This window comes from Sphingomonas sp. G-3-2-10 (assembly GCF_012927115.1).
In the GTDB taxonomy this organism is placed as follows: Bacteria; Pseudomonadota; Alphaproteobacteria; order Sphingomonadales; family Sphingomonadaceae; genus Sphingomonas.
In genome coordinates this window covers 721,871-833,075 of record NZ_JABBFY010000002.1, presented here as the reverse complement: position 1 = coordinate 833,075, position 111,205 = coordinate 721,871, and the positions used below count along the sequence as shown (strand labels likewise).

General features: G+C 66.9%; 111 protein-coding genes, 1 tRNA gene and 2 pseudogenes (1 of these 114 only partly in view). 61 read left to right on the top strand and 53 right to left on the bottom strand.

Annotated features, from left to right (window positions below):
* The first annotated feature begins 29 nt into the window (after positions 1 to 29).
* The 8 genes from gltX to HHL13_RS20660 all read left to right on the top strand — a co-directional run bounded on the left by gltX (position 30) and on the right by HHL13_RS20660 (position 6,199).
* A complete protein-coding gene (gene gltX / locus HHL13_RS20695; protein ID WP_169557800.1) occupies positions 30 to 1,358 on the top strand; it encodes a glutamate--tRNA ligase in 1,329 nt (442 codons plus the stop codon).
* Positions 1,359 to 1,466: 108 nt separating this feature from the next.
* Positions 1,467 to 2,138 carry an energy transducer TonB gene (locus HHL13_RS20690; protein ID WP_169557799.1) on the top strand — a complete coding sequence of 224 codons (672 nt, stop codon included), beginning with the start codon at positions 1,467 to 1,469 and terminating at the stop codon, positions 2,136 to 2,138.
* A 98-nt stretch (positions 2,139 to 2,236) separates the two neighbouring features.
* On the top strand, positions 2,237 to 2,587 hold the full coding sequence (locus HHL13_RS20685; RefSeq protein WP_169557798.1) for a hypothetical protein: 351 nt from the start codon (positions 2,237 to 2,239) through the stop codon (positions 2,585 to 2,587).
* Between the two features lie 17 nt (positions 2,588 to 2,604).
* On the top strand, positions 2,605 to 3,552 hold the full coding sequence (gene ribD / locus HHL13_RS20680; protein ID WP_169557889.1) for a bifunctional diaminohydroxyphosphoribosylaminopyrimidine deaminase/5-amino-6-(5-phosphoribosylamino)uracil reductase RibD: 948 nt from the start codon (positions 2,605 to 2,607) through the stop codon (positions 3,550 to 3,552).
* Positions 3,552 to 4,160: a riboflavin synthase gene (locus HHL13_RS20675; RefSeq protein ID WP_169557797.1), complete on the top strand. Its 609-nt coding sequence runs from the start codon at positions 3,552 to 3,554 to the stop codon at positions 4,158 to 4,160. Before ribD ends, HHL13_RS20675 begins: the two co-directional genes overlap by 1 nt.
* The gene (gene ribB / locus HHL13_RS20670) at positions 4,147 to 5,280 is read left to right on the top strand and encodes a 3,4-dihydroxy-2-butanone-4-phosphate synthase (protein WP_169557796.1); all 1,134 of its coding nucleotides are present in this window, start codon (positions 4,147 to 4,149) and stop codon (positions 5,278 to 5,280) included. Before HHL13_RS20675 ends, ribB begins: the two co-directional genes overlap by 14 nt.
* 1 nt (position 5,281) lies before the next feature.
* Positions 5,282 to 5,701 carry a 6,7-dimethyl-8-ribityllumazine synthase gene (ribH, locus tag HHL13_RS20665; RefSeq protein ID WP_169557795.1) on the top strand — a complete coding sequence of 140 codons (420 nt, stop codon included), beginning with the start codon at positions 5,282 to 5,284 and terminating at the stop codon, positions 5,699 to 5,701.
* Positions 5,702 to 5,710: 9 nt separating this feature from the next.
* The gene (locus HHL13_RS20660; RefSeq protein ID WP_169557794.1) at positions 5,711 to 6,199 is read left to right on the top strand and encodes a hypothetical protein; all 489 of its coding nucleotides are present in this window, start codon (positions 5,711 to 5,713) and stop codon (positions 6,197 to 6,199) included.
* Here the strand turns inward: HHL13_RS20660 and HHL13_RS20655 are convergent.
* Positions 6,196 to 7,278, bottom strand: coding sequence for an alkene reductase (locus HHL13_RS20655; RefSeq protein ID WP_169557793.1), 1,083 nt, complete (start codon positions 7,276 to 7,278; stop codon positions 6,196 to 6,198). The genes HHL13_RS20660 and HHL13_RS20655 overlap by 4 nt on opposite strands.
* Before the next feature lie 97 nt (positions 7,279 to 7,375).
* Between HHL13_RS20655 and HHL13_RS20650 the strand changes: the two genes are divergently transcribed.
* Together HHL13_RS20650 and HHL13_RS20645 are read left to right on the top strand one after the other, a co-directional pair.
* Positions 7,376 to 8,272, top strand: a complete 897-nt coding sequence (locus tag HHL13_RS20650) for a DMT family transporter (protein WP_240953915.1) — start codon at positions 7,376 to 7,378, stop codon at positions 8,270 to 8,272.
* Entirely contained in the window at positions 8,272 to 8,937 is a 666-nt protein-coding gene (locus tag HHL13_RS20645) for a COQ9 family protein (protein WP_169557791.1), read from the top strand. Before HHL13_RS20650 ends, HHL13_RS20645 begins: the two co-directional genes overlap by 1 nt.
* 14 nt (positions 8,938 to 8,951) lie before the next feature.
* On the opposite strand, the gene HHL13_RS20640 is transcribed toward HHL13_RS20645, so the two are convergent.
* Positions 8,952 to 9,257 carry a hypothetical protein gene (locus HHL13_RS20640; protein ID WP_169557790.1) on the bottom strand — a complete coding sequence of 102 codons (306 nt, stop codon included), beginning with the start codon at positions 9,255 to 9,257 and terminating at the stop codon, positions 8,952 to 8,954.
* A 203-nt stretch (positions 9,258 to 9,460) separates the two neighbouring features.
* Between HHL13_RS20640 and HHL13_RS20635 the strand changes: the two genes are divergently transcribed.
* Together HHL13_RS20635 and HHL13_RS20630 are read left to right on the top strand one after the other, a co-directional pair.
* Positions 9,461 to 9,718, top strand: a complete 258-nt coding sequence (locus HHL13_RS20635) for a FeoA family protein (protein ID WP_169557789.1) — start codon at positions 9,461 to 9,463, stop codon at positions 9,716 to 9,718.
* A gap of 3 nt (positions 9,719 to 9,721) precedes the next feature.
* Positions 9,722 to 11,572: a ferrous iron transporter B gene (locus HHL13_RS20630; protein ID WP_169557788.1), complete on the top strand. Its 1,851-nt coding sequence runs from the start codon at positions 9,722 to 9,724 to the stop codon at positions 11,570 to 11,572.
* Positions 11,573 to 11,574: 2 nt separating this feature from the next.
* Here HHL13_RS20630 and HHL13_RS20625 read toward each other — a convergent pair whose 3' ends face one another.
* Positions 11,575 to 11,751, bottom strand: a complete 177-nt coding sequence (locus HHL13_RS20625; RefSeq protein ID WP_169557787.1) for a DUF4169 family protein — start codon at positions 11,749 to 11,751, stop codon at positions 11,575 to 11,577.
* 41 nt (positions 11,752 to 11,792) lie between these two features.
* Between HHL13_RS20625 and ssb the strand changes: the two genes are divergently transcribed.
* On the top strand, positions 11,793 to 12,356 hold the full coding sequence (gene ssb, locus HHL13_RS20620; RefSeq protein ID WP_169557786.1) for a single-stranded DNA-binding protein: 564 nt from the start codon (positions 11,793 to 11,795) through the stop codon (positions 12,354 to 12,356).
* Between the two features lie 14 nt (positions 12,357 to 12,370).
* Positions 12,371 to 12,805 (top strand): hypothetical protein, encoded by a 435-nt coding sequence (locus HHL13_RS20615; RefSeq protein WP_169557785.1) that lies wholly within the window; start codon positions 12,371 to 12,373, stop codon positions 12,803 to 12,805.
* 9 nt (positions 12,806 to 12,814) lie between these two features.
* Here HHL13_RS20615 and HHL13_RS20610 read toward each other — a convergent pair whose 3' ends face one another.
* The 5 genes from HHL13_RS20610 to HHL13_RS20590 are packed head-to-tail and all read right to left on the bottom strand — an operon-like array spanning position 12,815 to position 17,387.
* Positions 12,815 to 13,657, bottom strand: a complete 843-nt coding sequence (locus tag HHL13_RS20610; protein WP_169557784.1) for a pirin family protein — start codon at positions 13,655 to 13,657, stop codon at positions 12,815 to 12,817.
* Entirely contained in the window at positions 13,657 to 14,247 is a 591-nt protein-coding gene (gene metW, locus HHL13_RS20605) for a methionine biosynthesis protein MetW (protein WP_169557783.1), read from the bottom strand. The genes HHL13_RS20610 and metW overlap by 1 nt, the downstream gene beginning before the upstream one ends.
* Complete coding sequence (locus HHL13_RS20600) at positions 14,244 to 14,678, bottom strand: GNAT family N-acetyltransferase (protein ID WP_169557782.1); 435 nt, start codon at positions 14,676 to 14,678, stop codon at positions 14,244 to 14,246. The genes metW and HHL13_RS20600 overlap by 4 nt, the downstream gene beginning before the upstream one ends.
* Positions 14,675 to 15,799: a homoserine O-acetyltransferase gene (locus HHL13_RS20595; RefSeq protein ID WP_169557781.1), complete on the bottom strand. Its 1,125-nt coding sequence runs from the start codon at positions 15,797 to 15,799 to the stop codon at positions 14,675 to 14,677. The genes HHL13_RS20600 and HHL13_RS20595 overlap by 4 nt, the downstream gene beginning before the upstream one ends.
* Positions 15,800 to 15,830: 31 nt before the next feature.
* On the bottom strand, positions 15,831 to 17,387 hold the full coding sequence (locus tag HHL13_RS20590; RefSeq protein ID WP_169557780.1) for an NAD(P)/FAD-dependent oxidoreductase: 1,557 nt from the start codon (positions 17,385 to 17,387) through the stop codon (positions 15,831 to 15,833).
* An 86-nt stretch (positions 17,388 to 17,473) separates the two neighbouring features.
* On the opposite strand from HHL13_RS20590, the gene hisC reads away from it, so the two are divergent.
* A complete protein-coding gene (hisC, locus tag HHL13_RS20585) occupies positions 17,474 to 18,580 on the top strand; it encodes a histidinol-phosphate transaminase (protein WP_169557779.1) in 1,107 nt (368 codons plus the stop codon).
* A complete protein-coding gene (locus tag HHL13_RS20580) occupies positions 18,580 to 19,488 on the top strand; it encodes a prephenate/arogenate dehydrogenase family protein (RefSeq protein ID WP_169557778.1) in 909 nt (302 codons plus the stop codon). The genes hisC and HHL13_RS20580 overlap by 1 nt, the downstream gene beginning before the upstream one ends.
* A 24-nt stretch (positions 19,489 to 19,512) precedes the next feature.
* Here HHL13_RS20580 and HHL13_RS20575 read toward each other — a convergent pair whose 3' ends face one another.
* Genes HHL13_RS20575 through ftsE form a run of 4 tightly spaced genes read right to left on the bottom strand, consistent with a single transcriptional unit; the run spans position 19,513 to position 22,317 of the window.
* Complete coding sequence (locus HHL13_RS20575) at positions 19,513 to 20,196, bottom strand: lysophospholipid acyltransferase family protein (protein WP_169557777.1); 684 nt, start codon at positions 20,194 to 20,196, stop codon at positions 19,513 to 19,515.
* Positions 20,196 to 20,729: a YdcF family protein gene (locus tag HHL13_RS20570; RefSeq protein ID WP_346775611.1), complete on the bottom strand. Its 534-nt coding sequence runs from the start codon at positions 20,727 to 20,729 to the stop codon at positions 20,196 to 20,198. The genes HHL13_RS20575 and HHL13_RS20570 overlap by 1 nt, the downstream gene beginning before the upstream one ends.
* Positions 20,726 to 21,613, bottom strand: a complete 888-nt coding sequence (locus HHL13_RS20565) for an FtsX-like permease family protein (protein WP_169557776.1) — start codon at positions 21,611 to 21,613, stop codon at positions 20,726 to 20,728. The genes HHL13_RS20570 and HHL13_RS20565 overlap by 4 nt, the downstream gene beginning before the upstream one ends.
* The gene (gene ftsE / locus HHL13_RS20560) at positions 21,610 to 22,317 is read right to left on the bottom strand and encodes a cell division ATP-binding protein FtsE (protein WP_169557775.1); all 708 of its coding nucleotides are present in this window, start codon (positions 22,315 to 22,317) and stop codon (positions 21,610 to 21,612) included. The genes HHL13_RS20565 and ftsE overlap by 4 nt, the downstream gene beginning before the upstream one ends.
* Before the next feature lie 117 nt (positions 22,318 to 22,434).
* Here ftsE and HHL13_RS20555 point away from each other — a divergent pair, with 117 nt between their 5' ends.
* Positions 22,435 to 23,190, top strand: a complete 756-nt coding sequence (locus HHL13_RS20555) for an MJ0042-type zinc finger domain-containing protein (protein ID WP_169557774.1) — start codon at positions 22,435 to 22,437, stop codon at positions 23,188 to 23,190.
* A gap of 17 nt (positions 23,191 to 23,207) precedes the next feature.
* Here HHL13_RS20555 and HHL13_RS20550 read toward each other — a convergent pair whose 3' ends face one another.
* Positions 23,208 to 24,587: an MATE family efflux transporter gene (locus HHL13_RS20550; protein WP_169557773.1), complete on the bottom strand. Its 1,380-nt coding sequence runs from the start codon at positions 24,585 to 24,587 to the stop codon at positions 23,208 to 23,210.
* Between the two features lie 128 nt (positions 24,588 to 24,715).
* Between HHL13_RS20550 and HHL13_RS20545 the strand changes: the two genes are divergently transcribed.
* Positions 24,716 to 24,802: transfer RNA gene (locus HHL13_RS20545), tRNA-Leu, on the top strand.
* Between the two features lie 60 nt (positions 24,803 to 24,862).
* Here HHL13_RS20545 and HHL13_RS20540 read toward each other — a convergent pair.
* The 10 genes from HHL13_RS20540 to HHL13_RS20495 all read right to left on the bottom strand — a co-directional run bounded on the left by HHL13_RS20540 (position 24,863) and on the right by HHL13_RS20495 (position 33,017).
* The gene (locus HHL13_RS20540; RefSeq protein ID WP_169557772.1) at positions 24,863 to 25,306 is read right to left on the bottom strand and encodes a hypothetical protein; all 444 of its coding nucleotides are present in this window, start codon (positions 25,304 to 25,306) and stop codon (positions 24,863 to 24,865) included.
* A 118-nt stretch (positions 25,307 to 25,424) separates the two neighbouring features.
* Positions 25,425 to 26,621, bottom strand: a complete 1,197-nt coding sequence (locus HHL13_RS20535) for an acetyl-CoA C-acyltransferase (protein ID WP_169557771.1) — start codon at positions 26,619 to 26,621, stop codon at positions 25,425 to 25,427.
* 28 nt (positions 26,622 to 26,649) lie between these two features.
* Positions 26,650 to 27,252: a flavin reductase family protein gene (locus HHL13_RS20530; protein WP_169557770.1), complete on the bottom strand. Its 603-nt coding sequence runs from the start codon at positions 27,250 to 27,252 to the stop codon at positions 26,650 to 26,652.
* A gap of 4 nt (positions 27,253 to 27,256) precedes the next feature.
* On the bottom strand, positions 27,257 to 28,042 hold the full coding sequence (locus HHL13_RS20525; protein WP_169557769.1) for an enoyl-CoA hydratase/isomerase family protein: 786 nt from the start codon (positions 28,040 to 28,042) through the stop codon (positions 27,257 to 27,259).
* Positions 28,039 to 28,938 carry an amidohydrolase family protein gene (locus HHL13_RS20520; RefSeq protein ID WP_169557768.1) on the bottom strand — a complete coding sequence of 300 codons (900 nt, stop codon included), beginning with the start codon at positions 28,936 to 28,938 and terminating at the stop codon, positions 28,039 to 28,041. Before HHL13_RS20520 ends, HHL13_RS20525 begins: the two co-directional genes overlap by 4 nt.
* 2 nt (positions 28,939 to 28,940) lie before the next feature.
* The gene (locus HHL13_RS20515) at positions 28,941 to 29,576 is read right to left on the bottom strand and encodes a carboxymuconolactone decarboxylase family protein (protein ID WP_169557767.1); all 636 of its coding nucleotides are present in this window, start codon (positions 29,574 to 29,576) and stop codon (positions 28,941 to 28,943) included.
* The gene (locus HHL13_RS20510; RefSeq protein ID WP_169557766.1) at positions 29,573 to 30,805 is read right to left on the bottom strand and encodes a CaiB/BaiF CoA-transferase family protein; all 1,233 of its coding nucleotides are present in this window, start codon (positions 30,803 to 30,805) and stop codon (positions 29,573 to 29,575) included. Before HHL13_RS20510 ends, HHL13_RS20515 begins: the two co-directional genes overlap by 4 nt.
* A complete protein-coding gene (locus HHL13_RS20505) occupies positions 30,798 to 31,412 on the bottom strand; it encodes a glutathione S-transferase family protein (protein WP_169557765.1) in 615 nt (204 codons plus the stop codon). Before HHL13_RS20505 ends, HHL13_RS20510 begins: the two co-directional genes overlap by 8 nt.
* A gap of 124 nt (positions 31,413 to 31,536) precedes the next feature.
* Complete coding sequence (locus HHL13_RS20500; protein ID WP_206377143.1) at positions 31,537 to 32,154, bottom strand: fumarate hydratase C-terminal domain-containing protein; 618 nt, start codon at positions 32,152 to 32,154, stop codon at positions 31,537 to 31,539.
* Positions 32,154 to 33,017 carry a fumarate hydratase gene (locus HHL13_RS20495; RefSeq protein ID WP_206377142.1) on the bottom strand — a complete coding sequence of 288 codons (864 nt, stop codon included), beginning with the start codon at positions 33,015 to 33,017 and terminating at the stop codon, positions 32,154 to 32,156. Before HHL13_RS20495 ends, HHL13_RS20500 begins: the two co-directional genes overlap by 1 nt.
* 137 nt (positions 33,018 to 33,154) lie before the next feature.
* Between HHL13_RS20495 and HHL13_RS20490 the strand changes: the two genes are divergently transcribed.
* From HHL13_RS20490 to HHL13_RS20480, 3 genes are read left to right on the top strand one after another with little or no spacing between them, the layout of a single operon-like run.
* The gene (locus tag HHL13_RS20490; protein WP_169557763.1) at positions 33,155 to 33,979 is read left to right on the top strand and encodes a TauD/TfdA family dioxygenase; all 825 of its coding nucleotides are present in this window, start codon (positions 33,155 to 33,157) and stop codon (positions 33,977 to 33,979) included.
* On the top strand, positions 33,976 to 34,884 hold the full coding sequence (locus tag HHL13_RS20485; RefSeq protein ID WP_169557762.1) for a 2-hydroxyacid dehydrogenase: 909 nt from the start codon (positions 33,976 to 33,978) through the stop codon (positions 34,882 to 34,884). Before HHL13_RS20490 ends, HHL13_RS20485 begins: the two co-directional genes overlap by 4 nt.
* A gap of 17 nt (positions 34,885 to 34,901) precedes the next feature.
* On the top strand, positions 34,902 to 35,642 hold the full coding sequence (locus tag HHL13_RS20480) for a GntR family transcriptional regulator (protein ID WP_240953914.1): 741 nt from the start codon (positions 34,902 to 34,904) through the stop codon (positions 35,640 to 35,642).
* 199 nt (positions 35,643 to 35,841) lie between these two features.
* On the opposite strand, the gene HHL13_RS20475 is transcribed toward HHL13_RS20480, so the two are convergent.
* Both HHL13_RS20475 and HHL13_RS20470 read right to left on the bottom strand, forming a co-directional pair.
* The gene (locus tag HHL13_RS20475) at positions 35,842 to 37,023 is read right to left on the bottom strand and encodes a mandelate racemase/muconate lactonizing enzyme family protein (protein ID WP_169557761.1); all 1,182 of its coding nucleotides are present in this window, start codon (positions 37,021 to 37,023) and stop codon (positions 35,842 to 35,844) included.
* Complete coding sequence (locus HHL13_RS20470; protein ID WP_169557760.1) at positions 37,020 to 37,640, bottom strand: glutathione S-transferase; 621 nt, start codon at positions 37,638 to 37,640, stop codon at positions 37,020 to 37,022. Before HHL13_RS20470 ends, HHL13_RS20475 begins: the two co-directional genes overlap by 4 nt.
* A gap of 172 nt (positions 37,641 to 37,812) precedes the next feature.
* On the opposite strand from HHL13_RS20470, the gene HHL13_RS20465 reads away from it, so the two are divergent.
* The 6 genes from HHL13_RS20465 to HHL13_RS20440 are packed head-to-tail and all read left to right on the top strand — an operon-like array spanning position 37,813 to position 43,707.
* A complete protein-coding gene (locus HHL13_RS20465; RefSeq protein ID WP_169557759.1) occupies positions 37,813 to 38,781 on the top strand; it encodes an NAD(P)-dependent oxidoreductase in 969 nt (322 codons plus the stop codon).
* Positions 38,778 to 39,929 carry an enolase C-terminal domain-like protein gene (locus HHL13_RS20460; protein ID WP_169557758.1) on the top strand — a complete coding sequence of 384 codons (1,152 nt, stop codon included), beginning with the start codon at positions 38,778 to 38,780 and terminating at the stop codon, positions 39,927 to 39,929. The genes HHL13_RS20465 and HHL13_RS20460 overlap by 4 nt, the downstream gene beginning before the upstream one ends.
* Entirely contained in the window at positions 39,923 to 40,840 is a 918-nt protein-coding gene (locus tag HHL13_RS20455) for an ABC transporter permease (protein ID WP_169557757.1), read from the top strand. The genes HHL13_RS20460 and HHL13_RS20455 overlap by 7 nt, the downstream gene beginning before the upstream one ends.
* A complete protein-coding gene (locus tag HHL13_RS20450; protein WP_169557756.1) occupies positions 40,840 to 41,757 on the top strand; it encodes an ABC transporter permease in 918 nt (305 codons plus the stop codon). Before HHL13_RS20455 ends, HHL13_RS20450 begins: the two co-directional genes overlap by 1 nt.
* Positions 41,750 to 42,733 (top strand): ABC transporter ATP-binding protein, encoded by a 984-nt coding sequence (locus HHL13_RS20445; RefSeq protein ID WP_169557755.1) that lies wholly within the window; start codon positions 41,750 to 41,752, stop codon positions 42,731 to 42,733. The genes HHL13_RS20450 and HHL13_RS20445 overlap by 8 nt, the downstream gene beginning before the upstream one ends.
* The gene (locus HHL13_RS20440; protein WP_169557754.1) at positions 42,730 to 43,707 is read left to right on the top strand and encodes an oligopeptide/dipeptide ABC transporter ATP-binding protein; all 978 of its coding nucleotides are present in this window, start codon (positions 42,730 to 42,732) and stop codon (positions 43,705 to 43,707) included. Before HHL13_RS20445 ends, HHL13_RS20440 begins: the two co-directional genes overlap by 4 nt.
* A 94-nt stretch (positions 43,708 to 43,801) precedes the next feature.
* Here HHL13_RS20440 and HHL13_RS20435 read toward each other — a convergent pair whose 3' ends face one another.
* Together HHL13_RS20435 and HHL13_RS20430 are read right to left on the bottom strand one after the other, a co-directional pair.
* Positions 43,802 to 45,337, bottom strand: a complete 1,536-nt coding sequence (locus HHL13_RS20435) for an ABC transporter substrate-binding protein (RefSeq protein ID WP_169557753.1) — start codon at positions 45,335 to 45,337, stop codon at positions 43,802 to 43,804.
* 34 nt (positions 45,338 to 45,371) lie between these two features.
* Positions 45,372 to 46,361, bottom strand: a complete 990-nt coding sequence (locus tag HHL13_RS20430) for a TauD/TfdA family dioxygenase (RefSeq protein WP_169557752.1) — start codon at positions 46,359 to 46,361, stop codon at positions 45,372 to 45,374.
* Positions 46,362 to 46,637: 276 nt separating this feature from the next.
* On the opposite strand from HHL13_RS20430, the gene HHL13_RS20425 reads away from it, so the two are divergent.
* From HHL13_RS20425 to HHL13_RS20410, 4 genes are all read left to right on the top strand, one after another.
* Positions 46,638 to 49,505: a TonB-dependent receptor gene (locus HHL13_RS20425; protein WP_169557751.1), complete on the top strand. Its 2,868-nt coding sequence runs from the start codon at positions 46,638 to 46,640 to the stop codon at positions 49,503 to 49,505.
* Complete coding sequence (locus HHL13_RS20420) at positions 49,505 to 50,872, top strand: MFS transporter (RefSeq protein WP_169557750.1); 1,368 nt, start codon at positions 49,505 to 49,507, stop codon at positions 50,870 to 50,872. Before HHL13_RS20425 ends, HHL13_RS20420 begins: the two co-directional genes overlap by 1 nt.
* Positions 50,869 to 51,690 (top strand): TauD/TfdA family dioxygenase, encoded by an 822-nt coding sequence (locus HHL13_RS20415; RefSeq protein ID WP_169557749.1) that lies wholly within the window; start codon positions 50,869 to 50,871, stop codon positions 51,688 to 51,690. The genes HHL13_RS20420 and HHL13_RS20415 overlap by 4 nt, the downstream gene beginning before the upstream one ends.
* 158 nt (positions 51,691 to 51,848) lie before the next feature.
* A complete protein-coding gene (locus HHL13_RS20410) occupies positions 51,849 to 54,785 on the top strand; it encodes a TonB-dependent receptor (protein WP_169557748.1) in 2,937 nt (978 codons plus the stop codon).
* A gap of 45 nt (positions 54,786 to 54,830) precedes the next feature.
* Here HHL13_RS20410 and HHL13_RS20405 read toward each other — a convergent pair whose 3' ends face one another.
* On the bottom strand, positions 54,831 to 55,733 hold the full coding sequence (locus tag HHL13_RS20405; protein ID WP_169557747.1) for an alpha/beta fold hydrolase: 903 nt from the start codon (positions 55,731 to 55,733) through the stop codon (positions 54,831 to 54,833).
* Positions 55,734 to 55,926: 193 nt separating this feature from the next.
* On the opposite strand from HHL13_RS20405, the gene HHL13_RS20400 reads away from it, so the two are divergent.
* Genes HHL13_RS20400 through HHL13_RS20385 form a run of 4 tightly spaced genes read left to right on the top strand, consistent with a single transcriptional unit; the run spans position 55,927 to position 62,522 of the window.
* On the top strand, positions 55,927 to 57,150 hold the full coding sequence (locus tag HHL13_RS20400; protein ID WP_169557746.1) for an AAA family ATPase: 1,224 nt from the start codon (positions 55,927 to 55,929) through the stop codon (positions 57,148 to 57,150).
* The gene (locus HHL13_RS20395; RefSeq protein WP_169557745.1) at positions 57,150 to 57,599 is read left to right on the top strand and encodes a hypothetical protein; all 450 of its coding nucleotides are present in this window, start codon (positions 57,150 to 57,152) and stop codon (positions 57,597 to 57,599) included. The genes HHL13_RS20400 and HHL13_RS20395 overlap by 1 nt, the downstream gene beginning before the upstream one ends.
* A complete protein-coding gene (locus HHL13_RS20390) occupies positions 57,596 to 59,551 on the top strand; it encodes a hypothetical protein (protein ID WP_169557744.1) in 1,956 nt (651 codons plus the stop codon). The genes HHL13_RS20395 and HHL13_RS20390 overlap by 4 nt, the downstream gene beginning before the upstream one ends.
* Positions 59,544 to 62,522 carry a hypothetical protein gene (locus HHL13_RS20385; RefSeq protein ID WP_169557743.1) on the top strand — a complete coding sequence of 993 codons (2,979 nt, stop codon included), beginning with the start codon at positions 59,544 to 59,546 and terminating at the stop codon, positions 62,520 to 62,522. Before HHL13_RS20390 ends, HHL13_RS20385 begins: the two co-directional genes overlap by 8 nt.
* Here the strand turns inward: HHL13_RS20385 and HHL13_RS20380 are convergent.
* Genes HHL13_RS20380 through HHL13_RS20360 form a run of 5 tightly spaced genes read right to left on the bottom strand, consistent with a single transcriptional unit; the run spans position 62,509 to position 68,102 of the window.
* The gene (locus tag HHL13_RS20380; protein ID WP_169557742.1) at positions 62,509 to 64,005 is read right to left on the bottom strand and encodes an MmgE/PrpD family protein; all 1,497 of its coding nucleotides are present in this window, start codon (positions 64,003 to 64,005) and stop codon (positions 62,509 to 62,511) included. The two genes, HHL13_RS20385 and HHL13_RS20380, sit on opposite strands and share 14 nt — an antisense overlap.
* Positions 64,005 to 64,559 (bottom strand): DUF3237 domain-containing protein, encoded by a 555-nt coding sequence (locus tag HHL13_RS20375; RefSeq protein WP_169557741.1) that lies wholly within the window; start codon positions 64,557 to 64,559, stop codon positions 64,005 to 64,007. The genes HHL13_RS20380 and HHL13_RS20375 overlap by 1 nt, the downstream gene beginning before the upstream one ends.
* A gap of 20 nt (positions 64,560 to 64,579) precedes the next feature.
* Positions 64,580 to 65,860, bottom strand: a complete 1,281-nt coding sequence (locus HHL13_RS20370) for an MFS transporter (RefSeq protein ID WP_169557740.1) — start codon at positions 65,858 to 65,860, stop codon at positions 64,580 to 64,582.
* Positions 65,857 to 66,633, bottom strand: a complete 777-nt coding sequence (locus HHL13_RS20365; RefSeq protein WP_169557739.1) for an alpha/beta fold hydrolase — start codon at positions 66,631 to 66,633, stop codon at positions 65,857 to 65,859. Before HHL13_RS20365 ends, HHL13_RS20370 begins: the two co-directional genes overlap by 4 nt.
* Complete coding sequence (locus HHL13_RS20360) at positions 66,630 to 68,102, bottom strand: carotenoid oxygenase family protein (RefSeq protein WP_169557738.1); 1,473 nt, start codon at positions 68,100 to 68,102, stop codon at positions 66,630 to 66,632. Before HHL13_RS20360 ends, HHL13_RS20365 begins: the two co-directional genes overlap by 4 nt.
* Before the next feature lie 224 nt (positions 68,103 to 68,326).
* On the opposite strand from HHL13_RS20360, the gene HHL13_RS20355 reads away from it, so the two are divergent.
* Positions 68,327 to 69,181, top strand: a complete 855-nt coding sequence (locus tag HHL13_RS20355; protein ID WP_169557737.1) for a helix-turn-helix domain-containing protein — start codon at positions 68,327 to 68,329, stop codon at positions 69,179 to 69,181.
* A 246-nt stretch (positions 69,182 to 69,427) separates the two neighbouring features.
* On the opposite strand, the gene HHL13_RS22640 is transcribed toward HHL13_RS20355, so the two are convergent.
* Positions 69,428 to 69,907 carry a MarR family transcriptional regulator gene (locus tag HHL13_RS22640; RefSeq protein WP_169557736.1) on the bottom strand — a complete coding sequence of 160 codons (480 nt, stop codon included), beginning with the start codon at positions 69,905 to 69,907 and terminating at the stop codon, positions 69,428 to 69,430.
* A 98-nt stretch (positions 69,908 to 70,005) separates the two neighbouring features.
* Entirely contained in the window at positions 70,006 to 72,894 is a 2,889-nt protein-coding gene (locus HHL13_RS20345) for a TonB-dependent receptor (protein ID WP_169557735.1), read from the bottom strand.
* Between the two features lie 170 nt (positions 72,895 to 73,064).
* On the opposite strand from HHL13_RS20345, the gene HHL13_RS20340 reads away from it, so the two are divergent.
* The 3 genes from HHL13_RS20340 (at position 73,065) to HHL13_RS20330 (ending at position 78,733) form a co-directional block, all read left to right on the top strand.
* Positions 73,065 to 74,612: an MmgE/PrpD family protein gene (locus HHL13_RS20340; RefSeq protein ID WP_169557734.1), complete on the top strand. Its 1,548-nt coding sequence runs from the start codon at positions 73,065 to 73,067 to the stop codon at positions 74,610 to 74,612.
* A 40-nt stretch (positions 74,613 to 74,652) separates the two neighbouring features.
* Positions 74,653 to 75,852, top strand: a complete 1,200-nt coding sequence (locus tag HHL13_RS20335; RefSeq protein ID WP_169557733.1) for a dipeptidase — start codon at positions 74,653 to 74,655, stop codon at positions 75,850 to 75,852.
* A 106-nt stretch (positions 75,853 to 75,958) separates the two neighbouring features.
* Positions 75,959 to 78,733, top strand: coding sequence for a TonB-dependent receptor plug domain-containing protein (locus HHL13_RS20330; protein ID WP_169557885.1), 2,775 nt, complete (start codon positions 75,959 to 75,961; stop codon positions 78,731 to 78,733).
* Positions 78,734 to 78,769: 36 nt separating this feature from the next.
* Here HHL13_RS20330 and HHL13_RS20325 read toward each other — a convergent pair whose 3' ends face one another.
* From HHL13_RS20325 to HHL13_RS20265, 13 genes are all read right to left on the bottom strand, one after another.
* Positions 78,770 to 79,768 (bottom strand): flagellar motor protein MotB, encoded by a 999-nt coding sequence (locus HHL13_RS20325; RefSeq protein ID WP_169557732.1) that lies wholly within the window; start codon positions 79,766 to 79,768, stop codon positions 78,770 to 78,772.
* A 3-nt stretch (positions 79,769 to 79,771) separates the two neighbouring features.
* Positions 79,772 to 80,635 carry a flagellar motor stator protein MotA gene (motA, locus tag HHL13_RS20320; RefSeq protein ID WP_169557731.1) on the bottom strand — a complete coding sequence of 288 codons (864 nt, stop codon included), beginning with the start codon at positions 80,633 to 80,635 and terminating at the stop codon, positions 79,772 to 79,774.
* A 107-nt stretch (positions 80,636 to 80,742) separates the two neighbouring features.
* On the bottom strand, positions 80,743 to 81,618 hold the full coding sequence (flgL, locus tag HHL13_RS20315) for a flagellar hook-associated protein FlgL (protein WP_169557730.1): 876 nt from the start codon (positions 81,616 to 81,618) through the stop codon (positions 80,743 to 80,745).
* The gene (flgK, locus tag HHL13_RS20310; protein ID WP_169557729.1) at positions 81,618 to 82,958 is read right to left on the bottom strand and encodes a flagellar hook-associated protein FlgK; all 1,341 of its coding nucleotides are present in this window, start codon (positions 82,956 to 82,958) and stop codon (positions 81,618 to 81,620) included. Before flgK ends, flgL begins: the two co-directional genes overlap by 1 nt.
* Positions 82,955 to 83,329 carry a rod-binding protein gene (locus HHL13_RS20305; RefSeq protein ID WP_346775609.1) on the bottom strand — a complete coding sequence of 125 codons (375 nt, stop codon included), beginning with the start codon at positions 83,327 to 83,329 and terminating at the stop codon, positions 82,955 to 82,957. Before HHL13_RS20305 ends, flgK begins: the two co-directional genes overlap by 4 nt.
* A complete protein-coding gene (locus tag HHL13_RS20300) occupies positions 83,326 to 84,420 on the bottom strand; it encodes a flagellar basal body P-ring protein FlgI (RefSeq protein ID WP_169557728.1) in 1,095 nt (364 codons plus the stop codon). The genes HHL13_RS20305 and HHL13_RS20300 overlap by 4 nt, the downstream gene beginning before the upstream one ends.
* 20 nt (positions 84,421 to 84,440) lie before the next feature.
* Positions 84,441 to 85,142, bottom strand: a complete 702-nt coding sequence (locus HHL13_RS20295) for a flagellar basal body L-ring protein FlgH (protein WP_169557727.1) — start codon at positions 85,140 to 85,142, stop codon at positions 84,441 to 84,443.
* The gene (flgG, locus tag HHL13_RS20290; protein ID WP_169557726.1) at positions 85,123 to 85,911 is read right to left on the bottom strand and encodes a flagellar basal-body rod protein FlgG; all 789 of its coding nucleotides are present in this window, start codon (positions 85,909 to 85,911) and stop codon (positions 85,123 to 85,125) included. The genes HHL13_RS20295 and flgG overlap by 20 nt, the downstream gene beginning before the upstream one ends.
* 12 nt (positions 85,912 to 85,923) lie before the next feature.
* Positions 85,924 to 86,673: a flagellar basal-body rod protein FlgF gene (gene flgF / locus HHL13_RS20285; protein ID WP_169557725.1), complete on the bottom strand. Its 750-nt coding sequence runs from the start codon at positions 86,671 to 86,673 to the stop codon at positions 85,924 to 85,926.
* A gap of 24 nt (positions 86,674 to 86,697) precedes the next feature.
* Positions 86,698 to 88,002, bottom strand: coding sequence for a flagellar hook protein FlgE (locus HHL13_RS20280; RefSeq protein ID WP_169557724.1), 1,305 nt, complete (start codon positions 88,000 to 88,002; stop codon positions 86,698 to 86,700).
* A gap of 24 nt (positions 88,003 to 88,026) precedes the next feature.
* Complete coding sequence (locus tag HHL13_RS20275) at positions 88,027 to 88,719, bottom strand: flagellar hook assembly protein FlgD (RefSeq protein WP_169557723.1); 693 nt, start codon at positions 88,717 to 88,719, stop codon at positions 88,027 to 88,029.
* A gap of 5 nt (positions 88,720 to 88,724) precedes the next feature.
* Positions 88,725 to 89,135, bottom strand: coding sequence for a flagellar basal body rod protein FlgC (gene flgC, locus HHL13_RS20270; protein WP_169557722.1), 411 nt, complete (start codon positions 89,133 to 89,135; stop codon positions 88,725 to 88,727).
* 3 nt (positions 89,136 to 89,138) lie between these two features.
* Complete coding sequence (locus HHL13_RS20265; RefSeq protein ID WP_169557721.1) at positions 89,139 to 89,486, bottom strand: flagellar basal body protein; 348 nt, start codon at positions 89,484 to 89,486, stop codon at positions 89,139 to 89,141.
* Between the two features lie 212 nt (positions 89,487 to 89,698).
* Between HHL13_RS20265 and HHL13_RS20260 the strand changes: the two genes are divergently transcribed.
* The 8 genes from HHL13_RS20260 to HHL13_RS20225 all read left to right on the top strand — a co-directional run bounded on the left by HHL13_RS20260 (position 89,699) and on the right by HHL13_RS20225 (position 95,970).
* Complete coding sequence (locus HHL13_RS20260) at positions 89,699 to 90,370, top strand: MotA/TolQ/ExbB proton channel family protein (RefSeq protein WP_169557720.1); 672 nt, start codon at positions 89,699 to 89,701, stop codon at positions 90,368 to 90,370.
* Complete coding sequence (locus tag HHL13_RS20255) at positions 90,367 to 90,876, top strand: flagellar motor protein MotB (protein ID WP_346775608.1); 510 nt, start codon at positions 90,367 to 90,369, stop codon at positions 90,874 to 90,876. The genes HHL13_RS20260 and HHL13_RS20255 overlap by 4 nt, the downstream gene beginning before the upstream one ends.
* 50 nt (positions 90,877 to 90,926) lie before the next feature.
* Complete coding sequence (locus HHL13_RS20250) at positions 90,927 to 91,475, top strand: flagella basal body P-ring formation protein FlgA (RefSeq protein WP_346775607.1); 549 nt, start codon at positions 90,927 to 90,929, stop codon at positions 91,473 to 91,475.
* A gap of 103 nt (positions 91,476 to 91,578) precedes the next feature.
* The gene (flgM, locus tag HHL13_RS20245) at positions 91,579 to 91,845 is read left to right on the top strand and encodes a flagellar biosynthesis anti-sigma factor FlgM (protein ID WP_346775606.1); all 267 of its coding nucleotides are present in this window, start codon (positions 91,579 to 91,581) and stop codon (positions 91,843 to 91,845) included.
* Complete coding sequence (locus HHL13_RS20240) at positions 91,832 to 92,143, top strand: flagellar protein FlgN (RefSeq protein WP_169557717.1); 312 nt, start codon at positions 91,832 to 91,834, stop codon at positions 92,141 to 92,143. The genes flgM and HHL13_RS20240 overlap by 14 nt, the downstream gene beginning before the upstream one ends.
* Before the next feature lie 84 nt (positions 92,144 to 92,227).
* On the top strand, positions 92,228 to 93,115 hold the full coding sequence (locus tag HHL13_RS20235) for a lytic transglycosylase domain-containing protein (protein WP_169557716.1): 888 nt from the start codon (positions 92,228 to 92,230) through the stop codon (positions 93,113 to 93,115).
* A gap of 3 nt (positions 93,116 to 93,118) precedes the next feature.
* On the top strand, positions 93,119 to 95,206 hold the full coding sequence (flhA, locus tag HHL13_RS20230) for a flagellar biosynthesis protein FlhA (RefSeq protein ID WP_169557715.1): 2,088 nt from the start codon (positions 93,119 to 93,121) through the stop codon (positions 95,204 to 95,206).
* Positions 95,207 to 95,235: 29 nt separating this feature from the next.
* On the top strand, positions 95,236 to 95,970 hold the full coding sequence (locus HHL13_RS20225) for a FliA/WhiG family RNA polymerase sigma factor (RefSeq protein ID WP_169557714.1): 735 nt from the start codon (positions 95,236 to 95,238) through the stop codon (positions 95,968 to 95,970).
* Positions 95,971 to 96,053: 83 nt separating this feature from the next.
* Here HHL13_RS20225 and HHL13_RS20220 read toward each other — a convergent pair whose 3' ends face one another.
* Genes HHL13_RS20220 through HHL13_RS20210 form a run of 3 tightly spaced genes read right to left on the bottom strand, consistent with a single transcriptional unit; the run spans position 96,054 to position 98,594 of the window.
* On the bottom strand, positions 96,054 to 96,941 hold the full coding sequence (locus tag HHL13_RS20220) for an alpha/beta fold hydrolase (RefSeq protein WP_169557713.1): 888 nt from the start codon (positions 96,939 to 96,941) through the stop codon (positions 96,054 to 96,056).
* Positions 96,934 to 97,722, bottom strand: a complete 789-nt coding sequence (locus HHL13_RS20215) for a hypothetical protein (RefSeq protein WP_169557712.1) — start codon at positions 97,720 to 97,722, stop codon at positions 96,934 to 96,936. Before HHL13_RS20215 ends, HHL13_RS20220 begins: the two co-directional genes overlap by 8 nt.
* The gene (locus HHL13_RS20210; RefSeq protein WP_206377141.1) at positions 97,719 to 98,594 is read right to left on the bottom strand and encodes an ABC transporter ATP-binding protein; all 876 of its coding nucleotides are present in this window, start codon (positions 98,592 to 98,594) and stop codon (positions 97,719 to 97,721) included. The genes HHL13_RS20215 and HHL13_RS20210 overlap by 4 nt, the downstream gene beginning before the upstream one ends.
* 64 nt (positions 98,595 to 98,658) lie before the next feature.
* Here HHL13_RS20210 and HHL13_RS20205 point away from each other — a divergent pair, with 64 nt between their 5' ends.
* The gene (locus tag HHL13_RS20205; protein ID WP_169557881.1) at positions 98,659 to 99,012 is read left to right on the top strand and encodes a YbaN family protein; all 354 of its coding nucleotides are present in this window, start codon (positions 98,659 to 98,661) and stop codon (positions 99,010 to 99,012) included.
* Positions 99,013 to 99,169: 157 nt separating this feature from the next.
* On the opposite strand, the pseudogene HHL13_RS22635 reads toward HHL13_RS20205, so the two are convergent.
* Positions 99,170 to 99,424: pseudogene (locus tag HHL13_RS22635) on the bottom strand (flagellin); the annotation flags it as partial.
* A 795-nt stretch (positions 99,425 to 100,219) separates the two neighbouring features.
* Positions 100,220 to 100,627: pseudogene (locus HHL13_RS22630) on the bottom strand (flagellin protein FlaA); the annotation flags it as partial.
* A gap of 254 nt (positions 100,628 to 100,881) precedes the next feature.
* On the opposite strand from HHL13_RS22630, the gene HHL13_RS20195 reads away from it, so the two are divergent.
* The 13 genes from HHL13_RS20195 to fliP form a co-directional block, all read left to right on the top strand.
* Positions 100,882 to 102,132, top strand: coding sequence for a sigma 54-interacting transcriptional regulator (locus HHL13_RS20195; protein ID WP_169557710.1), 1,251 nt, complete (start codon positions 100,882 to 100,884; stop codon positions 102,130 to 102,132).
* Positions 102,129 to 102,497, top strand: coding sequence for a flagellar hook-basal body complex protein FliE (gene fliE / locus HHL13_RS20190; protein ID WP_169557709.1), 369 nt, complete (start codon positions 102,129 to 102,131; stop codon positions 102,495 to 102,497). Before HHL13_RS20195 ends, fliE begins: the two co-directional genes overlap by 4 nt.
* Position 102,498: 1 nt before the next feature.
* Complete coding sequence (gene fliF, locus HHL13_RS20185; RefSeq protein WP_169557708.1) at positions 102,499 to 104,205, top strand: flagellar basal-body MS-ring/collar protein FliF; 1,707 nt, start codon at positions 102,499 to 102,501, stop codon at positions 104,203 to 104,205.
* Positions 104,202 to 105,215 (top strand): flagellar motor switch protein FliG, encoded by a 1,014-nt coding sequence (gene fliG / locus HHL13_RS20180; protein ID WP_169557707.1) that lies wholly within the window; start codon positions 104,202 to 104,204, stop codon positions 105,213 to 105,215. The genes fliF and fliG overlap by 4 nt, the downstream gene beginning before the upstream one ends.
* On the top strand, positions 105,208 to 105,936 hold the full coding sequence (locus tag HHL13_RS20175; RefSeq protein WP_169557706.1) for a FliH/SctL family protein: 729 nt from the start codon (positions 105,208 to 105,210) through the stop codon (positions 105,934 to 105,936). The genes fliG and HHL13_RS20175 overlap by 8 nt, the downstream gene beginning before the upstream one ends.
* A gap of 8 nt (positions 105,937 to 105,944) precedes the next feature.
* Positions 105,945 to 107,270, top strand: coding sequence for a FliI/YscN family ATPase (locus tag HHL13_RS20170; RefSeq protein WP_169557705.1), 1,326 nt, complete (start codon positions 105,945 to 105,947; stop codon positions 107,268 to 107,270).
* Complete coding sequence (locus HHL13_RS20165) at positions 107,263 to 107,688, top strand: hypothetical protein (protein WP_169557704.1); 426 nt, start codon at positions 107,263 to 107,265, stop codon at positions 107,686 to 107,688. Before HHL13_RS20170 ends, HHL13_RS20165 begins: the two co-directional genes overlap by 8 nt.
* Before the next feature lie 81 nt (positions 107,689 to 107,769).
* Positions 107,770 to 109,047 (top strand): flagellar hook-length control protein FliK, encoded by a 1,278-nt coding sequence (locus tag HHL13_RS20160; RefSeq protein ID WP_169557703.1) that lies wholly within the window; start codon positions 107,770 to 107,772, stop codon positions 109,045 to 109,047.
* An 18-nt stretch (positions 109,048 to 109,065) separates the two neighbouring features.
* On the top strand, positions 109,066 to 109,680 hold the full coding sequence (locus tag HHL13_RS20155) for a flagellar basal body-associated FliL family protein (RefSeq protein ID WP_169557702.1): 615 nt from the start codon (positions 109,066 to 109,068) through the stop codon (positions 109,678 to 109,680).
* Between the two features lie 120 nt (positions 109,681 to 109,800).
* The gene (locus tag HHL13_RS20150; protein ID WP_346775605.1) at positions 109,801 to 110,634 is read left to right on the top strand and encodes a flagellar motor switch protein FliM; all 834 of its coding nucleotides are present in this window, start codon (positions 109,801 to 109,803) and stop codon (positions 110,632 to 110,634) included.
* Positions 110,631 to 110,927 carry a flagellar motor switch protein FliN gene (fliN, locus tag HHL13_RS20145; protein ID WP_169557700.1) on the top strand — a complete coding sequence of 99 codons (297 nt, stop codon included), beginning with the start codon at positions 110,631 to 110,633 and terminating at the stop codon, positions 110,925 to 110,927. Before HHL13_RS20150 ends, fliN begins: the two co-directional genes overlap by 4 nt.
* A 4-nt stretch (positions 110,928 to 110,931) precedes the next feature.
* Complete coding sequence (locus tag HHL13_RS20140) at positions 110,932 to 111,183, top strand: flagellar biosynthetic protein FliO (protein WP_240953913.1); 252 nt, start codon at positions 110,932 to 110,934, stop codon at positions 111,181 to 111,183.
* Between the two features lie 2 nt (positions 111,184 to 111,185).
* Positions 111,186 to 111,205: the start of a flagellar type III secretion system pore protein FliP gene (gene fliP / locus HHL13_RS20135; protein WP_169557698.1), read on the top strand. 811 nt of this gene lie beyond the right edge of the window; only the first 20 of its 831 coding nucleotides appear in the window; it begins with the start codon at positions 111,186 to 111,188; its stop codon lies off the right edge, out of view.

Below are 111,205 nucleotides of genomic sequence, written 5' to 3'. Positions count from 1 at the left end.
AAGGCAGCAATGCTGCTTAACGGGTCCTCATGACCGTAATTACCCGCTTCGCGCCCAGCCCGACCGGCCGTCTCCATGTCGGCAATCTGCGTACAGCGCTCCATAACTGGATGTTCGCAAAGGCGAATGGCGGGCGCTTCCTGTTGCGGATCGACGATACCGATGGCGAGCGGTCGGAAGAGGCGTTCGTCGATGCGATCCGCGCCGATCTCGCATGGCTGGGGCTGAACCCCGATGGCGAGGAGCGCCAGTCGGCGCGCTTCGCGCTGTATGAGAACCGCTTCACCCTGCTCAAGACCGCCGGCCGGGTCTATCCCTGCTACGAAACGCCGCAGGAACTCGATCTCAAGCGCAAGGTGCTGCTCGGGCGCGGCTTGCCGCCGGTTTACGACCGCGCCGCGCTGAAGCTCACCGACGCCCAGCGTGCTGCCCATGAAGCAGAGGGGCGCACGCCGCACTGGCGCTTCCTGCTCGATCATGACGTCATGATCGGATGGGACGATCTGGTTCGCGGGCATCAGCGCTTCGATCCCCGGACGATGAGCGATCCGGTGGTGCGCCGCGCCGATGGCAGCTGGCTCTATCTGCTGCCTTCGGTGATCGACGATATCGATATGGCCATCACCCATGTCGTGCGTGGTGAGGACCATGTGTCGAACACCGCCAGCCAGCTTCAGATGTTCGCGGCGCTCGGCGGCGCGGCGCCGGCCTTCGCGCACGAGGCGCTGCTGACCGGCAGCGAAGGCAAATTGTCCAAGCGGCTCGGCTCGCTCGGCTGCGATCATTTCCGCGAGGCGGGGATCGAGCCGCAGGCGCTGGTCGCGCTGCTGGCGCGGCTGGGCACCAGCGATCCCGTCGAACCCTTCGCCGATCCCGCGCCGCTGATCGCCGGCTTCGACTTCGCGCGGTTCGGCCGCGCGCCCGCGCGGTTCGACGAGGAGGAGCTTGCCGGGCTCAACGCGAAGATCGTCCACCAGCTCGGTTACGACGCCGTGGCGTCGCGCCTGCCGGCGGGGATGGGCGAAGCCGCGTGGAACGCGATCCGGCCCAATCTCTCGACCGTCGCCGATGCGGTGTCGTGGTGGTCGGTGGTCGAAGGCCCGGTCGATGCGCAGGTCGCCGAAGAGGATCGCGGCTTCCTCGCCGAAGCCGCCGAAGCCGCCGCGCGACTCGACTGGTCGGCGGATGCCTGGGCGCAGCTCACCGGCGCGCTCAAGGAGTCGAGCGGCCGCAGGGGCAAGGCGCTGTTTCTGCCCCTGCGTCAGGCGCTGACCGGGCGCGATCATGGCCCGGACATGGCAGCCCTGCTCCCGCTGATCGGCCGCGAACGGACGATCCAGCGCCTCTCGTCCCGCTAGAAAATCGACGCGTCCCGGCATCCTTCATCCCCGCTTTACGTTCGGTATGTAACGTTGTATCATCACAACGTAGCCGGGAAGGCCGGCACGTGGAGAAGGAGGCCTGACATGTACGCGAATCGTTCGTCGCTGCCCTTCGGCATCAATCCTGCCGGGCTGGGCTTCGCGATGGTGGTCAACGGCGCGATCATCGGTGCGATGGTGTTTCTGATCGCGCCCAACATCATCGGCATGAAGCCGCCGACGGTGCTGATCGGCGAGCAGATCCCGATCGACGAGCCGCCCCCGCCCGAAAAGCCGCAGCCCAAGCCGGAGAGTCATGAGCGAGTCCGCGAGACGCTGATCTACCAGCCCCCGGTCGAACATCCGGTCGTTTCCGAGAATCCGGTCACGACCACCACCGAGCGTCCGGCCGAACCGGCGCTGCCCGCGCTCGGCGAGCCCAAGGGCACGGCGGACGTGATTCCCGATCCGCCCAAGCCGATCCCGCCGCTGATCGCCGCCCAGCCCGATCCGCGCTATGCCAGCCAGTTCCAGCCCGAATATCCCGGGCAGGAAATCCGGATGAACCGCGACGGCACCGTCTCGGTCCGGGTGCTGATCGGCACCGACGGGCGGGTGAAGGCCGTCGAGCAGATCCGCGCGACCAGCACCGCCTTTTACGAGGCGACCCGCCGTCACGCGCTGGCCAAATGGCGATTCAAGCCCGCCACGCGCGGCGGCGAGCCGCAGGAAAGCTGGAAGACGATGAACGTCCGCTTCGAGATGACCGGACAGTGATTTCGGGTCCGGCCGGCGCGGGCTGTGCCGGCGCCGTACGGTCAAAAGGGATACGGGGGCTGGCTCCTGAGCCTCCGTATCCCTATCTCTCGCCGCACATGCGCATTTTCAGGTTCCTCTCGCCGGTTCAGGCGTTCCGCGATTTCCGCCAGTTCATCGCCACGCGGAAGAAGCACGAGCTGTGGATGCTGATCCCCTCGCTCGGCCTGACGATCGGTGTGATGGTCGCCTTCTATCTCGACTCGCGGGCCGAGCGCGAATGGAAGCGGCCCGACATCATCTGGGTGAAGGACTGGCGGCTCGACCGCTCCGACGAGGAAATCCGCGCACAGCAGGCGATCGACAAGGTCGAGAAGGACAAGCGTGACGCCGAACTCGAAAAGAAGCGCAAGGCGCGACGCGACGAGTTCAAGAAGATCGACGACGGTCTGAAGTCTTGGGGACTCTGAGCGGCCCCACGCGCTGGATGGCCGCCGCGCTTGCCCTGTCGCAACGCGGCCGGGGGCGAACCGCGCCCAATCCCAATGTCGGTTGCTTGGTCGTGAAGGATGGTCGCGTCATCGGGCGCGGCTGGACCCAACCCGGCGGCCGCCCCCATGCCGAAGCGATGGCGCTGGCCCAGGCCGGCGAAAAGTCGCGCGGCGCAACTGTCTATACCACGCTCGAACCCTGCGCGCATGAGTCGGCACGCGGTCCGGCCTGCTCGGACCTGCTGGTCGCCGCCGGCGTCTCCGCAGTAGTGATCGCGCTGGGCGATCCCGATCCGCGCACCAACGGCAAGGGGGCACAGCGCCTCCGCGCGGCCGGCATTCGCGTCACCGAGCATGTGCTGGAGGCACAGGCCCGCGAAGCGATGGCGGGCTTCCTCACCCGGCAGGCGCGGGGCCGCCCGTTGGTGACGCTCAAGCTGGCGACCTCGCTCGATGGCCGCATCGCGCTCGCCTCGGGCGAAAGCCGCTGGATCACTGGCCCCGAGTCGCGCGCGCACGCGCACCTCGAGCGCGCCCGGCACGAAGCGATCCTGGTCGGACGCGGGACCTATGATGCCGATGCGCCGCGCCTCGATGTGCGATTGCCGGGGCTTGAGATGCGTTCGCCGCGCCGCGTCCTGCTTTCCCGCACCGCCGGCTCGCCCGACGGCTGGGAACGGATCGATACCGCCGCGGCGATCGCATCCCTGGATGGCGTCGATCACCTTCTCGTCGAAGGCGGCGCCGAAACCGCCTCGGCCTTCCTCCGCGAAGGCCTTGTCGACCGTCTTCTCCTCTATCGCGCGCCGATCCTGATCGGCTCCGGAAAGGCCGCGCTGGGCGATATCGGTCTCACCGATCTGGCCTCCGCGCATGATCGATGGCGGCTCGCCGATTCGCGGACGCTTGGCAGCGACCGTCTGGAGGTCTACGCGGCCCGCTGATGTTTACGGGAATCGTCACCGATATCGGCACGATCGAAGCCGCTGGCACGCAGGGCGACCTGCGCGTGAGGGTCTCGACCGTGTATGATACCGCCACCGTCGACCTGGGCGCGTCGATCGCATGCTCGGGCGTCTGCCTCACCGTCGTCGACAAGGGGCCCGGCTGGGTCGCCTTCGACGTTTCGGGCGAAACCGTCTCGCGCACCGCTACGGCGATGTGGACACAGGGCCGCCGCCTCAACCTCGAACGCGCGCTGCGCCTTGGGGACGAACTGGGCGGGCATATCGTCACCGGCCATGTCGACGGCATCGGCACGGTGAAGCTGGTCGAGGAAATCGGCGGATCGCATCACGTCGTGATCGCGGCGGGCAAGGACATGGCGCCCTATATCGCGCCCAAGGGTTCGATCACCGTCGACGGCGTCTCGCTGACGGTCAACGCGGTGGAAGACACGCCGGATAGCGTGGAATTCCACCTCAACATCATTCCGCACACCGCGGACGTCACTACATTCAATACGATCGCTGCCGGGCAGGCCGTCAATCTCGAGATCGACGTGCTCGCCCGTTACCTGCAGCGGATGGAGTCTCTTCGTGGCAAAGCCTGAACTGGCGCGTTTGAAGCACGCCTTCCTCTCCTCGCCCGAGGAGATCATCGATGAAGCCCGCAACGGCCGCATGTTCATCCTGGTCGATGACGAGGATCGCGAGAATGAGGGCGACCTCATCATCCCGGCGCAGATGGCGACTCCGGATGCGATCAACTTCATGGCCAAGTTCGGCCGGGGCCTGATCTGCCTCGCGATGACCAAGGACCGGGTCGAGACGCTCGGCCTCGAACTGATGAGCCGCGCCAACGGCACGCGCCACGAAACGGCCTTCACCGTTTCGATCGAAGCGCGCGAAGGCGTCACCACCGGCATTTCGGCGGCGGATCGCGCCCGCACCATCTCGGTTGCGATCGATGCGTCGAAGGGCAAGACCGATATCGTGACGCCGGGCCATGTCTTCCCGCTGGTTGCGCGCGACGGCGGCGTGCTGGTCCGCGCGGGCCATACCGAGGCGGCGGTCGACGTCGCGCGGCTCGCGGGCCTCAATCCCGCGGGCGTGATCTGCGAGATCATGAACGAGGACGGCACGATGGCGCGGATGGACGATCTCGTCTCCTTCGCCCAGTTCCACAATCTCAAGATCGGCACGATCCGCGATCTGATCGCCTATCGCCGCCGCCACGATCACCTTGTCGAGCGCCGCGCCGAATCGCGCTTCACCAGCCAGTGGGGCGGCGACTGGACCGCCATCGCCTTCTGGAACAAGGCGACCGAGACCGATCAGATGGTGCTGCTCAAGGGCAAGATCGATCCGTCCAAGCCTACGTTGGTTCGCATGCACGCCGTATCGCCGCTGTCGGATATTTTCGGCGAAGCGGGTGGGCGCACCGGCCTGCTCGAACGCTCGATGCAGATCATCGGCGAGGAAGGATCGGGCGTGATCGTTGCGATCAACAAGCGCCGCAACGACGCGTTCAGCGTCGCGCTGGAAATGCGCAACGGCGTCCGGGAGCCCGATATGGAGGAGCTGCGCGACTATGGCGTCGGCGCGATGATCCTCAGCGAACTGGGCGTCCACGACATGATCCTGCTCACCAATACCCACCATACGCTGGTCGGCCTCGACGGATATGGTCTGTCGATCGTCGGCGAACGCGCGATCGATCCGGAGACCTGAGTTGGCCCATGTCCTGATCGTCGAGGCGCGCTTCTACGCCCATCTGAACGACCTGCTGATCGCCGGCGCCCGCGCCGCGATCGAAGCCGAAGGCCATACGCACGAGACGGTGACCGTGCCCGGCGCGCTCGAGATTCCCGGCGCAGTGGCGATGGCGGCGGAAAGCGGCCGCTACGACGCCTATGTCGCGCTCGGCGTGATCATCCGCGGCGAGACCTATCATTTCGAAGTCGTCTCGAACGAAAGCGCACGGGGCCTGATGGCGCTGGCGATGGATTCGCTGCCGATCGGCAACGGCATCCTCACCGTCGAGAACGAAGCGCAGGCGCTCACTCGCGCAAAGCCCGACGAGAAGGACAAGGGCGGCGATGCGGCCCGCGCCGCGCTCGCGATGCTCGCGCTGCGGAACCGTTTCGGGTAAAACCCTCAAATGGACATGCCCCCCACCCGCTATCGTGTCGTGGAACAGGGGCGTCGTCTGGTGGTGATCGATAACTGGACCGGCCAGCCGGCGCAGCACATGATGCGCGCGACCGAACCGCCGCGTTTCGACGAGCGCCGCCGCACGACGATCGAGCAGGCCAGCGCAAGCCTCCGCGCACCGCCGCCGCCGCCGCGTCCGGTGACGCGGCAGGGCGTGGGAACGGGTGCGGGGCTGGGCGGTCCCGACTGGATATTGTCCACCCAGAGCTGGTTCGACGATGAGGGGCCGCGCCGCATCCGCATCGCGCCGGGCGGACAGGGGCAATTGACCATCCTGCTCGGCATCGCCGTCGCGGTGGCGATCTTCGCGATCTTCTTCCTCGGCTGGATCCTGCTGCCGCTGGCCTTCTTCGCCCTGCTCCAGTCCGGCACGCGCAAGGCGCTGCGCAGCGGCATCACCGTCTGGCTGACCGGGCTGGGCGAGGAAGTGGGCTAGGCGCTCTTCAGCGCCGGATAGTCGGTGTAACCCTCCGCACCCTGCGAATAGAAAGTCGGGATGCTGGGCGCGTTCCACGCGGCGCCGGTGCGCAGCCGTTCGGGCAGGTCGGGATTGGCGATGAAGCCCCGCCCGAACGCGATTGCATCGGCCCGCCCCGAAGCGAGATCGGCCTGCGCGCCTTCAAGCGTGTAATCCTGATTGAGCACCAGCGGCCCGTCGAACACCTTGCGGATCGCGGGCGACAGCTTGGGCTGGTCCGATCGGCCGAAGCTGCCGTCGGTCGCCAGCTCGCGCAGCTCGAGGAACGCGATCTTCCGGTCGGAAAGCCATTTGGCGGCGGGCACGAACACCGATTCCGGGTTCGAATCTAGTGCGCCCTGCGTCTCGCCATTGGGCGAGAAGCGCACCGCGGTCCGGTCGGCGCCCGCTTCGGCGATCAGCCGGTCGACCACTTCGCGCAACAGGCGTCCGCGATTTTCCGGGCTGCCGCCATAATCGTCGTCGCGGAAGTTCGAATTGTCGCGCAGGAACTGGTCGATCAGATAGCCATTGGCGCCGTGGAGCTGCACGCCGTCGAACCCGGCGCGAATCGCGTTACGTGCGGCGGCCGAATAATCGTCGAGCACCCGCGCAATATCGTCGAGCGTCGCGGCGCGCGCTTCGCCATAGGGCTGCTTGCCGTCATAGGTATGGGCGACGCCCGGCGCGGTCGTGGCCGAGGAGGACAGCGGCGCCTCGCCGTTCAGGAAGCTCGAATGGACCAGCCGGCCCATATGCCAGAGCTGGGCGAAGATTCGTCCGCCCGCGTCATGGACGCGCTCCAGTACCGGCTTCCACGCCTCGACCTGCGCGTCGGTCCACAGCCCCGGCGCATAGGGCCAGCCCAGCCCCTCGCGGCTGATGCCGGTGCCTTCGGAAATGATCAGCCCCGCGCCGGCGCGCTGGGCGTAATAGTCCCCCATGATCGCGGTGGGCACATGCTCGCGCGTGCCCCGGCCGCGGGTCAGCGGCGCCATCAGGATACGATTGGGCGATTCGATCGCGCCAAGCTGGATAGGGTCGAACAGACTGGGCATCCGGCAACTCCGAACGAATTTCTGGTCTGCGGAAAATAGGGCGCTAAAGGGCCACATGCACGGAAACGGGTATCAAAGAAAAACTCTTTCGCCGCAAATGCTGGCTGCGTTGCCTCTGCTCGCCTGTCTTGCCGGAAACATGACGCTCGCATTCGGCCCGTGGTTCGTGCGCCTCGCCGACGTCGGTCCGGTCGCTTCGGCCTTCTGGCGGATCGCGCTTGCTGTGCCCGTGCTGATCGCCCTCAGCCATATCGGCCAGCGCCGTCCCTTCGCGGCGGCGCCCGGGCTGTGGCTGGTGCTTGCCTTCAGCGGCGTCGCCTTCGCGGCGGATCTCGCCGCATGGCATCTCGGCATCCTGCGAACCACCCTCGCCAATGCGACGCTGTTCGGCAATTCGGCGACGTTGATGTTCCCGATCTACGGCTTTCTGGTTGCCCGCGCCTGGCCGAGCCGGTCGCAGGGGACCGCGCTCGCGCTGGCGGCGCTGGGCGCGGCGCTGCTGCTGGGCCGTTCCTATTCGCTTTCCCCCAAGAATCTCGCGGGCGATCTGCTCTGCCTGCTCGCGGGCACGCTCTACACCGTCTATTTCATCATGATGGCCCGGGCCCGCGAAGCGATGGCGCCGCTGCCCGCGCTGGCCATGTCGTCGCTGGGCAGCGCACTGCCGCTGCTCGCGTTCGCCTGGCTGATCGGCGAGACGATCTGGCCGAATCATTGGGGCATATTGTTCGGCCTCGCGATGGCCAGCCAGGTGGTGGGGCAGGGGCTGATGATCTATGCGATCGGTCATCTCTCGCCGTTGGTCGTCGGGATCGCCCTGCTCAGCCAGCCGATCGTCGCGGGCGCCGTGGGCTGGTTCGTCTATGACGAGCGGCTCGGCTGGCCCGATTTCCTCGGGGCGCTGCTGGTGGCGGTTGCCCTGGTGCTGGTGCGGCGCGGCCCGGTTGCGTCGAACGCGGGAAATACTAAGTCGGAAGCTGAAGGAATCAGATGATGGCCCGCACGCTCCCCGAAGATCCGACGCTCGACGAACTGCGCGAGGCGCTGGCTCCGCACGTCGCCGCCAATGCCGCGTTCGATGGCTGGCATGCCGAAGCGGTCGATGCCGCCGCCGATGCGCTGGGCGTCGATCGCGGCGTCGCCCGGCTCGCCTTTCAGGGCGGCCCGGTCGAGATGATCGACGCCTGGTTCGCGAGCATCGATGCAGAGATGCTCGAACGCCTGCCGGCGGACCGCCTCGCCGCGATGAAGATCCGCGAACGGATCACGGCGCTGGTCGAAACCCGGCTCGAAATCGCCGCGCCGAATCGCGAAGCGCTCCGCCGCGCCCTTTCGATCCTCGCGCTGCCGCAGAACGCGGTCCGCGCCGCGAAGCTCGGCTGGCGCTCGGCCGATACGATGTGGCGCGCCGCCGGAGACGTCGCCACGGATTACAACCATTATACCAAGCGCGGCATCCTCGCCGGCGTTTACAGTGCCACTGTCACCGTCTTCCTGAACGACGACAGCGACAATTGGGCAGAGACTCGCGCCTTCCTCTCTCGCCGGATCGACGGGATCATGCGCTTCGAAAAGACCAAGGCGAAGTGGCTGGGCAACGAGACCCACCGCCTCAGCCTCAGCCGCTTCATCGGCCGACTGCGCTATCCGGCGGTGTAGTCGGGAACGCGCGGTCAGGGCGCGTCGTCGGGATACGGATAGCCGATTCCGAAGAAGGTGCCGCCCCTGCCGTCCGGCCAGAACGAGATGAGAAAGCGCGTCTTCTCGCCGCACAAGGTGGCGGTCCAGGTTTCGCGAACCACCTTGCCGGTGCCCAGTCGATATTGCGGGTTGGCGGGGACATAGTCTTCCGGAAGGATTCTCGCCTCGACCGCCGACACGTCCCTGCAGTTTCGCGAGCTGTACGCGAACTGCGCGATGGTCTGCAGCGTATCCCGGATCAGCACCTCGCCCGCAGTCGTCTCGCCGGTAAAATGCACCCTGATCCGCCGGAGCGGCCGATGTCGCGGAAACCAGCAGGGCGAGTCCCGCCAGCCCCGTCGCATAAAGTCCCATCCACCGTCTCTCCGCTCACCGGACGCGAACATGCACCGTGACGAACAGGGCGGCAATTGCGGTTCCGCAGGGCTTGTTCGCGATTATCGCTGGCGTGAATGACCGCCTATTGATAATCGCTCGCAGTATGAATGCCCCCGCGTCCGTCCTTCTCGCCGATCTGCCTCGCCTCAGCACCGGAACCGTCACTTCGATCGACTGGCACGCGCTTGCCGCGTCGGAAGCGCGCCGCTTGCGCGAGTTCGGGCTGGACGAAGGCGTCGAGGTCGAGTTGCTGACGCCTTCAGGCTGGATGGGCGGGCCGCTGTCCGCGCGGATCGGCCGGATGACGGTGGCGCTGCGCCGCCACGTCGCCGACGCGATCCATGTAACGCAGGGGGCCTGAGCCGTGGAAACGACGCCCCTCGTCGCGCTGGTCGGCAATCCCAATGCGGGCAAGAGCGCCCTGTTCAACGCGCTGACCGGCGCGCGGCAGAAGGTCGGCAATTATCCCGGCGTCACGGTCGAGCGTCATTCGGGCCGCATGGCGCTGAATGACGGCCGCCCGGTCGAGCTGGTCGATCTGCCCGGCACCTACAGCCTCGATCCCTCCAGCCCCGACGAGCAGGTCACCCGCGACGTCGTGATCGGCCGGCAGGACGGTGAGCGGCTGCCCGATGCGCTGGTCGTCGTCGCCGACGCCACCAATCTCGACAATCACCTCCGCTTCGTCCTTCAGCTTCGCGCGCTGGGCCGGCCGATGGTGCTCGCGCTCAACATGGTCGACATGGCCGAGCGCGACGGGCTGAAGATCGATACCGAAAAGCTGTCCGCCGAACTCGGCATCGCCGTGGTCGCGACCGTCGCGGTGCGCAGGCGCGGCCTCGAAGCGCTGAAGGATGCGCTGGCCGAACGGCTGGCGGCGGATACGCCCAAGGCGCCGCCGGTACTCGATGCCGACATCACGCATTTCCAGCGCGAGGCGCGCCGCATCGCGTCGGTCGCGATCGTCGAGCAGCCCCGCGCCCGCGCCTTCACCCGAGGCGTCGATCGCGTCGTGCTCCATCCCGTCGCCGGCCCGATCATCCTCCTCGCGATCCTCTTCACGATGTTCCAGGCGGTGTTCAGCTGGTCCGAAGCGCCGATCGGCTGGATCGAAGGCTTCCAGGGCTGGCTGGGCGAAACCGCCACCGCCAATCTGCCCGAGAGCTTTCTGCGCAACCTGCTGGTCGAGGGGATCATCAACGGCGTCGGATCGGTCGTGGTGTTCCTGCCGCAGATCCTGATCCTGTTCCTGTTCATCCTGATCCTCGAAGCGTCAGGCTATATGGTCCGCGCCGCCTTCCTGATGGACCGGCTGATGGCGGGAGTCGGCCTGTCGGGCCGCAGCTTCATTCCGCTGCTCTCGTCCTTCGCCTGCGCCATCCCCGGCATCATGGCGACGCGATCGATCGACGATCCGCGCGAACGCCTCACCACCATCCTGATCGCCCCGCTGATGACCTGTTCGGCGCGCCTGCCGGTCTATGCCGTCATCATCGGCGCCTTCATCCCGGCGACCAGCGTGGGTCCGGGCATCGGGCTTCAGGGCCTTGTCCTGCTCGCGCTCTATCTGATGGGCATCGTCGGGGCGGTCCTCGCCGCGCTGGTCCTGCGCAAGACCGCGACGAAGGGCGCGGGCGGCGGGTTCATGATGGAGATGCCGCGCTATCAGCTCCCCTCGCCCCGCGACATCGCGATCGGCTTGTGGCAGCGCGCTTACGTCTTCCTGCGCCGCGCCGGCACGATCATCATGGGCGTGACGGTGGTGCTATGGGTGCTGACGTCATATCCGGTTGCGCCCGAAGGTCAGAAGCAGAGCGAATATTCGATCGCCGGGCGGATCGCATCGGGGCTCGAGGTCGTGCTCCACCCGATCGGCTTCAACCACGAAATGTCGCTGTCGGTCATCCCGGCGATGGCCGCGCGCGAAGTCGCGGTCTCGGCGCTCCAGACGGTCTATTCGATCGATGCCGCCGACGAGGAAGCCGGTGCGCAGGAACTGGGACAGCGCCTCTCGTCGCGCTGGTCGCTGGCATCGGCGCTGGCGTTCCTCGCCTGGTTCGTGTTCGCCCCGCAATGCCTGTCGACCATCGCAGTCGCCCGGCGCGAGACCAATGGCTGGAAATGGCCGCTGGTGATGATCATCTATCTGTTTGCGCTGGCCTATGGCGCGGCGGGCATCACCTACTGGATTGCAAGCGCGATGGGGATGGGCTGAACTCAGTCTTCGCGCTTCGTGTCGTCGAGCAGCCTAGTGCGACGATAGGCTTCTTCGGCATCGGCCATTTTCTGTGCCTTCGTGCGGCCGAAGCGGGCACGGTTCTCCATCGCGCGGACTGACTTATCCACGCGTTCCTTGGCCTTGCGCGCCTTGTTCAGATTGATGATCTCGGCCATATCGTCGGCAACTCTTTTATAGCGTTCGAGGCGAAGTTTCTATGGCAGGTTCGGTCAACAAGGTGATCCTCGTCGGCAATCTGGGGCGCGATCCCGAAAGCCGCAGCTTCCAGAATGGCGGCAAGGTCGTCGAGCTGCGCATCGCGACTTCGGAAAGCTGGAAGGACCGCAATTCGGGCGAGCGCAAGGAAAAGACCGAGTGGCACACGGTCAAGGTCTTCAACGAAGGTCTCGCCAATGTCGCCGAACGTTATCTGCGTAAGGGCAGCAAGGTCTATATCGAAGGCGCGCTGACCACCCGCAAATGGCAGGACCCGCAGGGTAACGACCGTTACTCGACCGAGATCGTGCTTCAGGGCTTCAACAGCGTCCTGACCATGCTCGACGGCGCGCCGGGCGGCGGCGGTGCTGGTGCCGGTCAGGGCGGTGGTTATGGCGGCGGATCGCGCGGCGGCGGCGGTGACGATTGGGGCAGCGGCGGCGGCCGCGATGAGTTTGCCGGCCAGTCGAGCAGCCGCGGCGGTGGCGGCGGCAATTTCAACAGCGGTGGCGGTTCGTCCGGTGGCGGCTTCCCCGATGATCTGGACGACGACGTTCCGTTCTAAGCACGGAGGCGATGATGGCGCGAATGATTGTCGGGCTAGGGCTGGCGGCATTGCTGTCAGCCTGTGGCGGCAAGCCGGCGGTGGACAACACCGCCACAGCGACCGAAACGCGTGCCGCCGAAATATTGTCCGCCAACGGCAGTAACGATTGCAAGAAGAACCCGGATTTCGCGCCGGTCTATACCGATGCGAAGATCAGCGTGTGCAGCTCGGCGCATTTCGACGCGACCGGCAAGGATGCCGGCACGGTAAGCTATTCCAGCGCCGCCGCGCCTGCGGTCATCCTCGCCTGGTCGAAGGAACATGCGGCAAAGGCCGGCCTTGCCGAGCGCATCTCGAACGACAAGATGTTCTCCGCCGGCGAAGGCCAGAAGCGCACGATCATGGTGATGGCGCTGCCCGAGGGTTCGGGCAGCAAGGTCACGGTCAACTGGGGCAAGGCGCCCTAGAAGCCGGGGCTAACCCGTAACGATCTCCGCCGCGCCGAACTTCCCCGCCTGATAATCGGCATAGGCCTGCCGGATCTCGTCAGCCGTGTTCATCACGAACGGTCCGTGCGCGACGATCGGCTCGGGGATCGGATCGGCATGGCCGAACAGGAACAGCGCAGGTTCGCTGGCCGCGATCGTCACGCCGTCTCCGTCGCCCAGCTCGGCGAGATGGAAATGCGGCACCGCCGTCCCGCCGACTTCGATCGAACCGCGCGCGCAATAGAGGAACACGTCGCGACCGCTCAGTCCCTCGAACGTCACCTGTTCGCCCGGCGCGAGGGTGGCGAAGCTCATGAAGGTGCCGGTCAGCGACGGGATCGGCCCGCTGACGCCGCGATACTCGCCCGCGATCAGATGGACGCCATCGATCGCTGGAATACCCTCCGCCTGCACCCCGAAATAGCGCGGCGCCGTCATCTTCAGCCGCGCGGGCAGGTTCACCCAGAGCTGAAGAATCTCCATCGGACCGCCGTCGCGCCTGAACGCGGCTGGCGACACCTCGGCATGAACGATCCCGCTCCCCGCGGTCATCCACTGCACGCCCCCGGCGCGGATGATGCTCTCGTGCCCCGCCGAATCGGTATGCGCCAGCTCGCCGTCGAGGATGAAGGTCACCGTCTCGAACCCGCGATGCGGATGCGGGCCGAAGGGGAGGCCGCGATTGTCCGGCGCGTAGGTCTGCGGTCCGTGATGGTTGAGGAACAGGAACGCGCCGACATGTCCGATCGCCGGCCCCGGCACCGGACGCCGCGTCACCAGATCGCCGATATCGTCGCGATGCGCGGAATGGAGACGGATCACTTGCCGCATCAGTCGCGCCGCAACAGGAACACCGCATGTTCGGCGAGGAAGTTCGCCGCTGCCGAACTGGTTCGCCGGTCGCGGCTGAGGAACCAGGATCCCTCCATCACGATCCCCCGCTGCGCCACCAGGGCGCGAAAATCGTCGATCGTCACATGGTGGATGTTTGGCGTCTCGTACCATGCCAGCGGCAGCAGCCGCGTGACCGGCATCCGCCCGCCCCACATCAGCGAGGTCCGCACCCGCCAGTGCGCGAAATTGGGGAAGGAGACGAAGGCGCGCTTGCCGATCCGCAGCAGCTGCTCGAGGATCAGGTCCGGCCGCCGCGTCGTCTGGAGGGTCTGGCTCAGGATCGCATAGTCGAAGCTGGCGTCTGGATAATCGGCCAGATCGGTGTCGGCATCTCCCTGGATCACCGATAGTCCGCGCGCGACGGCCGAGGCGACGTCCTCCGCATCCAGCTCCAGCCCGCGCGCATCCACGCCGCGCTCGTCGCGCAACGCCGCCATCAGCGCGCCATCGCCACAGCCGACATCGAGCACGCGGCTGCCCGGCGCGACGTTGGCGGCGATGATCGCAAGGTCGGGGCGCAAGCTCATCGCGAATAGATATCCGGATCGTCCCGGACCATCAGCCGCTCGGGATAGGGATATTGCTCCCAGCCGAGCGAAGCATAGACCGGCTGCATATCCTTGGTGAACAGCGCCCAGCGGCGCAGGCCCTGCAACTCTGGGTGGGCGTGCAGCCCCTCGATCATCTGCCGCGCGACGCCCTTGCCGCGATGTGCCGGCAGCACGAACACATCGGCCAGATAGGCGAAGGTCGCCTTGTCGCTGATCAGCCGAGCGAACCCGACCTGCTCGGGCTTGCCGTCCTCATCGGGCGCATAGGCCCCGACGCACAGCGACCCCCTGATCGCCCGCTCCACCGTGTCGCGCGGAATCCCCACCGACCAATAGGCACCTGACAGAAAGGCATGGATCAGCTCGATGTCGAGATCGGCGGGGTCGAACGAAATGGTGACAGTCATTTCTTCTCTCCGGCCCGCAGGAACCCGTCGACCACCCGGTTCATTTCCGGCGCGTCGAGCAGGAAGGCGTCGTGCCCGAACGGCGATTTCAGCTCGACGAAGCTGGCCGGCGCCCCCGCCGCGTTCAGCGCATGAACGATCGCCCGTGATTCGCTGGTGGGGTACAGCCAGTCGGTATCGAAGCTGACGAGGCAGAAGCGGGTCGCCGCACCCTTGAACGCATTGGCGAGCGTGCCGCCATGCTCCTCGGCGAGATCGAAATAATCGAGCGCGCGGGTGATGTAGAGGTACGAGTTGGCGTCGAACCGGTCGGTAAAGCTCAGCCCCTGATGGCGCAGATAGCTTTCGACCTGGAAATCGGCGTCGAAGCCGAACGTCTTGCTTTCGCGCGCCTGCAGCTTGCGGCCGAACTTGGCGGTCAGCCCGGCTTCGGACAGATAGGTGATGTGCGCCGCCATCCGCGCCACGGCGAGGCCCGCGGTGGGCGGCTCGCCCGATGCGTAATAATCGCCGTCGCGCCAGTTGGGATCGGCCATGATCGCTTGCCGCCCCACTTCATGGAACGCGATGTTCTGCGCCGAGTGCCGTGCGGTCGATGCGATCACCACCGCCGAAGCCACACGATCGGGGAAGGTCGCGGCCCAGCTCAGCGCCTGCATCCCGCCCATCGATCCGCCGACCACCGCCTGCAATCGCTGGACGCCGAGATGATCGAGCAGCATCGCCTGCGCGCCGACCATGTCGCGGATCGTGATCACCGGGAAGCTCATGCCCCAGGGCTGGCCCGTCGCCGGATTGATCGTCGCGGGGCCGGACGATCCCATGCAGCTGCCCAGCACGTTGGCGCAGATCACGAAATGCCGCGCCGGATCGATCGGCTTGTCCGGCCCGATCAGCTTGGTCCACCAGCCCGGCTTCTTCGTCACAGGATGTTCGGACGCGACATGCTGGTCGCCGGTCAGCGCATGGCAGACGAGGATCGCGTTGCTCGCGTCCGCGTTCAGCGCGCCATAGGTTTCGTAGGCAATGTCGACCGGCGACAGCAGCGCGCCGCCGTCCAGCCGCAGCGGGCCGGGCAGGGTCACCGTGCGGCTCAGGCCGAAACGCTGATCGTCAGACATCAGCGCGAACTAGGGCCCGCAGGCCCCGCGTTCAAGCGGCTTGGGCCAGCAGCCGCTTGCCGGTGATCGCTTCGGCCGCCATCCGCCCCGTCTGCGCCGCCCCGTTCATGTATCCGGGGAAGGCGTCGGACAGATGCTCGCCCGCGAAGAACACATTGCCCGCGCGGCTGATCTGATGCTCGCCCTCGTCCGATTCGACGCTCAGCAGATGCGCGAAGCGGGTGAGGAAGCCCGGCGGGTAATTGCTGTATGCGCCCAGCGTCAGCGGATCGCGATGCCATGCGGTGCGGCGATAGGGGCCCTCGGCGGTCGCGGGGATCAGCCCGGGCACCGCGGGTTCGGAGATTCGCGCGAAGCGCCGCGCCAGCGCATCGGCCGCACCGGCATCGCTCACCTGATCGCCGCCCAGGAACCAGGTCCATACCGGGTCGAGCTTGCCCGCCAGATGGACGCTGCCGTCCCAGCCCAGTGCATAGCCCTCATCCCCGGTCTGCCACAGCTCGCCGCCGGCGCCGAGCGTCTTCGTCCAGGGCGTCGCGGTGGCGAAGGCCTGCACCTTCTCGTTGCGGCCCAATTCGGCTTCGGCGACGAAGGCGCGCCAGATCGCGGGCAGCGGTACGCGGAAGTCGATCTGGCGCATGATCGGCGCCGGCACTGCGACGATGATCGTGTCGGCAACCGCCTCGCTCCCGTCGAGGAACGCCAGCTTCATCCGGCCCCCGCCGCGCGTCACGCTCAGCAATCGCCTTCCCGTGGCGATAGAGCGGGCATATTTCGACGTCATGGCGTCGATCAGCGCGCTGCTGCCACCTTCCATCACATAGCGCTCGTCCGAACCGCCCAGCACTTCGGCTCGCTCGCCCTTCACGGTGGGCAGGTTGAAGATCAGCTCCAGCGCCGAGGCCTGACCCGGCTCGACGCCATATTCGGTGCGGCTGGTGCCTTCGAGCAGGCTCTTGACCCACGGATCGGGGATCAGCGCGGCGTGGCGGTCGAGATAGGTTTCGATCGACATCCGGTCGATCTCGGCCGCGACTCGGGCGTAGCTCTTGTCCAGCCGGTCGGCGTCCTTGCCGATCTGGGCGGCGATCCCGCGCAGCGCTTCGGCCAGTTCGGCGTCGGGCACGACGCGTCCGTTGGCGAGGATCATCGTGCGATGCTCGCCATTCTTGCGGTCGATCAGCGTGACGCCGAACGCCTTTGCCAGTCCCTGCATGTCGTGATGATCGGTATTGACCAGCTGCGCGCCCGCTTCGAACGCCGGGCCGGCCGCGGGACGCTGGGTGAACATCCGCCCGCCCATCCGCTCGCGCGCTTCATAGAGCTGGGCGTCGACTCCGGCTTCGAGCAGGTGGTGGAGCGCGGTGAGCCCGGCGATGCCGCCGCCGATGATCGCCACCTTGCCCGCCGTGGCGGCGCGCGCCTCGCGCGGCAGGGCCGATACGACGGCGCCCGCCGCGATCGCCTGCAGCAAGGTTCGCCGCGTCAGCGCATAGTCCGCCCGCACCGGCGGCGCCTCGCCCGCCGCGGCCAGATTGTGCCGCCGCGCTGTCTGCATCGCACGCCAAAAGCTGCCGCTGGTCCGCATTCGTCTCTCGTTCCGTCCCCGTTACGGGTCATGCCATAGCCTGCACGACCTTGCTATTGCGTAACCGTTCGGCCAAGCGGCGCGACATGACCGCACCTGTTCCCAAGCCCTGGATCATGGACATCGCCCCCTATATTCCGGGGCGCTCCACCACCGATGATGGCCGCAAGGTCATCAAGCTCTCGTCGAACGAGAATCCGCAGGGCACCTCGCCGGCCGCGCGCGCCGCGTTCGAATCCGCCGCGGGCAATCTCGAACGCTATCCCGACGCCAGCGGATCGGATCTGCGCGAGGCGCTGGCCGCCAAATACGGCCTCGATCCCGCACGGATCATCTACGGCAATGGCTCGGACGAGGTGCTGCACCTTGCCGCCGGCGCCTTCGCCGGTCCCGGCGACGAAGTGATCTACGTGAAGTACGGCTTCTCGGTGTACGACATCGCCGCGCGCCGGGTCGGCGCCACGCCGGTGATCGCGCCCGACAATGATTACGCGACCGATGTCGACGCGATCCTCGCGGCGGTCACCGACAAGACGAAGATCGTCTATGTCGCGAACCCGAACAACCCGACCGGCACCTATTCGACTCGCGCCGAGATCGCGCGGCTGCATGCGGGCCTGCGTCCCGACATCCTGCTCGTCCTCGATCACGCCTATGCCGAATATATCGAAGGCGATGCGGACGCCGAGGATGGCGGCATGGAACTGGCCGAAAGCGCATCGAACGTGCTGGTCACCCGCACCTTCTCGAAAATGTACGGTCTCGCCGCCGAACGCATCGGCTGGGGCTATGCCTCGTCGGCGATCATCGACGCGATGCACCGTATTCGCTTGCCCTTCTCGATCACCATCGCCGGCACCGCCGCCGCTTTGGCCGCGCTGGGCGACACCGAATTCGTCGCGCATTGCCGCGAACAGAATGCCCAGTGGCGCCGCTGGTTCACGCAGGAAATCACCAGCCTCGGCAATGCGGGTCTTCGCGCAGTGCCGAGCCAGGCCAATTTCGTGCTGGTGCTGTTCGAGGGCAAGCTGACTGCCGAAGCCGCCTATAAAGGGCTGATGGACGCCGGTTACATCGTTCGCTGGCTGCCGGGGCAGGGCCTGCCGCACGGTCTGCGCATCACCATCGGCACTGCGGAAGAGACGCAGGGCGTCGCCGCGGCGCTGCGCGATCTGGCCGGAAAGGCCGGCTGATGCTGCCCTTCGCGCGCGTGACGGTGATCGGACTGGGCCTGATCGGCTCGTCGATCGCGCGCGCGGTGAAGGCGCATATGCCCACGGTGCGGGTCACCGGCTATGACGCCGACGCGCAAGTCCGCGAGATCGCCACGCGGATCCAGCTGTGCGACGACATCACCGACACGCCCGGCGCGTCGGTGATCGATGCCGATCTGGTGATCCTGTGCGTCCCTGTCGGCGCGATGGGCGCGGCGGCGGCTTCGTTCGCCGACGATCTGCCCGCCGATGCGATCGTCAGCGATGTCGGCTCGTGCAAGGAAAGCGTGGTGACGGCGCTCACCGCCGCGCTGCCGAATGCCATTGTCATCCCCGCGCATCCGGTCGCGGGCACCGAGAATAGCGGCCCGGAGGCGGGCTTCGCTTCGCTGTTCCACAATCGCTGGTGCATCGTCACGCCGCCCGAAGGCGCGCAGCCCTTCGCGGTCGAACGCGTCCTCGAATTCTGGCGTCAGCTCGGCGCACAGGTCGAGACGATGGCGCCCGATCATCACGATCGCGTGCTGGCCGTCACCAGCCATCTGCCGCATCTGATCGCCTACACCATCGTCGGTACCGCTTCGGATCTCGAGGAAGTCACCCGCTCCGAAGTCATCAAATATTCCGCAGGCGGCTTTCGCGACTTCACCCGCATCGCTGCGTCGGATCCGACCATGTGGCGGGACGTGTTCCTCGCGAACAAGGACGCCGTGCTCGACATGCTCCAGCGCTTCTCCGAGGATCTCTCGGCGCTTCAGCGCGCGATCCGCTGGGGCAAGGGCGACGAATTGTTCGACCGGTTCACCGAAACCCGCGCGATCCGCCGATCGGTGATCGAGGAGGGCCAGGACGACAGCCGCCCCGATTTCGGCCGCTCGCACGATTGATCCGGCGGCTTCGGCCGGGCCGCATCAAACGTTCAGTTCGTTGATTGCCTTGTGCACCCGCGCTTCGATCTCGTCGCGCGGCAGGCCCGGCGGAATCGGTTCGCCGAACTTGAAGACCACGGTGCCGGGATGCTTCGGCCCGCTCTTGGGCCAGACATGCCCCGCGCGTACCGCCACCGGCACCACCGGCAAGCCGATCATCCGGTATAGCCCCGCGAATCCGGAAACGAGCTCGGGTTCCTCGCCTACCGGCACCCGCGTGCCCTCGGCAAAGATCAGCACCGGCCGGCCTTCGGCGATCGCGGCCTTGGCTTCCTTCATCATGCCGCGCAGCGCCGTCGCGCTTGCTGCCCGGTCGATCACGATGACGCCATAGCGGCGCGCGGCCCAGCCCCATACCGGGATGTTAGCCAGCTCGCGCTTCATCACCGTGGCCGGGGCCTTGAGCAGGCGGGTCAGCTCGACGGCTTCGTAGAGCGACTCGTGCTTGGCGGCGAAGAATACCGGGCCTTGCGGAATCTCGCCTTCGATCCGCTGGTCGATGCCCAGGATGGTTCGCGCCGACCAGCGCATCAGGGCGGCCCAGCCGTTGCACCAGTTGCGCATCGTCTTGCTGCCGAACAATGCGGCCACTGGTGAGAGCAGCACGATCGGCACCGACAGGCCATAAAAGAAGATCGAGAAGGCGATCGTGCGCAGCCAGTCCATCAACGCATTCCCAGCGTCAGCGCGGTCCAGCGCACCAGGAACTTGTGATATTCGCGCAGCAGCGTCATGAACCGCGGCGAGCTGCGCACCGGATCGCCGATCACTTCGATGTCGCCGCCCAGCTGGTTCGCCAGCTCGAGCCGGGCGCGGGGCATGTGCCAGTCCGACGTCACCAGCCGCACCGTCTTGTAGCCGTTGCGCCGCACCCAGGTCGCGGTTTCATCGGCGTTGGAGCGGGTGTTGACCGCTTCCCAGCCCAGATCGACGCAGCAGCGGAACAGGCGCGGCTCCTTATACTGGATGGCCAGCTCGTGCGGCTTCACTTCATGGCCCACGCCGCTGACCAGCATCCGCTTCGCCGCGCGCTCGCGCATCAGCTCCAGCCCGCGGTCGATCCGCCCCGGTGCGCCGGTCAGCACGACGATCGCGTCGGTCTTGTGCGATGGCTCGACCGGCTGGCCGAGCGACATCATGAAGAAGCCGAAGCCCAGCGCCCAGGCGATCAGGATAAGGGCGGCGAAACGCTTGATCACAGGGTCTTGCCCAGCTTGCGCAGCACAGCGATCCGCGCCGCGAAGGTGGCGAGCAAGGCGAAGCTCAGCGGCAGCAGCAGGAGCAGGAACCAGTCGCGCTGTTGCAACGCCACGCCGCTCATCAGTTCCGAACCCAGCGTGTCGATCCGCGACTGGAGGAACCACACCAGTCCCATCGCCGCCGCAGCGCCCACCGCGCCGCCGATCAGCGTGTCGAAGGCGATGCGCCGCTGAAACAGCCGGGCAATCTGGATGTCGGTCGAGCCCAGCATGTGGAGCACATCGATCGTGTCGCGGTGCGTGTCCAGCCCCGCGCGCGCGGCGAGCAATACCACCGCGCCGGTCGCGGTCGCCATCAGCAGCACCAGGCCGAGCGAAAGCCAGCTCAGGGTCGACAGGAAATTGCGCACCGGCGACAGCCATTGCGCGTGCCGGTCGATCCGCGCGCCGGGCACGATGCGCTTCGCCGCGCTCTCGGCCGCGGCCACCGCCGCATCGCCGCGCACATCGACGTCGATCATCGCCGGCATCGGCAGGTCGGGGTCGAGGCCGGCATCGCCCAGCCAGGGCTTGAGCAGTTCGGCCAGCCGCGCGCGATCGACTTCCGCGGCGCGCTGCACCCCCGGAACGGCGCGCAGGGCCTGCACCATGCGCGCGGCCTGCTGGTCGCGCTGCTGGGCGTCGGGTTCGATGATCTGCACCGTGAGGCGGCCCGAAAGCTGGCGGTCGAGCTGTGCGGTCGCGGCGAACATGCCCAGCCCCAGCGCGCCGGAAAGCACGGTGAGGAACAGCATGATCGACATGATCCAGGTCATCGCGCGGGTGCGCTTGCCTTCGTCGAGCAGGCGCCGGTCGGGCGCATTGGGGTTCAGGCTGAACTTCATGCCGCCCCGCTAGCTGGCGGATGCCTCAGCGCGCCGGTCGGGTCGTTGAGATGCCCCTTCTCCAGCCGCATCATCCGCGCGTTGGGGATCCGGTTGAGCAAGTGGAAATCGTGCGTCGCCACCACCACGGTGGTGCCCAGCCGGTTGAGCGAGTCGAACAGGTGCAGCAGCCGCTCGGCCATGTCGGGATCGACGTTGCCGGTCGGTTCGTCGGCGACCAGCACTTCGGGACGGCCGATCACCGCGCGGGCAATGGCGATGCGCTGCTGCTCACCGCCCGAAAGCGTCGTCGGCAGCGCCCTGCCGCGATCGGTCAGTCCCACCCAGGCCAGCATCTCGCGCACCGGCGCTTCGATATCGCTTTCGGGCATCCCCGCGACGCGCAGCGGCAGGGCGATATTGTCATAGGCCGAAAGGTGCGGGACCAGCCGGAAGTCCTGAAACACTACGCCGATGCGTCGGCGAAAGCCGGGCAGGCGGGTACGCGGCAGGGACCCGGCATCCTCGCCGAACAGCCGGATCGTCCCTCGCGTCGGCCGCTGGGCGAGATAGAGCAATTTGAGCAGCGAGGTCTTGCCCGCGCCCGAAGGGCCGGTGAGGAAATAGAACGACCCCGAAGTCAGCGTGAAATTGATGTCGGACAGGGTTTCGTCGCCCGTGCCGTAGCGCAGGCCGACATTCTCGAACTGGACGATATTGGCCATTCGTTCCCTGAGCCCGACCCCGTGGCGGAGAGCCATCGCATAGCCATTCACAGGTCTCAAGCATGTCCGATGTTTCCGACTCTTGCAGCCCGAGTCGCTTAGTGCTTATGATTCGCCATGATCCTCGAATGCAGCCAGTGCCGGACCCGGTATCTCGTTCCCGACAGCGCCATCGGCGCAGAGGGCCGCACGGTGCGCTGCGCCAGCTGCAAGCATAGCTGGTTCCAGGCGCCGCAGGTCCTCGATCTCGCGACCCGTGCGTCGCCGGCCGACGTGAAGGCCGAAGCGCGCAAGCCGCTGCCCAATTACCCCGCCGCCGAGCCCCAGCCCGCGCCGCGCGCCACGACCAAGGCGGCGCCGCGCGTGTTCGTCGACGATTCGCTGCCCGATCCCGCCAATGGCTATGACCCGTTCGCGCCCGAGCCGCCGTTCAAGCCGCGCAGGAATCCCGCGAAGAAATGGACTGCGGCGGCGTTCGTCGCCGGTTTCTCGATGCTGCTGGGCACCGGCGCCATCCTCTATTCGGGCGCGCCGGGCATCGCGGCTTCGCTCGGCCTCGGGCTGGGCGAGATCGAGACGCCGCTGCGCTTCGCCGAGAAGAAGGATGTCGAGCGCCGCACGCCGCCCGGCGGCGGCGAGCTGTTCGCGGTTTCGGGCAAGGTGGTGAACCCCACCGGCACGAGGCAGCACGTGCCCGATATCCGCGTCGAACTGCGCGATTCAGCGGGTCAGCTGGTCGATAGCTGGCGGATCACCCCCGAAGTGCGCAGCCTCGATCCGAACGCGTCGATCGATTTCAACAGCGCGAAGCTCAACATCCCCGCCAACGTCCGGATCGTCGAATTCAGCTTCGCGAGCGAAATCGGCGGCTGACGCGTTTGCTGTCGAGTTCAGCTTCGCTGAGCGGACTGGCGCAGAGCCCGTTTCAGCCTAGCTGAAACCAGAAACAACCTTCCCCCGTGCAACGCAGCGGCGGCGAGCATCCCGATGCCTGAGGCATAGACCAGCGCGAACGCGCCATAGCCCAGATGCACGAGCAGCACTCCCGCGCCGCCGGTGATGACGAAAAAGGCGATGATGCTGTTCACCCCCGCAGCGACCTGATCGCCGAGCGAGCGCAGCGCATAGACGAACACCACCTGCACCCCGTCGAACAGGATGAACGGCGCCCAGGGGATCAGCATCGCCGCCGCCAGCGCGTGAACCGGCTCGATCGCCGGGAACAACCCGACGATGGTGACCGGCATCACCAGCAGCGCCAGCGCCTGAAGCCCGATCGCGATCGCGGAGATGCCGGCGGCGATCCCCGCGCGCCACGCCGCCTGTTCGGGCACGCCCTCGCCCACCGCATTGCCCGCGCGCACGCCAGCTGCCGAACCGAGGCCCAGCGCGATAGCGAAGGTCAGGTTATGGATCGAGAACACGATCTGGAACGCGTGGGTCGTCACGTCGCCCAGCTGGGTCGAAAGCGCGATCAGGATCGAGAAGCCCGCCAGTTCCAGCCCTGATGCGAGGCCCGGCACGAACCCGAACTTCGCCAGCGCCACCGCGCCCGCGCGCGTTTTCGGGGTCCACAACCGGTTGAGCGCGTGGACTCCGCGCGCCCTTGCGTCGGGCAGCGTCCACGCCGCGCCCAGCATCCCGACCGCGCCGATCGCCGATGCGATCGCCGTCGCTGCGGCCGCGCCCGCCGCACCCATCACCGGCAGGCCCAGATGCCCGCCCGACATCGCCCAGGCGAGGACAGCGTTGAGCGGCAGGATCGACAGATTGACCACCGCCACCCGCCGCGGCCGGCTGACCCCTTCGAGGAAGAAGCTCGCCGCGACGATCATCAGCTGGAACGGATAGGCAAAGGCCATCACCTGCACGACATGCGCGGCGCCCGGCACGATATGCGCGTCGACGCCGAGCCCGGCCAGCATCGGCGTGGCCAGCGCGAAAAGGATCACCGCGCTGACGATCCCCAGCGCGGCCGCCAGCAACAGACCCTCGTGGAATACGCGCCCCGTCCCCGGCAAATCCTTCGCCCCGTCGGCGCGCGAGACATGGACGAGGATGCCCGACAGCGCGCCGATCGCGATGACGATCCCGATAAAGGTCAGCGCGCGGCTGGCGCCCAGATAGGCGACCTCGCCGGTGCCGGTCAGCCCGACGACGATCACGTCGGTGACGTGCAGGATCGTCCAGTTCAGGCTGGTCAGCACCACCGGCCATGCCAGAGCGAGGATCTTGCGCGTCTCGGCGGTAAGGGCGGGGGAGAGGCGCATGGGCCGGCCGCCCTAGCCGTAACCGTGATTTTCCGCAAAGTGCGTCGCAACGGTTGCCAGCCCCGATCCGCTTTGCTAGGGGCCGCTGCCTTACCAGCCTCCGGCGCTCGTCCGGTGGGGTTTCACGTGCGGTCGTGGCGGAACTGGTAGACGCGCAACGTTGAGGTCGTTGTGGCCGAAAGGCCGTGGAAGTTCGAGTCTTCTCGACCGCACCACTCTCCCCAGAAAGGCTAGTCCGGGGTCTCGTGATCGAGACCCCGCAGCGGCGCGGGGCGCTATTCCGCGATGGTCATGCGTTGCAGACCGAATTTGCTGTCGCTTTGAATGACCGCTTCCATCAGCGCGTTCATCTTGACGAGCGCTTGGTCGGTCAGAACCACCTGTACGCACTTGCGGTTGCTGGCCAGCGTCCGCCGTTCGATCCAGCCATCCTCGGTGAGCTTCTGGAGCCAGCGCAGCCCGGTCGTCGGCGCGACATTCCCGGCGGTGGATGCGGCGGTGACGTGGAGCGCGCGTCCCTTCAGATGCTCCAGATAGACCAGCAGCAATATGTCCCAGGCAGGATCCTGAAAATAGGCGATCCCGAGCGCCGAGCGCCGCAAATTGCTTGCGCGCGTCCATGCCTGGGCCACGGTGATACGCTGCTTGTCGGTGAATGTCGGGGTGGCGGGGGCGTCGGGCACCTTCCGCGGCAGCGATTCCGGCGTCTCTTCGGCCATCTGCTGCACTCTCCCCCAAAGCTCCAGTCTATCCTAAATCATTCAAATATCATCTCATTTGCTAGAATAAATTGCTCCAGAATGGAGCACGCACCGTCGAAAGCTGTGGGCGAAACGCTCAGACGATCTCGAACAGCCCGGCCGCGCCCATGCCGCCCGCGGTGCACATCGTCGCGACGACATAGCGTACGCCGCGCTTCTTCCCCTCGATCAGCGCATGGCCCAGCACCCGCGATCCGCTCATCCCGAACGGGTGGCCGATCGCGATCGCGCCGCCATTGACGTTGAACCGCTCGGGATCGATGCCCAGCGTGTCGCGGCAATACAGCGCCTGGCTGGCGAACGCTTCGTTCAACTCCCACAGCCCGATATCCTCGACCTTCAGCCCGGCGCGGGCGAGCAGCTTGGGCACCGCGAACACCGGTCCGATCCCCATCTCCTCGGGCGCGCACCCAGCCGCCTGGAAGCCGCGATAGATGCCCAGCACCGGCAGGCCCTCGGCTTCGGCGGTCGCCCGGTCCATCACCAGCTGCGCCGATGCGCCGTCGGAAAGCTGGCTGGCATTGCCGGCGGTAATATATTTGCCCTCGGCGATCACCTGCCCGTCCTTCCACACCGGCTTGAGCGCGGCGAGCGCCTCTGCGGTGGTGCCGGGGCGGATGCCCTCGTCCTGCGTGGCGGTCACCCGCTCGGTGCCCAGGCTGTTGCCCGCCTTGTCGAACAGTGCCTTTTCCACCGTAATCGGCACGATCTCCTCGGCGAACGCGCCTGACGCCAGCCCGGCAGCGGCGCGCTGCTGGCTCTGCGCGGCATAATCGTCCTGCCGCTCGCGGCTGATGCCATATCGTTCGGCGACGATCTCTGCGGTCTCGATCATCGCCATATAGGCGTGCGGCTGGTTCGCGGTGACCGACTGGTTGACGAAGCGCGGTGCGTCCTTGGTCACCGTCTGGCTGATTGCTTCCATCCCGCCCGAAAGCGCGACGTCGATATCGCCCGCGATGATCGATCGCGCCGCCAGCGCCAGCGTCGTCAGGCTGGAGGCGCATTTGCGGTCGAGGGTGAAGCCCGGCACCTCCAACGGCAGATTGGCCGCGAACGCCGCCATCCGCCCGGCATTGGCGCCGGTCGTGCCCCATTGATTGCCCACACCCCAGAAGATGTCGTCCACCCGCGCCGGATCGATCCCCGCCCGCGCGATCGCCGCGTTCAGCACATGGCCGGCTAGCACCGGCGCTTCGGTCGCGTTGAAATAGCCGCGATAGGCCTTGCCGACCGGGGTCCGGGCCGTGCTGACGATGGCGGCTTCGCGCATGATGATCCTCTCTGTGCAGTCGTTCGGTTCAGAGCCGTTCGATCCGGAATGGCTCGTCCGCTCTAAGATAATATTCGGCACCATGCATCCGCGCGATCACATCCAGCGCGGTCGCGTCGATCCGCCCGCTATTATCCAGAATGGCATGATCGTCGACATGGATGGCGAGGATATCGCCCAGCACGATCGCACGTCCCGCTTCGATGTCGATCAGCTGGCGCAACCGGCACTCATAGGCGACCGGCGATCCGGCGATGCGCGGCGGCGCGACATGGTGCGACGGCAGCGTGTCGAGCCCCGCCAGCGCGATCTCGTCGGCCGATGGCGGGTGCGGCGCGCCGGTGCGGTTCATCGCATCGCCCAGCGCATACGGCACGAGGTTGACCACGAACTCGCCGCTGGCGCGGATATTGGCCATCGTATCCTTGGGGCTGGCATCGGCGCGCGGCTGCATCCCGATCGCCAGCACCGGCGGCCAGGAACACATTGCGTTGAAGAAGGAAAAGGGTGCGGCGTTGCGCGTCCCGTCGGCCGCCTGCGTCACGATCCAGGCGATAGGACGCGGCACGACCGTCGCAGTGACCAGCCGCGCGCATTTGACCGCGTCCAGCTCCGCGACGTCGAACCGCATCGGCTCAGCGGCCGTGGAAGACCGGCTTGCGCTTCTCGCGGAAGGCAGCGAGCGCTTCCTTCGTGTCATCGGTATCGGCCAGCGTCGCGGTCTGGGTCTGCTCGTAGCGATAGCCGTCGCGCAGCGGCATTTCCTCGGTCAGCCCGAACGAACGCTTCGCCGCGACCACCGCCAGCGGCACCTTGGCAGCGATCTGCGCGGCGATCGCCTGCGCCTCGGGCAGCAACTGCTCCAGCGGCACACAGGCCGAAGCCACGTTCATCCGGTACAGTTCCGGCCCGCTGATCCGACGCGCGGTGTAAATCATCAGCCGCGCGTCCGAAGGGCTGAACGACCGCAGCACATGGCGCACGCCGCCCGCGAGGCCATAATCGACTTCGGTCATCGACAGGAACGCATTCTCCGACACCAGCAAGATGTCGCTGACGAGCGCCAGCACGCAGCCCGCGCCGATCGCCGCGCCGTTCACTGCCGCGATCACCGGCTTGGGGCATTCCATCACCACGTCGAACGCCGCGCGGACCAGCCGGTTGTGCCGCGAATAGCCGCCCGGCTCCTCGGCGATCGCCGCGCGCTCGGACAGATCGGCCCCTGCCGAGAAGGTCTTGCCTTCGCCGGTCAGAACGATCGCGCGCACGTCACGGTCGAGGCCGAGTATGTCGAAGATGCGGATGATCTCGTCGCGGAACTGGCGCCCCTGCGCATTCACCGGCGGCGCGGTGATCGTCACCGTCGCGACCTGGTCCGCGATCTCGACGCGGAACTTCTCCAGCTGCTCGAGCCCCTTCATCCTGCTTCTCCTTCACGCGGCGGCAGGCCGTAGAGCCGCGCCGGATTATCCACCAATATCGCCTCGCGCACCGTCGGGTCCGCCGTCCAGTTCGCAAACAAGTCGACCATCCTGCCCGCATCGGGTGCCGGGTCCAGCCGGACATAAGGCCAGTCCGATCCCCAGATCAGCCGCTCGGGCGCTGCCTCGACCAGCGCGTCATGGAACGGGCGCACATCGCCATAGTCCGCCGACGCGCCAAAGAAGCGGCACAGGGTCAGCTTCACCCAGATATCGCCGCCCAGCATATGATCGACGATGGTGCGAAACGCCGGATCGCCTGCCCCGCGCACCCGGTCGGGCGACGCCATATGATCGAGCACCAGCGGCAGGCCGAGCGTCAGCAGCTCGGGCAGCGCTTCGGCATATTGATCCGCGCTCGCCCAGAGCTGCGCGTGCAACCCATGCTCGCGCATCCGCGGCGCGAGGACCCGCAAAGCGTCGAAACCGATGCTCCCCGGATAGCGCCCGCCTCCCGGCGCGCGCATCTCGACGAAGCGCAGCCCGACGATTCCGCGCGCGGCCCAGTCGGCGAGAGTCGCATCGGTTACCTCGGGCGAAGCGACTGCCACTCCGCAAAGCGCACCGTTCGATCCTTCGATCGCTGCCAGCATCGCCGAGGGATCGTCGCCATAGGGAGCCGGCTGGGTAAGCACGCCATACGCAACGCCGAGCGTCTCGCGGAAGGCCTTGTGGATGTCGGGCGGCGCGTCGGGCAGCGCATAGACCGATGCCTGGTGCGGCGGAAACCGGTCGAACGGGCCGAAGACATGGCTGTGCGCATCGACCGCGCCCGCCGGCAACGCCAGCGCCGGCCGCGACAGGGCTGGCGCGGCGACGGTCTCGACGTCGCGCATGGTCAGGCGGCCTGCTGGCCCGGCGGCAGATCGATCAGCGCATCCGATCGCGGCAGCGGCTCGGCGACATCGTCGGGCACCGGGATATGGTGCGCGTTCAGCGTCATCGCGACGAGGGTGTAATATCCGATCACCGCCGTCAGCTCGACCACGCCGCGTACGCCCCAGCGCGCTTCGATCGCTTCGTGGAGCGCATCGGAAACCTGTCCGCTCTGCTGCAGCGTGCGCGCATATTCATAGACTTCGAACTCGGCATCGTCGCGGAACACCGGCGAACGGCATTGCCGGATCGCTTCGATCAGCTCGGCGTCGAGCCCGGCATCGGCGGCGGCCTGGGCATGGACATACCATTCGACCTGGCTCGACCAGCGCCGCCCGCAGACGAGGATCGCAAGTTCGTTGAGCGTCTTGGGCAGCACCGTGCTGAAGCGGAGATACTCGCCGAAGCGCGACCACAGCACCGCCAGATCGGGGCTGTGGATCGCCGCGAGCAGCGGCCCGACCATCCGTCCGCGCGGCCCGGCGATCACCGATTCATGGACGCGGCGCTGTTCGGGCGACATCTCGTCCACCCGCAACAGGGGTACGCGTGACGTGGCGCGTGTCGCGTGACCCGCGCCGGTTGAAACCAGATTCATATGATTCCCCGGTTGGCGAGCGCCCCGCGCTCAGCCTGAGTGATTCCGATTTCCGCGAGTATTTCGTGCGAATGCTCGCCCAGCAGCGGCGGCGCGCGGTCGAAGCGCAGCGGCGCTTGCGCGAACCGCATCGGGCTGACCACCTGCGGCACCGTGCCCGAAAGCGGATGCGGCAAGCCGCGCAGCATCCCGCGATGCTTCAGCTGCGCATCCTCGAACACTTGCGGCACGGTGTTGATCGGCGCGGCGGGAACGCCGGCCTTTTCCAGCGCCGCGACGATCTCGTCCTTGGCGAAGCGCGCGAACTCGACGGTCAGCAGCGCGGTCAGCTCGGCATTGGCGCGCACCCGTGCCGCATTGGTCGAAAAGCGCGCGTCGGACGCCCATTCCTCGCGCCCCAGCACGCGGCACAAAGTCGCGAACTGCCCGTCGTTTCCAACCGCCAGCACGAAATGTCCGTCGGCACAGGCGAACACGTCCTGCGGCTGGATATTGGGATGGCGGTTGCCGCCGCGTGCCGGCGCCGTGCCCGATACGAGGAAGTTCATCGCCTGATTGGCGAGGAACGCCGCCGAGACGTCGAGCATCGCCAAGTCGATCGTGTCGCCCTCGCCGGTTTCGGAACGCCGGGCCAGCGCCGCGAGGATCGCGACCGCCGCATACATGCCGGTCATCAGGTCGACGATCGGTACGCCCACCTTCTGCGGTCCGCCGCCGGGCATGTCGTCGCGCTCGCCGGTGACGCTCATCAGCCCGCCCATCGCCTGGATCGCGAAGTCGTACGCCGCCTGCTCGGCGCGCGGCCCGTCCTGACCGAAGCCGGTGACCGAGCAATAGATCAGCCGAGGGTTGATCGCGCGCAGCGACCCCGCGTCGAGGCCATAGCGCGCCAGCGCGCCGACCTTGAAATTCTCGATCACGACATCGGCCGTTTCGGCGAGCTTGCGCACGATCGCCTGACCCTCGGGCGATCCGATATCGAGCGCCAGCGATCGCTTGCCGCGATTGACCGACAGATAATAGCCCGCTTCGCGCGTCGGGTTGCCGTCGCTGTCGTTCAGGAAGGGCGGCCCCCAGCTGCGCGTATCGTCGCCCGCCCCCGGCCGCTCGACCTTGATCACGTCCGCGCCCAGATCGGCGAGCATCTGCGTCGCCCAGGGGGCGGCCATGATCCGGCCGAGATCGAGCACGCGGAGATGCGAGAGCGGCCCGGTGCGTTCCTCAGCCATCGGTAACCGCCGTCGCCTGCGCCGAGGGTCGCGCACTGAACGTTTCGTGCCATGCGGCGAGCGCGGGCCGCCCGGTGCGCCACCCCAGATTGGCGAAGCGGAAATCGAGATAGGACAGGCAGCAGCCCACCGCGATGTGGCCGATGCCGAAGCTCGCGGCGGCCATTGCGGGGGCATATTCCTCCAGCCGGTCGAGCGAGAGCGCGGTCTTCGCGGCGAAGGCGTTCAGCCACACGTCGAACTGGATGCCCGGATCCTTCTCGCGCTCGTTGCGCCACAGGATCACCATGTCGAGCAGCCCGTCGCCCAGCGAGTGCCACAGCAATTGCGCCCAGCGATCGGGTCCCGGCGCGGGGAACAGGATGCCGCCGCCCGCGAGATGATCGAAATATTCGCAGATCGTCAACGAGTCATACAGCGGCGATCCATCGGGCAGCACCAGAGTGGGGATCTTGGAAAGCGGATTGTCGGGCAGCAGGTCCGGGTTCGGCCGCAGCATCGTCGTGACGGTGCGCACCCGGTCGATCTCGCCATCGAGACCGAGTTCGTGCGCCGCGATCATCACCTTGCGCACGAAAGGCGACTTGGGCGACCAGTGCATCGTCATTCGTTTCGGCGGCTGCCCGGTCATCCTAACCCCAAAGTCTGTTCTTATGGCCTTTTGTATATTAGGCCAGCCGCTCCCGTCAACGGTGTGGCCGCTTCAATATTGAATTCGGGCGTTTTGCCCGTCAGCTTCCGGCGCGGTCGCGCGCCAGCATCGCCATCAATTCGGGCAGCCGCGCCTCGGCATCGCCCCGCAATTTCGAATAGAGGCTGTCCCCGTGCGAATCGATCCCCACGGTCAGCGGGCCGAGGCTGCGCACGCGCAGCTTCACCAGCCGGTAATGCGCGACCAGATCGTCCCAGCCGACCGCGCTCACCGATTCGATCGCCGCCGACAGCAGCTGGCATCCTCCGCCCAGGAACGAGAGATAGGCGCAGCCCGTCTCCTGCATCGCCTTGGCCGACGCATCGTCCAGCCCGCCCTTGCCGCCGACCAGCCGCAGGTCGAGCGCGCGGATGAAGTCGGGCATATAGGCGTTGAACCGCGTGCTCGTGGTCGGGTTCATATATCGTACGCGCAGGCCCTCGGGCGTGTCCTCGCTATAGCTGCCCAGATGGAACAGCGTGCCGCCCGCCAGCGGGAAGGGCAGGTCGCGCTCCCCCGCGATCGCCTCGCGGATGCGCTGGTGCGTCGGCAGGCCCGCAGTGATCGCGATTTCGCCCGACAGCGTCACGAGGTCGCCCGCGCGAAGCTCGGCCACGTCCGCTTTCGTCAGCGGCAGCTGGAGATGGTGCGTCCGCATCACTCCACGCGCTCCACCCGCCCATCGGCATGGATCCGCGCCTGCGTCCGCCGGTTGATCCAGCAGTTGAAGCACACCGCGACCGGCGTGAAACCGTGCCCGGCGCTGTAGTCGATATGCACCGCCAGCGCGGTCGTATCCCCGCCCGTCCCCATCGGCCCGAAGCCGGTGGCGTTGACCGCGCGGGTCAGCCGTTCCTCCATCGCCGCCAGCACCGGCTCGGGGTTGGTCGATCCGATGTGCCGCAGCGTGCTGTTCTTGGCGAGCTTGGCCGCCTGGTCGAACGTGCCGCCGATGCCCACGCCGATCACCACCGGCGGGCAATGCTGCGATCCCGCGGCCAGCACGCACCGCATCACATATTCCTCGATCTCTTCGAGGCTGGGGAAAGTGAAGATCTCCAGCGCCGCCCAGCGGCCCGATCCCAGCGCCTTGGGCTGGCAGATGATGTCGATCGTGTCGCTGTCGACCACGTCGAAGCTGATCAGCGGCATGTCCTTGCCATGATAGCTCCGCTCGTTGGTCAGCGGATTGGTGACATGTTTGAGCAAAGGCGGGTCGATTCGCTGCACCAGCGCGTCGAACCCCTCGCGGATCGCCGCTTTCACGTCACCGGTGAACCCGCATCGCGTACCGTACTTCACGAAATAGACCGGCACCCCATTGTCGGAGCAGACATAGCCCTTGTTGCTCGCCGCGCGCTCGGCGCTGTTGAGCATCATCGTCAGCGTGCTGCGCGCGACTTCGCTCGTCTCGGTCTCGCGCGCCGCGCGGATGCCGGCCAGCGCATCCTCGGGCACCGCGCGCAGCGACCAGTCGTACAGCGCAGCGGTCAGGTCGCGAATGGCTTCATGCGTGATCATCGTCGTTCCGGAACCCCGTTTCCCGTTGCTCGCGCCGGGTCCAGAACCTCTAGACCCGGCGGCCACGCGCTTGCAAGGGTCATAATGTTATCCTATAGAGATATTGAAGCCGAGAGGCGAGGATCAGGGAGACGGAAGTGCGGAACAGCGCGATCGAGGTGCGGCCGATCAACGGGTATATCGGCGCCGAAATCGGCAATATCGATCTCGCCGAGCCGATGAGCGAACAGACGCTGGTCGACGTGCGTCAGGCGCTGGCCGAACATGGCGTGATCTTCTTCCGCGATCAGAATCTCACCGCCGAACAGCATGACGCCTTCGCCCGCCGCTTCGGCACGCCGACCGACATCAATTTCGTGAAGACGGTCGATGGCTACGCCAATATGTCGGTCGTCTCGAAGGAAGAGGATGAGCTCAAGAATATCGGCGGCGGCTGGCACGCCGATCAGACCTATTATGAAAAGCCGCCCTTCGGCGCGGTGCTGGTCGCGCGCGAACTGCCCAGCTTCGGCGGCGACACGCTCTTCTCGTCGATGGCGGCGGCCTATGATGCGCTGTCGGACGGCCTGAAGGAAACGCTCGACGGATTGAAGGCCGTCCACAGCAACGAGAAGCTGCTGCGCAGCGCCACGCGGCTCAACACGGCAGGCGCGACCCCGCAATATGCCACCCATCCGGTGGTGATCCGCCATCCGGTGACCGGCCGCAAATCGCTGTTCGTCAATCGCGCCTATACGCTGCGCTTCGACGGCTGGAGCGAGGAGGATAGCGAGCCTTTGCTGAAGCACCTCTTCATCCACGGCCAGCGCCCCGAATTTCAGGTCCGCTTCAAATGGAGCCCCGGCACGGTCGGCTTCTGGGACAATATCCAGGTCTGGCATTATGCCGCCAACGATTATCAGGGCCAGCGCCGCGTGATGCATCGCGTCGCGGTTCAGGGTGAGGCATTGATCCCGGCATGACCGACACGATTCGCGAACGGCTGGTGGTCACCGGCCCGATCCCCGACGAGCTGCGCAACCTGCTGTCGCAGCGCCATGATCTGGTCGAGCTGGCCGATGCGCCGCCCGGCGAACCCTTTCGCATCGCGGTGACCACCAGCATGAAGGGCTTCGACGCTGCCACGATGGACCGCATCCCCGGCCTCGCGATGATCGCCTGCAATGGCGTCGGTCTCGACAAGATCGATCTGCCCGCCGCGCAGCAGCGCGGCATCCGCGTCAACAACACACCCGGCGTGCTGACCGAGGATGTCGCCGATACCGCGATCGGACTGATGTACGCCATCGCCCGCCGCATCGTCGAAGCCGATCGCTTCGTCCGCGCGCATCGCTGGGGTCCGGAAAAGATGCCGCTGTCGCGCCGCATCTCGGGCGGGTCGCTCGGCGTGGTCGGCATGGGGCAGATCGGCCAGGCGATCGCGCGGCGCGGGCAGGGGCTCGGCATGACCGTGCGCTACACCACGCCGCGCGCGAAGCCCGAATTGCCCTGGGAGCATGTCGCCGACGCCGCGACGCTTGCCGAACAGAGCGACGTGCTGATCCTTGCCTGTCCCGGCGGTCCGCAAACTGCGGGCATGATCAACCGTCAGGTTCTGGAGAAACTGGGGCCGCTCGGCTTCCTCATCAACATCGCGCGCGGCGAAGTCGTCGACGAAGAAGCCTTGATCGAAGCGCTTGCCGCGCACCGCATCGGCGGCGCCGCGCTCGACGTCTATCGCAGCGAGCCGGACATCGATCCGCGCTTCTTCGATCTCGACAATGTCGTGCTTCAACCCCATTATGCTGGACTTACGGCTGAAACACGCGCCGACATCGCATCCAAGCTGGATCGCGACATCGCCGCGTTCCTGGCCGGGACCATTTAACTGGGCTGGAGCTCCCCTTGACCGAAGCGAATATGCGGCCCGATCTGACGCTGAGTGCGGTGCCGCGTTATGTGCAGCTGGCGTCCCTGTTCCGCGGCCGGATCGGCTCGGGAACGTGGCCGGTCGGCGCGCAGATTCCCACCGTGGACGATCTGGTCGAGGAATGTGGCGTGGCGCGCGCGACCATCCGTCAGGCACTCGGCGTGCTGGAGACCGACGGGCTGATCAAGCGCTATCGCGCCAAGGGGACCTTCGTCGAAAAGTCGCCTGCCGAGCAGATCTGGTGCGAAGTGCAGACCGACTGGTCGGGCCTGCTGCTGTCGCGCGAAGGCGCCAAGATCGAGGTCCTGTCGGACACCGCCAAGGTCGCGCCGCCCGAGATGCAGATCGATTATGGCCAGCTCGCCCCGGCCTATCGCCATCTGCGCCGCCGCCATTCGCGCGACGGCCAGCCCTATATGATCGCCGACGTCTATGTCGACGAACGCATCCGCAAGCTGATCCCGGCCGCCGCCTATCGCAACGAGACCGCGCTCAAGCTGATCGCCAATCGTCCCGGCATCGAGATTACCGATGCCCGCCAGACGCTGACCATCGGCTCGGCGGACGTCGAGACCGCGCGCGAGCTGGGCGTGGCGCTCAACCTGCCGGTCGCCTTCGTCAATCGCGTCGCTGTGGACGACAAGGGTCAGGTCGTGCTGATCGCGCGCGGCATTTATCGCGGCGATGTCGTCCATCTCGACATGCGGCTGAAGTAGCGCCTGACCGGCGCGGGGAATCGCGGAAGTTACGCTAACTTGACACTATCGCGCTGTCAGCGGCGCTGGCGGCATGGCCTGAGATAAATTGTCAAAGAGCAGCGCAGCACTGCCCCGCTCGCGCAGCCAAGCAGTCGAAATCCAGCATTGCAAGTCGGTGATAGTTAGAAATCCTCCCTCTACGGGGGAGGATCTGAAACTAGCCCCGCTTCCAGCTGAACCCGTTGTCGCCCGGATGCGCGCGGGCGACGGCTTCATCGACATTCGCGCCCCAGCCGGGCCGGTCGCTCAGCACGAATTGCGCCCGCTCGACCTGATTGGGCTCGGTCAGCAGCGCGTCGTGCCACGGCATCACATCGGCTTCATGTTCCTGAATCCGGAAGTTCGGTATCGCCGCGCAAAAATGCGCGCTCATCAGCGCGCCGAGCGGCCCGGCCGAGCAATGCGCCGCGACGTTCACGTCATATGCGTCGATCATGTGCGCCATCTTCATCGTCTCGTGCAGCCCGTTCCACTGGCCGTCGATGATCGCGACATCCACCGCATAGGCGTCGAGGAAGGGGCGGATATTGCGCCGGCCGAGCTGCATTTCGAGGCTGGCGACCGGCGTGGTCGTCGAATCCCGCACCACCTTCAGCGATCCGGCATCGGGCATGTCCATCTCGATCCACATCAGGTCGAACGGTTCGCAGGCGCGGGCGAGCTGGCGGAACCCCTCGACCTTGAAGTTGAAATTGACGTCGAGCGCGAGGCGCACGTCCGGCCCCGCGCCGTCGCGTAGCGCGGTGAGCTGATCGATCAGCGCCGAAATCGTCCGCCCGTCGAGGTTCATCGCTGGCTGGCCGCGCATCATCGACGAGATCGTCGGATCCTCGAACCGGATCAGATTGGTCTTGAGCGCGCTATAGCCCGCCGCCGCCACTTCCTCGCCCGCGCGCTTCAGATCGTCGAGCGATCGCACGCCGGGCTTGCCGATCACCTGCTCGAACGCGCTCGGAAAACCCGCGCGGAACAGGCCGCAATGCGACCAGTACAGCTCGGTCGTGTCGCGCACCTTGCCGCCGAGCAGCTCATAGACCGGCACGCCCAGCGCCTTGCCCTTGATGTCGAGACAGGCGTTCAGGATCGCGCCCGACCCGCGCTGGAACAGGCTGCCGGGGGCAGGCCGCTGGAGCTGGTAGAGGCTGGCGTCGATCGCGTTGAGGTTGCGCGGATCCTTGCCGATCACGCGCGGCGCCATCGCCGCCAGCACGCCGGGGATCGCCTGATGCCCGCTATATTCCGCCCATCCGGTCAGCCCGGCATCGGTGGTGACCTTCAGATAGGAGATGACGGTCCAGCCGCCATCGACATGGATGCTTTCGAGGCCGGTGATCTTCATTGCGCGGCATCCGGATCGGCGGGGTTGGCGAGGGCGGAGGGGCGGGCGGCGAAGCCCGAATACCAATCGGCAAGGGCAGGGCGGCCTTCGCGCCAGCCAAGGTCGGCGAAGCGGAAATCGGCAAAGCCCAACATGCATCCGATCGCGATATGGCCGATGGAGAAGGGCGACGCAGCCAGCGCGCCGGCTTCGGCTTCGAGCCGGTCGAACCCTTCCATGAACCGCGTCCGGTATCCATCCATGAACGCCTGCGACCGCTCGCCATCGGGGCGCAGCGATTCGTTGCGCCACAGCAGCAGCTGTTCCAGCAATCCGTCGCCCATCGCCTGCCAGCGCAGCGCTGCCCAGCGTTCCGTTCCCTCAGGGAACAGCCGCGGGCCGTCATGCAGCGTATCGAGATATTCGCAGATCACGCGCGAATCGGTGAGGGCCAGGCCATCGTCCAGCAGCAGCACCGGAATCTTGCCGACCGGATTGGCGGCGAGCACATCGGCATTCACCTTGGGCTGGGCGATCGCCATCGCCACGCGTTCGATCCGCGCTTCGGTTCCGGTCTCGGCCGCCACGATCGAGACCTTGCGCACGAACGGCGAGCGCGCCGACCAATAGAGCCTCATCCCGAACATCCTCATGCTGTTTTGCGCTATTGCCTGCCGCGCCGGAGCCGCTCCGTCAATGAAATAACCGAAAGGCTAGTTGTTTGACATATAGGGTCTCGGCGGGCTAGGAACGCCATCGTCCGGCGGATGCGAATCCGGATGGACGAGGTTAGAGGGAGAGCGTGGGCGGATGAAGATCGTGTTGTGGATCCATGTTCCCAGCTACCGCGCCGGCATCCTCGATCGGATCGCCGACACGCCCGGCATCGATCTGGTCGTCGCGAACAGCGATGCCGAGGCGCGCGCCGCGCTCGACGGGGCCGAAGGATTCATCAGCGCGGGCGCTTCGCTCTACACGCCGGAAATGGAACGCGCGATCCGCGAAAACAAGTCGCTGCGCTGGTTCCAGAGCGTGTCGGCCGGCAACGACAATCTCGAAGCGCTCGGCATCCGCGATGGCATCGCCGTCACCGGATCGGAGGGCCATTCGGGTCCGGTCGTCGCCGAACATGCCGTCGCGCTGTTGCTGTCGATCGCCCACGCCATTCCCGATTGGGAACGCGCCCGCGTGGCGAAGGTCTGGAAGATGCCGCGCACCGGCACCTACAAGTCGCTCTATGGCGGCACCGCGGTTCTGGTCGGTCTGGGCAATATCGGCAGCGAGATCGCGCGCCGGCTCAAGGGGCTGGGCATGACCGTGATCGGCCTCACCCGTTCGGGCAGCGGCGGGCCGGATGTCGACGAAGCGGTGAAGATCGCCGATCTGCACGGCGCGCTTGCCCGCGCCGACGCGGTTGTGGTCGCCGCGCCGCTGACCGCCGAGACGCGCGGGCTGCTGGACGCCGAAGCCTTCGCCGCGTGCAAGCCCGGCGCCTATGTCGTCAACATCGCGCGCGGCGGACTGATCGACCAGCCGGCGCTGATCGATGCGCTCAGGTCCGGCCATCTCGGCGGCGCGGCGATCGACGTGACCACGCCCGAACCCTTGCCGCCCGAAGATCCGCTCTGGGATGCGCCAAACCTGATCCTCGTGCCCCATGTCGGCGGCAGCGGCAGCACCGAATCGCCCCGCCGCCTCGGCGCGACGGTGAAGCGCAATCTCGACGCCTTCATCGCCGGCGAGCCTTTCACCAAGCTGCTCCCCTACGGCCGCCCATGAAGCTCGTTTCGGTCGAGATGCTGCGCCAGCCCCCGGCACCGCCTCCCGCGACGCCGGCCGGGGTACCGCGCAAGGTTGCGGGCGGGGTGCCCTTCCCGATCCACCGTTACCCCGAATTCGCCCGCACCCCCGCGACGACGCCGGGGGAAGTTTCGGGTGAATTCTGGGTGCGCGTCACCGCCGAAAATGGCGAAACCGGCCTCGGCCATTCGCACTGGGGCGATCTTGCCGCCCCCACGGTGCGTTTCTTCGCGAACCTGATCGAAGGCCGCGATTGCTTCGCGACCGAATTGCTCAACGACCTGATGTGGCGATCCGCCCAGCGCTTCGGCGCGAACGGCATCGCGTCGCTGGCCCGCAGCGCGATCGACCTGGCGCTGTGGGACCTCAAGGGCAAGCTGCTGGGTCAGCCGGTCTGGCGCCTGCTCGGCGGCCCGGTGCGCCCGCATCTCGACTGCTACTTTACCGGCGCGGATATCGAATGGGGCCGCGAACTCGGGTTCAAGGCGTTCAAGATGCGCAACAGCGCGCACCATGTCGATGGCATCGCGGGGCTGAACCGGCTCGAGGACGAAGTCGCTGCGGTCCGCTCGCGGATCGGCGACGAGGCCGAACTGATGCTCAATCCGGTGATGTCCTTCACGCTCGATTACGCCGTCCGCGTCGCCGAACGCCTCGCGCCCTACCGGCTGCGCTGGATCGAGGAGCCGCTGATGCCCCACGACATCGACGGTCTCGTCGCGCTCAAGCGCGCCGCGCCCTTCACCCCGATCGCCACCGGCGAGGACCATCACGGCCGCCATGCGTTTCGCGAGCTGGTGCAGCGCGGCGCGGCCGATATCGTCCAGCCCGATATCCGCTGGGCCGGCGGCCTCACCGAGACGCTCAAGATCTACGCCATCGCCGAAGCAGCAGGCGTTGCCACCAGCGCGCATGGCGGCGGCGGGATGCCCGCCGGCCAGCATTTCTCGCTGGCGCTGCCCGAGACCGAACCGTGCGAATATGTCGTTCGCACCCCTGCCGGCGTGCCCCTCGACCAGGCGAAGCGCATCCCCGGCATGGCCACGCCGGTAGATGGTCGCATCGTCCCGTCCGACGCGCCGGGCTTCGGCTATGAATTCGGCAAGGACGCGTTCCTGTCATGGTGAGCGAGACGGTGCCCCCACCCCAGCTGATCGCGGTCGATCCCCCCGCGGTCGCCGTCGTGCCGTCGCGCCGGGTCTGGATCGGAAAGGTGCGCAAGCTGCCCTGGCTCCCGATCCTGCTGCTCGCACCGCTATTCGTCTTCGGCATCTTCGGCCCGTGGCTGTGGCCCTATGATCCGGCGGGCATCGACCTGACTCATGTCCAGCAGCCTCCCGCGTGGCTCGAAGGCGGAAGCTGGTCGCACCTGCTCGGTACCGACGCGTTCGGGCGCGATATCGTCAGCACGCTGATGGAGGGGGCGCGGGTCTCGCTGGTGGTCGCACTGGTCGGCACGCTCGGCTCGGCGCTGATCGGCATCACCATCGGGCTGGTCGCGGGCTATTATGGCGGCCGGGTAGATTCGCTGCTGATGCAACTGGTCGACGTGAAGATGTCGATCCCCGCCACGCTGATGATCATCCTGCTCGGCGCGGCGCTGGGCGGGGGCCTCACCACCGTCGTGGTCAGCATCGTGCTGCTGTTCTGGGCCAGCTTCGCCCGGGTCGTGCGCGGCCAGACCCTGACCCTGCGCGAGCGCGGCTATGTCGCGCTGGCCCGCGTCGCGAACTGCGGCGATTTCTGGATCATCACCCGCCACATCCTGCCGAATCTGCTTGCCACCTGCGTGGTGCTCTTCACCATCCAGATCGGCCGGGCGATCACCACCGAAGCGGGGATCAGCTTCCTCGGCCTCGGCGTGCAGCCGCCCTATAATGCCTGGGGGCTGATGGTGTCGCAGGGTCGCAACTTCCTCGCCACCGCTTGGTGGATTCCGACCATGCCCGGCCTCGCCATTACGCTCACCGTGCTGGGATCGAGCCTGCTCGGCGACTGGGTGCGCGACGCGCTCGATTCGCGGACGAGCCAGATCTGATGCTCAACTACTTCCTCCGCCGCCTCGCGCGCGCCGTGGTCACGATCATCGGCATCTCGATCCTCGTCTTCATCGCCGCGCGCCTGTCGGGCGATCCGACGCTGCACATGCTGCCCGAGGATGCCAGCGCCGCCGATATCGCGGCCCTGCGCGCCGAACTCGGTCTCGATCAGGCGTACTGGATCCAGTATCTCCGCTACGCCATGCACGCGCTGCAAGGCGATTTCGGCACGTCGCTCCGCTATGGCGAACCTGCGCTGCCGCTGGTGCTGCAAGTCGTGCCCGCCACGCTTCAGCTCGCTTTGTCGGCCTTCGTGCTGGCCAAGGTCGCCGGGATCGCGCTTGGCGTGATCGCTGCGCTCAATCGCGGCACCTGGGTCGATCGCGGCCTGCGCGGCGGCGCGATCCTCGCCGATTCCGCGCCGCCTTTCTGGATCGGCATGATGCTGATCCTGTTCTTCTCGATCCAGCTGCAATGGCTGCCCAGCAGCGGTCGGCTGAGCCTGGAATCGATGATCCTGCCGATGCTCGCCATCGCCATCGGATCGATCGCGACCACCCTGCGCCTCACCCGCTCGTCGATGCTCGAAACGCTGAGCGCCGATTATGTGAAGTTTCTCCGCAGCCGCGGCATCCCGCGCCGCACGATCATCTGGAAACACGCCCTGCGCAACGCGGCGATCCCCGTCGTCGCGCTGCTCGGCATCCAGCTCGGCTATCTGCTTGCGGGCACGGTCATCATCGAAACGGTGTTCAACTGGCCCGGCGTCGGCCGGCTGATGGTCGAGGCGCTGGCTTCGCGCGATTTTCCGGTGATCCAGGCGGGCGCGCTGTTCGTCTCGGTCGTCACCGTGCTGCTCAACCTCGCCGTCGACATGCTGTTCGGCGTCATCGATCCGCGGATCCGCTATGAGTGACGCTCGCCCCCTGCTGGAGGTCGAGGACCTCCACGTCCATCTGCGCAGCCGCGACGGCACGCGCGATCTCCACATCGTCGACGGGATCAGCTTCACGCTCGATCGCGGCGAGACATTGGGCATCGTCGGCGAATCCGGTTGCGGCAAATCCACTCTGGCGCTGGCGGTGATGGGCCTGTTGCCGCGCGGCGGGCGCACCAGCGCCGCCCAGCTCGATTTCGACGGCGTCGATCTCGAAACGCTGAGCGAGGAGGAACTTCGCCGCATTCGCGGATCGCGCATCGCGATGATCATGCAGGATCCGATGGTCGCGATGGATCCGCTCTTCACCATCGGCAATCAGCTGGCCGAGGGTCTGCGCACCCATATGGGCCTCGAAGGCCAAGCGCTCGAGGCACGCCAGCTCGAACTGCTCGAACTGGTCGGCATTCCGGCGGCGAAGACGCGGCTGGGCCAATATCCGCACCAGATGAGCGGCGGGATGCTGCAACGGATGGTCGGCGCGATCGCCATGTCGTGCGACCCGCAACTGCTGATCGCCGACGAGCCGACCACCGCGCTGGACCCCACCGCGCAGGCGCAGTTCCTCGATGTGCTCGCCGACCTTCAGGAACAGCGCAATCTGGCGATGATCGTGGTCACCCATGATTTCGGCGTAACCGCGCGCCTCGCCGATCGCGTTCTGGTGATGTACGCCGGCATCGTCGCCGAACAGGGGCCGATCCGCGCGATCTTCGACGATCCGCGCCATCCCTATACGCAGGCGTTGCTGGCGGCGGTACCGCGCGAAGGCGGCGCCATGCACCGGCTCCAGACGATCGAAGGCTCGCCGCCCGACGTCGCCGCGCGCCCCCAGGGCTGCCCCTTCGCGCCGCGCTGCCCCAAGGTATTGCCGCTTTGCCGCGAGCAAATGCCGCCGCCGGTCGAGGCGGGCCCCGGCCATTATTCGCGTTGCTGGAGGACGGACGAGACATGACCCGCCCGCTGCTCGAAGCGATCGAGCTGAAGAAACATTATCGCGTGCCCGGCAAGCTGTTCCAGCGGCCGCATCCGGTCGCGCGCTCGGTCGATGGGGTGAACTTCGCCGTGCCCGAAGGCGAGACTTTGGGGCTGATCGGCGAATCCGGCTGCGGCAAATCGACCACCGCCAAGCTGTTGCTGCGGCTGGAAAGCCCCACCGGTGGCCAGATCCGTTTTGACGGCGAGGATGTGCAGACCGTGCGCGGCAAGGCGCTGGGCGCGTACCGGCGACAGGTGCAGGCGGTGTTTCAGGACCCCTACAGCTCGCTCAACCCGCGCCGCACGGTGTTTCAGGCGATTGCCGAGCCACTGGTGGCTGCCGGCGAATTCACAAAGGCGGAGATTGCCGCGCGGGTGGCCGAGCTGATCGATGTCGTCGGCTTGCCCGCAAATTCGGCCGAGCGGCTGCCGCACGAATTCAGCGGCGGCCAGCGCCAGCGCATCGCCATCGCGCGCGGCCTTGCGCTCCAGCCCCGGCTGCTGATCCTCGACGAACCCGTCTCCGCGCTCGACGTCTCGATCCGCGCCCAGATCCTCAACCTGCTCAGCGATCTGCAGGAACGATTCGGCCTCACCTATCTGCTGATCTCGCACGATCTCGAAGTGGTGCAGCACATGTCGTCCAACGTGGCGGTGATGTATCTCGGCAAGATCGTCGAACGCGGCACGACGGCGCAGGTGATGGAGACGCCGCAGCATCCGTACACAAAGGCGCTACTGTCCTCGGTATTGCCCCCGCATCCCGACCGGCGGCGCGAGCGTATCCGCCTGTTCGGCCCGCTCCCCTCGCCGATCGATCCGCCCTCGGGCTGCGTGTTCCGCACCCGCTGCCCCAACGCCCAGCCGGTCTGCGCGATCAGCGTTCCCCCGGTGGTGAAGACGGTGACCGGCAGCACGGCTGCGTGTCACTTCGCGGAAGCCGCTGCGTAACTTTCTGGCTTCAAGTCCTCCCCCTCCGGCGGAGGATTTTCGTTGCCGGCGCTGAATGTCGGTACAGCGCAGTCCTCCCAATCAGGGAAGGGAATTAGCCGAGCCGGACATTCCGAACGCTCATCCCCGGAATGTCGCGCGCCGTCGGGGTGAAGCGCACGCCCGGCCGCATCATGTACAGCGCGACATTGTTCCACACCGGGATGATCGGCATCTCGTCATGGATCTTGCGGGCGCAGGCGCGCAGTGCGGCGTCATATTCGGCCGGGTCGGCCGAAGTCGCGGCGCGCTTCACCAGTGCGTCGAAATCCTTGTCGTTGAACCAGGAATAGGGCGATCCGCTGGTATAGCCTTGCCGCATCGCCTCGGACGGTTCGCCATAGCTGGCCAGCAGCGAGGGGGCGATCGTCACCAGCCGGGCATTGGGATCCTTCGCCGCTTCGCGGTTCATCTCCAGTCCCTGCGCGGCATCGATCCCCGAGACCTGGCAATCGATGCCCACGGCGCGCAGGTACAGCACCACCGCTTCAGTCGTCTCGCGCATCCCGTAATAGGCATTGGTCCAGTAGACGAGCGGCATGGCAAAGCCGTTCGGATGTCCCGCCTCGGCCAGCAATTTGCGGGCCAGCGCCGGATCATAGGCATAGGGCTTCAGCGCGGGATCGTACCCCGGCTCACCCGGCGCGAAGCCGGCATAGTGGCGCGGGATGCCCGCGAACACGCCGTTGATGATCGCGTTGGAATCGATGGCATGGGCGATCGCGCGGCGCACCCGGCGGTCGGCCCAGGGCGTGTTGCGGTTCGCGAGCTGGAATCGCACGCTGAAGGTCGGATGCATGTCCGCCCGCGCCGTGCCGAACCCGGCCTTTTGCAGCATCGGCACCATCGAAAAGGGCACCGCCATCACCAGATCGGCTTCGCCCGAACGCAGCATCGAAACGCGCGTCATGTCCTCGGGCACGAACATCATCCGCGCCTTCTTGATCGCCGGCACGCCGCCCCAATAGGCTTCGTGCGCTTCCAGATCGACGAACTGGAACTGGCGATGCTCTGCCATGCGATAGGGGCCGGTGCCGTTCAGCCGGTGCGCCGCTTCGGCTTCGCCCACCCGCTCGTGATAGCGGCGCGAATAGATGTAGAGGAACGCATTGCGCACGAAAGTGAGCGCATTGTCCTTGAAGTGGAAATCGACGCGGTGATCGTCGATCACTTCCACCCTCGTCACCCCGCGGGTGCGCGCGCGGTAGATCGGCATCAGCCGCTTCATCCGCTCGTGGCTGAACTTCACGTCCCCCGCGTCGAATGGCGATCCGTCGTGGAATGTCACGCCCCTCCGGATCGTGAAATGCGCGATCTTGAGGTCGGGCGAGAGGGTGTAGTCGCCCAGCTGCGGCACGATCCGCCCGTCCAGCGCGCGGCCCAGCAGCGGTTCGACGATATTCTCGAACAAGGGCTTGGCGATGTTCGCGGCCCCCCCGGCCAGCGCATAGTCGATCGCCGGCGGGGCCTGGTTCATCGCGACGACGAAACGTCCGTCGCTGCGGCGCACGCATCCGCTCAGCGCCGCCAGCCCCAGCGACCCGGCCGCCATGCCGATCAGCTGACGGCGATCGAAGATGGGCTGTGTCACGATACCCCCATGCGATGCGGCGGACCCGGCCGGATCAGGCCGGCACCTGCTCGTTGATCCAGCGGAACGAGCGTCCGCGCAACGCATAATCGGGCTGCACGTCGCGGCCATTCTCGACCTCGAGCCACAGGCGGAGCAACAGCCGCTTGCGCTCGGTCGAGTTCTGGAACGCCCGGCGCGAGTGGAGATGCGTGTAATTGTTCCACAGCATCACATCGCCATCGTCGAGCAGAAATTCGGCGCGGACGTCCTCGCGATTGGCGACCTGATCGAAATATTTGAGCGCTTCGTCGAGATCGGCGGGGAAGGGTTCCTTCCGCAGCTCGGCGGCGTGGCGCATATAGCTGCTCGCCGCGTTCACGCTGACCACGCCGTCCTTGTTCGAAAAGACCGGGACTTTCTCCGCGGTGGTCGGCCGGTCGGTGAACTGCAGCTCCTGCAGCACGAAATAATAGCCTTCGTAGAGCGCGTCGAGCAGCTCGGGCCGTTCGGTCAGGATCTTGTTGTGCATTGTCAGCGCGCTGGCGAGGCTGCTTTCGCCGCCTTCCTCGGCGCGGCGCACGCACATCAGCCCGACGATCTCGAACGCATCGGTATGCATCCCCAGCGCCGCGGAGCTGCGATAGCCGCGGATCATCGGATTGGCTTCTTCCTCCTGCACCAGGCCCAGCATCTCCATCTGCCGGCTCTGCGGCAGCCCGCGGCCCAGATGCGTGCCCAGACCCCAATAGAGGCGCTTCATATCCTCTTCGCTGTAGCGGTCGGGCGTCACGCCCTTGAGGATCACGACCCCCGCGCCGTTCAGGATGATCTCGCGCATCTCGTCGGCCAGCGCGTCGATGACAGGGCTGGAGAATTGCTCGCGCGTCACCTTCACCGGATCGGTATCGCGCGTCTTCGCGATCAGTTCGTCGAGCGCGGTCAGCTCCGCTTCCGAAAGGTGGCGCCAGAAGCGTTCGACGCCGCCATCGGGGGTCCAGGCGTTCGGATGGTCGATAATCTCGCGGAAAACGGGCGATGCCATTCGAGTCTCTCCATTGCTCGCCGCGACCTTTACCGCGTTTAGGCTATATGTCTAGCCTTTAGATTCGATGCCCGTGCGAGCCGCTGCTTCGGGCCGATTACACCCTAAAGACTGACCTTTCGGGTGTATTTCACGAGAGCGAACGCGAAAATGCAAGAACGAGTTGCCACCGTTTTGAAAGGGATATATGTACATCCCTTAGAGCCTTTGCTCATTCAGTCGCACGAGCGCGCAAGGAGAGGCCGGACAGGCCCACGCTATCAGGAGAGGGAAATCATGACGACCCGTACCATTTTCTCGCAGCGTACGCTCCGGCTCGGCACCAGCCTTGCCGCTTTGCTCGCCTGCACCCCGGCGCTCGCACAGGAAGTCGCGGCGGAGCCCGAAGCCGTGCAGGAAGAGCCGGCCCAGCCCGCGTCGAACGAAGAGATCGTGGTCACTGCCACCCGCGCCGGCACCGGCGGCTTCCGTGCGCCCACGCCGACCACCGTCGTCGGCTCGGCCGCGATCGAGCAGCGCCAGTCGATCACCGTCGCCGACGTGCTTCAGGAAATTCCGGCGTTCAAGCCGACCATCTCGCCCGGCGCGAACGGCGTGCGCACCCAGTTGCCCGGCGCCAACCTCGCCGATCTGCGCGGCTTGGGCTCGAACCGCACGCTGGTGCTGGTCGACGGCGCGCGCGTCACGCCACAGGCGCCGGCGAACAACACCGGCACGGGCGTCTCGCCCGATCTCAACCAGATTCCCGCGCTGCTGGTCGAGCGCGCCGAAGTCATCACCGGCGGCGCATCGGCGCAATGGGGTTCGGATGCGGTCGCCGGTGTGGTCAACATTATCCTGCGCAAGAAATATTCGGGCTTCCAGCTCACCGCGCAGACCGGCTTCTCCACCTATGGCGACGGCCTGACCAAACGGATCGGCGCGCTGGGCGGCGTCTCGCTGATGGACGACCGGCTGCATATCGTCGCCGCGCTCGACTTCTCCGAATCCGACAAGGTCGGCGATATCTACACGCGTCCCTGGGGCGCCCGCGAATATCAGATCGTCGCCAATTCGGCCGCTTCGACCAACGGCCTGCCGGTCAATCTGATCGTGCCCAACGTCCATTTCTACAGCTCGCCGAACATGCTGATCACCGGCCCGGCGGGCTTCTCGCTGCGCAATTACGAGTTCCACTCGAACGGCGGCGCGCCGACTCCGTTCGTCACCGGATCGATCGTCAGCGGCACCGCGATGATCGGCGGGCAGGGCCAGTCGCAGGCCAAGGGCCTGTCGCTCGTTCCCGGCATTCGCCGCTTCGATCCCTATGCCCGTGTCCAGTTCGATATTTCGGACGACACCAACATCTGGCTCGTCGGCTCCTATTCGATGCTGCGGACCGAGATGAACCCGCTGCCCTCGCGCATCACCGGCGGCACGATCCGCAGCGACAATGCCTATCTCCAGTCGCTCTACCCCTCGATCGCCGCGTCGCTCGGTGCGAACGGCAGCTTCACCTTCAACCGAGTGAATTACGACTTCGCCGCCAGCGGCGAGAATGGCCCGGCGATCGTCGAGAACAAGACGCCGCACATCGCCTTCGGCGCCGAGGGGCGGTTCAGCGAGAAGTGGAAATGGGATCTCCATTTCGGCTGGGGCAAGAACATCTACACCAATTCGACCGCAGGCAACGGCATCCGTTCGCGCATTACCTATGCCACCGACGCAGTTTTTTCCGGCGGCCAGATCGTGTGCCGCGCGCTGGTGCCCGGCAGCTCGACCTATAACCCCACCGCCGCCGCGGGCTGCGTGCCGATCAACCTGTTCGGTCAGGGTTCGCCCTCGGCCGCCGCGATCAGCTATGTGACCGGCACCGCACAGGCGCGCAGCGTCTATGAACAGCGCACCGCCGCCGCCAATATCCGCGGCGAATTGTTCGAGACCTGGGCCGGCCCCATCTCGATCGGCGCGGGCGTCGAATATCGCCGCGAGGAACAGACCGTCACCGCCGACTCGATCAGCGCGGCCGGCGGGTTCGAGATCGCCAATGCCGGCCCGTTCCACGGCAAGTTCGACGTGACCGAAGGCTATGTCGAAGCGATCGTGCCGCTGCTCAAGGATTCGGCGATCGGCCGCTCGTTCGACCTGAACGGCGCGATCCGCGTCGCCAATTACAGCACGGTCGGCACCCAGACGACGTGGAAGGTCGGCGCCAGCTACGAGCCGGTCGACGGCGTCCGCTTCCGCGCCACGCGCTCGCGCGACATCCGCGCGCCAGCTTTGTTCGAACTGTACAGCCCCGGCTCGATCGCCAATAATTCGGTCAGCGTCCGCAATCCCGCGAACAGCACCACCTACACCGCCAACATCCCGGTCAATTTGTCGATCGGCAACGCCAATCTCGACGCTGAAAAGGCCGAGACCTACACGATCGGCGTGGTGCTCGAGCCGCGCTTCCTGCCCAACTTCAAAGTGTCGGTCGATTATTACGACATCGATCTGAAGCAGGCGATCACCACCCTGCCCGCCACCAGTATCGCCAGCCTCTGCAACGCGGGCGACCTCTATTACTGCTCGGCCTTCACCTTCAGTGCGGCCGGTCCGCCCACCGCATTGTCGCTCGGCGCGCAGAATCTGGCGGGCGTCCATGTGCAGGGCTTCGACGCGCAGCTGGCCTATCGCTTCCCGCTGTCCGGCATCTCGCTGCCCGGCCGGATCGAGATGACGGTCAACGGCACCTATACCCAGCATGTCATCGTCAACACCGGCACCGGCGCCGCGCCGATCGACCGCGCGGGTGAAAACAGCACGCTCAACACCTATTCGACGCCGCGCACCCGCATCAACGGGTCGCTGACCTATCGCGTCGGCGGGTTCGCGCTCACCAGCCAGATGAACTTCATCTCGGCCGGCACGGTGGACAATACCTTCAACACGTCCGCCACCACCACGGCGAACATCAATCACGTGCCCGCCTATGCCTATCTGAACCTCTATGCGGACATGACCGTGAACGACAATTTCGCGTTCTTCGGCAGCGTTCGTAACGTCTTCAACACCGCCCCGCCGCCGCTGCCCAGCAGCACGCTGAACATCGCGACCAACGGCCAATATTACGACACGCTGGGCACCTTCTTCCAGGCCGGCTTCCGCGTGAAGTTCTGATGCCGGCCGCATCGACCGAGGACCGGGCGGCGGCGGAGGTGGGGACTTCCGCCGCTGCCCGGCCCGAGGGCGGGCGCTTCCATGCGTGGCTGCTGATCGCGGTCACCGCCGCGCTCTATGCCTGCGCCTGTATCGACCGGCAGCTATTGCCGCTGCTCGTCGATCCGATCCGCAAGGATTTCGGGGTGTCCGACGCGAGCATGGGGTTGCTGATCGGCCTCGGCTTCTCGCTCTTCTATTCGGCCGCCAGCATCCCCGCGGGCCTGATGGCCGATCGCGGCGGGCGGCGGGGGCTGCTCGTCGCCTCGTCGGGCATCTGGTCGGGCATGACCATGCTCGGCGGCTTCGCGGCCAGCTTCGGCGCGCTGTTCGCCACGCGGATCGGCGTGGGCACGGCGGAGGGTGTGGTCACCCCGGTCAGCTATTCGCTGATCCGCGAACGCGTGCCGCTGTCGCTGCGCGGGCGCGCGTTCAGCATCTTCTCGATGGCCCCCTATCTCGGCGGCTCGCTCGCGCTGATCGTCGGCGGGGCCTTGCTCTCCGCGGCGGCATCGGGCGCATTCGCCGGCATCCCGCTGCTCGGCAGCGCGAAGCCGTGGCAAGCGGTGCTGATCGTCATCGGCTTCTTCAGCCTGATCCTCACCCCGTTGCCGCTGCTGCTGCGCCGTGACCGGCCCATCGCAAAGAAGGAGGGCGTGCCGGGCGCACCCGGCTTCGGCGAAGCGATCCGCTATATGTGGGCGCATCGCCGCACCTATGCGCCGCTGATGATCTACACCACGCTCAGCACCCTGGTGGTGTTCGCCAACGGGCCGTGGCTGCCCGCTTTGGTCGGGCGGCGCTTCGGCATGTCGCTGCCCGAGATCGGCTATACCTATGGGCTGGTGAAGCTGGTCGCCGCGCCGCTCGGGCTGTTGTTCGTCGGCTTCATGCTCGATCGCTTCGCCGCCAATGGCCGCGCGATCGGCACCTTCGGCATTTTCACCACCATCGTCACGCTGATCGCCTTCGCGCTGGTGCCGTTCGCGCCGAGTGCAGAGGCGACCTTCGCGATCAAGGGCGTCGGCCTGCTCTTCTGCGGCGCCTATGCCGCGATCGGCGCGATCATCCTGGCGGCGCGTACGCCGGTGCGGCTGATCGGCAAGGTCACGGTGATCTACATGCTGTTCCAGAGCGTGCTCGGCACCGGTATGGGCCCGCTCGCCGCCGGCTTCCTCTCGTCCAGCGTGCTCGGCGGCGATCCGATGGCGATCGGCGGCGGCATGTTGCTCACCACCATCGGCATCGGCGCGCCGGCCCTGGTCGGCCTGCTGGTCCTGCGCCGTACCCTCATCACCCAACCGCTCAGCCAGGAGCCGCAAGCATGACCGATTCCTTCGAAGCACGCTGGCTGGGCGATGCGATCGGCGCGGAGATCACCGGGTTCGATCTGACCGCGCGCCACGCGCCCGAGGACTATGCCGCGATCCGCCGCGTGCTGGCCGAACGCGGGGTCATCTTCTTCCGCGGGCAGGACGTGAAGCCCGCCGATCACGCCCATTTCGCGCAGCAGTTCGGCGAAGCCACGGTCGGGAAGTATGTCGATACGGTCCCCGGCTTCCCGCTGATGACCGAAGTCAGCAAGGCGGAGGACCAGGTCGACAATATCGGCGGCGGCTGGCACGCCGATCAGACCTTCCATGCCGAACCGCCCTGGGGAACAATCCTCGTCGCGCGCGAGCTGCCGCGCCACGGCGGCGACACGCTGTTCGCCAGCATGGCGGCGGCGTTCGACGCGCTGTCGGATGGCATGAAGGATACGCTGCGCGGCCTGCGCGCGGTTCATGGCAACGCCCGGCTGCTCGCCGCGTCGAAACGGCTCAACAAGAATATCAGCCCCGCGCCCGAACTGGTCCATCCGGTCGTGATCCGCCATCCGGTGACCGGCCGGGAATCGCTGTTCGTCAACGCCGCCTATACGCTGCGCTTCGAAGGCTGGACCGAGCGCGAAAGCGCGCCCCTGCTCGACTTCCTCTACGTCCACGGCCAACGGCCCGAATTCCAGTGCCGCATCGTGTGGGAGCCCGGGATGGTCGTGTTCTGGGACAATATCCAGGTCTGGCATTATGCCAGTAACGACTATCAGGGTCAGCGGCGGATCATGCACCGCATCGCGATCAAGGGTGAGCCGCTGATCGCGGCCTGATAAATGTCATAAGGCCATCCTATTGACTCAATAGGATGGCGCCCCTACTCCTCGGGCGAGCGGAATTCCGTGCGCGATCAGGCAAGCCCCGTGAGGCCGGTCCGCGCAGGTTCCACCTAATCGCGAGCCGGAAAGGCCGCATCACCTGGGGAGAGGCTATGTCTGAAATCACCGGAATCCGGCGCGGAATCGCGAAATTCGCTGCGACTTCCTGCCTTGCGGCCCTGTGCTTCGCCCAGCCCGCTTTCGCGCAGGCGGTGGAAGACGCGCCGCAGGACGAAAGCGTGACCGCCGACGAACAGGACGTGCCCGCCAACGACGAGATCCGCGTCACCGGATCGCGCACCCGCTCGGGCTTCACCGCCGCCACGCCGACATTGGTGATCGGCACCGAAGAGCTCCAGCAGCGCGGCGTAACCAACGTCTATAGCCTGCTCAGCGAACTCCCCGCCTTCAGCTCGCGTCTCAGCGGCGCGGCGAACGGCGTGCGCACCCAGACCCCGGGCCAGACCTTCGCCGATCTTCGCGGCCTCGGTTCGCCGCGCACGCTGGTGCTGATCGACGGCCGCCGCTTCGTGCCCAGCGTGCCCGCGTCGAGCGTCGGCAATCCCTATCAGGTCGATCTCAACCTGATCCCCACGCTGATGATCGATCGCGCGGACATCGTCACCGGCGGCGCATCGGCGCAATGGGGGTCGGATGCAGTCGCCGGCGTGGTCAATCTGATCCTCAAGAAACAGGTCGACGGCATCCAGATGGAGGCGCAGGCCGGCGTGTCCGAACTGGGCGACGCCGCCGAGTACCGCATCGGCGCGGTCGGCGGCTTCTCGTTCGCGGGCGATCGCGGCCATGTGGTTCTGTCGGGCGACTATTCGAACAATCAGGGCATCGGCACCTATCGCTCGCGTGACTGGGCCGACGATTACTGGCAATTCTTCACCGATCCCACCGCCACCGCCGCCAATGGCCGCCCGCGCAACGTGCTGCGCAGCGGGACCGAGCCGGGCAATTACACCCCGGGCGGCCTGATCGTGAATGCGACCGGCGGCACGGCGGCCCAGCGCGCCGGGCTGATCGGCCAGTATTTCACCTCGCCCACCGCCACCGCGACGTTCGTGCGCGGCGAGTATAATCCCGCGACCACCGCCACGACCTTCGCTGCGAACCAGATCGGCGGGGGCAATCCCGATCTCAGCAGCAATTCGATGATCGCCTCGACCCGCCGCAAGGTGTTTTACGGCCATGCCGATTACGAAATCTCGCCCGCGCTGACGGTCTATGTCGATGCCTCATGGGGGCAGTCGCACGGCGAATCGATCAACCAGCCGATCCGCGACCGGGTGAGCGTCTATAGCCCGACGACCCTCGCCGGCTCGCAGGTCCGCATCTATGCTGACAATCCCTATATCCCGGCGTCGCTGCGCACGCTGATCCCGGCGCCCGCGGGGCCGTCGACCGCAACGCCGCCGGCGCAGTCCTTCGTCCTGTCGCGCGTCAATTACGACACGCCCCTGCCCTACACGATCGTCCGCTCTACAGCGGCGACCGGCACGATCGGCGTCAATGGCGACCTCGGCGGCGGCTGGACGTGGGACGCGTCCTACACGCATGGCGAGAACGAATATTTCCGCCGCTCCTCGGCGCGCAACCGCACGCTCTACGCGATGGCCGCCGATGTCGTGACCAGCCCGGTCACCGGCCAGCCGGTCTGCCGCTCAACCCTGACCAACCCCAGCAATGGCTGCGTCCCGCTCAACCTGTTCGGCAACGGGTCGCAGAGCGCGGCCGCCATCGCCTATTATTCGGCCGAAGCCACCGCGAAGCTCGATTATGTTCAGGACGCGGCGCAGCTGAACATCCAGGGCTCCCCCTTCTCGACCTGGGCCGGTCCGGTCGCGATCGCGGCGGGCGTCGAATATCGCCATGAATCGCTCAATTCGCTGGTCGACGCCGTGTCGCTGACCGGCGTGTACGACAGTTCGGTCGGCGGCCAGTTCGCCGGCAGCTTCTCGGTTCGCGAAGGCTATGTCGAAGCGACCGTCCCGCTGGCCGCGAACTTGCCCTTCGCGCATGCGCTCACCGTGAACGGCGCGATCCGCTATGCCGACTATACCCGCTTCGGCGGCGTCACGACGTGGAAGGCGGGCGCGACCTGGGAGCCGGTGCAGGGCCTGCTGATCCGCGGCACCCACTCGCTCGATATCCGCGCGCCCAGTCTGTACGAACTGCTGGTCCCGCCCACGGTCTCGCTCAACAATGTCGTCTATAACGGCGTGACCTATCCCGGCGTCCGCGTCGCCAATGTCGGCAATGCCGGACTGCAGCCCGAACGCTCGAAAACGACCACGATCGGCGTCAGCTGGTCGCCCAGCTTCGTCCGCAGCCTCCGCCTGTCGGTCGATCTGTTCGACATCCGCGTGTCCGACGTCATCGCCAATGTCGGCCAGGCCGAAATCGCCCGCCTCTGCGGCCTCGGCGTCGCCAGCTATTGCAACCTGCTCCAGTTCAGCGGCGGCGCGCTGATCGGCGTGACCAACCAGTTCCTCAACCTCTCCTCGTTCGAGACGCGGGGCATGGATCTGGCCGCCAGCTACAGCCTGCCGCTGGCGGGCGGCGATCTGAACCTCCGCGCCAACGCCACCTATGTCGACAAGTTCACGATCATCGTCCCCGGCGGACCGGGCGAAGCGCCTTCGGTCAACGAACAGGCGGGACAGCTCGATCAGTCCGAAGGCGCGGTGCCGCACTGGAAGGCCAATTTCTCGGCCACCTATTCGCAAAAGCCCTTCTCGCTCACCGGGCAGGTCCGCTTCGTCAGTGCGGGCGTGATCGACAATGCCTTCACCGAAGTGCCGACCAACGGTCAGCCGGCGGACGTCAGCCATGACGACAATGCCATCGGGGCCTATGCCCTGTTCAACCTGTCGGGCACGGTCGACGCGGGGGATCGCTTCCAGTTCTTCTGGGTGATCAACAATGTGTTCGACCGCGATCCGCCGATCATCCCGTCGACCACTTTGCTGACCCAGACCAACGGCACCAACTACGATGTCGTCGGCCGCTTCTACAAGGCGGGCGTCCGCCTGCGCTTCTAGAGGCAAGCCCCCGATCTCCCGGTCGCCTTCGCGGCGGCCGGGGGATCACCCCCTCCGGTATCTGGCCGCGAACTTCAGCACCGCACGGTTGAACGCCGCGGGCTTCTCCCAATAGGCCGAATGGCCGCTATCCTCGATCACTTCGAACCGGCTTCCGGGGATATGCCCGGCATAGATGCGCGCCAGCGCGGGCGGGATGTACAGGTCCGCGCCGCCCGCGATCACCAGCGTCGGCACCGCGATCCGCCCGACCGTCGGCCAGTCCAGCACGTTGCGCGGCTTCTGGCGGTAGCGCCCGTCGATCGTCGCGACATGCTCCAGCGCTTCCCACCGCGCCATCCCCTCGGGTTCGGTCGCGCGATAGGAGGGGCCAAGCTCGCGGAACGATGCCGGCATCTTCGAAAACCCCTCGGGCAGGATCCGGCTGATGCTCGCGCGGAACGCCGGGTCGGCCGCCGCGCCCTGCGTACAGGCCATCACGATCCCCATCAGCCGCTCGGGCCGGGCCAGCGCATAGTCGGGCACCATGAAGCCCCCCGCCGCCGATCCCAGCAGGAAGAAGCGCTTCAGCCCATATGCGTCGGCCACCGCATCGACATCGTCGACCGAAAAGCCCGGATTGGACCCGGCTTCGACCGGCGAGCGATAATGCCCGCGCCGCGAATAGGCGATGACGCGGTATCCGGCATCGCGAAACGCGGCATATTGATATTCCCAGATCGCCGCGCTGCCGGTGGCGGGGTGGAGCAGCAGGATCGGCGCGCCTTTGCCGCCCGAATCCCAGCTCCACAGCTTCGCCCCCGCGACGGGGACGATCCGCTCGACCGCGCCCGCCGGCGCGCCGAACGATGCGTCGCCCGCGCGAGCCAGAGCGGGGATCAGCGGCGCGGCCAGCGCACCCGCCAGAATGGCCCGCCTTGTGGCGCGGATCGGCATCGTCTTGTGCATGGCTTGGCTCCATCGATCGGGTCGCTCAAGGGTAACACGCAATAGTATGAAATTATAACCTATAATCGCCCCGATCGCGTTGCGGGCCGATCGGCGACGCGCGCCCGCGTCGCACTTCTGCGCCACGGCCCTTCCGGGATCGCCGTCGAGCCTCTACGCAGGGGGCAGGGGATTCTTCAGCCACAGGAAGACAATGCAGGTTTCGAGCGAACCCGATCGCGTGATTGCCGATGCGGTGACTCAGGTGAACGCGCATCTCGACGCGCTCAGCGCGCAGTTCGTGTCGCGCCGCGCGCTGCTCGAACTGGTCATGCTCGGCCTGATCGCGCGCGAGCATGTGCTGCTGATCGGCCCGCCGGGCACCGGCAAGTCGGCGGCGGTTCAGGCGATCGCCGCGTCGGTCGACGCGAAGTCGTTCGAGTATCTGATCGGCCGCTTCACCGAGCCTTCGGAGCTGTTCGGCGCGCTCGATCTCAATGCGCTGAAGGAAGGGCAGATCCGCCCGGTCACCCACGGGATGCTGCCCGAAGCGGATATCGCCTTTCTCGACGAGATTTTCCTGGGGTCCACCGCGATCCTCAACTCGCTGCTCAAGATCCTCAACGAGCGAACCTATCGCCGCGGCCAGTACAGCATGAACGTGCCGCTGATCTCGTGCGTCGCCGCGTCCAACGCGATGCCCGAGGATACGCTGCTCGCCGCTTTCGCCGACCGGTTTCTGGTCACGATGTTCGTCGATCCGGTCGGCGAGAGCCAGCTGACCGAGCTGCTCCGTTCGGGCTGGCAGGCTGCGGGCGGCAGCGATCCCGTCGCGCCGCTCGGCAAGGGGCTGATCGCCGGTCTGCACGACGCCGCGCTCAGGACCGACATGACCGGCGTGTACGAAGCCTATGCCCATATCGTGCGCAAGATCCGGCTGACCGGCGTGATCATGTCCGACCGCAAGATCGTGAAGGGCCAGAAGCTGATCGCGGCGGCGGCCCTGTTGCGCGGTTCGGCGGTGGCGGGTCCCGAGGACCTGTGGCCGATCACCTATCTGGTCCAGTCCAAGGCGCAGCAGGAGGAAGTGCGCGAGCTGCTCCATGCCGAGCTGAAGGACAGCCGCAACCCCGTGCTGTCGAACAGCGTGGCGCACGCCACCTATGGCCCGACCGCGCACGCCGCGCATCTGACCGAACAGGCGACCCTGCTGCTCGAATCGCGTCCGGCGTTGGTCACCGATCCGCTGCACGAGATCTGGCTGGTCCGGCTCGAGACGATGCTGACCCGGATCGACGCCGCATTCGATGCGAAGACCCTGCCGCAACAGCTTCGCGTGGTCCGCGCCAGCCTTGAAACCGTGCTCGAAGCGCATTCGAGCGGCAAGGCCGCGCCTGACGCGGGACCGGAGGCGGCGGCGCCCATCGAGGCAGCGTGATGGCGTGGCGCCGCATCGATCCGGTGCAGACGATCGGCGCGCTGATCGCGATCGGCGATGCGGCGGTCGACGCGTTCGTCACTTCGATGTCGCGCAAGTCGCGGCTGCTCCAGTCGCTTGCGGTCGAGCATGGCGATGGCTGGGCCGCGATCTTCGCCGGCACGGTGCCGGGCGAAACGGGCATGGTCCTGCCGCGCCTCGACGGCGTGACCGCGCTTTACGAGATCGCCCCGCGCATCTGGCTGCCCGCCGGGGTGACGATCGATGCGCCCGCGCATGTGCAGGGTGCGCTGATCGCCGCGATGTTCGACCATTACGACGTCGCGCCGCCCGCGATCGTCGTGCCGCGTTTCGGCGATACGGCGGCGTCGACCGGTGAAGCCGATCTCTACGTGGTCCGCGAGCCGGTGGCGTTCCACCGCTCGCTGTTGTGCGCCCGCGCGGCATGAGCGACGGCGGCGGCCCCGTTTTCCCGTCCGCCTATGCGCCGTTCCTTCCGGTGCTGGAGCGGCTGTCGGACTCTCTGGTCGAGCTGCTGCACGGGCAATTGCTCCAGTTCGAGCGGCTCGCCCGCAATTTCGACTGGCGCGAACTGGCGCCGCAGGGCGAATTCGAGGGGCTGGGCGGCCTCACTCTGCGCGGCGAGATTTCGCACATCGTCCAGAGCGAGCTGCTGTTGCGGACCGAAGCGCCGCTCGAGTTCCTGCGTCGGCTGGCCGAATCCGAGACGCTGTTCCACGAGAAGCAGTTCGCCGATCCGGGCACCCGGCCGGTCTATCGCGCGATGATCTCGGCGGGCCCCGGGATGCTCGGGCACGGCAGGCTGATCGGGCTGGCGGCCCTGTTCTTCATGGCCCGCATCGCTCATGCGCGCGGCGCCGAATTCCACTGGTGCTTCCTCCCGCGCGAAGCAGGCGCGGTGTGGTTCGACCAGATTTCGGTCAACACCATCAAACGCTTCCTGCGCGCGGTCAGCTATCGCGAGATGGACAGCGAGGATGTCGATGCCGCCCGGCTTGTGTGGGAGACGCTGACGGCCGGTGCCGCGCCCGCCGCCGCGCCCGAATATCTCGACTGGGTGATCGGGTCGGACATGCGGGGGCCAGCCGTCGCGGATAGCGCCAGCGCGCTGGCCTTCACGCTGCAACCTCCCGCTCCTGGCGAGCGGCGGGCCGCGCAGATCGTCGTGCGCCAGCGCGGTGCGGAGCGGAACCGCGCCACCATCGTGTTTCCCCACGACCGCATCTGCGTATCGGCGCTCGACAAGCCGTTTGCGCCGCTCAAGCCGGCAGAGCTCGCGAAGCTGGAGACGTCGCCGCGCCCGAAGATGGGCGGATGGGAGCCGCGCCACTTCATCACTCCCCGCACCGACACCAAGATCGTCCGGATGCGCCACGGGCTGCTGATCCTCACCGGCGATCCGGCCTGGAAGATCGCGCAAAGCTGGTTCGTCCTCCTGCCCGATCATCTCAAGCTGGCGGGCGTGGGGCTGGACGGACAATTGCTCCGCATCGTGGTGCACACCGCGCGTTCGGGCCGGGATACGATGATCCTCAAGGACATCGCGCTGTCCGCGGGGGCCGCACCGGCGATCCTTTCGGGCCTGCGCCGCGAAGTGCCCTCCAGCCATCTCTTCCGCAACCAGCCGCCCGGCGCGATCCCGTCGATGAGCTGGGGCGGCGATCTCGAAGTCTATTCCAGCTTCGGCCAGGCCTTTGTGTTCCGGTCGCGGCCCGATGGCGGGGAAGCGCAATTCTCGCCGCTGCTCAAGGCGCCGAAGACGCTCTGGTCCAGCGGGCCCTATCGCGTCGTGCAGCCCGATCCGGACGCGAAGATGCTGCGGGTGGTGAAGATTTCGAAGCGGCACATGGACGAATTCTTCATCGGCGACGAAGCTATCGGGCCGGACCGGCTGTTCGATATGGTCTATTCGCCGGCGCATCGCAGTCTGGCGTACAGCGTGATGCCCAATGTCTGGACCATCCCGCCCTTCGACTGGCTGGTGAAGCGCGGCGACAGCGGCGATCCGGCGACGATCCGGCTCGAACCGCACGAGACTTTGTTGTCGGCGCATGGCGGCACGCAGCAGCTGACCGTGCGGATCTGGTCCGATGCGCGCCACGGCGGAAACGGCACCGTGCGGACGGTGCGCTACAATAATGGCGTTCCGACGCTGAAGCAGCCGGTTCTGCGGCTGGGCGACGATGCGCTGTCGATCGTTAAGATCCAGCCGGGCGACGATGGCGTATGGGCGGTGAAGGTCGATGACGACCAGGCCCCGCTCGAACTGTTGCTGTACCGCAGGAAAAAGAAGCATTCGCAGTCGGAATGCACCCGCTTCGATCTTCAGGTGCTGGCGCGTGAAGCGATCAAGGTCGATCTGGGACCGCTCGATGGCTGACCGCAGTCACGTCACGCGCCGCGCCGCCCGTTCGATCGACCGCGACTTTCCGGCGCGGCCGACCCTGGCCGGTTCCGGCTGGTGCGACGGGATCGCGTTCGTCCTGCGCGATGGCGCGCCCATGCCCGATCTGCGCCCGGTCCGCGACCGGGTGCGCGCGATGTGGCGCGGGACACTCGGCCCCGCGGGTGATTCAGCCGGACTTCTGGTGGTGGCGTTCGTCGATCCGGCCCATGTCGAGGCTCGAATCTGGCCCTCGGCGCTGCCGCTGATCGCAGGGCCGGGTGCGACGCTGACCAGCTTCGCCGCCAATGAGGCCGGCACCGATCCCGTCCGGTCGCCGGCCGCTGCGGAGATACGCCGGATCGAGCTGTGGTGGGGCGGACAGGCACATCGCATCGCGATCGCCGCGCTGACGCCGCTGCCGGTCGCGACGCTGTGGGACATGCCCCGCATCGACGTGCATCGCCCGCCGGTGCGCGTCCGCACGACATTGTCCGGCGTGCCGGTCACTGGCATCGCGGGCAGCGGGGATGGCGATGGGGATGCGCCGCGGCTGGCGCGAGTCTCGCGCGCCGGGGTTCCGATCGAAAGCGACGGTGCCGATCTGCTGCGCGACATGGCGGCGCATCTGGGGGTCGGCGACAAGCCGATCAAGCTCTCGTCGATCCTGCGGCAGGCCTTTGGCGGGCTGTTCAGCCTGCGCCTGTTCGGCGACAGCGGCGGGCATGGCGGCGCGCCGGCCCAGGGGCATGGGCAGGCCAGTGCGCCGCCGCGCGCGCCAGGGCTGCTCGCCAATCTCGCGGGCTGGCTCCGCTGGCACACGCCGCTCGGCACGGGGCTGCGCAGGCAATATGGCGAACGGCTGGGGCAGGTCGAAAAGCTGATCGCGTCGGGCGATCTCGACGGCGCGCTGCGCCTTGCGCTCCGGCTCGGCAACGACAATCCCGGCAAGAAGCCCGTCAGCCGTTATCCCGCGCAGTTGCCCGAAGCGCGGGCGCGGCTCGACTTCGATCTGTCGAACGAGGGCATTTCCGCGCCGATCTTCGGCGGCGGCGCCTATTACGCGCTGCGCGACCGCTATCTCCAGCTTGCCGAGAAGCTGGAGCGTGACGGGGACTTCCGCCGCGCCGCCTATATCCACTCGCAATTGCTCGGCGATCATCGCCGTGCCGTGCTGGTCCTCGAAAAGGGCAAGCTGTTCCACGAAGCGGCGAAGCTCGCGATCGACAGCAAGCAGGAGCCGTCGCTGGCGATCCGGATGTTCTTCCTTGCCGGCGAGACGGACACCGCGCTGGCGCTGGCGAAGCGGACGGCCTGTTTCGATCAGCTGGCCGAGGAGAGCCGGAGGGGGGATCCCGCCTTCCATGCCTATGTGATCAAGGCGTGGACCGACATGCTGCTGGCGACGGGTCAGCCGCTGCGCGCCTTGCAGGTGACCGATCCGCTCGCCGGTGCCGCCGATAGCGACCATGCGCTGCTCGAGACGCGTCGGAGCTGGCTGCGTGCCGCGCTCGCCGTGGATGGCGGGGGCGGATTCGATTGCGAGCTGGCGGTCCGCGCGGTCTTGACGGCGCGCTGGAACGGCGAGGATCTGAGCGCCGACGGGATCGGCGCGGTGCCCTTCGCCGCGGTCGCCGGAACGGAACGGCACGCGGCGGCGCTGGGGTGGCTCCAGTCGGTGATGCGCGGCGAGGCGGAGGATGGCCGTCGGCTCATGCTCGATCTGCTGGGCCAGTTCAGCCGCCTGTCCACGCCGGATTGCGTCGAGCAGGCCGGTTTCTGGCGCGGCCCCGCCCAGCCGATCGTCGAGGCGTTCGCGCGCGCGCTGATCGCGATCGCGTCGGCCAGCCTGGGATCGAACGATCTGCAGACGCTGCACGCCTTGCTGACCCGCGCGGGCCTCACCGTGCTGGCGGCGGATGTCGGCAAGCTCGGCAAGCTGCACGTCGCGGCAGTGCGTCCGGATCTCGAATGGGACGTGCCGCCCGTGGTCGCCATACGGCCCGCGATCCGCTGCGCCTGCCTGCTCGGCAACGGCACCATGCTGGTCTGGCGCGAGAGCTGGCTGCTGCAGCTGCTCGACCGCGACGGCGCGATCCAGTGGCAGCAGAATATCAGCGACGTCACCGCCCTGATCGCGATCGGCACCAGTCCGAACGTCATCGTCGTTCAGGCGCTCGAGGATGGCGCGAGCCTGCTCACGCGCTTCGCCAGCCATGCCCGAACCTTCCATCCGATCGGCAAGGTTGCGCTGGCCGCGCACCACGACATCACGTCGGAAAGCCAGTGGCTGGTCCAGATCGGCGGCGAGATCGGCGCACTCGATCTGGTGAAATTGTGCGCGCCCGCGCCGCGCATCGAATTTCTCTGGTCGTGCGCGCTGACCGACCGGCTCCGCGCCATCGCCTTCGCCCAGCATCGTAACGCGCCGTCATGGCTCACGGTCGATCTGAGCCGGGGACGAAGCGGCGTCATGGAAGTCTGGACGCTGCACGCCAACGGCACCCTGACGACGAAGATCTGCCTGCCCAAGGTAGAGGCTGCATTGTCCGAACCGGTCGCGCCGGCGGACTGGCGCTGGATTCGCAATCAGGGTTTCGATGCGATGATGGCGACGAGCGAAGCCAGCACGCGCCCGTCGATGCAGGTCGGGATCTGGACCGAAAATCAGGAAACGCTGGCACGCACTTTCGTCGAAAGGCGCGCTCATGCCCGGATCGCCGGCTTCGATACGGTTCAGTCGTGCGATCTCGACCGGCCCTATATCGCGCCGGCAGCCGATGGAGCCGGAACCCGCATCGGCGATGCCCTATCCGGGCAGCCGCTCATCATCCTGAACCATGACGAGGACGTGCAGCTTGCCTGCCTCGCCCGTCAGGCGGGTGAGGCAGGGCTCGTGCTGATGGCCGATGCGCAGGGCCGGTTGTTCGTCGTCGGCGCCCGCGACCGGCGGGTCACGATCCTCTAGGCGTCAGCTGCGCCATCACCGCGCCGATATCGGTGGCGGTGTCGAGCGTCGTCAGCAGGTCCAGCGCGCGCGCGGCCCGGCTTCCGGGCAGCGCCGTGGCGAGGTTGGCGCGGCATTTCGCGATCAGCTCGGCGTCCGGGATGGTGAAGCCCGGCTTGATCGTCCCGCGCGGATAGCGCGTCTCGCGCACGAAGCTGCGCCCGTCCTTCATCGACACTTCGACGCGCGCGAGATAGCTTGCCGGATCGCTCCGCTTCACCGCCAGCGCCTCGGGGTGCACGTCGCGCACGGTGCGCGCCATCAGCGAGGCGATGCGCGGATCGGTGAACAGCGCCGGATCCTGGCACCGCGCGTCGAGCGGAATGCCCAGCGCGGCGAGCGCCAGCACATAGTGCGTGCTGAACTGCGCATCCTCCTGCGTGCGCACCACGGTCATGTCCGGATTGGCGACGAACGGGATGCCCAGCGAATGGATGCGGCCGATCTCGTCGGGTTTCGGCGCATGTTCGGCGACGATCGCCTGCAGGCAATCGACTTCGGCATGGGTGAAGCGGCAGCAGGCGTGCGGCTTGTACTGGGTGCCGAGGATCGCCCAGCGCTCGCCCAGACCGGCCAGCACCGCCGCGTCGTCCCATTGCAGCCCGCCGAAGAATAGCGGGAACCCCGCCGGTCCGTCGAGAGCGACGGGATCGCCGGTATAGCCGCTCGCGGCGAGCAGCGCGGCGGTCACCGCATTCTGGCAACTGATCCCGACCGGCGAATATTTCACCATCGATTTGGGCGCGCGCGTCTCCCAAGCATGGCTCGACGGGACGGCGCAGAAATAGGCGGCGAGGCCCAGCGCGTTGGCGGTGCGGACCGCGTCGAGCTTCAGCAGCATCGCACAGCCCACCGCCGCCGCGACGATACTGGCGTTGCAGATGCCGAACACCGCGGGCGTCTTGCCCGTCGCGGCGACCGACGCCGCCATCTTGCTGGTGCCGCGCTCGAGCCGCAGCGCGATCTCGGTGCCGACCGCGACGGCGCGGATCAGTTCGCGGCCCGACGATCGCTCGCGCTCGGCAATGGCGAGCAACGGCGGCAACAGGAAGGGCGGGACGTGGGGGATGGCGTCGTAATCGAGCGCGTTGATCAGTTCGCCATTGGCGAAGGCGGCATGGGCCGGATCGCTCCGCGCCGCGCTGCCCAGGATCCGGCTCCCCTGTCCGCGCCCGCCCATCGCCGCGGCGTGGGCGGCCGCAAGCCGGCCCTTGGCGGTCAGATGCCCCGCCACGCCGCAGCCCAGCGCGTCGAGCACATAGCGGCGGCTTTCATGAACGACATCGGCGGGCAGATCCTCGAACCGCGACTTCAGCGCGAAGTCGACAAGTCCGGCGGTGACCGACGGCGCATCCGCCGCCACCGGCCGCGCCGAAGCGCGAACCGATGCGGCCAGCGACGCGGCGACGGTGGCGCTGCCGAGGAATTCCCGCCGGTCGATCATCAGGCGTTGTCGACGATATAATAGTCGAAGCAGGTATGATCCGGGCTCGGCACCCGGCGTCCGCGCCCGATGAACACATGGCGGGTCAGCCAGTCATGCGGGCCGACCGGCGCGTCGAACGCGGGGATGCAGAAGAAATAGGTGTCCGGCGCGATCTTCCAGCTGGTCTCGGCGCCCGCCGCGAGATTCTCCTGCGTCTTGTTGGCGACCTTTACCGGCAGCCCGGCATCGTCGCGCCCGTACAGGAAGCCGCGATTGTTGATGTAGATCGGCGTCCCGTCCGACGCTTCGAGCATGTAGTGCGCGTTGAGCTCGGCCGCATTGTCGCTGCGCCCGCGCGCCCAGTCGCCGCCGCTGTGCGGGATCACCCGGCCCTGCAGCCGCGGCCCCGAAATATCGCCCGAAAGCGGCGGCACATAGACGCGCCCGCCCATCGGCGTGGTCGGCTCGAACTTGCGGCGCTCGTCGAAATAGATGCGGATGCGGAAGGCGAATTCGAGGCCGATCAGCGAGATGGGCTGATAGTCTTCGCCAAGAACGGACGTGTCGGTCATCGGGTCTCTCCTAGAGGGGATCAGGCCGCTTCGGCGCGGCGCGTGTCGGGGATGAAGTGGCGGGCGGCGAGGATCAGGAACAGCCCGGCGACGGTGGCGCAGCTTGCTCCCACCATCATCGAATAGCGGATCGCGAGGTCGCCATAGAGCGAAGCCCAATGGTCGTTCAGCGCGCCGACCAGCAGCGGCCCGATGATCTGGCCGACCAGATTGGCGACGAACAGGAATACCGCGCACGCCGTGGCGCGAAGGCCCGGCGGGACCAGGCTCATGCACGCAGCATAGACCGGGCCCAGGTGCACGGCGGACAGGAAGGTCGCCAGCGCAAGGCCGATCAGCGAGACCGTCGGATCGCTCGGCAGCAGGAACAGGATTTCGGCGGGCAGCACGAGGATGCAGGCGATGCCCGGCACGATCAGCCGCAGCCGCGCATCGCGCGCGCCGAGCCGCGACACCAGCATCCCGCCGACCACCACGCCCAGCGCGCTGGCCAGCCCGCGGATCGGGCCCAGCGTCGATCCGATCTCGGCCATGTTGAAGCCGTGGACGCGGACGAGGAAGCTCGAATTCCACACGATGTTGGCGTAGAGGCTCACGCCCATGAACGCCCCGCCGGCGAGGATCCAGATATAGGCGCGCGATCCGGCAAGGAAGGCCATCGCTTCCTTGAATGTCTCGCGCCGGATCAGCGGCTTGGCGTCACGCCGCGCCGGTTCGCGCACGGTGAGGAAGAACAGCAAAGCGACGACGATCCCAGCCGCGCCCGCGACGTAGAAGGTGCTGCGCCAGCCATAATGGAGCGCGATCCAGCCGACGATCGGGAACAGCAGCAGCGAGCCGAGGCCATTGCCCGCGGTCATGATCGAAAGCGCCAGCGGGCGCTTGGCCGCGCTGAACAGGTCGGCGATCATCGAATTGCTCGGCGCGATCCCGCACGCTTCGCCTGCGCCCATCATGAAACGGGTGACGGCCAGCTGCCACACCGAGGTGACGAGCCCGGTCACCATCGTCATCGCGCTCCAGAAGGCGCAGCCGATGGCGATGATATTGCGCCGGTTCGACCGGTCGGCCAGCCGCGCGATCGGGATGCCCATCAGCGAATAGAACAGGACGAAGGCAAAGCCGGTGACGAGGCCCAGCATCGTGTCCGACACGTGCAGCTCGGCCTTGATCAGCGGAAGGACGAGGCTGAGGATCTGGCGATCGAGATAGTTGAGCGCGTAGATCACCGTCAGCAGGCCGAGCGTCCAGCCGCTGGTGAGGGTCCAGTCGCGTTCGGCGGGCGCGGCAGCGGTGGTCATGCGAGAAACTCCAGGATCGCGCGCGCCACTTGCCCCGGATTCTCCGCCGGGGACAGATGCGCCGCATCGGCGATGTCGGCGCGGACCGCGCCGGCGATCCCCGCGACCAGCCCCGCCGAAGCGGGAACGCCCCGCTCGTCCTCGACGCCATGCACCACGAGAGTCGGCGCGGCGATCCGCGCCAGATCGCCGCGCAGATCGACATCGCGCAGGATCGCGCAGGTCCCGGCAAAGCCCGCCGGGGCCATCGTCCGCATTGTCTCGACCAGCGCGTTGGCCGCGCCGGGCTGGCTCGTCTTGAAGCCGGTGGAGAGCCAGCCAAGGATCATCGGCCCGGCAATCCCGTCAAGGCCATTGGCGAGCGCATCGGCGATCAGCGGGTCCCAGCGATCTTTGACCGGGATGAACGGCGTGGTGTTGGCCAGCACCAGCCGCCCGACCCGCTCCGGCGCATTCACCGCCAGCCACATCGCCGCCATGCCGCCGACCGACAGCCCGATCACATCGGCGCGCGCCAGATCGAGCGCATCGAGGATCGCGATCATGTCCTTGCCGAACGCCGCCACGTCATACGGCCCCTCGGGCGCGTCCGAACCGCCATGCCCGCGCAGATCGTAGCGGATCGTGCGGAAGCCCGCCGCGCGCAGATCGGCGGCGACCGGATCCCAGATGCGATGATCCGCGCCAAGGCTGTGCGCCAGCAGCACCGGGCGTCCCTCGCCCTCGTCGGTCACGGCCAGTTCGATGCCGTCGAAGCTTTTCACGCGAGTCATGCGGCGAACTCCTGGGTCTGCGGATGGCGGCCCTGCGCCAGATCGTCGGCGGAAATGAACAGGCCGTGGAACGCCATTTTGAGGTGCAGCGGCACATAGATGCGGGCGACAGGGCCATCGGTCATGCACGCGGTATCGAGGATCACCAGCTCGCTGGTCCGCTCGGCCAGCCGGTTGACCACCGCGAGCAGATAGCCGTCGCCCTCGGGCGCATCGTCGCTGCGGCGGACGAACACCGGCTCCTGCACCGCGCTTTCGGGCCCGGCATACCAGAGGCCGGTTTCGCCGGTGGTGACGTCGATCTTGCCCAGCGCGTTGAACGGATGCGGCACGCCGATGCGGTTGGCGGGCCGGTCGGTCGCCTTCACCGCCATGAATCCATAGCGATAGGGGCGGCCGACCTTGGTCGGATCGATGTCGTAGAAATCGCTCGGCAGGTCGTACAGGCGGGTCTCGGTGAACACATCGTCATTGCCGGCAAGGTCGCAGGTCCAGCGCGTCAGGTGGAAATCGCCTTCGCTGGGCTTGGGCCGCGATCCGTCGATATTGGGGAAGAAGGCGTTGGTCGGCGCGGCGGTGGTGTCGAGATGGATCAGCCGTCCGTCCTCATAGGCGTTCATCGTGTGGAACGACCAGCGTGCGGGCCCGCGGAAATAGCGAATGTCTTCCGCCGTCCCGCCACGCGGCAGCACGCCGATCCAGGTCGGCAGCGACGGGTCCCATGCCCAGTGATCGCCGCCGGCGCGCATCCGCTCGATGTCCGAGGTCGTCGGCATGATCGGGAAGATGGCGTAATTCTCGGTCACCGCGAAATCATGGATCATCGCCGCATAGGGCAGCTTGAACCACTCCTCATGCGCCAGCGTGCCATCGGGCGCACCGACGCAGAACGACGCGTCGAGCGTTGCGAGCCCGCCACATTCGAAGCCGTAGAACAGCCAGTCGCCGGTCGCCGGATCCACCTTGGGGTGCGCAGTCACCATTGGGGTGCGCAGCGCGCCGCCGAAATCGAACTTGCCCAGAGTCTCCAGCGTGAACGGATCCAGCTCGTGCGGCAGCCCGTCTTCCTTCAGCGCCAGCAGCCGCCCGTCATACCAGGCGATCGCGGTGTTGGCGGTGGTGCGGTCCACTCCCGCGACGCTGGGATCGTCGGTGAAGGGATTGCGATACGACCCGAACAGAGCGGCGCGCGCCTTGCGCTCGGCGATGAACTTCTCGGTGCGCACGAAGCGCAGCCGGAAATCGACATGGCCGCCATCGAACAGGAATTGCGAGACGAATCCGTCGCCATTGATCCCGATATCGGTGCCCGCGCGCGGCGGAAACAGCGGGTCCGGGCCGCAGCGGTAAAAGGCGCCCCGGATCGCTTCGGGAATCGTGCCTTCATATTCCAGCTCGAAAATATCGGCCTCGATACGCTGCGGCCGGTTCGGCCCGCGGAACATCGGCGTGTCGGGAAAGAGTGTCATCGTCGCTTTCGAAACCCGTGAATTGTCGGCGTCTTTGTGAACGCCGCGCCGCTTCCAGACTTGTCCCACGGCGAACAGTCGCGCGCGCAAACCCCCGGAAACCCGCCCCCCGTTGACACTCGATATACATCTAAGCAAGAATATGTATAAGACATACATAATATGCTCGCGCAGGCGAGCCGGCATAATATGACCCGTAACGACGGGCAGCGGGAGAGGTCGACATGGCGCACGCAATTTCAGCTTCGTTCGAACGCATGGCGGGCGAGTCGCTCGCGCCGCAGCGCCGGCGATTCGGCCGGGTACAGATGCAGAGCGTCGCGCTGGCCCGCACCTCGCGCCGTCTCGAAGTCGCCATCCCGCGCAGCGGCGCGCTCATCCTCCAGCGCAGCGGCAGCAGCGCGGTGGCGTGGCGCAACGGCGGCGTGACGCTGGAGGCGCTGGACTGGGCGGTCGTCCCCGGCCCGGTGCTCGAACTCGAAGCGAGCGACGAAGGCGCGGTCCTCGTCCTTCATGGCGAGGAAGCCGAAAGCGGCTGGTCGCGCACCCTCGAACTCACCCGCGCGGCGGGACGCAGCATGGGCGGGTCGGGCATGGGCCGCGTCGCGGGCACCTTCCTCGCCTCGCTCGCCGACGCCGCCGACACGATCGATTTGGCGCAGGGCGACGAGATTTCGCGCATCGCGCTCCAGTTGGTCCGCTCGGCCGCATGGGAAAATCGCGATCGCCAGCGCGGCGTCAGTTCGCGCCACGCGCTGCTCGCCCGCGCGCAAGCCTATATCGCGCGCAACCTCGCCGATCCCGAACTCTCGGTCGATCGCGTGGCGGGGGCGCTCAACTGCACCAAACGTTATATCCACAAGGCGTTCAGCGACAGCGGCGAGACGGTCGCGGGGCATATCTGGGGCCTGCGGCTCGAACGGTGCCGGGAGGATCTGTCCACCGCCGCGCGACGCCCGATCACCGACATCGCCTTCTCATGGGGCTTCAACAGCTCGTCGCACTTCAGCCGCCTGTTCCGCGAACGCTTCGGCGCCTCGCCGCGCAGCTATCGCGCGACGGCGATTGCAGGCGCGTAGGGTCGGATCCGACACGCTTGAAATGTTGGATTTCGCCTGCTTGGCTCCGCGCGCCCGGACGCTTCGGGCGCGCTCTTTGAACGTGTCCGAATTCAACTTGTCCGAACCATCCCGTTTTTCGCGGGAAACCGGTTTTTCGCGATATTGGTGTCAACCGTGTCAACCAGTGCCGCGAGAAGCGATTGTTTTTAAACGATTCACACAATCCCGGCGCGCGCCGGCAACAGCGCTGGATGTCGATCCAATCTAGTCCGGCACCGCCTCGAACTTGCCGAGGATGCGCAGCAGCTGCGTCATCTCGTCCTTGCCGATCTGCTGGGCGATGCGCTTCTCGTACAGCTTGTGCGCCTTGCGCAGCTCGGTCAGCCGTTCCTTGCCGTGATCGGTCAGGTTGAGCACCTTCACCCGCCGGTCGCGCGGATGGACGCTGCGGGTCAGGAAGCCGCGCTCGACCAGTTCGTCGACATGCGCGACTAGATTGTTCTGCGAAATCCCCATCGGCTTGGCCAGATCGCCCGGATTGCACCCCGGATTCAGGTCGACCAGCACCATGATGGTGTATAGCCCGGGCGTGAAATCGGCTTCGCGGAAGAATGCGTTGAACTGCCGCGACACTTCCTTCCACGCCGCGCGCAGCAGGAACCCGACGGTCTGGTCCAGTTCGCCGCGCTCCATCGTGGAGTAGCGGTTCCGCAGTTCGAACTCGTCCTCGACCGGTCGTCGCACGCGCTTCTCCTTGAAGTCATATAAAGGGACAGCACCCGCAGGGTCCGCCGTCAAGGCGGGCCCCACGGGTGCCGTACGCTCCCCCCTTTGGGAGCGGATCAGAATTTGGCGCGGACGCCGATGCGGAAGTAGCGGCCGATCGCGTCGTACAGCACGGTGTTGACCGACTGGCCCGAGGTGAAGCTCGGCACGGGCGGCGGATCCTTGTCGAGCAGGTTGTTCACCACGCCGAACAGCTGGAGACGGTTCTCGCCGAGAATGTCGTAGCTGAAGGACAGGTTCACATAGGCGACGGCAGGGATGCTGTTGTCGTTGATGTCGGCCTGCTTGGTCGAGGTCGAGACGTCGGTCCACACGTTATTGTACTTGCCGCCGCTGATGTAGAGCAGCTGCGGCGTCACCGTGAAGCGGCCGGCATTGACGCTGACCGATGCGTTGCCGCGGAAGGTCGGCACCGCATAGCCCGACACGCCGTTGAAGATGCTGTTCTCGCCCGCGCGCTGCACCACCGCTGCGCCCGGCGTGCCGAACAGCATGTCGGTGGTGTAGGTGCCCGACAGGTTGAACGACACCGAACCCGGCGCGCCGAACAGCGAGTCGATCGGCGCGCGATAGCTCAGAGCGCCGTCGAAGCCCCGCGTCGTGATCGTGTTGAGGTTCACATAGGGGTTGTTCACCCGGATCAGCGTGGCGCCGGAAAGGACGAGGTACGAACACAGGGCGGTGTTGCCCGCCGCGCACTGGTCGATGATGTTCTGCTGGCCGATCCGGTCGATCGCGCCCTTCACCGAGATGTCGTAATAATCGACCGAGAATTGCAGGCGCGGCACGAAGCTGGGCGACCAGACGAAGCCGACGGTCAGCGTGTCCGACTTTTCCGGCTGAAGCTGGGTGTTGCCGGTATTGTTGACCTCCACGAAGGCCGATCCGCCATTATAGACGACGTTGAGGCCCTGCACGGTCACGCTGCGCTGCTCGAACAGGCTGGGCGCGCGGATGTCGCGCGAACGGGCGACGCGGAACCGCAGGCCGTCGACCGGTTCCCAGGTCGAGCCGAGCTTCCACGTGGTCTGGCCCCCGGCCGCGCCGCTATACTGGGCGTGACGGATGGCGGCATTGAAGTCGAACGACTTGGCGAAGGACATGTCGCGCGCCAGCGGAATGACGGTTTCGGCATAGCCTTCGAGGACGTTGAACGATCCCGAGTAAGGCAGGCCGTTGCCCGATTCCCAATTGTTCGCGGCGGCAACCGGATCGACGATCGCGGTCGAGCTTTCGCTGCGATATTCGACGCCCGTCGCGAACGAGACTGGGCCGGCCCAGGTCGAAAAGGGGTCGCCGCGCAGGTTCACCGCTGCTGCGTGCTGGGTATAGCGATTGCGGCTGAAGACGGTGCCGGTGACATAGGCGATCGCGGCCGCGCTGGGCGACCCGTTGCCGAACAGGTTGAGCGGGACGCACCCGGCTGCGGCGGCGTTGAACGAAGGACCCGCGATGGTCGCGCGGCAAACAATCTGTCCGCCGCTGTTCACCGCATCGGCGGCGAAGACGTACTTCTGCTTGTTGCGCATCCCGTAGATGTGCTGCTCATAGGTGTTCACGCCGTACGAATAATGGGCGTCCCACTTCCAGCCGCCGCCCAGATCGCCGCGCAGGCCGACCGTGCCCTGGATCAGGTCGTTGGTCACGTCGGGGCGGGCATGGCCGATGTCATAGTCGATGCGGCCGAGGCGGATCGTGCCGCCCACCGGCATTTGCGCCGCGATCGATGCGGGCAGATAGGCATTGTCGCGCTGGATGGTGACGACCGTGGTGCCCTGATCGCGCGGCGGCAGCGTCTGTGACTGGCCGCGGCTATAGCCATAGGTCAGGTCGGCGAAGCCGGTGATCGAGTCCGAGAATTCATATTCCAGATGGCCGAACAGCGTGCGCCGCTCCAGCTTCGGGGTCAGGGTGACGCCGCGCGTGGTGGTCACGGTGTCGTTGCCGCCGCCGATCTGCAGCGCGTTGGTGACGGTGCCATATTGGCCGCGAACGAACGCTGCGGGCGCGCCGCCCGCCAGGAACTCGGTGCCGACCAGGCTGGCGGGCGAACCGCCGCCCACGCCGACGATCAGGCCGCCCGGGGTGATCGTGCCATAGCGCACGTTGCTCGAGATGATCTGGCGCGGCTGGCCGTTGGCGACGGTGCTGCCGGGATTGGTCAGGATCATATACTGATCCCGGCCCCAGTCGCGGGTGTACACGTCGTAGATGCCGTCATTCTTCACATAGTCGCCGGCGACGGTGATGTGGCCGCGTCCGTCCGCGAACGAGGTGCCGAACAGCGCGCCGATGCGATATTCGTCGCCATCGCCATGACCCGAAACGCCGTATTGCGCTTCGGCCTTCAGCCCTTCGAAGCGGGTATTGAGGATCAGGTTGACCACGCCCGAAACCGCGTCCGAACCCCATTGCGCCGAAGCGCCGCCGGTGACGACCTCGACGCGATCGACCATCAGCGACGGGACGGCGTTCAGATCGACCTGATAGGGCGTGCTGGTGCTCGCGGTGGGCACGGAGGGGACGAAGCGGCGGCCATCGACCAGCGTCAGAGTGCGGAAGCTGCCAAGGCCGCGAAGATCGGCATAGTTTGCGCCCGGCGTCGTCGTGCGGATGCCGCTGGCGGCGGGGTTCACCGTGCCGCGGAACGACGGGATTTCATTGAGCATCGTCGCGACGTTGGTCGATCCGCGCTGCTCGAGCTGCTCCGATCCGATGATCGTGGTCGGCGTCGGCGCGCTGAAGCCCGAGCGGGCGACGCGCGATCCCGTGACGACGATATCGCCCGGCTGGGTGGCGGCATCATCCTGCGCCGCTTCTTCGGCGACGGGCGCTTCGGCCGCGTCCTGTGCGAATGCGGGGCTCGCAAGACCGCCGAGCGCGCACGCGCCGAGCAGCAAGGTGCGAAGTCCCAAGCGGGTCCGGTTCGATGTCGATAAAGCCATATAGCCCTCCCATAGTCAGTTTCGGTTTTGCCCGTCACTAACCGGTCGCGGCCCGCGCCTGCTTGCCCGCCAGCGCCCTGAATGCGGTTTGCAATGCGCCATAACGGTTCCTTTTGAGGCAAGAGCGATTGGCGGATTCCGGCGCACGCTTGCATCATCGGGAGAGTGATATGCGTCGCAGGGAAATGCTGGCCGCGGGTGCGATGATCGCACCTGCCGCAATGATCGGTTCGGGGATCGGATCGGGTGCGAAGGCGCAGGACGCGCCGGTTCAGGACGGCAGCCTGCTCAAGTCCGGCGGCCGCTTCGTCAACCGCCGCAGCGGCGAGAAGCCCGGCATCACCGATCTGCTCGCCACGCATGCCGCGACCTGCCCGGCCGACGCAATCGATCCGGCGGCATTGCTCGCGACGCGCCACCGCCTGCTCGACACGATCGGCTGCGCGTTCGGCGGCACCCTGCATCCGCGCGCGGCGGGGCTGGCGGACGTGCTGCGCGACAGCGGCGGCAAGGGCGAGGCGACCGTGGTCGGCTATCCCTTCCGCTTGCCCGCGGCGCAGGCCGCCTTGCTCAACGCGGTATCGGCGCGCGCCTATGACTTTGAAGTGATGACGGTGGTGATCGATCGTGCCTCGGTCCCCTCGCACCATTCGCCGACCACGGTGATGACTGCCCTCGCGCTCGCCGAACGCGAGGGCGCCACGGGTAAGGAATTGCTCACCGCGCTGACCATCGGCGATGATATCGCAGCGCGGATGCTGGTCGCGGCGGGGCTGGACTTCGAACAGGGATGGGACGGCGCGCCGGTGTTCAGCGCGATCGCCGCCACCGCGATTGCCGGGCGGTTGCTCAAGCTCTCCCCGCTCCAGATGCGTGACGCGTTCGGCATCTGCGTCGATCAGATCGCGGGCACCGTCCAGAATATCTGGGACGGCGCGACCGACTTCAAACTGCCGCAGGGACTGGTCGGCCGTGCCGCGATCCTCTCCGCCGAACTGGCGAAGCGCGGCTGGACCGGGATCGGCGACGCGCTGCTCGCGCCCTATGGCTTCTATGCCCAATATACCGCCGGATGCGCCCGGCCCGAGATCCTCGGCGCGGACCTCGGCAAGCGCTTCCACGGCGAAGCCTATTTCAAGCCCTATCCTGCCTGCATGGCCACCCATTGCGGGATCGAAGCGGGGCTGGCGCTGCGCGAGCCTGGGCGGCTGAGCGAAGCCGATGTGCTGAACGCGCGATCGATCACCATCGAATATCCGGCCGGATCGCTGACCGGCTTCGTCGCCAAGCCCTTCGTGATCGGGCGCGACGCCCATGCCGACGCCAATTTCAGCTACCAGTTCGCCAGCGTGAACGCGCTGCTGCGCGGTTCGATGTGGCTCGATCATTATGACGAAGCAGCGGTCCGCAGCCCGCAGATCGCGGCGCTGGCGGCCAAGTCGAAGCTCGCGCCGTTGCCCGCCGGAATGCGCGGATCGCGCGTGACGGTCGAACTGGCCGATGGGCGCACCGAATCCGCTCATGTCCCGATCGCTTCGCGCCATCCGATGAAGCAGATCAGCAGCGAAGCCGAGATCCTCGCCAAATTCCATCGCCAGACCCAGGCGGCGGGCATGGCGAAGGCGCGCTCTGACCGGCTCGCGGCGACACTGCTCGGCTTGCATGAGGAAAAGGGCATTCGGGGTCTGGCGCGTCTGCTCGGTCCGGCCAAAGCCTGACCGGGCTTTACCGCGCGGCTGGGGCCGATAGGATCGCGGCATGAAGTATCGCATCCTGCTCCCGCTGCTGCTCGCTACTTCGGCCTGCAGCACCTCGGTCACCAACACGGCACATGCGCCCGCTGACGATGCGACGCTGCACAAGCGGCTGCTGACGCTCGACACCCATCTCGACACGCCGGTCCATTTCGCCCGGCCGGGCTGGGATTTCGGCGCGAAGCACAGCTACGACAATGACGTTGCGCAGGTCGATCTCGGCCGGATGGACCAAGGCGATCTCGATGGCGGCTTCTTCGTCATCTACACCGAACAGGGACCGCTGACGCCGCAGGGCTATGCCGATGCCAAGGCATTCGCGCTGAAGCGTTCGGACGAAATCGCATCGACCCTTGCCCGCTTCCCCAACCGGATCGCGCTGGCGACGAAGGCGGATGATGCCGCCCGTCTCGATCGCGCCGGCAAGCGGATCGCCTTCGTCAGCATCGAGAACAGCTATCCACTCGGCCTCGATCTCTCGTTGCTCGACGAATTCTATCGCCGCGGCGTGCGGATGGCCTCGCCGGTGCATTTCCGGAACAACCAGTTCGCCGATTCCGCGACCGACAAGCCGCACTGGAACGGCCTCAGCCCGCTCGGCCGCGAATGGGTGGTGGCGATGAACCGGCTGGGCATGGTGGTCGACGCCAGCCATGCCTCCGACGCGGTGTTCGATCAGCTGCTCACCTTGTCGAAGACGCCGATCATCCTCTCACACTCCGGCCCCGACGCCGTATTCGATCATGGCCGCAACCTCGATGACGCGCGTATTCGCAAGCTCGCCGCCTCGGGCGGGGCGATCTGCGTCAACAGCGTCTATCTGTCAGGCCACCGCTCCAGCCCGGCGCTCAGCGCATTGCTCGACGAGACCGAAAAGCTCGCGTCGATGAGCCCCGCCGCGCAGGCCGATCTCATCGCCCGCATCCGTGCGCAGCAAAAGCTTGAGCCTGACGGCCGCCCCGATTTCGAGACCTTCATGCGATCGCTGCTCCATCTGATCGAGGTCGCCGGCGTCGATCATGTCTGTTTCGGCGCCGACTGGGACGGCGGCGGCGGGGTCGCCGGTTTCGAGGATATCAGCGCGCTGCCCAAGGTGACGGCCCGCCTCCGCGCGGCGGGCTATTCGGAAGCCGATCTCGCCAAGATGTGGAGCGGTAACGTACTGCGCCTGATGCGTATCGCCGAGGCGCGCAAGGGCCGGTAACGCAGCAAGTTCATACTGCACTGCCGCAATTTCTTCGCAAACTGGCACAATTCTGCGACAAGTGCCGTTTAGCGACGCCACGCATCAGTGGAGTATTGGGGTGGCGATGTTGAAGTCCGGGTTGAAGCTTGGTTGCGCGGTGGCGGGTTTGCTGGCGGGCGCGATGCCGGTAGCGGCCTATGCCCAGAGCGCGGACCCCGCGCCGGCCCCGGCCGCCGAACCTCCGCCCGACGATATTCCAAGCGAGGAAGAGATCGTCGTGAAGGGCGAGCTGCGCGGCGCGGTACCCGGCGAGATCAAGCCCGAACTGACGCTCAATCCCGCCGATATCCGCGCCTATGGCGTCAGCAGCGTGTCCGAACTGATCGAGGCGCTTGCCCCGCAGACGCGCAGCGGACGCGGGCGTGGCGGCGACGGGCCGGTGATCCTGCTCAACGGCCGCCGCATCTCGAATTTCTCCGAACTGCGCGACTTGCCGCCCGAGGCGATCGAACGCACCGAAATCCTGCCCGAGGAAGCGGCGCTGAAGTACGGCTATCGCGCCGATCAGCGCGTCGTGAACATCGTGTTGCGTCCGCGCTTCCGCGCGATCACCGCCGAACTGACCGGCGGGGCCCCCACCGCGGGCGGGAATTCGACCGTGCGCGCCGAAGCCGGGATCGTGCGGATCAACCGCAACGGCAGGATCAACGTCAACGTCCAGTATGACGGCACTTCGCGCCTGACCGAATCCGAGCGCGACATCAGCTCGACCGTCACGCCCGCTCTGTTCGATTTCCAGGGCAATGTGACTGCGCCGAACGGCGGCGAGATCGATCCCGCGCTCAGCGCGATCGCGGGCTCGCCGCTCGCCATCGCGGGTGTCCCGGCTTCAGCATCGGGCGGTTCGCCGTCGCTGGCGAGCTTCAACGCCGCGCGCAACACGACCGACCTGACGCCGTACCGCACGCTCGTTTCGCCCAGCGACCGGCTGGCGATCAACGCTGTGATCAGCCGCAACCTGTCGCCCAAGGTCTCGGCTTCGTTCAACGCCCGACTCGAAGCGACCAACCGCGAATCCTGGCTGGGGCTGGGCGGGCTCAGCATGACCCTGCCCGACGGCAATCCCTTTTCGCCCTTCACCCGCGACGTCACCGTCTCGCGCTATCTGCCCGGCTCCGCGCCGCTGTCGCGCACCACGCAGGGCCGCACTGCCCATGCCGGGTTCAGCGTGAATGGCGATGTGAAGACGTGGCGCTGGTCGGTCACCGGCAATTACGATCGCGTGACTTCCAGCAGCGTCACCGACACCGGCTTCGATGCGAGCGCGATCGATGCGCGGCTTGCGGCGAACGACCCCACGGTCAACCCGTTCGGCACGCTGCCGCTGGGCCTCGTCAACATCCGCCCCGCCGACCTCGCCAAATCGACCTCCAGCGTCGCGTCGGTCGATGCGCTGATCAACGGCCCGGTGGCCAAGGTGCCGGCGGGCGATATCCGCACCAGCCTGCGCGTCACCGGACGCACCACCGATTTCGAAAGCAGCTCGCTCCGCTCGGGCACGCTCCGTTCGAGCGATGTCGCGCGCGACATCGGCAGCGCGCAGCTCAATCTCGATCTGCCGCTCACCAGCCGCCGCCGCGCGGTGCTCGATGCGCTGGGCGACATCTCTATCAACGGCAATATCGAAGTCGAGCAGCTCTCCGATTTCGGCACCCTCATCACCACCGGCTATGGCGTGGTGTGGAGCCCGATCGCGAAGCTGCGCCTGATCGGATCGGTCACCGATGAGGAAGGCGCGCCCAGTGCGCAGCAGCTTGGCGATCCGCGGATCGACACGCCCAATGTCCGCGTGTTCGACTATGTTCGCGGCGAGAGCATCGACATCACCAGCATCACCGGCGGCAATCCCGGCCTGACGTCGGACAGCCGCAACGTGTTCAAGATCGGCGGCAACTTCACACCGTTCGAAAAGCTGCAGTTCAACATAAGCGCGGATTTCGTCCGCAGCACGACGCGCAACCAGATCACTGCCTTTCCCGCCGCGACCGCCGAGATCGAAGCCGCCTTCCCGGGCCGCTTCACGCGCGACAGCACCGGGCGTCTGGTCAGCATCGATACGCGTGCGGTGAATTTCGCCCGTGCCGAGCGCGAGGAGTTGCGCTGGGGCTTCAACCTGTCGCTGCCGCTCGGCTCGTCGGTCGAAAAGGCGATGCAGGAAGCGCGCGCGAAGCGCGAAGCCGAACGCGCCGAAGCGATCCGCAACGGCACCCCGCTTCCGGAAGGCCCGCGCCGCGAAGGCGGCCAGCCCGGCGGACCGGGCGGAGACGGCCCGCGCCGCTTCGGCCCGGGTGGCCCCGGCGGCCCCGGCGGCGGGCGCGGCTTTGGCGGCTTCGGCGGACCCGGCTCGCTTGCGGGGCGAATCCAGTTCAGCCTCTATCACACGATCCGCTTCAAGGATGAGATCGTGATCCGCGACGGTCTGCCTGTGCTCGACCTGCTCGACGGATCGGCAACCGGCAATCGCGGCGGCAATTCGCGCCACGAAGTCGAAGCCCAGGCCGGCTATTCCAAGGACGGATACGGCCTGCGCCTGATCGGCAACTGGAAGAGCGGCACCAGCGTCGCGAGCGGCGCGCTGGGCAGCGGCGAGCGGCTCGATTTCTCCAGCCTCGGTACGCTCAATCTGCGCGCGTTCGTCGATATGGGACAGCGGCTCAAGCTGGTCCGCGAGCATCGCTGGCTGCGCGGCGTGCGGCTGACCCTGTCGATGGACAATATCTTCGACGCTCGTCAGCGGGTGACCGACAGCAGCGGGATCGTGCCGCCCAATTATCAGCCGGATCTGCTCGATCCGACCGGCCGCACCATCCGGTTCAGCATCCGCAAACTGTTCTTCTGAGCCGGGCCGCTTCGCTCCCTTGCGGGGCGATGCGGACTACTGCTTCGTTGGCGTGACCGCGGGACGCGAGGGCAGGGCGATCGTCCCGCCGCCTTCGCCGAAGCGGCGCTGTGAGCCAAAGGGCTGGCGCCCGCCGCCGGTCTCGCCGACGCGGCGATAGAGCAGGGTGATCGAAACGCGGCGGTTGCGCGGATCGGCAGGGTTTTCCTTGATCAGCGGCTCGCGGTCGGCGACGCCTTCGATCCGCTCGAACCGGGCATCGGGCACGCCGCCCGACGCCAGACGGCGGCGCGTGGCTTCCGAACGGCCGCTGGAAAGCATCCAGTTGTTCATCGCGCGCGGGTCGCCATAGGGCAGGCTGTCGGTATGGCCGCGGATCATGATCGGATTCTCGGTCCCGCGGATCGTTTCCGCGATCAGGCCGATCAGCGTGCTCGCTTCGGGGACCAGCGCGGTCGTGCCGAGATCGAACATCGAATAATTGGCGTCGTCGAGCAGGTCGATCCGCATCCCGTCGCGCGTCGGCACGAAGCGGACATGCTTGGCCAGCTTGGCCAGCGCCGGCGTCGATTGCATCCGCCGTTGCACCGCCTTGGTCATCTCCGCGAAATTCTTCTGGTCCTGCGCCTGCATCGCGCGCTGATCCTTCAGCGTGCCCTTGTCGCCGGTGCCGACATCCTTGCCGCCGACGCCGCCGACCGGAACGGTCAGCGACTTGGTGCCGGTCTGCGAGGCCTTGTTGGGATAATTGTCCTGCGCATTGATCGCGTCGCCGCCCATGATCCCGTTCGAGCCCGCGCTGTTCTGCTTCAGCTCGACCAGGGTCGGCGCGAAATAGTCGGCCAGCGCCTTGCGCTGCTTCTCGTTGGTCGCGCCAAGGAGCCACATCAGCAGGAAGAACGCCATCATCGCGGTCACGAAGTCCGCATAGGCGACCTTCCATGCGCCACCGTGATGGCCGCCATGACCCTCGATATAGATCTTCTTGTAGATGATCTTCGGGGGCTGGTTGTTTCCGTGAGGCGCGCGAGCCATTTCTTACCTACCGCGCAGGCCGTCGAAGACCTCGCCGAAGTTCGGCTGGTTGTGATGGGCGATGCCCGAGCGCGCGGCTTCGATCACTAGCGGCTGCGGGTGGCCGTGGAGCGACGCGATGATGATCTGCTTCACCACATGATAGATGGCGGCATCGGCGTCGATCACCTGCTTCAGGCGGTTGGCCAGCGGCGCGACGATGCCATAGGCCAGCAACACGCCGAGGAAGGTGCCGACCAGCGCCGAGCCGATCATCGCGCCCAGGATGTTGGGCGGCTTGTCGATCGAGCCCATCGTCTTCACCACGCCCAGCACGGCCGCGACGATGCCCAGTGCGGGCAGCGCGTCACCGAGCGAGGTCAGCGTGTGCTGCGGCCCTTCGACTTCGTGGTGATGGGTCTTGATCATGTTGTCCATGACATCCTCGACCGCGTGCACGTCGAGCGTGCCCGACGAGACGACGACGAGCCGGAGCGTATCGGCGATCAGGTTGACCAGCGTGTGATCGGCCAGCAGGCGCGGATATTCGGCGAAGACAGCGGAGGATTTCGGATCTTCGACATGAGGCTCGAGCGCGATCGGACCTTCGGTCCGCAGCATCTTCATCAGCTTGCTGACGAGGAAGATCGTGTCGAGATAGTCCTGCTTCTTGTATTTCGGGCCCTTCAGCACCTTCGCGATGCCGCCGCCCAGCGCCTTCAGTTCCTTGCCCGAATTGCCCATGATCAGCGCGCCCATCGCGGCGCCGCCGATGATCAGCATTTCGTGCGGGATGGCTTCCATCACGGGGCCGAGCGCGCCGCCGGTGATTGCGAAACCACCGAAGACCATCAGCAGAAGGACGACAAGGCCGATTACCGGAAACACGTTTGAACTTCCCCCGACTGCCGACGAACGGCCACTGTCTTAGTTAACGACCGTCCTTCCTGGACTTTCAGTCAAAAGGCGTCGCAATATGGTTAACGCGGCGCCGATCAGCGCAGATAATCGAACAGCGACATGCCGGAGAGCTTGGTGAAGCTCGCCTGGGTCGCCTGAAGCACCGTCAGCGTCTTCTGCAGTTCGGCGATCGAGGCCGAGATGTCGGTGCCTTCGATCGCGCTGCGCGCTTCTTCATTGGCCACCTTGGTGTCCGCGATCCGGTCATAGACCAGGTCGAGACGCGCCCCGCGCGCGCCGATCGAGGCACGGGCGGAGGTGACGCTGTCGAGCGATCCCTTGAGGCCATCAAGCGAACCTTCGGGCACTTCCCCGCCGGTAGCCACCGCGTCACGCAGCGCGACCAGAGTCGCGAACATGTCGCCGAACGCACGGTCGCCGGTCACGCCGGGGACGACCGAATCGCCGTCGCCGATCGGGATCGCCGAAGGCTGGCCGGTGCCGGCATAGGTGATGCTGCCATCGGCATTCTTCACGAACGCCGTATCGCCGGTCGCGCCGCCGAAGACCGGCTGGCCGCGCGCGTCGGTCGCATTGGCGATGCTCAGCAGCCCGTCGATGATCGCGGTCAGCGAAGCGGCGGTGGTGGCGCGGTCGGTCGCGGTCAGCGTGCCGTTCGACGCCTGCAGCGCCAGCTCCTGCGCGCGCTGCAACTCGGTTTCGACATTCGCCAGCGCACCATCGGCCTGGGTGAGGATGCCCTGCGCCAGCTTGACGTTGTCGTTGTACGCGGCGGCATTCGCGTCAGCGCGGTTCAGCCCCTGCACCTGCACATAGGCCGATGCATTGTCGGACGGCGCCGAATATTTCTTCGTCGTTGCGATCTGGGTCTGGAGCAGATCCGCCTTGCTGTTCAGCGACGCCATCAGCGACGCGGGACGATCGAAGGACTGCGAAGTGGCGATACGCATCAGCGGATATCCAGAATCGATTGGAGGGTATCGCGCGCGACCTGGATCACGCGGCTCGACGCCTGATAGGCTTGCTGGAAGCGGATCAGGTCGACCGCTTCTTCGTCGACATTCACGCCCGAGGCGGAAGTGTGGGCGGCCACGGCGTTGTCGCGAATGACGCCCTGCGCGCTCGCCACGGTGCGACGTGCGGCGAGCGTGGCGGCGTTCGACGAGACGAGATCGGTCAGGCCGGTCTCGAACTTGCCCGCGCTGCGCAGCGTGGTCAGGTTGGCGAGATTGCTGTTGTCGCGCGATCCGCCGCCCACCGACGCTGCGGCGATGCCGCGCGGATCGGTGAGGGTCATCGCGATCTTGCTCGGCGGATCGCCCGCCTCGAACATCGGCGCGCCGGCATTGCCCGCGAGATCGCGGCCATTCGCCTGCACCGCATTGACGCCATCGACGAACGAGGTCGCCATCGCGTCGAGCTGCTCGCGCGCGGCGGCGATGCGCTGCGCGCCTTCCGCCATCCCGGCCAGCGCGCCGCCCATCGGCGTCAGCACCTGGGTGTCGCCCGCGCCATGCACCGCGAAGGACATCGCGCCTTCGTCGTTCTGGACATAGGTGACCGTCGACGCCTGATCGCCGCGCACCAGAACCGGGCCGCCTTCGCCGCCGGCGCGCACGGTGGCGCGGCCGGTCGCATCGAGGCTGACCGAGACATCGGTGATCGCGCTCATCTGCTCGAGGATCTGGTCGCGCTGGTCCATCAGCGCAGCCGCGCCGCTGGTACCCGGCGACGTGCGGCCGATGCCCGAATTGATCTTCGCGAGACCGGCGAGCAGGCTGTTGAGATTGCCCACCGCGGCTTCGGCGGTCGCATCGAGATCGGTGGCGGCACCGGTCAGCGCGTCGCTGGTGGCCGAAAAGGCCGTAGCGAGGCTGGCGGCGGATTCGAGCATCGTCGCGCGCGGGGCGAGCGCCGAGGGATCGGCGGCCACGGCAGTCGCCGAATTGAAGAAGCTGGTCAGCCGGTCACCCAGCTGGTTGCCGGTCAGCGCGCTTTCGATCCGCTCGAGCCAGGCTGCGCCCGCTTCGGTCTTGGCGAGATCGGCGCCGGCATTGCGCACGTCGGCGGCGCGCAGATCGTCGCTCTGGCGGATCACGCCATTGGCGACCACGCCCAGGCCGGTGATCGACGAACCCGAGGTCGAGCTTGTTGCGATCACTTCCTTCAGATTGGTCGCGCGGCGCGTATAGCCGGCGTTGCCGGCGTTCGCGATATTCTCCGAAACCGTGGTCAGCGCCGTCTGATAGGCGCGGACGCCCGACGCGCCGATCGAGAGCATGTCGCTCATTTCACGTTCCCATCAGTGGTGGCGCTCGCGCTCGCGTCCGCCACGGGCGCGGCGGCAGCCGGCTCGACCGGCTGGGCGCGGGCGAGGAACTCGGTCATCGCGCGGCCGATGCCGATCGGCGAATGCGTCGCCATGCTCTGCGCGAGCTGGGTGTCCTGCATGTCGCGAAACTGCTGGCTGGTCTTGTTGTCGAACAGGCCGTCGCCCAGCTTCGTGGCGCGCATCGACTTGAGCATCATGCCGGTGAAGATCGCTTCGAACCGCTGGCCGGCGGCTTCGAGATTTTCCTTCGAAGCCAGGCGCGTGCGATCGTTCGACACGCCCCCCGCGGTGCCGGTCAGCTTGAGCGAGTTGTCGATAGCGCCGCTCACAGGATGATCAGCTCGGCGCGCAGCGCGCCGGCCTCCTTGAGCGCTTCGAGGATCGCGACCAGATCGGCCGGCGATGCGCCGATCGCGTTCACTGCCTTGACCACATCGGCGAGGCGCGGGCCCGGCTCCAGCAGGAACATCGGGCGCTTCTCTTCATTGACGCCCAGCGTGCTCGACTGCTCGACGGCGGTCTCGCCCTTGCTGAACGGCATGGGCTGGCTGACGCGCTGCTGCTCTTCGATGCGCACGGTCAGCTTGCCGTGAGTGACGGCGGCGGGGCTGACGCGAACGGCCGAGTTGATGACCACGGTGCCGGTGCGGGCATTGACGATCACGCGCGCCGGGGCCTCGGCGGCCTCGACCGGGAGATTCTCGATCTCGCTCATGATCTGTGCGCGGACATCGGCACCCGGCGGGGCCATCACCGCGATCGACACGCCGTCGATCGCGCGGGCGCGGCCCGAACCGAGACGGACGTTGATCACATCGGCCACGCGCTGGGCGGTGGTAAAATCCGAGCGGGCGAGGTTGAAGGTCAGGAACGGCGTCGAATCGAAGCCGGTGTCGACCGTGCGCTCGACCGTGGCGCCTTCGGGAATGCGGCCGCTCGACGGGATGTTGACCACCACCGACGACCCATCCTTGCCTTCCGCGCCCAGACCGCCGACCGCGAGGTTGCCCTGCGCCATCGCATAGATCTGGCCATCGGCGCCCAGCAGCGGAGTCATGACCAGCGTGCCGCCGCGAAGCGACTTGGCCTTGCCCATCGACGAGACGGTGATGTCGAGCCGCTGGCCCGGCTTGGCGAAGGGCGGCAGTTCGGCGGTGATCATCACCACCGCGACATTCTTCAGCCCCGGATTGACGCCGGCGGGCAGCGTGAAGCCAAAGCGCGAGGCGATGCCCTTCATCGACTGGACGGTATATTCCAGATTGTCGTCGCCGGTGCCCGGAAGGCCCACGACCACGCCATAGCCGGTCAGCTGGTTGGTACGGATGCCCTGGAAGGCGCCCAGATCCTTCACGCGCTGCGCAGCAGCCGGCTGGACCGCGACGATCGCGACGAGGAAAGCGAGGAAAAGACGGATCATGTCCCTGTTGCTCCGGTCTCTTAGAAGGGGCTGATGACGGAGAAGAAGCGCGACAGCCAACCCTGACGGCTGGCGCGCGCGACATCGCCCTTGCCCGTGTAGGCGATGCGGGCATCGGCGACGCGGGTGGAAGGCACGCGGTTGTTCGAATCGATATCCACGATCCGGACGATGCCCTTGATCTGGACGAACTCGTCGCCGCGATTGAGCGTGACGCGCTTCTGGCCCTGAACCAGCATCGTGCCGTTCGGATAGACCGCAGCCACCGTCACGCTGACTTCGCCCGACAGCGCATTCGCCTGATCGGTCGCGCCGGTGCCGCTGAAGTTGCGGCCGCCGCTGACCGAGGCGTCGCTCTTCTGGAACAGCGACAAATTGCCGGTGGTCGGCGGGGTGATCGAGAAGCCGCCCGAGCTGTCGAGCTTCGAACTGGCCGACTTGGAGGCGCTCGTGCGCTCGACCAGCACGATCGTCAGCGGATCGCCGACGCGGCGGGCGCGATTGCCTTCGTACAGCGCGGCATAGCCGTCGTTCGCCTGGAAGATGCCGCCATTGGCGGGGCGCGCGGCGACCGGCGTCTGCGACGGCAGCGTGACGGAATAATCCTCCTTGGGCTGCTTCTTGCCGATGCCGAGGAACTGCGCGCTCGCCGGGGTCGCCGTGAAGGCGACCGCGAGGGCCAGAGCGGCTGCGCCTGTGCGCTTAGATGTTCTGATTGACATATTTCAGCATCTCATCGGTGGCCGAGATCATCTTGGAATTGACCTCGTAGGCGCGCTGGGTCTCGATCATGTCGACGAGTTCCTCGACGACATTGACGTTCGAGCCTTCGAGCATTCCCTGACGGATCGTGCCGCGGCCGACTTCGCCCGGATTGCCCAGGCTGGCGGCGCCGCTGGCCGAGGTTTCGGTCAGGTAATTGTCGCCCTTGGCCTGAAGGCCGGCCGAGTTGGGGAAGGTCGCGACCTGGATCTGGCCGAGCTGGGTCGCTTCGGTCTGGCCCGCGACGGTCGCCGAGACGGTGCCGTCGCTGCCGACGGTGATCGAGGTGGCGCCTTCGGGCACGGTGATGCCCGGCATCACCTGATAGCCTTCCGAGGTGATCAGCAGGCCTTCCGGCGAGCGCGAGAAATTGCCGGCGCGGGTATAGCCCAGCGTGCCGTCGGGCATCTGGATCTGGAAATAGCCATTGCCGTCCAGCGCCAGATCGAGCGCGTTGCCCGTAGTCTGGAGCGAGCCCTGCGTCTCGATGCGCGACGTGCCCTGGATGCGCACGCCGGTGCCCAGATTGGTGCCGGTGGCGTACTGGGTCTGCGCGGTGCTCGCGGCGCCCGGCGCGGTGACGACCTGATAGGCCAGCGTCTGGAACGACGCGCGGTCGCGCTTGTACGCGGTGGTGTTCACGTTCGCGAGGTTGTTCGAGATCACCCGCATGCGCGTATCCTGGGCGTCGAGCCCGGTACGCGCGATGTGCATTGCTGCGGAACCCATAGTCCTTGCTCCTTAAGCGTTCACGCGCATCAGCGATGCGGTGCTCTCGTCCATTGCCTTGGCTTCCTTCAGAAGGTTCGCCTGCACTTCGTACGCACGCTGGTTCTCGATCATGTCGACCAAAGCCTGCGTAAGATTAACGTTCGACTGCTCCAGGGCTCCGGATTGAACCGTAGCTTCCATGTCCTGGGGCAGCGTCCCGCCGCCCTTCACATGCAAGTTATTGTCCAAACCCTTCACCGTGTTCGTGCCTTCGGTGCTGACCAGCTTGATCTGGTCCAGAACCTGCGGCTGGTTCGGGTCGCCCCCGGGCGGGACGATCGATACGGTGCCGTCGTTCGCGACCGAAATCGACTGATAGGGCGGCACGGTGATGGGGCCCCCCGACCCCATCACCGGGAAACCGTCTCCGGTTTCCAGCACGCCCGAGGGAGAGACCGAAAGGTCGCCCCGCCTCGTATAGGCTTCGGTGCCGTCGGTGGCCTGGATCGCGATCCAGGCGTCGCCGGTCACCGCGACATCCAGCGGACGGCCGGTCTGGATGATGGTGCCAGCGGTCCGGTCGGCGTCGGTCACTTCCTCTGCCGCCAGCGAGCGCGAGTCGAGCGCCGCGCCGCCGCCGCGCAGCATCACGCGATCGAAGTTGATGCGATCCGAGCGGTAGCCGATGGTCGAGGCGTTCGCGATGTTGTTCGCGATCGACGCCTGCGCGTTCATCTGGCTGCGAAGCCCGGAAAGTGCCGTATAGACGAGCCGGTCCATGATCTAGCTCCCGTCCGCTTTCAATTAACTGCGGATGTTGAAGATGGTCTGCGAGATCTGGCTCGCGGTATCCAAGGCCTTCGCATTGGCTTGGAAGTTGCGCTGCGCGGCGATCAGGCCGACCAGTTCTTCCGTGATGTCGACGTTCGACCGCTCGACCGCACCCGACATCAGCGAACCGAAGCCATTCGAGTTCGGCTCGCCGAGGCGTGCTTCGCCCGACAGGCCGGTGGCGGCCCAGGTCGAGTTGCCGAGCTGGCGAAGGCCGGTCGGGTTGGTGAAGTTGGCGAGCATCACCTTGCCCAGCGGCTGAAGGTCGCCGTTGGAGAAGCTGGCGCGGACGATACCGTCGTCGCCCACGGTGACGCTTTCGAACTGGCCGACCGCGGCGCCGTCCTGGCTGCGCGTGTTGACGCTGAACGGCTGGCCGACCTGGGTGGTGGCGGTACCGAAGTTGAGCGTCAGCATCTGCTCCGACGTCGCGCCCGGCGACAGGAAGCCGCTGAACGCGGTCGTGCCGGTGGGCGCGGTGATCTTCCCGGTCGAGTCGAATTCGAGCGTGATCTGCTGGGTGCCGGCGGTCGCGGCATCGGCATCGAGCTGCTGATCGCCGACGAACGAATAGACGCTCCAAGTGCTGGTCGCATCGCCCGTGGTCGGCGCGGTTTCGCGGACATAATAGTTGGTCAGCGTCAGCGCGTTGCCGCCGGCGTCATAGATGGTGGTCTGCGACGACTGGTTGTAGGTGCCCGGATCAAAGCGATCGAAGGCATAGGGCGTGTCTTCGAAGCGCCCGGCTTCCTTCGGAATCGTCGAATTGGCCGACAGGTTCAGCGACAGCGCGACATTCTGGGTCGCCTGCGGAGTGCCGCTGGTCTGCGGGATGCGCAGGCTCTGGGCGGAGTCGATGCCGGTCGCGACGACCGCGCCCGAACCGTCGACCGGATAGACGAGCAGCTTGTTGCCCTGCTGGTCGGTCACGTAGCGCTCGCTGTCGACGGTGAAGCTGCCGTTGCGGGTGAACATCACGCCGCCGGTGCCGGTGTCGTTGCGGACCGCGAAGAAGCCGTCGCCGGTGATGGCGAGATCGAGCGACGAGCTCGACTGGGTGTAGCCGCCCTGGCTGAACTGCTGGCGGATCGCCTTCACGACGGTGCCCGAGCCGACCATCTGGTTCGGGTTCGAATCCTTGGTCGAGGCGATCACGTCGGCGAACATCGTCATCGAGCGCTTGAAGCCGTTGGTCGAGACGTTCGCGAGGTTGTGCGAGATCGTCGACATGTCGGTCTGGGCGGCCTGGAGCCCACTGAGCGAAGTGTAGAAGGACATTGAAGTTACTCCTTGAAAGTGGGTTCAGCCGACCTTGCGGACGGAATTTGCGGAGACCTGGCCGATGCCGGGCAGGGTAAGCAGGGGCGTGCCGTCGGAGCCCATCGTGACCGAAGTCACCGGTGCCCAGACGAGCGGGGTTGCGGTCACGCTGCCGCCGTCCGCGTTGCGCGCGGCGGTGCGGATGGTGAACGGACCCGGGCCGGCGGGATCGCCGCTGTCGGTGGTGCCGTCCCATTCGAAATCGAAATTGCCCTTCTTCTGGGCGCCGAGTTCGACGGTCTTGAGGATCTCGCCATTGGGCCCTTCGATCGTGACGCTGACGTTGGTCGCGTCGGCGGCGAGGTCGATCGAACCACCGAGCGACCCGTCGGTGCGCGGATAGGCGACGTTGCCCTGCACCAGCGCGGTGCGGCCGACCCACGACATCATGTCGGTGGTGGTGGTCGAACCGAGCCGCTCGGAGATCGCCTTCAGCGTCGAGTTCATCTCGCTGATGCCGGCGAGGCTCGAGAACTGCGCCATCTGGGCGACCATCTGCGAGTTGTCGACCGGCTCGAACGGATCCTGGTTCTTCAGCTGCGCGGTCATCAGCGTCAGGAAGTCGTTCTGGTCCATCTGCTGCGACGTGTCGGCGGTGGGGGTGTTCGCGGTGGAAGCACCCGTCCGCTTGACGCCGAGATTGGCGAGCGTGGTGTCGAAAGAAGTGGTGGTCATGGCGATCAACGGCCCAGCTTGAGGGTATCGAGGATGAGGGACTTGGCGGTCTGGAGGACCTCCACATTGTTCTGGTACGAGCGGGCGGTCTCGAGCATGTCGACCAGCTCCTGCGTCTCGTCGACGGCGCTCTCCCAGACATTGCCGTCCTTGTCGGCCATTGGGTTGCCCGGATCGTAGCGCTTGGTCGGCTCGGCGCCGGCGGTGACGACGCGCTCGACGTCGACCGTCGACATGCCGCTGGCCGCATCATAATGCGTGCGGAACACCGGCTTCTGCGTGCGATAGGCAGCGTTCGAGCTGGACGCGACCGAGCCGGCATTGGCCAGGTTCGACGCCGTGGTGTTCATCCGCACCAGCTGCGCGCTCATCGCGCGGCCGGAGACGTCGAAGATCGAAAGGGGACGGTCACCCATGACTTATTCTCCCCGCAGCGCGCGCGTGATCGTGCCGATACGGCCGTTCAGGAACGCGAGGGTGGTCTGGTAGGCGACCGCATTCTCCGCGAAGGCGGTCTGTTCGGTCGTCAGCTCGACGGTGTTGCCGTCGGCGCTGGGCTGGAGCGGCACGCGATAGAGCGTCGCGCCGTCGATCGCGGTGTCGAGCGAGCCGCCCTCGGCTGCCTGCAGCGCCGCGTGGAAGTCGATGTCCTTCGCCTTGTAGCCCGGCGTCGATGCGTTCGCGATGTTCGAGGCGAGCACGCCCATGCGCTGCGAACGGACGGCAAGCGCCGTGCCATGCACACCGAAAAGACCTTCATTCGCCATCGTGGGTTCTCCCGCACAAAAGTTCGTACGCGATCTCTGCAATGGCCGTGCCAATTTGCCCGCGGGCTGTGGATAACCCCGATTCCCCCTCCGTGGCGGCAGCGGGCGGCAAGATCTTGCCGGTGGGCGGCAACCGGATGCCGAAGCGTTGCCGCACCCTTGCCGCCGCCCGGACAGGCGAAAACTGGCCCGCCTCTTGCAGTCACGGGGGCATGGATATTTCCGCCTTCCCGGGCTTCGGTCCGTTTCTCGATCCCGTCGCGCTTGCCATCGTCGGTGGCGGCACTGCGCTTGCCGTGGTGCTGCGGACGCCGGGGCGGGATCTGGTGCGGGGCCTCTCGGCGCTGCGGGTGCTGGGACGGAAACGGTTCGATGCCGATCCGCTGGTGGCGCAGATCGCCGCGCTTGGCCGGATCGCGAAACGCCACGGCGTGATCGCGCTCGACAAGTCGGTGATCGAGGATTCCGACATGGCCGCCGCAGTCGCAATGATCGTCGATGGCGGCGATCCGCATGAAGTCGAGGCGCTGGTGACGCATCGCATCGCCGCGCGGTTTGAGCGGCATCGTGCGGGGATCGAGATGTGGGCGGGCGCGGCGGAGATGGCGCCGGCGATGGGCATGATCGGCACGCTGGTCGGGCTGGTCCAGATGTTCACGTCGATGAAGGACCCCGGCGCGATCGGTGGCGCGATGGCGATCGCACTGCTCACCACCCTCTATGGCGCGCTGCTCGCCAATCTGATCGCCGGCCCGATCGCGGCGCGGCTCCGGCGTCAGGCGCGCAACGAAGCACAAGAGCGCGCGCGCCTGATCGCGCCGCTTGCTGTGCTTGCGGTGGTCGAGCCAGCCTTGTCGCGTCCCATGCGGGAATTCGCGGCGTGACCGGCGACCTCGCCACCCTGATCGAAGACGAACCGCCCGCGCGGCCGATCTGGCTGATGACCTTTGCCGATCTCGCGCTGCTGCTGGTCGGCTTCTTCGTTTTTCTTCAGGCCAACCAGCAGATCGGTCCGCGCGATCTGGCGGCGGCGTTCCGCGCCGGTTTCACGGCCCAGACTGCGGCGATGCCGGTCGATCTCGCGATCGTCGGCGGGTTCGGCAGTGGTTCGGCCGAGTTCCAGCCCAGCCTCGCTGCGCTCGAATGGGCGAAGATCGCCACACATGATCCGCGCACCCGTCTGCGCGTTACCGGCGAAGTCGATGGCAGCCCCGAGGATGTCGATCCGCTCACCGGCAGCGGTCCGATTCTCGCCGCCGATCGCGCCCGCGCGGTCGCGGCCTGGCTGGTCCGTTCGGGCGCGGCGACGCCGGGCCGGATCACGATTTCCACCGGCACCGGCGAACGCCGCGCGGTGCTGACCTCCGGCTATGACGGGGGCCGGCAATGATTTGCCGCCCGGCAATGCCGCCTTGCCGCTATTCCTTTTCGGAGATGAAGATGCACGCCCTCATCCTTGCGCTGGTCACCGCTGCCCCGGCAGCCGCGCAGCCCTTCCAGTCGACCCAGATGCTCGACACGATCGTCGCCCAGTTCACGGGCCGCCCGATCGGGCAGGAAGGCGGCGCACGCACCGCGATCGACAGCCGACTGAAGCTGGCTGCCTGTCCGGCGCCGCAGCTCGAATGGCGCAACGAAGCGAAGGATGCCGTGGTGATCCGCTGCATGGGTCCCGAATGGCGCATCTATGTGCCCGTGATCGCCGCGCCGAAGCCGAAGGCCGTGGCTGCGGCTCCGGCGGCTGCCGCTCCGGCGCCCGCCCCGGTGCGCGCCGCGCCGCCGCCGAAGCCCGAGATCGTCATTCGCCGCGGCGACGCGATCACGCTCGAGGCCGGCTCGGCGGGCTTTTCGGTGACGCGCGAGGGCGTGGCGATGAACGACGCCCCTGCCGGCGGCCGCGTGATGGTGAAGGTCGACGACAGGAAACCGCCGATTCAGGCGGTGGTGATCGAAACCGGCCGCGCGAGACTGCCCGGCGCGGGCGACTGAATTTTTTTTCGTAAAGGTTTCGCGCGCCCGGTCGTTGTTCCCTGTGTCGGGGAAAGCAAGGACGACGAACATGGTGGATCCAATCGGCATAAGGACAGGAAGCGTGGCGCTCAGCCAGCGCACTGTTTCTGTCGTCGCCACCCAGGCGGCAGCCGCTCCCAAGGCGGTCGTCGCCGACGCGAAGACCGACGAGACCGTCGAGGCAGCCGAGCTCAGCAGCTCGATGGCAGCTTCCGCCCCGGTCGATGCGGAGCGCGTGGCGCGCATCAGGAAGGCGATCCAGGACGGCAATTTCCCGCTGGTCCCCTCGACCGTGGCCGACCGGCTGCTGGCGCTGAAGATGGAATGGAATCCCAATGACGCGGCGTGATGCTCTCATCAGCGTGATCGAAGCACTCCATGCCGAGATCGATGCGCTCAAGTCGAACGACGTGTCGGCGCTGGAACTGGCGACCCGCACCAAGGTCGCCGGCATCGACGCTGTCGCTTCCTTCGACGGCGAGCCGATGACCGCGGAAATCCGCGAGCTGGCCGGCGAGGCGCATCGCCTCAACGAGACCTGCCGCATCTATGTGAACCTGATGGCGGCAAATGTTCGCCGCCGCCTGCAAAATCTGACCGGCAACCCGATGGCTGCCTATAGCCCGGCAGGGCTGGCCTACGCCTGAGTCCGCAACGGGCGTCCTGACTTCATAAACTGGCACGGTCCTTGCTGATTGCGTTCCGAATAGGAAGCAATCGGACAAGGCTCGATGGGCGTTAACTCGGTCAGAAACACCGCCACGGTGCATTCGGCGATCGCTGTTGCCAGCAACCGCACGGGTATCGATTTCAACTATCTGCTCGGTCAGGCGCATGTCGAAAGCGGCCTGCGTACCGACGCGCGTGCGCGCACCTCGAGCGCGACCGGCCTCTATCAGTTCATCGACCAGAGCTGGCTGGGCGTCATCAAGGAGCACGGTGCCGAGCACGGCATGGGCTGGGCCGCCGATGCGATCAAGCAGACGTCCAACGGCCGCTATGTCGTCAACGATCCTGCGACGCGCCGCGCGATCCTCGATCTGCGCAACGATCCCACCGCTTCCGCGCTGATGGCCGCCGAACATGCTTCGGACAACAAGCAGTCGCTGGAAAATTCGCTCGGCCGTCCCGCGACCGGCACCGACCTCTATATGGCGCACTTCCTCGGGCTGGGCGGCGCACGCTCGTTCCTGACCGCGATGGAGAGCAATCCCAACCGCAGCGGCGCGAGCATGTTCCCCGCCGCCGCGCGCGCCAACCGCAACATCTTCTACAACAGCAGCGGCCAGCCGCGGACGCTGTCGCAAATCTATGCGCGCTTCGGCAATCGGCTCGATTCCGGCGCCTCGGCCAGCGGCGGCACCGGCCTTGCCTCGGCGACGCTCACCGGCGGCCCGTCGAACGCCGCGTTCATGCCCGCCAATTTCGTCCAGCAGACCCAGTCGCTCGAAAATGGCGGCGAAGTGATCTTCGGCACGAACGCGCCCGAAGGCGATCACGCCTGGGTCAATTCGACGCTCGCCAATCTCAATACGCTCAGGGAACCGATGAACCCGCTACGCCCCACGCCGGACAATGCCAGGCTCGCCTATATGCTTCTCGCGAGCCTGGGGGCGTAACCGATGAACGCATCGACCTTCTCGCCCGCCAATGCCCTTCCGATGATGCGCAGCTTCGCGCTGCCGGCGGCGATCCTGCTGCTCGTCGCGCTGATGGTGGTGCCGATCCCGGCATTCCTGCTCGACGTGTTCTTCATCGCCAACATCATGATCAGCCTCGCGGTGCTGATGGTGGCGCTGAACGCGCAGAAGCCGCTCGACTTCTCGTCCTTCCCCACTGTGCTGCTGTTCGTCACCCTGTTCCGCCTCGGCCTGAACGTGGCCTCGACGCGCGTGGTGCTGGGGCAGGGCCATACCGGCGAAGCCGCGGCGGGCCATGTCATCGAAGCGTTCGGCACCTTCCTGATCGGCGGCGATTATGTCGTCGGCCTGCTGGTGTTCGCGATCCTCGTGATCATCAACATGATCGTCGTCACCAAGGGTGCGGGCCGCGTCTCGGAAGTGTCGGCCCGCTTCACCCTCGACGCGCTGCCCGGCAAGCAGATGGCGATCGACGCCGATCTGAACGCCGGCCTGATCACGCCCGACGAAGCCCGCGCGAAGCGCCTCGAAGTTTCGACCGAAGCCGATTTCTACGGCGCGATGGACGGTTCGTCCAAGTTCGTGAAGGGCGACGCGGTCGCCGGCCTGCTGATCCTGGCGATCAACATCATCGGCGGCCTGATCCTGGGCCCCGTCAGCCACGGCATGACCATCGGCGACGCTGCCACAGCCTATATCCAGCTCGCGGTCGGTGACGCGCTCGTCGCGCAGCTGCCGGCGCTGCTGCTTTCGATCGCCGCCGCCGCCATCGTCACTCGCGTCAAGTCGAAGGACGATCTCGCCGGCCAGATCGGCAACCAGTTCGCCAGCCACAAGACCTGGACGCCGGTTGCCGGCATCCTGCTCCTGCTCGGCGTGCTGCCGGGGATGCCGCACTTCGTGATCCTGCCCGCCGCCGCGCTCGCCGGGTTCACGGCGTGGAAGCTCAAGCAGATCTCGAAGCGTCCTCCGCCGGTCGAGCCGGTCGCCGCCGCCGAACCGCAGGACCTGTCGAAGATCGGCTGGGAGGAAGTCACCGACAATCTGCAGGTGATGCTCGACATCGGCTATGGGCTGGTCCCGCTGGTCGACGAGCGCCGCGGCGGTCCGCTGATGGGCCGCATCACCGGGGTGCGCCGCCAGCTTTCGAAGGAACTCGGCTTCGTCGTGCCGCAGGTCCGCGTCCGCGACGACATCAACCTCGCGCCCTTCACCTATCGCATCATCGTCGGCGGCGTCGTCGTCGGCGAGGACAGCGTGTCGCCCGACGAAGTGCTGGCGCTCGACACCGGCCAGGCCGTTGGCAGCCTGCCGGGCAAACCGGTCAAGGATCCGACCTTCGGCCTCGACGCGATCTGGGTTCCGCAGGGCGATGCCGATGCGGCCACCGGCGCGGGCTATCTCGTGGTCGATCCCGGCACGGTGGTCGCGACGCATCTCAACCAAACGCTGACCCAGAATGCGGCCGACCTGCTCGGCCCGGACGAAGTCCAGGCGCTGCTCGACGGCCTCAAGGAGCGCGCGGCGCAGCTGGTCGCGTCGCTCTCGCCCAATCCGGTGCCGCTTACCACGCTGACGCAGGTGCTGCGCGGGCTGCTGGCGGAGAATATCCCGCTGCGCGAGTTCCGCCGCATCGCCGCCGCCATCGCCAGCGCGTCGCAGCGCACGCTCGACCCGGACGAGATTCTCGAGCTGATCCGCCCGGACCTCGGCCCGCTGATCATCCAGCGCCTGTGCGGCGTGCGCGAGCCGCTGCGCGTTATGACGCTCGAAGGCCAGCTCGAAGCCCTGCTCGGCCAGGCGATCCGTTCGGATCCGTCGAAGCGCCACACGATCGAGCCGGAACTCGGCCGCCGCATCGCCGATGCGCTGCAGCACGCCGCCGCGCCGCTGGTGGCGCAGGCCAAGCCCTTCGCTTTGGTCGTCCAGCCGAGCATCCGCATCGCGATCCGCAAGCTGGTCAAGACCGTGCTGCCGGACACGCCGGTGATGAGCTTCTTCGAAGTGCCTGAGGACAAGGCCGTCGAAGTCGTCGCCGTGATCGGCGCGCCGGAGGCGCTGGCCGCATGACCTATCACCCCCCAGGGAAACAGTTCGACATGGCATCCCTAGCCCAGTCACCGCTTACCTATGACCGCGTATCGTCGCCGAAGCGCGATGCCGAAGCGCTGGTGCGCAAGCATCTGCCCCTCGTCCGGCGGATCGCGTGGCACGTCCACGGGTCGATGAGTTCGATCGTCGAGGTCGAGGATCTGATCCAGATCGGCATGGTCGCGCTGATCGAGGCCGTGAACGGTTTCGAGGATCGCGGGCAGGTGACGTTCGAGCAATATCTCGTGACGCGGGTGCGCGGCGCGATGATCGACGAGCTGCGCCGGCAGGCGACCTTGACCCGCGGCGCGATGAAGCGGCGCAAGACCTATCAGGAGACGGTATCCGTGCTGACCGAAGCGCTGGGCCGCAAGCCGACCGATGCCGAAGTCGCCGCGAAGCTGGAGGTCACGCCCGAGAAGCTGCGGCTCGAATATGCCAACGCCGAGGCGATCCGCTTCGATTCGATCGACGAGACCTATTCGGACGAAAGCCCGTGGTTCATGTCGGAAGAGCCGAACGCGTTCGACCAGCTGGCCGACAGCGACCAGCGCGAGGCGCTGATCGAAGCGATCGGCGAACTGCCCGAGAAGGAGCAGCTGGTGATCCAGCTCTATTATGTCGAGGAACTCAATCTCGAGGAAATCGGGCAGGTAATCGGCGTGGGCGCGGCGCGCGTGTGCCAGATCAAGGCGAGCGCGCACGCGAAGCTGAAAAAGGGATTGCAGAAGCGATTGGGATGAGCGCGCCCGCCGGGGGTGGCTTACTCTATATATAGGGCACAGGGGTGGACCGTACCGGGGGGTGCGCTCCGCCCCTGTCGATTCTAGCCGCCTGTTGGTTCGCCGATCGCCGCGCGGAGGAAGGCAAGCACGCGGCGCCGATATTCCCCGGTTTCCAGTCCGCAGACCACGGGATGATCGCCATGCGGGACCAGCCACAGCGCCCGCTTGCCGGTCGCAGCTGCGTAGATCGAGCGGGTCTCTTCGGGTGGCGTCGACCGATCCTCGATCCCGCCGATCACCATCACCGGACCGGAATAGCGCGCCACCGCGTCGCGCGGGGACATACGATCCGGCCACACCCCGAAGCGCAGGCGCGACTGGTAACTGAGCAGCGGTTCGAGCAGATAGGCGGGCAGCGCAGTCAGCCGCGATGCGATCCGGTTGTGGATGGCGTGGCGGATGTCGGGATAGACTGCCTGCAGGATTAGTGCGTCGGCGGGCACCGGCCCGCGCTCGCCGATCAGGCTCGCCGCGCCGCCCAGCGAGATGCCGATGATCGCCACCGGCGCGCTCCTCTGTGCGCGCTTGAGCCAGTCGAACGCGGCGCGGGCATCCTCGCCTTCGTTCAGACCGAAGCTGCGCTGCGCCATGCTCGATCCGCCATGCCCGCGAAAATCGATCGTCAGAGTCGCATAGCCTTGCTTGCTCAGCCATTCGGCATTCGCCGCCAGCGCGCCGCGCGAGGCATCGACGCCGTGAAGCAGCAGCACTGCCGGTGCCCCGGCGCGCGATCCGGGGCGATAGGTCGCGGCGAGGGTGAGCCCGTCGGATGTGCGGATCGTCAGGTCGCGCGCGGGCGGCCGGGCCGGGGCGACCGCCGACGCATGGCCGCGCATCATGATCGATCCTGCGGCCCAGCTCATCCACAGTCCGAGCAGGACCACGATCAGTAGCGGGATCAGGATCGCCCGGCGGCGAACTTTATTCACTTGTCAGGTCCTGCCGTTCGAACAGCGCGAAGCTGAGGCCGACCGTTGCGGCGAGCCAGCCGATGAGGATCCCGGTCTCGATCAGTGCGTCAGCTTGCGGCGCGCGGGTCTCGAACGGCGCGGCGACGATTGCGCGCAGCGTGTCGGCGGCGAAGGCGGGCAGGGGAATGGCTGTGCCGGAGAATTGGGTCTGCGCCGCCGCGCTCGCCAGCGCCGCGAGGAATGGAACGAGAATCGCGGGCATCGCCGATCGCGTCACCACTGTCACCAGCGCCACCGTCCCGCCGAGGATCGCCAGTTCGGCCAGCGCGAGCAACGCCATCAGCAGGATCGCTCCGGGCGCGGCGGCGGACCAGTCGGCGATTACCGGGCTCGATCCGCGCAGCCAGGGCAGGATCAGATTGGCGAACAGATCTCCGGCGGCGATCAGCGTCAGGCTGACCGCGCACAGGATCGTCCAGGCCGCGAACTTGGCGGCCATCAGCGCGCCGCGGCTGCGCCGGGGGACGAGATGCCGCCATCCGGCATGGCGATACTCCACCGCGAAGATCGCCGCCGCGCCGACCGCGTAGAAAAGCTGCCCGATCGGATTGCCCCCGACGCTGAGCGAACGCAGCAGCGAGCGGACGCCGCGTATCTCGGCGACGCCTCCGCCCGGGTTGCCGACGCCGGCCAGCGCGCAGGTGATGACGGTCATCAGCAGCGGGATGGCCAGGAAACCCCAGAAGGCGGCGCCGCGCTGGCGCGAGAGCTTGGTCAGTTCGGCGAGGATCAGGCTCATGCGCCGCCCCCGGTCTCGGCGAGGAACACGGCCTCCAGATCGCGGCGGATCCAGCGCGCTTCGAAAATCTCGACGCCCTGCGCGGCCAGCGCCGCGATCAGCGCCGGGGCTTCGTCGCGTCCGATCTGCGCGGCCACGCCGCCCGCTTCTGCCGCGCCATGCTCGCCGAGGATCGCGAGGACCTTCCCGACCGGGCGCACGTCGAGCCACAGCCGCTCGCTGTCGCCGAGCAGCTCGGCGACGCTGCCTTCGGCCGCCAACCGCCCGCGATTGAGGATCGCGACCCGGTCGCACACGCGCTCGACCTCGTCGAGCAGATGGCTGGAGAGCAGCACGGTCAGCCCGTCGCGGTCGGCCAGTTCGCGCACCAGCCGTCGCATCTCCAATATGCCCTCGGGATCCAGCCCGTTGGTCGGCTCGTCGAGGATCAGCAGTTCGGGCCGCGCCGCCAGCGCCGCCGCGATCGCCAGCCTTTGCTTCATGCCGAGCGAAAAGCCACCTACCTTGCGATCGGCAGCCGCGCCCAGGCCGACGCGCTCGAGCAGCGCATCCGGATCGGCATCGACGCCGGAGACGCGCGCCAGCACCGCGATCGTCTCGCGCGCGCCCAGGAAGGGATAGAAGGCCGGGGCTTCGATGAACGCCCCGATGCGCCGCCGGGTCGCCGGGCCGGCAGGTTCGCCGAACAGCCGCACCGCGCCGCCATCGGCATAGACCAGCCCGGTGACGATGCGGAGCAATGTCGTCTTGCCCGCGCCGTTCGGGCCGAGCAATCCGAACACGCCGCCGGCCGGCACGGCAAGGCTCAACGCGTCGAGCGCCTGCACGTCACCGAAGCGCCTTGAAACCTGTTCGACTGCGAGCGCGTGCATCGCAACCGACATAATAAGGATTTGCACTAGCAGAAAGGGGGGCGGGCCGTGCTACCGCATGACGGTGCGTCGTCCCCTCTATCTGATCGCCGGCTTCGTCTCGCTCGGCCTCGCGGTTATCGGCGCGATTCTGCCGGTGATGCCGACCACGGGGTTCGTGATCCTGGCCGCATGGTGCTTCGCGCGCAGTTCGCCGAAGCTGGAGCAGAAGCTGCTCGATCATCCGACGTTCGGCCCGCATATCCTGCGCTGGCGCGAGCGCGGCGCGATCAGCCGCAAGGGCAAGGTTGCGACAAGCTGGGCGTTCGCGCTCAGCATCGTGATCGGCCTGATCTTCGCGCCCTGGCCCTGGTCGCTCGCGCCGGTGGCGGCGGCGGCGATCGTCGGCGGGTGGATCTGGACGCGGCCCGAGGGCTGAGCTGCCTCTATATATAGCGCACGGTACCAGCCCGCCAGAAAACGGGAAAAGCCCCGGTGGTCCTTTCGACCACCGGGGCTCCCCATGCGCGCCCCTCTTGCGAGGGGTGACCGGCCGTGATGCCTGTCAGGGGGGTGACACCCCGACCGGCTCACGCTTAACGGAGCAGGCTCAGAACGCCCTGCTGGCTCTGGTTGGCCTGGGCCAGCATCGCAGTCGAAGCCTGGCTCAGGATCTGGGCCTTCGCCAGCGCCGTCGTTTCCGCCGAGAAATCGGTGTCTTCGATGCGGCTGCGGGCTTCGCCCAGGTTGGTCGTGGTGGTCGTCATGTTGGCGACGGTCGATTCGAGGCGGTTCTGAACCGCACCGAGATCGCCACGGCCTGCCGAGATCTGCGTCAGGGCGTCGTCGATCACCTTCATGGCGTCCGAAGCGGCGTCCTGGGTGCTGATGTCGAGATCAGTGCCCTTGGCCGAGGTCGCGGTCAGGCCGATCGAGGCCATTGCCGAGGTCTCGCCGCCGACGATGACCGTCTTGCCAGCCGAAGCCGTCAGAACGACCTGGTTCTGAGCCACGGTTGCGTCTTCGCCTTCTTCGAGCGTCAGATCCGAGGTTGCACCCTCGGCGCGGACGGTGAACTTGGCGATGTCGTCTTCGTCGGCAACGTTGAACACGACGTCTTCCGCACCGACCAGTTCGATCGCAGTGCCAGCCGTGTTGAGCTTCGCGGTCACGCCGGCATCAGCGTCGTTGATCGCGTCGACCAGCTTGCTGAGGTCGTAGTGAGCCGGAACCACCGGAGGACCGGTTTCTTCAGCGACTGCGCCAGCGGCCAGATCGATGTCTTCGCCGTTGATCGACAGCGTGCCGGTGGTGTCTTCGTCCGGAGCAACCATGGTCAGCGTGACCTTGGTCTGCGCAGCGGCGGTGACGCCGGTTTCGCTGGTCTTGGCGTTGATCGCGGTGACCTTGTCGGCGATCGCCGTGCTGGCGTCGCCGTTGGTGTCGACGCTGGCGCCGATCCAGGTGCCGTTGATCTGCAGCGTGTTCTTGGCGATGCCGCCCGTGCCGTTGTTGCCCGTCACCGGACCTTCGACACCGGTCTTCAGACCCAGCTTCTCGGCGCCGGTGTTGACCATCGCCATCGAGATGGTTTCACCCGAGTTCACGCCGGTCTGCAGCTTCACGTCGCCGGTCTTGCCGTCGAGCAGGCCAACGCCGTTGAAGTTGGTGGTCTTCGAGATGTTGCCGACTTCGGCAATCAGCTGCTTCATTTCAGCCTGAAGGGTGGCACGGTCGCTGTCACCCAGCGTGCCGTTTGCCGACTGGGTCGACAGTTCCTTCATGCGCTGAAGCATGTTGGTGACTTCGTTGAGCGCGCCTTCAGCCGTCTGCGCCAGCGAAATGCCGTCATTGGCATTGCGGATGGCAACCGACATGCTGCGGACCTGGCTCGTCATGCGGCTCGCGATAGCGAGGCCAGCCGCATCGTCCTTCGCGCTGTTGATCCGCTTGCCGGTCGACAGACGCTCCATCGAGGTCTGCAGCGACGACGAAGCGGCCGAAGACGCATTCGCGGCGCGCAGGCTCGCAATGTTGGTTCCGATAACAGTCATGGTCGTATCTCCATTCAGATCGGCGTCCCCGCGTCCCCCCTGAACCGGGAGCCCCGAGCCGCCACAGCAAGGAACGGCCGGTTTCGCCGGGCATTAAGCAAAAAACTTTGGGGTACGGGTTCTCACGTACGTGCGCGTACGGAGACGCGCGCACGGATCAGGGGGAGTGTAAGTAGTGACACTGACCCCCGGAATTTTACGCGGCGTTAACCACTATTCGCGCATTGAGAGACTGTCACAGGGGAAGTCTTTCAATGCGATCCATCGTTCCGTCGGCAGCCGTGCTGCGGCAGAAATATGCTCTGGTCTCGGCACTGCGCGCGCAGGGCTTCGCGATCGGCTCTTGCGAAGACGGCAAGCCCGCCGCGGGTGATCTGTTCCTGGTGGCCGACGGCGAAGTGCCGCCGGCTCCGGCCCGCACGCTGATCCTGGGCAATGGTCCGCGCGCGGCCATCCCCTTCACCGACGGCAACCCTGCCCGCCTTTCCTACGAAGCCGAGGACGCCGCGATCGGTGCCGGTTTCGCCAGCGCGATGGTGCGCGGCCCGTTCGAGCCTGTCGCCGCCGATCCCGAGAGCCTTGCGCTGCTCGCCCTCTCGGAGCGCGTCGCGGCTTCGGACATCACTGTCCTGATCAACGGCCCGACCGGCACCGGCAAGGAAGTCCTCGCCCGTGCGATCCATATGGGCTCGACCCGCAAGGACGGTCCGTTCGTCGCGATCAACTGCGCGGCGCTTCCCGAATCGATGCTCGAAGCGATGCTGTTCGGTCATCAGAAGGGCAGCTTCACCGGCGCCTCGTCGGGTGGTCAGGGCTTCTTCCGCGCTGCCAATGGCGGCACGCTGCTGCTCGACGAAATCGCCGAGATGCCGCTGAACCTCCAGGCCAAGCTGCTCCGCGTCCTTCAGGAACGCGAAGTCGTTCCGATCGGCGGCACCGTCCCCGAGAAGGTCGATGTCCGCGTGATTGCCTGCGCCAACCGCGACCTGCACGGCGAAGTCGAAGCCGGCCGGTTCCGCGCCGATCTTTACTACCGCCTGTCGGTCTTCCCGCTTTCGACCAAGGCGCTCGCCGAACGTCCGGGCGACATCCCCGCGCTGGCCGCGGCGATGGTCCTGCGCCATTCGGCCGGCCGCGCCACGCTGCCGTGGATTTCGAACGAAGCGGTCGAAATCCTCACCGATCACAGCTGGCCGGGCAACGTCCGCGAACTGGAGAATGTGATCCAGCGCGCGCTGCTGCTGTGCGCAGGCGATGTGATCGAGCCGATGCACCTGATCTTCGACCGTACCGCTCCGGCCCGCGCCGAAGCGCCGGCGGGTACGCTGAGCAACATCGTCCAGATTCATGAGTTCCAGGCGATTCGCGATACGCTGGCCGAGTGCAACGGCAGCCGGATCGAGACCGCGAAGCGCCTCGGCATCTCGGAGCGCACGCTGCGCTATCGCCTCGCCAAGGCGCGCGAACAGGGTGAGCAGATCATGCCGATGCAGGTGTCCGCATGAGCGGGGTGGGCGGCGTCGGGGGCGTGGGCGGTATCGACCGCGTCATGCAGCTGCGTCAGCAGATCCTCGAGCGTAACGAAGCGCTGAGCCGCGCCAACGCGACTCCGGCAGCGACCGGCGCGAACGGCATCGTCGATGCGAAGCCGGCCAGCTTTGCCGCGACGCTCGAAAACGCGCTCAAGGACGTCAATCAGAGCCAGGCGAATGCCGGTGCTCTCTCGGCTGCGTACGAACGCGGCGAAACTGTCGATATCGCCAAGGTCATGCTGGCCCGCCAGCAGGCCTCGGTCGGGTTCGAAGCCACCCTTCAGGTCCGCAACAAGCTTTTGTCCGCGTACCAGAACATCATGAGCATGCCGGTGTAATATGAGCAACGCACTCACTTCCGCACCCGAGACCGCACCCGCTTCGGCCGGTGCTTTCTCCAATCCGCTTCGCCAGATGGGCGGGCTGCTCCAGCAGCCCGCCGTTCGGCGTGCCATGCCCCTGGTGTTCCTGGTCGGGCTGATCGCGGCAGGCTTTCTTGCCTGGTCGATGGTCGCCACCGCGCCGCAGCGCATTCTGTTCGCCAACCTGACCGATGCCGACAAGTCGTCGGTCACCGCCGCGCTTCAGGGCGCGAACATCGCGTCGAGCATCGACGGATCGGGTTCGGTCACCGTTGCCGAGGACGATTATCACAAGGCGCGGATGCTGCTCGCCAGCCAGGATCTGCCCAAGGCGGCGCCGGGCGGCTATGCGATCCTCGACCAGCTGCCGATGGGCGTCAGCCGCGCGGTGGAAGGCGAGCGCCTCCGCCAGGCACGCGAGACCGAACTGGCCCGCTCGATCACCGAGATCGACGCCGTGGCCGAGGCCCGCGTTCACCTCGCCACGCCGGAAAGCACCGTCTTCGTACGCGATCATGCGAAGCCTTCGGCCAGCGTGATCGTGAAGCTGCAGCCGGGCCGCTCGCTCGGCGACGCGCAGATCCGTGCGATCGTCAATCTGGTCGCTTCGTCGGTCCCGGGCATGACGCCCGATGGCGTGACCATCGTCGATCAGTCGGGCGCGCTGCTGTCCAAGCCGGGCGGCGGCCTCGACGGTACGTCGGCGGGCGACACCCGCATCGATTTCCAGCGCCGGGTCGAGGACAAGTATCGCGAGCAGCTGAACCAGCTGCTGACGCCGCTGGTCGGCGCAGGCAATTTCACTGCCGAAGTCCAGGCCGATGTCGATCTGAACGAAAGCCAGGCGACTCGCGAAAGCTACGACAAGGCGAACGCTGTCGTTCGCGCCGAGCAGGGCAACTGGACCGGCAACGGCCCGCAGAATGCCCAGCCCGGCGGGATCCCCGGCGCGCTGTCGAACACGCCGCCGCCCGCCAGCACGATCGAAGCGCCCAATGCGGCTGCCGCAGCCGGCACTCCGGCAGCCACCGAAGCGGGCGCGGCGACCACCGCAACCACGCCGGCCGGCGTCACCAAGCAAACCGACAGCTTCTCGCGCGCCTATGACATGGGCAAGGAAATCTCGGTCACTCGTGCCGTGCCGGGCAACATCAAGCGCCTGTCGGTCGCCGTCCTGCTCCGCGAGGAGCCGGGCAAGCCGCGTGGCAAGGTAGAGATCGACCAGATCAACGAGCTGGTCCGCGCCGCAGTCGGCTATGACCAGAACCGCGCCGACAATGTCACCGTGGTCAGCCGCAAGTTCACCGCCGCCACCGACGCCGAGCAGAGCGGCCCCGCCTGGTACGATGCCGGCTGGGTCCCGCTGGTTGCGCGCAACGTAACGGCGCTGATCATCGCGCTGCTGGTCCTCTTCCTGGGCGTCCGTCCGCTCGCCAAGGCGCTGATGAAGAAGCGCGACGAAGGGGCGCAGCACCGCCCGGCGCTGGCGATGGGCGGCGCTGCGGGCGATCCCGCCTATCAGCAGCAGAGCCAGCAAATGCCCCCGGTCAGCATCGACATGCTCCAGAGCGGCAGCGCCAAGAGCTATGACGACCGTGTCGGACTGGTCCGCGGCTTCACGCGCGACAACCCCGCGCGCGCCGCGCTGGCCGTGCGCGACATGATCAAGGCAGATGGCCAATGAACGCGCTGCGCTCCTTCAACGGCGTCGAGCGCGCCGCGGTCCTGATGATGCTGGTCGGCGAGGAGGAGGCTGCCTCCATCCTCCAGAAGCTCGATCCGGATGAGGTCCGCCAGCTCGGCAAGGCGATGTACGATGTCGCCGATGTCAGCGAGGCGGAAGTCGAGCAGGTGCTCGACGATTTCACCTACAAGGCGCGCGAGCGCAACGGCGTCAGCTTCAATCCCGCGCCGAAGATCGAAGGCATGATGACCCGTGCGCTCGGTGCCGAGCGTGCCGGCAGCGTCCTTGCCCGCATCACCCCGCCGGCCGCTGCCGCGGGGCTCGAAGTGCTGCAATGGTATGAGCCTGCCGAGATCGCCAAGATGGTCGAGGAAGAACATCCGCAGATTGCGGCCGTGCTGCTCGCCCAGCTCGATCCGGATATCGCCGGACAGGTTTTCGAGCACCTGCCCGACGCGGTTCAGCCGCAGATCCTGCGTCGCATCGCCAAGCTCGGCCCGGTGCCGCCAGAAGCGATCGACACGCTGCGCGAGATGATCGAGCGTCGCTCGAGCACCGGCGCGTCGCGTCCGGCAGGCCTCCAGTTCGGCGGCACGCGCGAAGCCGCGAAGATCCTTCAGGGCGCGCGCAAGACCACCGAAGCGCGGGTCATGCCCAAGCTCGCCAAGATCGACAAGGAAGTCGCCCGGGCGATCGAGGAAGCGATGTTCGTCTTCGACAACCTGCTCGAGATGGACGACAAGAATCTGTCGACCCTCATCCGCTCGATCGACGGCGATATCCTCACCCGCTCGCTCAAGGGCGTCGAGGAGGATGTCCGCGAACGCTTCCTGGGCTGCATGTCGAGCCGCGCGGCCGACGGCATTCGCGACGAGATGGAAGCGCGCGGCCCGATGAAGCTGGCTGAAGTCCTCGAGGCGCAGAAGGTGATGATCGCCATCGCCCGCGGCCTGATCAAGGACGGCACCATTTCCATGCCGGGCAAGGGTGGCGACGACGATTATGTCTAATTTCGAACCCGGTCTCGCCAGCCGTCACCGCGCCGCGGCGCATGTGCTCCAGCGCGCCTTTTCCGATCCGGTGGGCTTCTCGCCTGCCGACGTCACCCGGATGGGCGTGCGCGAGCCCGAGCAGCCTGCCGAGCCGAAGCATTTCAGCCCGGCGGACCCTGCCGCGAATCCCACCGAGGGTTGGGATCCGTTCCAGACCGACCTGCGCAGCGCGGGCGTCAGCGGACCCTTTACCGATCCGATTGCCGCGGCGCACGCCGCCGGCATCGAGGAAGGCCGCGCCGCCGCGCTGGCCGAGATCGAAGAGGTCAAGGCGCGCGAGACGGCGCTGCTCGATCAGGTTTCGACCGCGCTTTCGGCCGGTGCGCATTTCGATCGCGAGCGGATGGCGGGCCAGCTACGCCAGACCGTGATGCATCTCGTCGGCAAGCTGGTCGGCGAAGTCGGCGTCGCGCCCGATGTACTGACCAGCCGGATCAATGCCGCGATCGACATGCTGGCCGACAGCGCCGAATCGGCAATCCTGCGCCTCCATCCTGACGATTTGCCGCTGGTTCACGGCAAGCTACCCGAGACCGTTTTCCCGGTCGGCGACGCCCATCTCGCGCGGGGCGCCTTCGTCATCGAAAGCGCGTCGACCATCGTCGAGGACGGGCCCGACCTGTGGCTCGAACAGCTTGCCCAGGCGATTGATCGCGTGCCGATTCCTCCGGCCGTCTGAAGGACTTTATGTTCAACGACTTCACCGAAGACTATCTCGAAGGTCTGGGCTGCCGCGATTTCACGCCGGCGCCCAAAGTGTCGGGACGCCTATCCTCCTATGACGGGCTGCTGATGGAGGCCGTCGGTCTCGCGTTGCCGGTCGGCACGGTCTGCGCGATCGGTACGGGCGATACCCGCGTCGAAGCCGAAGTGATCGGCTTTCGCGGTGGCAAGACGCTGATGATGAACCTTGGCGGCCCCGCTGCCCTGCTGCCCAACGCGCCGGTCCGGCCGGTCGGCCCTCCGGGCGAAGCCGAAGTCGGCGCTGCGATGCTGGGCCGCGTGGTCGACGGGTCGGGCAAGCCGATCGACGGACTCGGCCCGATCCGCGGCGCAGGCAAATGGCCGCTCGCCGGAAAGCTCCAGTCGCCGCTCGACCGTGGCCGCGTGCTCCAGCCGATGGACGTCGGCGTGCGTGCGATCAACGGGCTGCTCACCATCGGACAGGGCCAGCGCGTTGGCATCATGGCCGGTTCGGGCGTGGGCAAATCGGTGCTGCTCGGCATGATGGTCCGCGCCGCCAAGGCCGACGTGATCGTCATCGGCCTGATCGGCGAACGTTCGCGCGAAGTCGCCGACTTTCTCGAGACCAAGGTCGCCGGCGCCGCGCGTGCCCGTTCGGTCGTAGTTGCGGTGCCCGCCAATCATTCGCCGGTGCTGCGCATCCGCGGCGCGCTGCGTGCGACCGCGATCGCCGAGGCGTTCCGCGCCGAAGGCAAGAATGTGCTGCTCATCATGGATTCGCTGACTCGCGTCGCTCATGCCGGCCGCGAGATCGGCCTGGCGCTGGGCGAACCGGCTTCGGCGCGCGGTTACCCGCCTTCGGCCATCGCGATGCTGCCCAGCCTGCTCGAACGGGCCGGATCGGACGTCAACACCGGCGGATCGATCACCGGCATCTACACCGTGCTGGCCGATGGCGACGACGGCAACGACCCGGTGGTCGATTCGGCGCGCTCGATCCTCGACGGCCATATCGTGCTTAGCCGCGCGCTGGCCGAACGCGGCGTCTATCCCGCGATCGACCTGGGGCCGTCGATCAGCCGCGTGATGAACGACATCGTCGACAAGCCGCACCGCATGGCCGCGCAGACGCTGCGCCGTCATCTCGCTACCTATGAGGAGAATCGCGATCTGGTGTTGATGGGCGCCTATCGCGCCGGCGCGGATCCCGAGATCGACGCCGCCATCGCCTGTCACGCGGTGGTGATGGAATTTATCAAGCAGGCCTATGACGAGACGGTATCGCTCGAAGATGCGGTGACCGAATTGACGGGCGTCTTCGGTGGCTAACAACGATCCGAAGCGCTTCAACCGCCTGCTCCGCGTGCGCACGCTCCAGCTCAATCAGGTCCGCGCGCAGGAAGGCCACGCCCGCGCCAAGGTCGCGCAGGAAGAGGCGCTGCGCACCCGTATCGCCCAGCTTGCCGCGAACGTTGCGCCGACTCCCAGCGCGGGTCTCGCCACCTCGATGATCGCTGCTGCCCATTATCGCGAGCGGCTCCAGCATTCGGCGCAGGCCGCCGAGCGCCGCGTCGAAGTCGCCGAGCAGACGCTCAGCCACGCCCAGAACGCCACGCGCGAAGCCAAGCGCGACCAGACCGCGATCGAAAAGCTGATCGCCCGTGCCGAAACCGAAGCCGCGCTCAAGGCGCTGCGCGAGCTGGAAGCGCTGCCGCCTTCCGGTCGGAAGCACGCCGACATCGCCTGAGGCGATGTTGCAAGCAAATCTCCCGCAATCTGGCACGGGAATTGCTGAATACCCGGTGACGTCAACACCGGGGAGTTTCCCTTGATCCAGGTTTCACCTGCTCTCGCCGTTTCCACGCCCCAGCCGGTGCGTGCCCCTTCGCCTGTGTCCGGGGGGACTAAGGGCTTTGCGGTCGCGCTGGCCGGCGCCGTGGTGCCTGGCGCCGGGCAGGCGGGGCCTGCGATCGAAGTGAAGCTCCCCGGCGTTGCCGGGCGGCAAAAACACGCCGCGGGCGGCAAGGAATTGCCGGTTTCGGTCGACGGGGAGAAGCTGGCGGAGGCGGGGGCCGATGCCAGTGGTGATACCGATGAGGACGAAGGGGTCGCTGACACCCCCTTCGCCTGGTTCGGCATTGCGCCCGTCGCCCCGGAACCCGCGCCCATCGTCGTGAAGTTGCCGGTGGCCGCGACGCCTGTCGCGCCCATCGACGGAGATTCGGCAGCGCCGGTCCCCGAGCTTCAGGTGCCGGGGGGCACCGTGGAGCCGGAAGGGACCGGCGTTGCCGAAATCCCCGTGCAGCCGATCGAAGCCGCAGGCGAATCGCTGCCCGATGCGATCGAGGTCCCAACCGCTAAAACCGCATCCGCCCCGGAATCGTCGATTTCTCCGAAGGCCGAACCGGGCCGTAATGCCGAGGCGCGCGCAGCCGACCGACCGGTGATCGAACTGCCCGCCGGCTTCGAGCCAGTTCGCGCCGCGCCGCGCGCGCAGGTCCCGCTCGCCGCGGTGTTGCATCGGACCGAAGCGGCCGCGCCGCTCGTTGCCGAACAGCTGCTCGCGGGCCTCGAAGCGCCGGCCCAGCGCCGCGCGAGCCCGCGCGACATCGCGCTCGCCGCCATGTCGCAGGCGATCCAGGCGGATGCGCCACGCCCCAACATCGTCCAGGCCGTGGCCGAGGCTCAGGCACCCGTGGTCGACACCGGCCGCCAGCAATGGATGGCCGACATGATCGATACGGTTTCCGCCTTACGCGAAACCCCGAACTCGCGCGAAACCACCATTCGCCTATCTCCCGACGCACTCGGCACCGTCGACGTGTCGATTCGGCAGGAGGGCGATCGTGTTCACGTCCGGATCGTCGCCGAGACGGCTGCGGCGCGGCAGCTGCTGAACGAGGCGCAGCCGCGCCTGAACGAACTCGCCGAAGCTCGCGGTCTGCGGCTCGGCCAGACTTCGGTGGAAACCTCGGTGGGCGGCAATGCCGCGGGCCAGGGCCACCAGCGGCGGGAGCAGCAGTCTCCCGCCACACCGCTTCACAATCGCTCGGCCGTGACGGCCGAAGCCGAAACCCATGCCGACGCCACTGCGCGCGTCGCCTGATCGACTGGAGACTGACCAATGAGTGACGACGCCGCTGCTGCCGCCACCCCCAAGAAGAAGGGCAAGGGCAAGCTGATCCTGTTCGTGGGCCTGCCGCTGATCCTCGCTGGCGGCGGGGGGGGCTACTACGCCTATGCCTCCGGCATGCTGAGCGCGGCCCCGGCGGGTGCCGCCGAAGCGCATGGCCCCAAGCTGGTCGACAAGTCCGACGAGAAGCGCGCCGGATCGAAGGGCAGCGAAGGCGGCCACGGCGAGGAAAGCTCGAGCGAAGGCGGGGGCGGCATGGCACCGCCCAAGGGCGAAGGCGGCGACAAATACGCCTCGAACTATTATCAGTTCGAGAAGGAATTCACCTCGAACCTGCAGGACAGCGTCCATTTCATGCAGGTCGGCATCGCCATTTCGACCCCGTATGACGACACCGTGATCGAAGGCATCAAGACCCACGAGATCGCGATCCGGTCGGCAGTGCTGATGGCGCTTGGCCAGACCAACGAGGAAGACGTCTTCACCGCCGAGGGCAAGACCCGCATCCAGAAGCGCCTGGTCGACGCAATCAACGCTGTTTTGAAGCAAAAAGAGGGATTCGGCGGCGTTAGTAACGTCTACTTTACCAATTTCATTGTTCAGTGAACGGGCATGGTTAACGCCCCTTCAGAACTTGCAGCGCCCGAACGGCGCGAACGGCCCCGGGCCGGTGCGGAGCACGCGCCGGTTCTCGGGACGTCGAACCTGAATCCCTTCGGGGATCTGGTGACGCTGCAGCATCTGTCGGCGCGTTTGTCCAAGTCCCTCAAGTCGGTGTTCGAAGGCCTGATGCGCCGCGATCTGCGCGCCTGGGCCGAGCCGCTCGTCGTGCAGCGCTATGCCGACTACAAGACCGAGCGCGGCACCGATCTCGCCGCCTGGCACGGCTTTGCGATGGGCAACGCCAAGAGCAACGCCCAACTGGTGATGGACGGCCGGTTCGTCCTCGAACTGCTCGACTGTTTCTTCGGCGGCGACGGCGAAGCGCCGCACGCGATGCCCGCAGAGTTCACCGCCGCCGCGGAAACACTGGTCGGCCGCGTCGCGCAGCAGCTCGTCGCACCGCTAGATTCGGCCTGGGAGCCGCTCGCCCGCGTCGCGTTTCGCCCGGTAACCCCGGTCACCGTCGGCGTGCCCGCCGACATCGCGGGCGACGATCCGGTGGTCGTCACGCGCTTCGGCATCGCCGACGCCGAGAAGAAGCCGGTGTTCGTCGACATTCTCTATCCGGTCGCGGCGCTCAAGCCGCACACCGAATCGCTGACCGCCAAGGTCCACGGCAAGCCGCTCGAAGTCGAACCGGAATGGCGCTCCGGCCTCACCCGCGCGGTGATGGGCGTGAAGCTGCCGGTCCGCTCGGTGCTCGCCGAGCCGATGATCCCGCTTCAGCGCCTGATGGAGCTGAAGGCCGGCGACATCATCGCCATCGATCTCGCCCCCGAAGTTCCGGTGATGGTGGCCTCGCGCCGCCTGGGCACCGGCCTCGTCGGCACCGCCAACGGCCGCGCCGCGGTCCGGCTCACCTCCTTCGAACCGATCAACGCAGAGGACTTCAAATGAACGACATGACGGGGGGATTCCCGATCGACGCCGGGGTGGGGAATAATTTCCACCTGCTGCAGGGCGTCGACGTCAAGCTGACCGTCGAGATCGGTTCGACCCAGCTGACGCTGCGCGAACTGCTCGCGCTGGGCGAATCGAGCGTGATCGAGCTGGATCGCGAAGCCAATGAGCTGCTCGACGTGTTCGTCAACGGCACGCTGATCGGCCGCGGCGAAGTCGTCACCGTGGGCGACAAGTTCGGCGTGCGCATGACCGAGCTGGTCTCGCCGGAAAAGCGGGCCGCCAAGTAATATGATGTGGTCCTACATCCTGAAGCTGGTCATCCTGCTGCCGCTGGTCTGCGGCCTGCTGATCGGTTGCCTGTACGCCTGGCGCAAGCTGGAGGCGCGGTTGCCGAAGAATCAGGGCGCGCGGATGGTCCAGGTCAAGGAAACCATGATGCTCTCGCCGGGGCTCCGCCTCGCGGTAGTCGAGTTCGAGGGCAAGAAGCTGCTCGTGTCGGTCAGCCGCACCGGCGTCACACTGGTGGACAAGGCGGACCTCTGACCATGCGCGCCATCGTTCCGAC

Bases quoted from the DNA above. Each gene is read 5' to 3' on its own strand.
- HHL13_RS20440 (WP_169557754.1), top strand. From the start codon at position 42,730: ATGACCCGCCCGCTGCTCGAAGCGATCGAGCTGAAGAAACATTATCGC.
- HHL13_RS20505 (WP_169557765.1), bottom strand. From the start codon at position 31,412: ATGACGATGCACTGGTCGCCCAAGTCGCCTTTCGTGCGCAAGGTGATG.
- HHL13_RS20450 (WP_169557756.1), top strand. From the start codon at position 40,840: ATGCTCAACTACTTCCTCCGCCGCCTCGCGCGCGCCGTGGTCACGATC.
- HHL13_RS20525 (WP_169557769.1), bottom strand. From the start codon at position 28,042: ATGAAGGGGCTCGAGCAGCTGGAGAAGTTCCGCGTCGAGATCGCGGAC.
- HHL13_RS20575 (WP_169557777.1), bottom strand. From the start codon at position 20,196: ATGGACTGGCTGCGCACGATCGCCTTCTCGATCTTCTTTTATGGCCTG.
- HHL13_RS20360 (WP_169557738.1), bottom strand. From the start codon at position 68,102: ATGACACTCTTTCCCGACACGCCGATGTTCCGCGGGCCGAACCGGCCG.
- HHL13_RS20635 (WP_169557789.1), top strand. From the start codon at position 9,461: ATGAATGCCCCCGCGTCCGTCCTTCTCGCCGATCTGCCTCGCCTCAGC.
- HHL13_RS20510 (WP_169557766.1), bottom strand. From the start codon at position 30,805: ATGGCTGAGGAACGCACCGGGCCGCTCTCGCATCTCCGCGTGCTCGAT.
- ribD (WP_169557889.1), top strand. From the start codon at position 2,605: ATGGCCGCCGCGCTTGCCCTGTCGCAACGCGGCCGGGGGCGAACCGCG.
- hisC (WP_169557779.1), top strand. From the start codon at position 17,474: ATGACCGCACCTGTTCCCAAGCCCTGGATCATGGACATCGCCCCCTAT.
- HHL13_RS20615 (WP_169557785.1), top strand. From the start codon at position 12,371: ATGGCGCGAATGATTGTCGGGCTAGGGCTGGCGGCATTGCTGTCAGCC.
- HHL13_RS20400 (WP_169557746.1), top strand. From the start codon at position 55,927: ATGCAGGTTTCGAGCGAACCCGATCGCGTGATTGCCGATGCGGTGACT.
- HHL13_RS20460 (WP_169557758.1), top strand. From the start codon at position 38,778: ATGAAGCTCGTTTCGGTCGAGATGCTGCGCCAGCCCCCGGCACCGCCT.
- HHL13_RS20495 (WP_206377142.1), bottom strand. From the start codon at position 33,017: ATGATCACGCATGAAGCCATTCGCGACCTGACCGCTGCGCTGTACGAC.
- HHL13_RS20175 (WP_169557706.1), top strand. From the start codon at position 105,208: ATGTCTAATTTCGAACCCGGTCTCGCCAGCCGTCACCGCGCCGCGGCG.
- HHL13_RS20365 (WP_169557739.1), bottom strand. From the start codon at position 66,633: ATGACTCGCGTGAAAAGCTTCGACGGCATCGAACTGGCCGTGACCGAC.
- HHL13_RS20210 (WP_206377141.1), bottom strand. From the start codon at position 98,594: ATGCACGCGCTCGCAGTCGAACAGGTTTCAAGGCGCTTCGGTGACGTG.
- fliG (WP_169557707.1), top strand. From the start codon at position 104,202: ATGAACGCGCTGCGCTCCTTCAACGGCGTCGAGCGCGCCGCGGTCCTG.
- HHL13_RS20555 (WP_169557774.1), top strand. From the start codon at position 22,435: ATGATCCTCGAATGCAGCCAGTGCCGGACCCGGTATCTCGTTCCCGAC.
- HHL13_RS20330 (WP_169557885.1), top strand. From the start codon at position 75,959: ATGTTGAAGTCCGGGTTGAAGCTTGGTTGCGCGGTGGCGGGTTTGCTG.
- fliN (WP_169557700.1), top strand. From the start codon at position 110,631: ATGAACGACATGACGGGGGGATTCCCGATCGACGCCGGGGTGGGGAAT.
- HHL13_RS20590 (WP_169557780.1), bottom strand. From the start codon at position 17,387: ATGCGGACCAGCGGCAGCTTTTGGCGTGCGATGCAGACAGCGCGGCGG.
- HHL13_RS20155 (WP_169557702.1), top strand. From the start codon at position 109,066: ATGAGTGACGACGCCGCTGCTGCCGCCACCCCCAAGAAGAAGGGCAAG.
- HHL13_RS20195 (WP_169557710.1), top strand. From the start codon at position 100,882: ATGCGATCCATCGTTCCGTCGGCAGCCGTGCTGCGGCAGAAATATGCT.
- HHL13_RS20595 (WP_169557781.1), bottom strand. From the start codon at position 15,799: ATGTCTGACGATCAGCGTTTCGGCCTGAGCCGCACGGTGACCCTGCCC.
- HHL13_RS20235 (WP_169557716.1), top strand. From the start codon at position 92,228: ATGGGCGTTAACTCGGTCAGAAACACCGCCACGGTGCATTCGGCGATC.
- HHL13_RS20335 (WP_169557733.1), top strand. From the start codon at position 74,653: ATGAAGTATCGCATCCTGCTCCCGCTGCTGCTCGCTACTTCGGCCTGC.
- HHL13_RS20260 (WP_169557720.1), top strand. From the start codon at position 89,699: ATGGATATTTCCGCCTTCCCGGGCTTCGGTCCGTTTCTCGATCCCGTC.
- flgG (WP_169557726.1), bottom strand. From the start codon at position 85,911: ATGGGTTCCGCAGCAATGCACATCGCGCGTACCGGGCTCGACGCCCAG.
- HHL13_RS20650 (WP_240953915.1), top strand. From the start codon at position 7,376: ATGCTGGCTGCGTTGCCTCTGCTCGCCTGTCTTGCCGGAAACATGACG.
- HHL13_RS20675 (WP_169557797.1), top strand. From the start codon at position 3,552: ATGTTTACGGGAATCGTCACCGATATCGGCACGATCGAAGCCGCTGGC.
- gltX (WP_169557800.1), top strand. From the start codon at position 30: ATGACCGTAATTACCCGCTTCGCGCCCAGCCCGACCGGCCGTCTCCAT.
- HHL13_RS20380 (WP_169557742.1), bottom strand. From the start codon at position 64,005: ATGATCGACCGGCGGGAATTCCTCGGCAGCGCCACCGTCGCCGCGTCG.
- HHL13_RS20300 (WP_169557728.1), bottom strand. From the start codon at position 84,420: ATGATCCGTCTTTTCCTCGCTTTCCTCGTCGCGATCGTCGCGGTCCAG.
- HHL13_RS20625 (WP_169557787.1), bottom strand. From the start codon at position 11,751: ATGGCCGAGATCATCAATCTGAACAAGGCGCGCAAGGCCAAGGAACGC.
- HHL13_RS20455 (WP_169557757.1), top strand. From the start codon at position 39,923: ATGGTGAGCGAGACGGTGCCCCCACCCCAGCTGATCGCGGTCGATCCC.
- HHL13_RS20465 (WP_169557759.1), top strand. From the start codon at position 37,813: ATGAAGATCGTGTTGTGGATCCATGTTCCCAGCTACCGCGCCGGCATC.
- HHL13_RS20485 (WP_169557762.1), top strand. From the start codon at position 33,976: ATGACCGACACGATTCGCGAACGGCTGGTGGTCACCGGCCCGATCCCC.
- HHL13_RS20390 (WP_169557744.1), top strand. From the start codon at position 57,596: ATGAGCGACGGCGGCGGCCCCGTTTTCCCGTCCGCCTATGCGCCGTTC.
- HHL13_RS20425 (WP_169557751.1), top strand. From the start codon at position 46,638: ATGACGACCCGTACCATTTTCTCGCAGCGTACGCTCCGGCTCGGCACC.
- HHL13_RS20515 (WP_169557767.1), bottom strand. From the start codon at position 29,576: ATGAATCTGGTTTCAACCGGCGCGGGTCACGCGACACGCGCCACGTCA.
- HHL13_RS20370 (WP_169557740.1), bottom strand. From the start codon at position 65,860: ATGACCACCGCTGCCGCGCCCGCCGAACGCGACTGGACCCTCACCAGC.
- HHL13_RS20345 (WP_169557735.1), bottom strand. From the start codon at position 72,894: ATGGCTTTATCGACATCGAACCGGACCCGCTTGGGACTTCGCACCTTG.
- HHL13_RS20535 (WP_169557771.1), bottom strand. From the start codon at position 26,621: ATGCGCGAAGCCGCCATCGTCAGCACGGCCCGGACCCCGGTCGGCAAG.
- ssb (WP_169557786.1), top strand. From the start codon at position 11,793: ATGGCAGGTTCGGTCAACAAGGTGATCCTCGTCGGCAATCTGGGGCGC.
- metW (WP_169557783.1), bottom strand. From the start codon at position 14,247: ATGAGCTTGCGCCCCGACCTTGCGATCATCGCCGCCAACGTCGCGCCG.
- HHL13_RS20410 (WP_169557748.1), top strand. From the start codon at position 51,849: ATGTCTGAAATCACCGGAATCCGGCGCGGAATCGCGAAATTCGCTGCG.
- HHL13_RS20660 (WP_169557794.1), top strand. From the start codon at position 5,711: ATGGACATGCCCCCCACCCGCTATCGTGTCGTGGAACAGGGGCGTCGT.
- HHL13_RS20375 (WP_169557741.1), bottom strand. From the start codon at position 64,559: ATGACCGACACGTCCGTTCTTGGCGAAGACTATCAGCCCATCTCGCTG.
- HHL13_RS20500 (WP_206377143.1), bottom strand. From the start codon at position 32,154: ATGCGGACGCACCATCTCCAGCTGCCGCTGACGAAAGCGGACGTGGCC.
- HHL13_RS20275 (WP_169557723.1), bottom strand. From the start codon at position 88,719: ATGACCACCACTTCTTTCGACACCACGCTCGCCAATCTCGGCGTCAAG.
- HHL13_RS20280 (WP_169557724.1), bottom strand. From the start codon at position 88,002: ATGTCCTTCTACACTTCGCTCAGTGGGCTCCAGGCCGCCCAGACCGAC.
- fliF (WP_169557708.1), top strand. From the start codon at position 102,499: ATGAGCAACGCACTCACTTCCGCACCCGAGACCGCACCCGCTTCGGCC.
- HHL13_RS20395 (WP_169557745.1), top strand. From the start codon at position 57,150: ATGGCGTGGCGCCGCATCGATCCGGTGCAGACGATCGGCGCGCTGATC.
- HHL13_RS20610 (WP_169557784.1), bottom strand. From the start codon at position 13,657: ATGCGGCAAGTGATCCGTCTCCATTCCGCGCATCGCGACGATATCGGC.
- HHL13_RS20645 (WP_169557791.1), top strand. From the start codon at position 8,272: ATGGCCCGCACGCTCCCCGAAGATCCGACGCTCGACGAACTGCGCGAG.
- HHL13_RS20215 (WP_169557712.1), bottom strand. From the start codon at position 97,722: ATGAGCCTGATCCTCGCCGAACTGACCAAGCTCTCGCGCCAGCGCGGC.
- HHL13_RS20470 (WP_169557760.1), bottom strand. From the start codon at position 37,640: ATGAGGCTCTATTGGTCGGCGCGCTCGCCGTTCGTGCGCAAGGTCTCG.
- HHL13_RS20140 (WP_240953913.1), top strand. From the start codon at position 110,932: ATGTGGTCCTACATCCTGAAGCTGGTCATCCTGCTGCCGCTGGTCTGC.
- ftsE (WP_169557775.1), bottom strand. From the start codon at position 22,317: ATGGCCAATATCGTCCAGTTCGAGAATGTCGGCCTGCGCTACGGCACG.
- HHL13_RS20385 (WP_169557743.1), top strand. From the start codon at position 59,544: ATGGCTGACCGCAGTCACGTCACGCGCCGCGCCGCCCGTTCGATCGAC.
- HHL13_RS20430 (WP_169557752.1), bottom strand. From the start codon at position 46,361: ATGGCATCGCCCGTTTTCCGCGAGATTATCGACCATCCGAACGCCTGG.
- HHL13_RS20170 (WP_169557705.1), top strand. From the start codon at position 105,945: ATGTTCAACGACTTCACCGAAGACTATCTCGAAGGTCTGGGCTGCCGC.
- HHL13_RS20475 (WP_169557761.1), bottom strand. From the start codon at position 37,023: ATGAAGATCACCGGCCTCGAAAGCATCCATGTCGATGGCGGCTGGACC.
- HHL13_RS20550 (WP_169557773.1), bottom strand. From the start codon at position 24,587: ATGCGCCTCTCCCCCGCCCTTACCGCCGAGACGCGCAAGATCCTCGCT.
- HHL13_RS20445 (WP_169557755.1), top strand. From the start codon at position 41,750: ATGAGTGACGCTCGCCCCCTGCTGGAGGTCGAGGACCTCCACGTCCAT.
- flgK (WP_169557729.1), bottom strand. From the start codon at position 82,958: ATGAGCGACATGCTCTCGATCGGCGCGTCGGGCGTCCGCGCCTATCAG.
- HHL13_RS20600 (WP_169557782.1), bottom strand. From the start codon at position 14,678: ATGACTGTCACCATTTCGTTCGACCCCGCCGATCTCGACATCGAGCTG.
- HHL13_RS20225 (WP_169557714.1), top strand. From the start codon at position 95,236: ATGGCATCCCTAGCCCAGTCACCGCTTACCTATGACCGCGTATCGTCG.
- HHL13_RS20415 (WP_169557749.1), top strand. From the start codon at position 50,869: ATGACCGATTCCTTCGAAGCACGCTGGCTGGGCGATGCGATCGGCGCG.
- HHL13_RS20690 (WP_169557799.1), top strand. From the start codon at position 1,467: ATGTACGCGAATCGTTCGTCGCTGCCCTTCGGCATCAATCCTGCCGGG.
- HHL13_RS20580 (WP_169557778.1), top strand. From the start codon at position 18,580: ATGCTGCCCTTCGCGCGCGTGACGGTGATCGGACTGGGCCTGATCGGC.
- HHL13_RS20540 (WP_169557772.1), bottom strand. From the start codon at position 25,306: ATGGCCGAAGAGACGCCGGAATCGCTGCCGCGGAAGGTGCCCGACGCC.
- fliE (WP_169557709.1), top strand. From the start codon at position 102,129: ATGAGCGGGGTGGGCGGCGTCGGGGGCGTGGGCGGTATCGACCGCGTC.
- HHL13_RS20265 (WP_169557721.1), bottom strand. From the start codon at position 89,486: ATGGCGAATGAAGGTCTTTTCGGTGTGCATGGCACGGCGCTTGCCGTC.
- flgL (WP_169557730.1), bottom strand. From the start codon at position 81,618: ATGCGTATCGCCACTTCGCAGTCCTTCGATCGTCCCGCGTCGCTGATG.
- HHL13_RS20240 (WP_169557717.1), top strand. From the start codon at position 91,832: ATGACGCGGCGTGATGCTCTCATCAGCGTGATCGAAGCACTCCATGCC.
- HHL13_RS20325 (WP_169557732.1), bottom strand. From the start codon at position 79,768: ATGGCTCGCGCGCCTCACGGAAACAACCAGCCCCCGAAGATCATCTAC.
- HHL13_RS20405 (WP_169557747.1), bottom strand. From the start codon at position 55,733: ATGCACAAGACGATGCCGATCCGCGCCACAAGGCGGGCCATTCTGGCG.
- HHL13_RS20520 (WP_169557768.1), bottom strand. From the start codon at position 28,938: ATGCGCGACGTCGAGACCGTCGCCGCGCCAGCCCTGTCGCGGCCGGCG.
- flgF (WP_169557725.1), bottom strand. From the start codon at position 86,673: ATGGACCGGCTCGTCTATACGGCACTTTCCGGGCTTCGCAGCCAGATG.
- HHL13_RS20340 (WP_169557734.1), top strand. From the start codon at position 73,065: ATGCGTCGCAGGGAAATGCTGGCCGCGGGTGCGATGATCGCACCTGCC.
- HHL13_RS20355 (WP_169557737.1), top strand. From the start codon at position 68,327: ATGGCGCACGCAATTTCAGCTTCGTTCGAACGCATGGCGGGCGAGTCG.
- HHL13_RS20250 (WP_346775607.1), top strand. From the start codon at position 90,927: ATGCACGCCCTCATCCTTGCGCTGGTCACCGCTGCCCCGGCAGCCGCG.
- flgC (WP_169557722.1), bottom strand. From the start codon at position 89,135: ATGGGTGACCGTCCCCTTTCGATCTTCGACGTCTCCGGCCGCGCGATG.
- HHL13_RS20685 (WP_169557798.1), top strand. From the start codon at position 2,237: ATGCGCATTTTCAGGTTCCTCTCGCCGGTTCAGGCGTTCCGCGATTTC.
- HHL13_RS20565 (WP_169557776.1), bottom strand. From the start codon at position 21,613: ATGAAGTTCAGCCTGAACCCCAATGCGCCCGACCGGCGCCTGCTCGAC.
- HHL13_RS20295 (WP_169557727.1), bottom strand. From the start codon at position 85,142: ATGTCAATCAGAACATCTAAGCGCACAGGCGCAGCCGCTCTGGCCCTC.
- HHL13_RS20530 (WP_169557770.1), bottom strand. From the start codon at position 27,252: ATGCGGTTCGACGTCGCGGAGCTGGACGCGGTCAAATGCGCGCGGCTG.
- HHL13_RS20420 (WP_169557750.1), top strand. From the start codon at position 49,505: ATGCCGGCCGCATCGACCGAGGACCGGGCGGCGGCGGAGGTGGGGACT.
- flhA (WP_169557715.1), top strand. From the start codon at position 93,119: ATGAACGCATCGACCTTCTCGCCCGCCAATGCCCTTCCGATGATGCGC.
- HHL13_RS20655 (WP_169557793.1), bottom strand. From the start codon at position 7,278: ATGCCCAGTCTGTTCGACCCTATCCAGCTTGGCGCGATCGAATCGCCC.